Annotated in this window: 110 protein-coding genes and 3 tRNA genes (1 of these 113 only partly in view); 49 read left to right on the top strand and 64 right to left on the bottom strand. The window is 67.0% G+C overall.

Annotated features, from left to right (window positions below; translation table 11 throughout):
* On the top strand, positions 1 to 66 hold the end of the coding sequence (locus tag LWW96_RS17860) for an FAD-dependent oxidoreductase (protein WP_291489205.1). Its footprint begins 1245 nt before the window's first position; 66 of the gene's 1311 nt are visible here — the last part of the coding sequence; its start codon lies beyond the left edge, outside the window; it ends in the stop codon at positions 64 to 66.
* Positions 63 to 368: a ferredoxin family protein gene (locus LWW96_RS17855; RefSeq protein WP_291489204.1), complete on the top strand. Its 306-nt coding sequence runs from the start codon at positions 63 to 65 to the stop codon at positions 366 to 368. Before LWW96_RS17860 ends, LWW96_RS17855 begins: the two co-directional genes overlap by 4 nt.
* Positions 369 to 421: 53 nt before the next feature.
* On the opposite strand, the gene hrcA is transcribed toward LWW96_RS17855, so the two are convergent.
* Positions 422 to 1426 (bottom strand): heat-inducible transcriptional repressor HrcA, encoded by a 1005-nt coding sequence (gene hrcA, locus LWW96_RS17850; protein ID WP_291489203.1) that lies wholly within the window; start codon positions 1424 to 1426, stop codon positions 422 to 424.
* Between the two features lie 28 nt (positions 1427 to 1454).
* On the opposite strand from hrcA, the gene LWW96_RS17845 reads away from it, so the two are divergent.
* The 3 genes from LWW96_RS17845 to rapZ are packed head-to-tail and all read left to right on the top strand — an operon-like array spanning position 1455 to position 4887.
* A complete protein-coding gene (locus LWW96_RS17845) occupies positions 1455 to 2351 on the top strand; it encodes an NAD kinase (RefSeq protein ID WP_291489202.1) in 897 nt (298 codons plus the stop codon).
* A 2-nt stretch (positions 2352 to 2353) separates the two neighbouring features.
* Complete coding sequence (gene recN, locus LWW96_RS17840; protein ID WP_291489201.1) at positions 2354 to 4024, top strand: DNA repair protein RecN; 1671 nt, start codon at positions 2354 to 2356, stop codon at positions 4022 to 4024.
* Complete coding sequence (rapZ, locus tag LWW96_RS17835) at positions 4024 to 4887, top strand: RNase adapter RapZ (protein ID WP_291489200.1); 864 nt, start codon at positions 4024 to 4026, stop codon at positions 4885 to 4887. Before recN ends, rapZ begins: the two co-directional genes overlap by 1 nt.
* A 32-nt stretch (positions 4888 to 4919) precedes the next feature.
* Here rapZ and mutY read toward each other — a convergent pair whose 3' ends face one another.
* The 3 genes from mutY to mutM form a co-directional block, all read right to left on the bottom strand.
* Entirely contained in the window at positions 4920 to 5993 is a 1074-nt protein-coding gene (mutY, locus tag LWW96_RS17830; protein WP_291489199.1) for an A/G-specific adenine glycosylase, read from the bottom strand.
* Entirely contained in the window at positions 5990 to 7954 is a 1965-nt protein-coding gene (locus tag LWW96_RS17825) for a dynamin family protein (protein ID WP_291489198.1), read from the bottom strand. Before LWW96_RS17825 ends, mutY begins: the two co-directional genes overlap by 4 nt.
* A 116-nt stretch (positions 7955 to 8070) precedes the next feature.
* Entirely contained in the window at positions 8071 to 8886 is an 816-nt protein-coding gene (mutM, locus tag LWW96_RS17820) for a bifunctional DNA-formamidopyrimidine glycosylase/DNA-(apurinic or apyrimidinic site) lyase (RefSeq protein ID WP_291489197.1), read from the bottom strand.
* Between the two features lie 29 nt (positions 8887 to 8915).
* Between mutM and LWW96_RS17815 the strand changes: the two genes are divergently transcribed.
* The 7 genes from LWW96_RS17815 to pth all read left to right on the top strand — a co-directional run bounded on the left by LWW96_RS17815 (position 8916) and on the right by pth (position 14924).
* A complete protein-coding gene (locus LWW96_RS17815) occupies positions 8916 to 10691 on the top strand; it encodes a tetratricopeptide repeat protein (protein WP_291489196.1) in 1776 nt (591 codons plus the stop codon).
* On the top strand, positions 10688 to 11230 hold the full coding sequence (locus LWW96_RS17810) for a lipoprotein insertase outer membrane protein LolB (protein ID WP_291489195.1): 543 nt from the start codon (positions 10688 to 10690) through the stop codon (positions 11228 to 11230). The genes LWW96_RS17815 and LWW96_RS17810 overlap by 4 nt, the downstream gene beginning before the upstream one ends.
* Positions 11231 to 11281: 51 nt before the next feature.
* The gene (gene ispE / locus LWW96_RS17805; RefSeq protein ID WP_291489194.1) at positions 11282 to 12139 is read left to right on the top strand and encodes a 4-(cytidine 5'-diphospho)-2-C-methyl-D-erythritol kinase; all 858 of its coding nucleotides are present in this window, start codon (positions 11282 to 11284) and stop codon (positions 12137 to 12139) included.
* Between the two features lie 30 nt (positions 12140 to 12169).
* Positions 12170 to 12246: transfer RNA gene (locus tag LWW96_RS17800), tRNA-Gln, on the top strand.
* A gap of 46 nt (positions 12247 to 12292) precedes the next feature.
* On the top strand, positions 12293 to 13267 hold the full coding sequence (locus LWW96_RS17795; protein WP_291489193.1) for a ribose-phosphate pyrophosphokinase: 975 nt from the start codon (positions 12293 to 12295) through the stop codon (positions 13265 to 13267).
* Between the two features lie 163 nt (positions 13268 to 13430).
* Positions 13431 to 14069, top strand: coding sequence for a 50S ribosomal protein L25/general stress protein Ctc (locus tag LWW96_RS17790; protein ID WP_291489192.1), 639 nt, complete (start codon positions 13431 to 13433; stop codon positions 14067 to 14069).
* 246 nt (positions 14070 to 14315) lie between these two features.
* Positions 14316 to 14924, top strand: a complete 609-nt coding sequence (gene pth, locus LWW96_RS17785; protein WP_291489191.1) for an aminoacyl-tRNA hydrolase — start codon at positions 14316 to 14318, stop codon at positions 14922 to 14924.
* A 239-nt stretch (positions 14925 to 15163) separates the two neighbouring features.
* On the opposite strand, the gene LWW96_RS17780 is transcribed toward pth, so the two are convergent.
* Entirely contained in the window at positions 15164 to 15421 is a 258-nt protein-coding gene (locus LWW96_RS17780) for a YfhL family 4Fe-4S dicluster ferredoxin (RefSeq protein ID WP_291489190.1), read from the bottom strand.
* Positions 15422 to 15632: 211 nt separating this feature from the next.
* On the opposite strand from LWW96_RS17780, the gene LWW96_RS17775 reads away from it, so the two are divergent.
* The 8 genes from LWW96_RS17775 to LWW96_RS17740 all read left to right on the top strand — a co-directional run bounded on the left by LWW96_RS17775 (position 15633) and on the right by LWW96_RS17740 (position 24869).
* Complete coding sequence (locus LWW96_RS17775) at positions 15633 to 16595, top strand: ABC transporter permease (RefSeq protein WP_291489189.1); 963 nt, start codon at positions 15633 to 15635, stop codon at positions 16593 to 16595.
* A gap of 8 nt (positions 16596 to 16603) precedes the next feature.
* Positions 16604 to 17476, top strand: coding sequence for an ABC transporter permease (locus LWW96_RS17770; protein ID WP_291489188.1), 873 nt, complete (start codon positions 16604 to 16606; stop codon positions 17474 to 17476).
* Positions 17477 to 17514: 38 nt separating this feature from the next.
* Positions 17515 to 18555, top strand: coding sequence for an ABC transporter ATP-binding protein (locus LWW96_RS17765; protein WP_291489187.1), 1041 nt, complete (start codon positions 17515 to 17517; stop codon positions 18553 to 18555).
* Positions 18552 to 19418 carry an ATP-binding cassette domain-containing protein gene (locus LWW96_RS17760; RefSeq protein WP_291489186.1) on the top strand — a complete coding sequence of 289 codons (867 nt, stop codon included), beginning with the start codon at positions 18552 to 18554 and terminating at the stop codon, positions 19416 to 19418. The genes LWW96_RS17765 and LWW96_RS17760 overlap by 4 nt, the downstream gene beginning before the upstream one ends.
* Before the next feature lie 105 nt (positions 19419 to 19523).
* Positions 19524 to 21014 (top strand): ABC transporter substrate-binding protein, encoded by a 1491-nt coding sequence (locus LWW96_RS17755; RefSeq protein ID WP_291489185.1) that lies wholly within the window; start codon positions 19524 to 19526, stop codon positions 21012 to 21014.
* Positions 21015 to 21276: 262 nt separating this feature from the next.
* Positions 21277 to 22680, top strand: a complete 1404-nt coding sequence (locus LWW96_RS17750) for an amidase (RefSeq protein ID WP_291489184.1) — start codon at positions 21277 to 21279, stop codon at positions 22678 to 22680.
* Between the two features lie 106 nt (positions 22681 to 22786).
* Positions 22787 to 23395 (top strand): hypothetical protein, encoded by a 609-nt coding sequence (locus tag LWW96_RS17745; protein WP_291489183.1) that lies wholly within the window; start codon positions 22787 to 22789, stop codon positions 23393 to 23395.
* A gap of 136 nt (positions 23396 to 23531) precedes the next feature.
* Positions 23532 to 24869: a tetratricopeptide repeat protein gene (locus LWW96_RS17740; protein WP_291489182.1), complete on the top strand. Its 1338-nt coding sequence runs from the start codon at positions 23532 to 23534 to the stop codon at positions 24867 to 24869.
* A gap of 123 nt (positions 24870 to 24992) precedes the next feature.
* On the opposite strand, the gene LWW96_RS17735 is transcribed toward LWW96_RS17740, so the two are convergent.
* Positions 24993 to 25895, bottom strand: coding sequence for an AraC family transcriptional regulator (locus tag LWW96_RS17735; protein WP_291489181.1), 903 nt, complete (start codon positions 25893 to 25895; stop codon positions 24993 to 24995).
* Positions 25896 to 25993: 98 nt separating this feature from the next.
* Between LWW96_RS17735 and LWW96_RS17730 the strand changes: the two genes are divergently transcribed.
* Both LWW96_RS17730 and LWW96_RS17725 read left to right on the top strand, forming a co-directional pair.
* The gene (locus LWW96_RS17730) at positions 25994 to 26542 is read left to right on the top strand and encodes a peroxidase-related enzyme (RefSeq protein ID WP_291489180.1); all 549 of its coding nucleotides are present in this window, start codon (positions 25994 to 25996) and stop codon (positions 26540 to 26542) included.
* A gap of 105 nt (positions 26543 to 26647) precedes the next feature.
* Positions 26648 to 27361, top strand: a complete 714-nt coding sequence (locus tag LWW96_RS17725; protein WP_291489179.1) for an MOSC domain-containing protein — start codon at positions 26648 to 26650, stop codon at positions 27359 to 27361.
* A 15-nt stretch (positions 27362 to 27376) separates the two neighbouring features.
* Here LWW96_RS17725 and LWW96_RS17720 read toward each other — a convergent pair whose 3' ends face one another.
* The 10 genes from LWW96_RS17720 to LWW96_RS17675 all read right to left on the bottom strand — a co-directional run bounded on the left by LWW96_RS17720 (position 27377) and on the right by LWW96_RS17675 (position 37695).
* The gene (locus LWW96_RS17720) at positions 27377 to 28753 is read right to left on the bottom strand and encodes a nitrate/sulfonate/bicarbonate ABC transporter ATP-binding protein (RefSeq protein WP_291489178.1); all 1377 of its coding nucleotides are present in this window, start codon (positions 28751 to 28753) and stop codon (positions 27377 to 27379) included.
* Positions 28754 to 28787: 34 nt separating this feature from the next.
* Entirely contained in the window at positions 28788 to 30548 is a 1761-nt protein-coding gene (locus LWW96_RS17715) for an ABC transporter permease subunit (protein ID WP_291489177.1), read from the bottom strand.
* 279 nt (positions 30549 to 30827) lie between these two features.
* Positions 30828 to 31499: a histidine phosphatase family protein gene (locus LWW96_RS17710; RefSeq protein WP_291489176.1), complete on the bottom strand. Its 672-nt coding sequence runs from the start codon at positions 31497 to 31499 to the stop codon at positions 30828 to 30830.
* A 163-nt stretch (positions 31500 to 31662) separates the two neighbouring features.
* Positions 31663 to 31890, bottom strand: coding sequence for a hypothetical protein (locus tag LWW96_RS17705; protein WP_291489175.1), 228 nt, complete (start codon positions 31888 to 31890; stop codon positions 31663 to 31665).
* A 10-nt stretch (positions 31891 to 31900) separates the two neighbouring features.
* Positions 31901 to 32785 (bottom strand): DUF429 domain-containing protein, encoded by an 885-nt coding sequence (locus LWW96_RS17700; RefSeq protein ID WP_291489174.1) that lies wholly within the window; start codon positions 32783 to 32785, stop codon positions 31901 to 31903.
* Positions 32786 to 32954: 169 nt separating this feature from the next.
* The gene (locus LWW96_RS17695; RefSeq protein WP_291489173.1) at positions 32955 to 33836 is read right to left on the bottom strand and encodes a DMT family transporter; all 882 of its coding nucleotides are present in this window, start codon (positions 33834 to 33836) and stop codon (positions 32955 to 32957) included.
* Positions 33837 to 34079: 243 nt separating this feature from the next.
* Positions 34080 to 34502: a BLUF domain-containing protein gene (locus LWW96_RS17690; RefSeq protein WP_291489172.1), complete on the bottom strand. Its 423-nt coding sequence runs from the start codon at positions 34500 to 34502 to the stop codon at positions 34080 to 34082.
* Positions 34503 to 34506: 4 nt separating this feature from the next.
* Entirely contained in the window at positions 34507 to 35235 is a 729-nt protein-coding gene (gene folE / locus LWW96_RS17685; RefSeq protein ID WP_291489171.1) for a GTP cyclohydrolase I, read from the bottom strand.
* A gap of 257 nt (positions 35236 to 35492) precedes the next feature.
* Positions 35493 to 36740: a cardiolipin synthase ClsB gene (gene clsB / locus LWW96_RS17680; RefSeq protein ID WP_291489170.1), complete on the bottom strand. Its 1248-nt coding sequence runs from the start codon at positions 36738 to 36740 to the stop codon at positions 35493 to 35495.
* A 217-nt stretch (positions 36741 to 36957) separates the two neighbouring features.
* A complete protein-coding gene (locus LWW96_RS17675) occupies positions 36958 to 37695 on the bottom strand; it encodes an endonuclease/exonuclease/phosphatase family protein (protein WP_291489169.1) in 738 nt (245 codons plus the stop codon).
* 342 nt (positions 37696 to 38037) lie between these two features.
* On the opposite strand from LWW96_RS17675, the gene LWW96_RS17670 reads away from it, so the two are divergent.
* Positions 38038 to 39786: a tetratricopeptide repeat protein gene (locus LWW96_RS17670; RefSeq protein ID WP_291489168.1), complete on the top strand. Its 1749-nt coding sequence runs from the start codon at positions 38038 to 38040 to the stop codon at positions 39784 to 39786.
* Between the two features lie 23 nt (positions 39787 to 39809).
* Here LWW96_RS17670 and nudB read toward each other — a convergent pair whose 3' ends face one another.
* From nudB to serA, 14 genes are all read right to left on the bottom strand, one after another.
* Positions 39810 to 40280 (bottom strand): dihydroneopterin triphosphate diphosphatase, encoded by a 471-nt coding sequence (nudB, locus tag LWW96_RS17665; protein ID WP_291489282.1) that lies wholly within the window; start codon positions 40278 to 40280, stop codon positions 39810 to 39812.
* 24 nt (positions 40281 to 40304) lie between these two features.
* Positions 40305 to 41147 (bottom strand): CsgG/HfaB family protein, encoded by an 843-nt coding sequence (locus tag LWW96_RS17660; RefSeq protein ID WP_291489167.1) that lies wholly within the window; start codon positions 41145 to 41147, stop codon positions 40305 to 40307.
* A gap of 133 nt (positions 41148 to 41280) precedes the next feature.
* Positions 41281 to 43095 (bottom strand): aspartate--tRNA ligase, encoded by a 1815-nt coding sequence (gene aspS / locus LWW96_RS17655; RefSeq protein WP_291489166.1) that lies wholly within the window; start codon positions 43093 to 43095, stop codon positions 41281 to 41283.
* A 49-nt stretch (positions 43096 to 43144) separates the two neighbouring features.
* Entirely contained in the window at positions 43145 to 43780 is a 636-nt protein-coding gene (locus tag LWW96_RS17650) for a DUF502 domain-containing protein (protein ID WP_291489165.1), read from the bottom strand.
* 10 nt (positions 43781 to 43790) lie between these two features.
* Entirely contained in the window at positions 43791 to 44117 is a 327-nt protein-coding gene (locus LWW96_RS17645) for an FmdB family zinc ribbon protein (RefSeq protein WP_291489164.1), read from the bottom strand.
* A gap of 78 nt (positions 44118 to 44195) precedes the next feature.
* On the bottom strand, positions 44196 to 45647 hold the full coding sequence (locus tag LWW96_RS17640) for a sodium:solute symporter family protein (RefSeq protein ID WP_291489163.1): 1452 nt from the start codon (positions 45645 to 45647) through the stop codon (positions 44196 to 44198).
* Between the two features lie 354 nt (positions 45648 to 46001).
* Complete coding sequence (gene ubiB / locus LWW96_RS17635) at positions 46002 to 47570, bottom strand: ubiquinone biosynthesis regulatory protein kinase UbiB (protein WP_291489162.1); 1569 nt, start codon at positions 47568 to 47570, stop codon at positions 46002 to 46004.
* Entirely contained in the window at positions 47567 to 48175 is a 609-nt protein-coding gene (locus LWW96_RS17630) for a hypothetical protein (protein ID WP_291489161.1), read from the bottom strand. Before LWW96_RS17630 ends, ubiB begins: the two co-directional genes overlap by 4 nt.
* Positions 48176 to 48262: 87 nt before the next feature.
* Entirely contained in the window at positions 48263 to 49273 is a 1011-nt protein-coding gene (locus LWW96_RS17625) for a Tim44-like domain-containing protein (RefSeq protein ID WP_291489160.1), read from the bottom strand.
* Between the two features lie 36 nt (positions 49274 to 49309).
* Positions 49310 to 50041, bottom strand: coding sequence for a bifunctional demethylmenaquinone methyltransferase/2-methoxy-6-polyprenyl-1,4-benzoquinol methylase UbiE (gene ubiE, locus LWW96_RS17620; RefSeq protein ID WP_291489159.1), 732 nt, complete (start codon positions 50039 to 50041; stop codon positions 49310 to 49312).
* A gap of 171 nt (positions 50042 to 50212) precedes the next feature.
* A complete protein-coding gene (locus LWW96_RS17615; protein ID WP_291489158.1) occupies positions 50213 to 50635 on the bottom strand; it encodes a DUF971 domain-containing protein in 423 nt (140 codons plus the stop codon).
* Between the two features lie 72 nt (positions 50636 to 50707).
* Positions 50708 to 51136, bottom strand: coding sequence for an HIT family protein (locus tag LWW96_RS17610; protein WP_291489157.1), 429 nt, complete (start codon positions 51134 to 51136; stop codon positions 50708 to 50710).
* A 229-nt stretch (positions 51137 to 51365) separates the two neighbouring features.
* Positions 51366 to 55283: an FAD/FMN-binding oxidoreductase gene (locus LWW96_RS17605; RefSeq protein WP_291489156.1), complete on the bottom strand. Its 3918-nt coding sequence runs from the start codon at positions 55281 to 55283 to the stop codon at positions 51366 to 51368.
* Positions 55284 to 55455: 172 nt separating this feature from the next.
* Entirely contained in the window at positions 55456 to 56685 is a 1230-nt protein-coding gene (gene serA / locus LWW96_RS17600) for a phosphoglycerate dehydrogenase (RefSeq protein WP_291489155.1), read from the bottom strand.
* A 304-nt stretch (positions 56686 to 56989) separates the two neighbouring features.
* On the opposite strand from serA, the gene ugpB reads away from it, so the two are divergent.
* The 7 genes from ugpB (at position 56990) to LWW96_RS17565 (ending at position 65121) form a co-directional block, all read left to right on the top strand.
* Positions 56990 to 58300, top strand: coding sequence for a sn-glycerol-3-phosphate ABC transporter substrate-binding protein UgpB (ugpB, locus tag LWW96_RS17595; protein ID WP_291489154.1), 1311 nt, complete (start codon positions 56990 to 56992; stop codon positions 58298 to 58300).
* A gap of 100 nt (positions 58301 to 58400) precedes the next feature.
* Positions 58401 to 59282, top strand: a complete 882-nt coding sequence (ugpA, locus tag LWW96_RS17590; RefSeq protein WP_291489153.1) for a sn-glycerol-3-phosphate ABC transporter permease UgpA — start codon at positions 58401 to 58403, stop codon at positions 59280 to 59282.
* Positions 59283 to 59284: 2 nt separating this feature from the next.
* Entirely contained in the window at positions 59285 to 60136 is an 852-nt protein-coding gene (gene ugpE, locus LWW96_RS17585) for a sn-glycerol-3-phosphate ABC transporter permease UgpE (protein WP_291489152.1), read from the top strand.
* Positions 60137 to 60206: 70 nt separating this feature from the next.
* A complete protein-coding gene (gene ugpC, locus LWW96_RS17580; protein ID WP_291489151.1) occupies positions 60207 to 61220 on the top strand; it encodes a sn-glycerol-3-phosphate ABC transporter ATP-binding protein UgpC in 1014 nt (337 codons plus the stop codon).
* A 4-nt stretch (positions 61221 to 61224) separates the two neighbouring features.
* The gene (locus LWW96_RS17575) at positions 61225 to 61593 is read left to right on the top strand and encodes a VOC family protein (RefSeq protein ID WP_291489150.1); all 369 of its coding nucleotides are present in this window, start codon (positions 61225 to 61227) and stop codon (positions 61591 to 61593) included.
* Entirely contained in the window at positions 61590 to 62357 is a 768-nt protein-coding gene (gene ugpQ / locus LWW96_RS17570) for a glycerophosphodiester phosphodiesterase (RefSeq protein ID WP_291489149.1), read from the top strand. The genes LWW96_RS17575 and ugpQ overlap by 4 nt, the downstream gene beginning before the upstream one ends.
* Before the next feature lie 271 nt (positions 62358 to 62628).
* Positions 62629 to 65121, top strand: a complete 2493-nt coding sequence (locus tag LWW96_RS17565) for a DUF3772 domain-containing protein (RefSeq protein WP_291489281.1) — start codon at positions 62629 to 62631, stop codon at positions 65119 to 65121.
* 243 nt (positions 65122 to 65364) lie between these two features.
* Here the strand turns inward: LWW96_RS17565 and LWW96_RS17560 are convergent, their stop codons facing one another.
* Positions 65365 to 66330 (bottom strand): tripartite tricarboxylate transporter substrate binding protein, encoded by a 966-nt coding sequence (locus tag LWW96_RS17560; protein WP_291489148.1) that lies wholly within the window; start codon positions 66328 to 66330, stop codon positions 65365 to 65367.
* A 190-nt stretch (positions 66331 to 66520) separates the two neighbouring features.
* The gene (locus LWW96_RS17555; protein ID WP_291489147.1) at positions 66521 to 67438 is read right to left on the bottom strand and encodes a LysR family transcriptional regulator; all 918 of its coding nucleotides are present in this window, start codon (positions 67436 to 67438) and stop codon (positions 66521 to 66523) included.
* Positions 67439 to 67627: 189 nt separating this feature from the next.
* Here LWW96_RS17555 and LWW96_RS17550 point away from each other — a divergent pair, with 189 nt between their 5' ends.
* The gene (locus tag LWW96_RS17550) at positions 67628 to 68632 is read left to right on the top strand and encodes an NAD(P)H-quinone oxidoreductase (protein WP_291489146.1); all 1005 of its coding nucleotides are present in this window, start codon (positions 67628 to 67630) and stop codon (positions 68630 to 68632) included.
* Positions 68633 to 68653: 21 nt separating this feature from the next.
* On the opposite strand, the gene LWW96_RS17545 is transcribed toward LWW96_RS17550, so the two are convergent.
* Positions 68654 to 68929 carry a hypothetical protein gene (locus LWW96_RS17545; protein ID WP_291489145.1) on the bottom strand — a complete coding sequence of 92 codons (276 nt, stop codon included), beginning with the start codon at positions 68927 to 68929 and terminating at the stop codon, positions 68654 to 68656.
* A 72-nt stretch (positions 68930 to 69001) separates the two neighbouring features.
* Between LWW96_RS17545 and hemA the strand changes: the two genes are divergently transcribed.
* The 6 genes from hemA (at position 69002) to LWW96_RS17515 (ending at position 75564) form a co-directional block, all read left to right on the top strand.
* Positions 69002 to 70321, top strand: coding sequence for a glutamyl-tRNA reductase (hemA, locus tag LWW96_RS17540; RefSeq protein ID WP_291489144.1), 1320 nt, complete (start codon positions 69002 to 69004; stop codon positions 70319 to 70321).
* A gap of 114 nt (positions 70322 to 70435) precedes the next feature.
* Positions 70436 to 71521 (top strand): peptide chain release factor 1, encoded by a 1086-nt coding sequence (gene prfA, locus LWW96_RS17535; RefSeq protein WP_291489143.1) that lies wholly within the window; start codon positions 70436 to 70438, stop codon positions 71519 to 71521.
* A 66-nt stretch (positions 71522 to 71587) separates the two neighbouring features.
* Complete coding sequence (gene prmC / locus LWW96_RS17530; protein ID WP_291489142.1) at positions 71588 to 72457, top strand: peptide chain release factor N(5)-glutamine methyltransferase; 870 nt, start codon at positions 71588 to 71590, stop codon at positions 72455 to 72457.
* A gap of 58 nt (positions 72458 to 72515) precedes the next feature.
* The gene (grxD, locus tag LWW96_RS17525; RefSeq protein ID WP_291489141.1) at positions 72516 to 72839 is read left to right on the top strand and encodes a Grx4 family monothiol glutaredoxin; all 324 of its coding nucleotides are present in this window, start codon (positions 72516 to 72518) and stop codon (positions 72837 to 72839) included.
* Between the two features lie 189 nt (positions 72840 to 73028).
* Positions 73029 to 74033 carry an AAA family ATPase gene (locus LWW96_RS17520; RefSeq protein WP_291489140.1) on the top strand — a complete coding sequence of 335 codons (1005 nt, stop codon included), beginning with the start codon at positions 73029 to 73031 and terminating at the stop codon, positions 74031 to 74033.
* 175 nt (positions 74034 to 74208) lie between these two features.
* Positions 74209 to 75564, top strand: coding sequence for a hemolysin family protein (locus LWW96_RS17515; RefSeq protein ID WP_291489139.1), 1356 nt, complete (start codon positions 74209 to 74211; stop codon positions 75562 to 75564).
* A 161-nt stretch (positions 75565 to 75725) separates the two neighbouring features.
* Here the strand turns inward: LWW96_RS17515 and LWW96_RS17510 are convergent, their stop codons facing one another.
* A complete protein-coding gene (locus tag LWW96_RS17510) occupies positions 75726 to 76409 on the bottom strand; it encodes a lytic transglycosylase domain-containing protein (protein WP_291489138.1) in 684 nt (227 codons plus the stop codon).
* Entirely contained in the window at positions 76406 to 78151 is a 1746-nt protein-coding gene (locus LWW96_RS17505; RefSeq protein WP_291489137.1) for a proline--tRNA ligase, read from the bottom strand. The genes LWW96_RS17510 and LWW96_RS17505 overlap by 4 nt, the downstream gene beginning before the upstream one ends.
* A gap of 91 nt (positions 78152 to 78242) precedes the next feature.
* On the opposite strand from LWW96_RS17505, the gene LWW96_RS17500 reads away from it, so the two are divergent.
* Entirely contained in the window at positions 78243 to 78911 is a 669-nt protein-coding gene (locus tag LWW96_RS17500; RefSeq protein WP_291489136.1) for an RNA pyrophosphohydrolase, read from the top strand.
* Positions 78912 to 79007: 96 nt separating this feature from the next.
* Here the strand turns inward: LWW96_RS17500 and proB are convergent, their stop codons facing one another.
* The 4 genes from proB to rplU form a co-directional block, all read right to left on the bottom strand.
* Positions 79008 to 80147 (bottom strand): glutamate 5-kinase, encoded by a 1140-nt coding sequence (gene proB, locus LWW96_RS17495; protein ID WP_291489135.1) that lies wholly within the window; start codon positions 80145 to 80147, stop codon positions 79008 to 79010.
* An 88-nt stretch (positions 80148 to 80235) separates the two neighbouring features.
* Positions 80236 to 81306 (bottom strand): Obg family GTPase CgtA, encoded by a 1071-nt coding sequence (gene cgtA, locus LWW96_RS17490; RefSeq protein ID WP_291489134.1) that lies wholly within the window; start codon positions 81304 to 81306, stop codon positions 80236 to 80238.
* 162 nt (positions 81307 to 81468) lie between these two features.
* The gene (rpmA, locus tag LWW96_RS17485; RefSeq protein WP_291489133.1) at positions 81469 to 81726 is read right to left on the bottom strand and encodes a 50S ribosomal protein L27; all 258 of its coding nucleotides are present in this window, start codon (positions 81724 to 81726) and stop codon (positions 81469 to 81471) included.
* A 15-nt stretch (positions 81727 to 81741) separates the two neighbouring features.
* A complete protein-coding gene (gene rplU, locus LWW96_RS17480; protein ID WP_005794184.1) occupies positions 81742 to 82053 on the bottom strand; it encodes a 50S ribosomal protein L21 in 312 nt (103 codons plus the stop codon).
* 225 nt (positions 82054 to 82278) lie between these two features.
* On the opposite strand from rplU, the gene LWW96_RS17475 reads away from it, so the two are divergent.
* The 8 genes from LWW96_RS17475 to LWW96_RS17440 all read left to right on the top strand — a co-directional run bounded on the left by LWW96_RS17475 (position 82279) and on the right by LWW96_RS17440 (position 89098).
* Entirely contained in the window at positions 82279 to 83208 is a 930-nt protein-coding gene (locus tag LWW96_RS17475) for a polyprenyl synthetase family protein (RefSeq protein WP_291489280.1), read from the top strand.
* Between the two features lie 42 nt (positions 83209 to 83250).
* Positions 83251 to 83327 (top strand) — tRNA-Pro (locus LWW96_RS17470).
* 159 nt (positions 83328 to 83486) lie between these two features.
* Positions 83487 to 85226, top strand: a complete 1740-nt coding sequence (gene pilB, locus LWW96_RS17465) for a type IV-A pilus assembly ATPase PilB (RefSeq protein ID WP_291489132.1) — start codon at positions 83487 to 83489, stop codon at positions 85224 to 85226.
* A gap of 26 nt (positions 85227 to 85252) precedes the next feature.
* Entirely contained in the window at positions 85253 to 86470 is a 1218-nt protein-coding gene (locus LWW96_RS17460; protein ID WP_291489131.1) for a type II secretion system F family protein, read from the top strand.
* The gene (locus tag LWW96_RS17455) at positions 86470 to 87351 is read left to right on the top strand and encodes an A24 family peptidase (RefSeq protein WP_291489130.1); all 882 of its coding nucleotides are present in this window, start codon (positions 86470 to 86472) and stop codon (positions 87349 to 87351) included. Before LWW96_RS17460 ends, LWW96_RS17455 begins: the two co-directional genes overlap by 1 nt.
* 3 nt (positions 87352 to 87354) lie before the next feature.
* Positions 87355 to 87978 (top strand): dephospho-CoA kinase, encoded by a 624-nt coding sequence (gene coaE / locus LWW96_RS17450; RefSeq protein WP_291489129.1) that lies wholly within the window; start codon positions 87355 to 87357, stop codon positions 87976 to 87978.
* Positions 87979 to 88065: 87 nt separating this feature from the next.
* Positions 88066 to 88821: a cell division protein ZapD gene (gene zapD, locus LWW96_RS17445; protein WP_291489128.1), complete on the top strand. Its 756-nt coding sequence runs from the start codon at positions 88066 to 88068 to the stop codon at positions 88819 to 88821.
* A gap of 55 nt (positions 88822 to 88876) precedes the next feature.
* Positions 88877 to 89098 carry a DNA gyrase inhibitor YacG gene (locus LWW96_RS17440; RefSeq protein WP_291489127.1) on the top strand — a complete coding sequence of 74 codons (222 nt, stop codon included), beginning with the start codon at positions 88877 to 88879 and terminating at the stop codon, positions 89096 to 89098.
* A gap of 111 nt (positions 89099 to 89209) precedes the next feature.
* Here LWW96_RS17440 and LWW96_RS17435 read toward each other — a convergent pair whose 3' ends face one another.
* The 5 genes from LWW96_RS17435 to LWW96_RS17415 all read right to left on the bottom strand — a co-directional run bounded on the left by LWW96_RS17435 (position 89210) and on the right by LWW96_RS17415 (position 95862).
* Positions 89210 to 89644 (bottom strand): NUDIX domain-containing protein, encoded by a 435-nt coding sequence (locus LWW96_RS17435; RefSeq protein ID WP_291489126.1) that lies wholly within the window; start codon positions 89642 to 89644, stop codon positions 89210 to 89212.
* Complete coding sequence (locus tag LWW96_RS17430) at positions 89641 to 90507, bottom strand: ATP-binding protein (RefSeq protein ID WP_291489125.1); 867 nt, start codon at positions 90505 to 90507, stop codon at positions 89641 to 89643. Before LWW96_RS17430 ends, LWW96_RS17435 begins: the two co-directional genes overlap by 4 nt.
* A gap of 55 nt (positions 90508 to 90562) precedes the next feature.
* Positions 90563 to 91792, bottom strand: coding sequence for a bifunctional glutamate N-acetyltransferase/amino-acid acetyltransferase ArgJ (gene argJ / locus LWW96_RS17425; RefSeq protein ID WP_291489124.1), 1230 nt, complete (start codon positions 91790 to 91792; stop codon positions 90563 to 90565).
* A 174-nt stretch (positions 91793 to 91966) separates the two neighbouring features.
* The gene (gene secA, locus LWW96_RS17420; protein ID WP_291489123.1) at positions 91967 to 94732 is read right to left on the bottom strand and encodes a preprotein translocase subunit SecA; all 2766 of its coding nucleotides are present in this window, start codon (positions 94730 to 94732) and stop codon (positions 91967 to 91969) included.
* Between the two features lie 134 nt (positions 94733 to 94866).
* Positions 94867 to 95862, bottom strand: coding sequence for a M23 family metallopeptidase (locus LWW96_RS17415; protein ID WP_291489122.1), 996 nt, complete (start codon positions 95860 to 95862; stop codon positions 94867 to 94869).
* Between the two features lie 32 nt (positions 95863 to 95894).
* Between LWW96_RS17415 and LWW96_RS17410 the strand changes: the two genes are divergently transcribed.
* Positions 95895 to 96194 carry a hypothetical protein gene (locus tag LWW96_RS17410; protein ID WP_291489121.1) on the top strand — a complete coding sequence of 100 codons (300 nt, stop codon included), beginning with the start codon at positions 95895 to 95897 and terminating at the stop codon, positions 96192 to 96194.
* Between the two features lie 56 nt (positions 96195 to 96250).
* Here the strand turns inward: LWW96_RS17410 and LWW96_RS17405 are convergent.
* The 6 genes from LWW96_RS17405 to petA form a co-directional block, all read right to left on the bottom strand.
* Positions 96251 to 96326 (bottom strand) — tRNA-Thr (locus LWW96_RS17405).
* Positions 96327 to 96375: 49 nt separating this feature from the next.
* Positions 96376 to 96915 (bottom strand): ClpXP protease specificity-enhancing factor, encoded by a 540-nt coding sequence (locus LWW96_RS17400; RefSeq protein WP_291489120.1) that lies wholly within the window; start codon positions 96913 to 96915, stop codon positions 96376 to 96378.
* A 48-nt stretch (positions 96916 to 96963) separates the two neighbouring features.
* On the bottom strand, positions 96964 to 97575 hold the full coding sequence (locus tag LWW96_RS17395) for a glutathione S-transferase N-terminal domain-containing protein (protein WP_005794209.1): 612 nt from the start codon (positions 97573 to 97575) through the stop codon (positions 96964 to 96966).
* Between the two features lie 121 nt (positions 97576 to 97696).
* The gene (locus LWW96_RS17390; protein ID WP_291489119.1) at positions 97697 to 98455 is read right to left on the bottom strand and encodes a cytochrome c1; all 759 of its coding nucleotides are present in this window, start codon (positions 98453 to 98455) and stop codon (positions 97697 to 97699) included.
* A gap of 18 nt (positions 98456 to 98473) precedes the next feature.
* The gene (locus LWW96_RS17385; RefSeq protein WP_291489118.1) at positions 98474 to 99886 is read right to left on the bottom strand and encodes a cytochrome bc complex cytochrome b subunit; all 1413 of its coding nucleotides are present in this window, start codon (positions 99884 to 99886) and stop codon (positions 98474 to 98476) included.
* Positions 99887 to 99897: 11 nt separating this feature from the next.
* Positions 99898 to 100494, bottom strand: a complete 597-nt coding sequence (petA, locus tag LWW96_RS17380; RefSeq protein ID WP_291489117.1) for a ubiquinol-cytochrome c reductase iron-sulfur subunit — start codon at positions 100492 to 100494, stop codon at positions 99898 to 99900.
* 145 nt (positions 100495 to 100639) lie between these two features.
* On the opposite strand from petA, the gene mscL reads away from it, so the two are divergent.
* The gene (mscL, locus tag LWW96_RS17375) at positions 100640 to 101071 is read left to right on the top strand and encodes a large conductance mechanosensitive channel protein MscL (RefSeq protein ID WP_291489116.1); all 432 of its coding nucleotides are present in this window, start codon (positions 100640 to 100642) and stop codon (positions 101069 to 101071) included.
* 90 nt (positions 101072 to 101161) lie between these two features.
* Here the strand turns inward: mscL and pdxA are convergent, their stop codons facing one another.
* Positions 101162 to 102196: a 4-hydroxythreonine-4-phosphate dehydrogenase PdxA gene (gene pdxA, locus LWW96_RS17370; RefSeq protein WP_291489115.1), complete on the bottom strand. Its 1035-nt coding sequence runs from the start codon at positions 102194 to 102196 to the stop codon at positions 101162 to 101164.
* 89 nt (positions 102197 to 102285) lie between these two features.
* Positions 102286 to 103044, bottom strand: a complete 759-nt coding sequence (locus tag LWW96_RS17365) for a Nif3-like dinuclear metal center hexameric protein (protein ID WP_291489114.1) — start codon at positions 103042 to 103044, stop codon at positions 102286 to 102288.
* A gap of 117 nt (positions 103045 to 103161) precedes the next feature.
* On the opposite strand from LWW96_RS17365, the gene LWW96_RS17360 reads away from it, so the two are divergent.
* Positions 103162 to 104313 (top strand): trypsin-like peptidase domain-containing protein, encoded by a 1152-nt coding sequence (locus LWW96_RS17360; protein WP_291489113.1) that lies wholly within the window; start codon positions 103162 to 103164, stop codon positions 104311 to 104313.
* A gap of 207 nt (positions 104314 to 104520) precedes the next feature.
* Here the strand turns inward: LWW96_RS17360 and tatC are convergent, their stop codons facing one another.
* From tatC to LWW96_RS17300, 12 genes are all read right to left on the bottom strand, one after another.
* Positions 104521 to 105315, bottom strand: a complete 795-nt coding sequence (tatC, locus tag LWW96_RS17355; RefSeq protein ID WP_291489112.1) for a twin-arginine translocase subunit TatC — start codon at positions 105313 to 105315, stop codon at positions 104521 to 104523.
* Positions 105316 to 105383: 68 nt separating this feature from the next.
* On the bottom strand, positions 105384 to 105845 hold the full coding sequence (gene tatB, locus LWW96_RS17350) for a Sec-independent protein translocase protein TatB (RefSeq protein ID WP_291489111.1): 462 nt from the start codon (positions 105843 to 105845) through the stop codon (positions 105384 to 105386).
* Positions 105846 to 105870: 25 nt separating this feature from the next.
* Entirely contained in the window at positions 105871 to 106122 is a 252-nt protein-coding gene (gene tatA, locus LWW96_RS17345) for a Sec-independent protein translocase subunit TatA (RefSeq protein WP_291489110.1), read from the bottom strand.
* 91 nt (positions 106123 to 106213) lie between these two features.
* Positions 106214 to 106570 carry a histidine triad nucleotide-binding protein gene (locus LWW96_RS17340; RefSeq protein WP_291489109.1) on the bottom strand — a complete coding sequence of 119 codons (357 nt, stop codon included), beginning with the start codon at positions 106568 to 106570 and terminating at the stop codon, positions 106214 to 106216.
* Between the two features lie 101 nt (positions 106571 to 106671).
* Positions 106672 to 107721: a patatin-like phospholipase family protein gene (locus tag LWW96_RS17335; RefSeq protein ID WP_291489108.1), complete on the bottom strand. Its 1050-nt coding sequence runs from the start codon at positions 107719 to 107721 to the stop codon at positions 106672 to 106674.
* Positions 107714 to 108100 carry a hypothetical protein gene (locus LWW96_RS17330; RefSeq protein WP_291489107.1) on the bottom strand — a complete coding sequence of 129 codons (387 nt, stop codon included), beginning with the start codon at positions 108098 to 108100 and terminating at the stop codon, positions 107714 to 107716. The genes LWW96_RS17335 and LWW96_RS17330 overlap by 8 nt, the downstream gene beginning before the upstream one ends.
* Entirely contained in the window at positions 108097 to 108471 is a 375-nt protein-coding gene (locus LWW96_RS17325; RefSeq protein ID WP_291489106.1) for a phosphoribosyl-ATP diphosphatase, read from the bottom strand. The genes LWW96_RS17330 and LWW96_RS17325 overlap by 4 nt, the downstream gene beginning before the upstream one ends.
* A gap of 4 nt (positions 108472 to 108475) precedes the next feature.
* Positions 108476 to 108874, bottom strand: a complete 399-nt coding sequence (gene hisI / locus LWW96_RS17320; RefSeq protein WP_291489279.1) for a phosphoribosyl-AMP cyclohydrolase — start codon at positions 108872 to 108874, stop codon at positions 108476 to 108478.
* Between the two features lie 134 nt (positions 108875 to 109008).
* Positions 109009 to 109578 (bottom strand): hypothetical protein, encoded by a 570-nt coding sequence (locus tag LWW96_RS17315; protein ID WP_291489105.1) that lies wholly within the window; start codon positions 109576 to 109578, stop codon positions 109009 to 109011.
* Positions 109578 to 110357 (bottom strand): imidazole glycerol phosphate synthase subunit HisF, encoded by a 780-nt coding sequence (hisF, locus tag LWW96_RS17310; RefSeq protein ID WP_291489104.1) that lies wholly within the window; start codon positions 110355 to 110357, stop codon positions 109578 to 109580. The genes LWW96_RS17315 and hisF overlap by 1 nt, the downstream gene beginning before the upstream one ends.
* A gap of 47 nt (positions 110358 to 110404) precedes the next feature.
* Entirely contained in the window at positions 110405 to 111301 is an 897-nt protein-coding gene (locus tag LWW96_RS17305; protein WP_291489103.1) for a D-hexose-6-phosphate mutarotase, read from the bottom strand.
* The coding region (locus LWW96_RS17300) for a 1-(5-phosphoribosyl)-5-[(5-phosphoribosylamino)methylideneamino] imidazole-4-carboxamide isomerase (RefSeq protein ID WP_291489102.1) at positions 111291 to 111897 on the bottom strand (607 nt) is incomplete at its 5' end. The genes LWW96_RS17305 and LWW96_RS17300, both read right to left, overlap by 11 nt.

Genomic DNA, 111897 nt, shown 5'->3' with positions numbered 1-111897 from the left:
CGCAACTCGCGGTCACTCACCGGCCTGGTGGGCGACGCCGTCAAACTCTGGAGGGCCTTCCGATGAGTACCGCCGCCACGCATGTGAACGTCGAAGAAAAGCTGTTCCAGAACCGCTACCGGGTGGACGCCGGCCGGCCCCACATCCAGATCAAGGACCCCGCCATTTGCTCCAACGATTGCACGGACCAGTCGTGCACGCACGTGTGTCCGGCGTCCTGCTACAAGGCGGAGGGCAACGGCAGCGTGACGCTGATCACCGATGGCTGCCTGGAGTGCGGCAGCTGCCGCATCATCTGCTCGGAGCACAGCAATGTGAACTGGGAGTACCCCCGGGGCGGGCACGGCATCCTATTCAAATTCGGCTGAGGCAAGCACCCAAGCCTGCGCGCTCGGCGAGGCTGCGCCCTGGCTCCAGCAGCTTACCTACGATGGCTAAGCGCGTTGGACACCAGCTTGGAGGTGATATCGACGATCTGGATCATCCGGTCGTAGGGCATGCGCGTCGGACCAATGACCCCCAGCGTTCCGACCACCTGCCCATCCACCTCGTAGGGTGCGCTGACGACGGACAGTTCCTCGAACGGCACTACCTGACTCTCTCCGCCAATGTAAATGCGCACCCCTTCGGCCTGGCTGGAAATGTCCAGCAACCGGAGGATCTGGGTCTTTTGCTCGAACAACTCAAAAGCCCGCCGCAGATTGCCCATGTCGCTGGAGAAATCACTGACCGACAGGAGATTGCGCTCGCCGGAGATGACGACCTCCTCCTGCGCTGCGGACAACGCCTCGGACCCCGCATTCACCGCGGCGTGCATGAGAGACGCAATCTCACCCCGCAGCACATCCACCTCGGACCGCAGGCGCTCTCGGACCTGCTCCATGGCGAGCCCGGCGTAGTGGGCGTTCAGAAAATTGGAAGCCTCGACGAGCTGGGAGGACGAATAGTCCGCATCCGTGAAGATCACTCGGTTCTGCACGTCACCTTCAGGCGACACGATGATGACCAGAAAACGCCGCTCGGACAGGCGCAGGAATTCAATGTGGCGGAACACCGAAGTCCGCCGTGGAGCCATCACAACCCCCACAAACTGCGACAGATTGGACAGCAACTGCGCTGCGTTCGCGATCACTTTCTGCGGCTGCTCGGGCGCCAGCTGCGGGGCCGTGAGCGGATCACGCTGCACGGTCAACATGGTGTCCACAAACAGGCGGTAACCTCTGGCGGTCGGGACCCGTCCAGCCGATGTATGCGGACTGGCAATAAGCCCCAGTTCCTCCAGATCGGCCATCACGTTGCGGATGGTCGCAGGCGAGAGATCCAGCCCCGAAGCGCGGGACAACGTGCGCGACCCGACCGGCTGCCCGTCAGCGATATAGCGCTCGACCAGAGCTTTGAGCAATAACTTGGCACGGTCATCGAGCATGGAATCATTTTAATGATGTAATTTCACGATGACGTCCAAATTCCGCCATGTGGCGCTCATCGGCAAGTACCACGCTTCATCGGCAGGTCCCACAGGAGACAGCCTGCGCCAAGCCCTGGAAGATATTGCGCACCTGCTGGAGCGCCAGGGCTGCGAAGTGGTGCTGGAGGCAGAGACCGCGAGCAATACGGGCATTGCGCACTACCCCGTCCTCACGGCGGATGAGATCGGATCCCGATGCGACCTGGGCCTGGTCGTGGGCGGGGACGGCACGATGCTGGGCATCGGCCGGCGGCTTGCGCGCTTCGGCACCCCGCTGATTGGCATCAACCAGGGCCGCCTGGGCTTTATCACCGACATTCCCTTCGACGCTTACCGAACCACTTTGCCGGCCATGCTGCAAGGGGAATACGAGGAAGACCTGCGTCCCCTCATGCACGCCAAGGTGGTGCGGGACGAACGGACCGTGTACGAGGCCCTGGCCATGAACGACGTAGTGGTCAACCGCGGAGCCACCTCTGGCATGGTCGAACTGCGGGTGGAAGTGGGTGGGCGTTTCGTGGCCAACCAGCGTGCCGACGGGTTGATCATTTCATCCCCTACGGGTTCGACGGCGTATTCGCTATCGGCCGGTGGCCCCATGCTCCACCCCTCCATTCCAGGCTGGGTGCTGGTGCCCATTGCGCCGCACACCCTGTCCAACCGGCCCATCGTGCTTTCCGATGCCACCGAAGTGGCGGTCGAGGTGGTGAGCGGCCGCGATGTCAGCGCCAATTTCGACATGCAGTCGCTGGCATCGTTGCTGCACGGAGACCGCATCCTGGTCAAGCGGTCGGAACACTGCGCGCGCTTTCTGCACCCTGAAGGATGGAATTACTTTGCAACTCTGCGCAAGAAGCTGCGCTGGAATGAAGGAGGCTCCTGACCATGGCGCTCAGGCGGATCACGCTGCGGGATTTTGTGATCGTCCAGGCCCTGGAACTCGACCTGGCGGCGGGTTTCACGGTGCTGACCGGGGAGACCGGTGCGGGCAAGTCCATTCTGATCGACGCACTGCAGCTCATCCTGGGCTCGCGCGCCGATGCGGGCGTGGTTCGGGACGGGGCCGACAAAGCCGATCTGAGTGCCGAGTTCGACTGCCCGCCCCATGTGCAGCCCTGGCTGGAAGAAGCCGGTTTCGCGCTGGAGGACGTGCTGCTGTTGCGCCGTACCGTCGACACCCAGGGCAAAAGCCGCGCATGGATCAACGGCGCGCCGGCCACGGCAGGCCAGTTGCGGGCGCTGGGTGACAACCTTCTTGATATCCACGGTCAGCACGCTTGGCAAAGCCTCACCCGCCCGGAATCGGTGCGCGGACTGCTGGACGCCTTTGCGGGGTTGCAAACGGCCGAGACGGCAGCACGGTGGGCGCAATGGCGCGCGAATCAACATGCCCTGGAACGGGCGCGCATGGCGCAATCCACGCTGCAACAAGAACGTGAACGTCTGCAATGGCAGATCGGCGAGGTGGGCAAGCTCGCGCCAGCGGAAGGCGAATGGGACGAACTGGAAGCCCAGCACAAGCGGCTTTCGCACGCGCAAGCACTGCTGGACAGTGCCGAGGGCGCTCTCCAGGTCTTGCAGAGCGAGGAGTCGGGTGCGCTGACTGGCCTCACGCGCGCACATGCGCTGCTGCAAGACCAGGAACATATCGAGCCAGAGTTCGCCAATCTGGCGGACATCCTTTCCTCCAGCCTGGCTCAGGCAAACGATGTGGTGCACTCGCTGCAGATGTACCTTCGCCATGCGGAGATTGATCCACAGCGCATGGCAGAACTCGACAGCCGGATCTCGCTGTGGATGGCACTGGCACGCCGCTACAAGCGGCCGCCTGCCGAGTTACCCGCCCTGTTGTCGAGTTGGAAAAAAGAACTACTGGCCCTGGATGCCGCTACGGACCTCGAACAGTTGGAAAACGCCGAGGCGGCCAGCGCTAAAGCCTATCATTCGGCCGCGCGCGCGCTATCCTTGGACCGCGCCAAGGCCGCTCCCAAACTGTCGGCAGCCATCACGCACGCCATGCAGGGCTTGGGCATGGAAGGCGGCAAATTCGAGGTTGCGGTGTCCAAGGCGTCCGAACCAGCGTCCCACGGCATCGACGATATTGCGTTTCTGGTGGCAGGCCATCCCGGTACAACGCCCAAGCCGGTCGGCAAGGTGGCGTCGGGGGGCGAGCTCTCTCGCATCTCGCTTGCCATTTCCGTGACGACCAGCGAACTGGGAGTCGCCCCTACCCTCATTTTTGATGAGGTGGATTCCGGCGTGGGCGGAGCGGTGGCGGAAACCGTAGGCCAGCTGATGCAGCGCCTGGGTGCGGACCGGCAGGTGCTCGCCGTCACGCACCTGCCGCAGGTGGCGGCCTGCGCCCACCATCACCTCAAGGTTTCCAAGCACAAGAGCGACAAGGGCACCACCAGCACCGTGGCGTTGGTAGAAGGCGATGCCCGGGTTGCGGAAGTAGCGCGCATGCTGGGCGGCGGAAAGCCTACCAGCACCACGCTGGCCCACGCGCGCGAAATGCTCGATCTGGCGGCAGTGGCGCCTCAAGGGATCCACTGATGGCGCTCGAAATCGTGTTGATTACCGGCATGTCCGGTTCCGGGAAGTCCGTCGCACTGCACGCGCTGGAGGATGCCGGCTACTACTGCGTGGACAACCTGCCGCCGGAACTGCTTCCCGCCTTTGTGGCACTGGAGCACCGCCACCACGGCAACCGCGTGGCCATTGCGATGGACGTGCGCAGCGCAACCTCCCTGCACCAAGTTCCCCAGGAACTGAAGCGCCTGCGGAGCCAGGGTGTCTCGGTGCAATCTATCTTCCTGGACGCCACCATCGACACGCTGGTGCGGCGCTTTTCGGAAACACGGCGGCGCCACCCTCTTTCAAACGACGACCTCCAGAAGGGACGGCGGGCGCTGGTGCAGATCATTGAGCTGGAGCGGGAACTGCTGGCCGAGCTGCGTGAAGAAGCGCACGTGATCGACACCAGCACGATACGGGCGTCCCAGCTGCAGAGCTACGTCAAGAGCCTGCTGGCCACCACCCATGGGCAGATGACGCTGGTGTTCCAGTCCTTTGCATTCAAGCGGGGCATCCCGATGGACGCGGACTACGTATTCGATGTGCGCATGCTCCCCAATCCACATTACGAGCCTTCGCTGCGCGACCTGACCGGTTTGGATGCCTCGGTGGCAGAGTTCCTGCGCCAGCAGCCCGACGTGTCCTTGATGCAGGCGCATATTGAGCAGTTCCTGACCCATTGGCTGGAGATGCTGGACCGGAATCACCGCAGCTACGTCACGGTCGCCGTGGGCTGCACAGGCGGTCAGCACCGCTCGGTCTACCTGGTGGAGCAACTCTCGGAAGCCATGGGCCACCGCTGGAGCACGCTCAAGAGGCACCGAGAACTGGACGGCAGATAGACGGCGCGATCAGCGCCCCGCCCGCAGAACCCTCACCAGAGCGCCGAGCGGGTCGCGTCCAGCAGCTTGCGTATCGGCGCCGGCAAACCCATGCCCTGCCATGCCTCAGGGCCATACCAGTCCCCGGGGTCCTGCCCAGGCTGCGCTGACGCCCCTGCAGCAACCAACACAGGGTGAAGGTGCAAATCCCGGTGTGTCAGGACATGGACGAATGGCGGGAGCTCTTCCATCGCCAAGTCGCAGGCATCCCCGAGGGATGCCACGCAGTCCTGCAATGCCGCCCTGTCGGCAAACACGGGCACGCAGTGCATACCTGCCCAAATGCCGTCGGCAGGCCTGCGCTGCAACCACACGGCCCCAGCGGCATTGCGAAGGACCAGCAGATACCACGACTCCGCCCGGCGAAGCAGCTTGCGTGTCTTGACGGGATAGCGCTCCGGGTCGCCCGCCGCAAATGCTGCACAGCAAGCGACCAGGGGGCAGGCCTGGCACTTTGGCGAGCGCGGCGTGCACACCGACGCGCCCAAGTCCATGAGGCCTTGGGTATACCGGGGCATGGCCTCCGCGAGATCGGTGGTCGGAAGCAGGGACTGGGCCGCCCCCCACAGCGCGCGCTCGTTTTTAGCCTGCGCCAGATCCTCTTCAAACCCCAGTACACGGGTCAGTACCCGCCGGACATTGGCGTCCAGGATAGGGACCCGCTCTGAGAAGCAGAACGCGGCAATGGCGCCAGCAGTCGAACGGCCGATCCCGGGCAGCGTTGCCAGCTCTTGCGCCGAACGAGGAAACTCGCCCCCGTGGGTGTCGACCACGCGCTGGGCGCAACGGTGCAAATTGCGGGCACGGGTGTAATAGCCCAAGCCGCTCCACAACCCCATCACCTCGTCCTGGTCGGCTCGCGCCAGGGCCGCCACGTCGGGGAAACGTTCGAGAAAGCGCGCGTAGTACTCCAGGACCGTGGCCACCTGGGTTTGTTGCAGCATGATTTCCGAGAGCCAGACCCGATAGGGGTCCCGCGTCTTCTGCCAGGGCAGGTGGTTGCGGCCATGGGAGGCCTGCCATGCAACCACCCGTTCGGCAAGGTTCTCCGGTAGCGGGGCCCTCATGCGGACTGCGCGAGGCCATCCGCTGCGGTCACACCCGCAGTGCCGGGCAGCGCCACCAGCCGGCCCGTCAACTCCTGCAGCCGCTGTTCCAGCTGGACGAGCTCTTCCTCGCTCGCCTCAATTTCGGCAATGCGCTCCACCAAGCCGCTGGCCGCTTGCTGTATCCGGTCCACGGCCTCGATACGGCGCGCAAAGCTGCGACGGCGCTCGCGCAACTGGGCATCCAGCTGAGCTGTCGCCGACTTGCTCCACAACTCCAGATCGTTGGCCGCAGATTCGTAGACGGTGCGCAGCCGCATCGCCAGCGCACGCACCAGCCGCTCGGCAAACTCAGGCTGCGCGAGCTTCAGCGCGTTGCCTACACCAAGATACTGCAAATGGCTTTGCTCGATCTGGTTCAGATCACCAATGAAATGCTCCAGCTGCGGTGGCGATGGCACCTGCAGCGAGAAGCCGAATTCCGCGTTGAGCTGCCGGAACGTCCCGCCCAGCATGGCCTGGATCTCGGTGCCGGAGGCTTGCGCCTTGTCCAACGTACCCCGCAGCTGGTCGAACGTCTGGACGTAGATCTTTTTAACGCCAAGCTTCAGCCCCTTGTGCTGGAGTGTCTGGGCCAACTCCGCCAACTCTGCCTTCAGCGACTTGGCCCCCAACTGCTGAAACACGTCGCGAAGCAGCTTGAGATGCACCGCCCGCACGGCCTGGATCTTGGCCGTGCTCAGGTCGAACTCGCGCTGCTCCTGCTCGATGCGGTGGCGCATGGACTCGATCACGGAGGCGTTCTTGCCCCGCAGGCTGCGCAACTCGGCCATCTGGTCGTCGAGATCCCGGCGCCGGATATTGATGACACGGGAGGTTTCCGCCCGCAGGCTGGACACCCCGTTGGCCACGGCAGCCCGCAGGATGGACTGGCGCCGTCCCATGATGCCCCGCGCCAGAGCGTCTTCAAGGACAGGCAATCCGCTGCTTTCCAACAGCAGGTCATCGGCCGTGATCTTGGCGACCAGGCCTTTCTGCGCCGAGACAGGGACCACCCGGTCTAGCGGAACGCCCAGCATTTCCGCAGAGGTGCGGCATTGACGCTCGATCTGCGCCTGCACCTGCTCTGCGGAGTTCAGCGTGTCCCACAGCGTGTCGATCTTGTTCAGCACTACCAAGCGGGCGTCGATGCTCTCTGCCGACGTGGCCAAGTGCTCCCGCCAGATCGAGAGATCGGAGCGGGTCACCCCGGTGTCCGCCCCCAGAATGAACACCACCGCATGGGCCTGCGGAATCAGGTTCACCGTCAGCTCAGGCTCCGCGCCCACGGCGTTCAGTCCGGGGGTGTCCAGAATCACCAGGCCTTGCTTGAGCAAAGGATGCGGGATGTTGATGACCGCATGGCGCCACATGGGCACCTCCACCAACCCGTCCGCATCCGGGACCGGGTTTTCCTCGACCAGGTCGTCGTGCCAGAAACCTAGGGCGCGCGCGTCATCCAGGCTGACCTTGCGCACCTCGGAGACCTTTTCGAGCGCTGCAGCGATCTGGTCCGCGTTCCCTATTTCCAAGGGGATTTCCTGCCAGCGGTCGGCTTTCATCCGCCACTCTGCCAGGCTCTGTACTTGCAGCCGGGTTTCGATGGGGAGCAGGCGCAGGCAAGGTGCCACGCTGGCGTCATATCCCAACTCGGTGGGACACATCGTTGTGCGCCCGGCACTCGCCGGCATGATGCGGCGTCCGTAGTCCGCAAAGAAGATCGCGTTGATCAGCTCCGATTTGCCGCGGGAGAACTCTGCGACAAAAGCCACCATGACCTTGTCGCTGCGCACCTGCTCCTCCAAGCGGGCCAGCCGTTCCTGGACGGCCGCGTCCATGAGCTCGTGGGAGGACATCCACTCCGCCAGCCGTTTGAGCTGCAGGGCGAACTCACGCCGCCAGACGCCGTGCTGGTCGAACTGCTCGTTAAAGGAAGGGCCCACTTTGCTCCCGGAGGTCTAAGAAAACAATGTCCCCGCCAACCCGGCAGGCAGACACAAAATATAGCATCGACCGACGAGCCGCTGCCCCCGCCCCAGGGACCGCAAAGCTCCACAACTCAGGGACGCTGGCATCCGGGACAGAAGTAACTGCTTCGCTGCCCCTGCCGAATCAGCTGGATGGAGGCACCGCAACGATAGCAGGGCGCGCCCCCGCGTCCATACACGTTTGCCTGGGCCTGAAAGTGGCCGGCCGATCCGTCCGCGCTGGAAAAATCCCGCAACGTGCTCCCGCCCATCTCCACCGCCCGTGCCAGCACGGAGCGAATCGCCGCGTGCAGCTTTTCAACACGCACAGGCCCGATGCGGGAAGCCGCCGTGGTGGGACGGACGCCGGCAAGATACAGCACTTCCGACGCATAGATGTTGCCCACCCCAACCACCAGGCGGCCCGCCAGCAGCAGTTGCTTGATGGGCAGGCGGCTCTTTTTCAGGCCCAGCCGAAACGCCTCCAGAGAAAAGGCATCCGACAGAGGCTCCATTCCGAGCCCGCCAAGCAACTTGGCAGCGACAGGGTCCTGCTCGCCCGCCGCATACACCACGGCGCCGAACCGCCGGGGGTCGTGCAACCGCAAAGTGCCGAAGGTGGTCACCAGGGTGAAGTGGTCGTGGGCTCCGGCCGGCGGCAGACTCTCGGCAAAGCGCAGGCTGCCCGACATGCCCAGGTGCACCAGCAGCATCCCTTGGCTCAGGTCGAACAACAGATATTTGCCCCGGCGGCGAACCCCCAGCACCTCCTGCCCGACCAGGATCTGCGGCGCGCAGCCCAACGGCCAGCGCAAGGGCTTGCCCAGCTCCACCGACCGGATGCGTGCGCCCTCGACGGCTTGCGCCACGCTGCGGCGCGTGACTTCCACTTCGGGCAACTCAGGCATAGAAAGACCAGGGCGGCAGGACAGCAGGCATGGATTATTATGGCCCGATGGTGCTATTTCAGAGCTTTCGGACCGCATTATTGACCGCCCTGGCGGCCGTCGTCGCCCAGGGCGTTTGGGCCAAGCAGGCGGACACGCCGCCCCCCCCTGCGGACGAACCGGCAGTGGTTTCCAACCCCGCGCTGGACGCTGATCTGTTCTACGAGATCTTCCTCGGAGAACTCAGCGCCCGCACCGGCGATCCCGGCGCGGGGTACGCCTTCATGCTGGAGGCTGCACGCCGCAGCGCCGACGGCCAGCTCTACCAGCGGGCGGCAGACATCGCCTTGCAATCCCGCTCGGGCGAGTACGCCCTGGCAGCCGCCAAGGCCTGGAAGGACGCACTGCCGGAGTCGCGCGAGGCGAACCGCTACGTGCTGCAGATTCTCGTGGCGCTGAACCGCATTGCCGAAACGCCGGAATTGCTTCGCCAGGAACTGGCCCAGTCCTCCCCGCGCGCCAAGGCATCGACCTTGGCCGCACTGCCCCAGTTGTATGGCCGTGCCAGTGACAAGGCGCTGGCCGTAAAGGTCGTCGAATCCGCGCTGGTGGACGAACTCTCGCACCCCGCGACCGGCCCGGTCGCCTGGGTGTCCTTGGGTCGACTGCGTCTGGCCGCAGGGGACAAGCCCGGCGCGCTGGAGGCCGCGCGCAAGGCCCAGGTCCTGGACAACGCCAATGAAGGCGCAGCCCGGCTGGCGCTGGAGCTGATGGAAGAAAACGTGCTGGACGCCGAACCCGTGGTGGCCCAGGCGCTTGCGCACCAGCCTGTGCCAGAACTGCGCATGGCCTACGCGAGGGTGCTGCTCGGATTGCAGCGCTACCCCGACGCGGCCCGCCAGCTCGAGTCGGCGACCAAGGAGAAGCCGGACCTGCCCGAGGCATGGCTGGTGCTTGCCAATCTGCACTTGCAGGACAACCGCTTGCCCGCCGCGGAAGCCGCGCTGCAGCATTACATGGAACTGGCCAGCGCCGCGGCGGACCCCGAACTGCGCCAACGAGGCCTGACCCAGGCATACCTGCTGCATGCGCAGATTGCGGAGAAGAAAAAGGACTATGCGGCGGCCGAAGCCTGGCTGGCGCGTATCGACAGTGCAGAAGACCTCTTCAGCGCCCAAAGTCGCCGCGCCTCCCTGCTGGCACGGCAAGGAAAAATCGCCGAGGCGCGCGCGCTGCTGCGCAATCTGCCCGGCACATCGCCCGAGCAGCAACGCATGAAACTGCTGGCAGAAGTGCAGTTGCTGCGCGACCTGCACCTCTACCAGGACGCCTACAAAGTCCAGAGCGAACTCGTGGCGCTGGAGCCCGACGACCCGGAACTGGTGTACGACCAAGCGATGCTGGCCGAGAAGGCGGGCCGCCCCGAACTGATGGAGCAACTCCTGCGGCAGGTCATCGCACAGAAGCCGGACTACCACCACGCCTACAACGCGCTGGGCTACTCGCTGGCGGATCGCGGCCAGCGGCTGGAAGAGGCCAAGCAGCTCATCCTGAAAGCGCTGGAATTCGCGCCGTCAGATCCGTTCATCAACGACAGCCTGGCGTGGGTGGAATTCCGCATGGGCAACAAGGCGGAGGCCCGCCGGCTCCTGGAAGCCGCCTATAAGGCGCGGGCCGATGTGGAAATTGCCGCCCATTTAGGGGAAGTGCTCTGGAGCCTCGGCGACCAGGATGCCGCCCGGGCCGTCTGGAGAGAGGGCTTTCGCACCAGCCCTGACAACGAGACCCTCAAGGAAACACTCAAGCGCCTGGGGGCGCAGCCTTGACCCACACCGCATCCCACACAAACCAGACCGGCGCCCGGCCCTGGAACGGCCCCGGCTGGCAATACGCCCGATGGCTCTTCTGGGCAGTCTGCGCCTTGTGGCTAGCGGGCTGCGCGCAGGCGCCGCTCAAGCCTGCCGGGGAAGAGAACACGTGGTCCGGCCGCCTTTCACTGCAGGTCGAGGGGCAGAACGCGCAGTCGTTCGCCGCCCTGTTTGAACTGTGGGGCAGCGAGCGCCAGGGCGGCCTGGCGCTGACCAGCCCCCTCGGCACCCGGATCGCCCAGGTGGAATGGAACGAAGGCTACGCCCAGTTGACGACCGCCCAGGAAACACGCCGCTCCGACTCGCTCGACGCACTGCTGCAGGAGGTCGCTGGGGCGCCCATCCCCGTGGCCGCGCTGTTCCGCTGGTTCCAGGGCCAGCCAGCCAGCGCGCCCGGCTGGAGGGCGGACCTTTCCGCGCTGGAGCAAGGCCGGCTGGTGGCCCAGCGCGACGAGCCCGCACCCCAAGCCACCTTGCGCATTGCGCTGACGCGCTAGCCAGTCCTTTGAAAATCCAGGCGCCATTTCGCTTCTGGTGCCCCCTGCCCCATGCATTCCCTGTACGACGTGCCAGCCCCGGCCAAGCTCAACCTGTTCCTTCACATCATGGGCCGCCGTGCCGATGGATACCACTTGCTGCAATCGGTATTCATGCTCATCGACTGGTGCGACACGCTGCATTTCACCCGGCGCACGGATGGCCGGATCACCCGCGAAGACCTGGGCGCGCCCCTTCCAGAGACCGATCTCACCGTGCGGGCCGCCCTGGCACTGCAACAGGCCACCGGGTGTTCCGAGGGCGTGCACATTGGGGTCTTGAAGAGCATTCCCTCGCAGGCGGGCATGGGCGGCGGTTCGTCCGACGCGGCCACCACCCTGCTGGCGCTCAACCAACTGTGGGGCCTGGGCCTGTCGCGCGGCGCGCTGCAGAAGATCGGCTTGACACTGGGCGCAGACGTCCCGTTTTTTTTATGCGGGGGCAACGCCTGGGTGGAAGGAATTGGTGAGACAATAGCGCCGCTTGAGAAAGCGCACCAAGTGCCACAAGCGCGCTTCGCGGTAGTGAAGCCCGCAGCAGGCTTGGAGACAAAAACAATTTTTTCGTCGCCGAGTTTGAAACGTGATTCAGATAGTGCTACAATCTTAGGCTTTGCTGCAGCACACTTTGACTTCGGTCGAAATGACTTGCAGCCCGTTGCAGAAGCCTTGTGCCCGGATGTGACTCAAGCCATTCAATGGCTGGGAAAACGCGGATTGCAAGGCCGGATGACAGGCTCAGGAAGTGCAGTGTTTGCGCAAATGTCACATGCGGTGGATTTGTCCGGAGCCCCTGAGGGCTGGCAAGTCAAGCCATGTGAAAATCTGATGGTTCATCCTCTGGCAGGGTGGGCATCAGACGAAGATTAAGGTGGGCTGCCTTCGGCAGTCAACCTGTGTAGGGGAGTCGCCAAGCTGGTTAAGGCACCGGATTTTGATTCCGGCATGCGAAGGTTCGAATCCTTCTTCCCCTGCCAAATATCTTCTCGCGTACGGGCCTTTTTTCAGATTGCTGGGACTCTCATGCAAGCCAATCAACCCGACTTCATGGTTTTCACCGGCAATGCCAACCCTGGCATGGCAGCTGAAATTGCCCAACACCTCGGCACCCCTCTGGGCGCGGCCGACGTGGGTCGCTTCTCCGACGGCGAAGTCACCGTCGAAATCAAGCAGAACGTGCGTGCGCGCGATGTGTTCGTGGTGCAGTCCACCTGCGCGCCCACCAACGAAAACCTGATGGAACTGCTGATCATGGTGGATGCGCTCAAGCGCGCATCGGCCGAACGCATCAGCGCCGTGATCCCCTACTTCGGCTACGCCCGCCAGGACCGCCGCCCCCGTTCGACGCGCGTGCCAATCACCGCCAAGGTGGTGGCCAACATGCTCCAGGCCGTGGGCGTGGCCCGCGTGCTGACCATGGACCTGCATGCCGACCAGATCCAGGGTTTCTTCGACATCCCGGTGGACAACATCTATGCCTCCCCCGTTCTGCTGGGGGATCTGCGCCAGAAGAATTACGATGACCTGATCGTCGTGTCTCCCGACGTGGGTGGCGTGGTGCGCGCACGTGCGCTGGCCAAGCAGCTGGGTTGCGATCTGGCCATCATCGACAAGCGGCGCCCTCGGGCCAACGTGTCCGAGGTCATGCACGTGATCGGTGAAATCGAAGGCCGCAACTGCGTGATCATGGACGACATGATCGACACCGCCGGCACGCTGGTGAAGGCGGCCGAGGTGCTCAAGGAGCGCGGCGCCAAGAGCGTGTACGCCTATTGCACCCACCCCATTTTCTCGGGTCCCGCCATTGAGCGCATCTCCAAGGGCACGGCTCTGGACGAAGTGGTGGTGACCAATACCATTCCCCTGAGCGACAACGCCAAGGGATGTTCCAAGATTCGCCAGCTTTCCGTGGCCCCGCTGTTCGCCGAGACGATCCAGCGCATTGCCAAGGGGGAGTCGGTGATGAGCCTGTTCTCGGACCAGGAAAACCTGTTCTGATCCCCGCGGCGAAGGCCGCCGGCGGATTTCGCGCACAAGCCTCCCCTGCGGAGGCTTGTTTCCTGTGCGAGAACAACCAGCAGGCCTGAGGCCCACCGGGGTTTCGGGTCTTTTTCAAAACGGAGGACGACTGGTCGCGGTCGCCTCTTTTCAGGAGCTAACTATGAACTTCGTCGCTTTTGAGCGCGCCAAGCAGGGTACGGGTGCGAGCCGCCGTCTGCGCAATTCGGGCAAGACGCCTGGCATCGTGTACGGTGGTGCTGCCGAGCCCCAACTGATCGAAGTGGACCACAACGCCCTGTGGCACGCCCTCAAGAAGGAAGCCTTCCACTCCAGCGTGCTGGACATGGAAGTGGCCGGCAAGACCAGCAAGGTCCTGCTGCGCGACGTGCAATACCACCCCTACAAGCAACTGGTCCTGCACATCGATTTCCAGCGCGTGGACGACAAGACCAAGCTGCACATGAAGGTGCCGCTGCACTACAGCGGTGCTGAAGAATCGCCCGCCGTCAAGGTCGACAAGTGCATGGTCAACCCCGTGGTGAACGAGTTGGACGTGACCTGCATGCCGTCCGATCTGCCCGAATTCATCGCTGTGGACCTGTCCAAGCTGGAAAAGGGCGCTTCGTTGCACCTGAAGGACATCAAGCTGCCCAAGGGCGTGGCGCCCAAGGTGCGCGGCGGCCAGACCAACAACCCCGTGCTGGTGTCCGTGGTGCCTCCGGTCGAGGTCGTGGAAGCCCCTGCCGCCGAAGCAGCCCCCGCAGCAGACGCCAAGGGCAAGGGCAAGGGCAAGAAGTAATCACTTCGCTGCGCTTGCATGGCGGGGTCCCGGCCCCGCACCTCCCTGGCCAGCCCATCCGGCTGGCCGCCAAAGACCCACCTGTGTGGGTCTTTTTTTTGGCCCGCGAAGATGTCCGTTGACGGTGGCGCCCCACGGCAGCGCCTTGACGAATGCGGACCGCAGCCACGCGCCTGCCGCTCCTGCCCCGCCCGATAGCGGCCCACACGGGGCGAAAATGGCGTCCGTCCCACCGATAATCCGCGGATGATCAAGCTGTTTGTGGGCCTGGGCAATCCAGGGCCGGACTACGAAGCCACGCGGCACAACGCGGGTTTTTGGTGGATTGATGCGCTGGCGCGCGAGCTCAAGGCCACGCTGGTGCCCGAGCGGGGCTACCACGGCCTGGTGGCCCGCACTTCGGTCCATGGACAGAGCGTGTGGCTGCTGCAGCCACAGACGTTCATGAACCTTTCGGGCAAGTCCGTCGCGGCGCTGGCGCGCTTTTTCAAGATCCAGCCGGACGAGATCCTGGTGGTGCATGACGAGCTGGACATTCCGCCGGGCCAGGCCAAGCTCAAGCGCGGCGGCAGCCATGCGGGGCACAACGGCCTGCGCGACATCCACGGCCAGCTGGGCTCGCCCGACTACTGGCGCCTGCGCATCGGCATCGGCCATCCGGGCATCAAGAGCGAAGTCGCCAACTGGGTGCTCAAGAAGCCATCGCCCGACCAGCGCACGCTGATCGAAGACAGCATCGCGCATTCGCTCAAGGCCTATCCGGCCCTGCTGGCTGGCGAGATGGACAAGGCCACGTTGCTGATCCACACCACCAAGCCGCCCCGCCCCAAGCCGCCCAAGCCCACGGAAGATTGAACCGCGCGCAGGGGCAGATTGCTATAATTTTTATAGCCGCCAGCGATTGATGGGCGGGCGCTAGAGCCTAAAAACACCTGATTAGTTACTTGTCTCAGATACCACTCCATCCGTTCGGGCAGAGCCCGTCGAAGCCAGGGCTTGCAGCGCGCGTGCAAGGCTTCGACAGGCTCAGCCCGAACGGGTGGGGAGGAGAAAGCGTCTGAGGTAGGCCGCTAGTCAGGCAAAAACACTAAAACTCAGCCAGCGGCCGCCGCCTGCAGCCGCTGGTACTTCTGCCACAGGGTTTCGCGGCTTTCCACGTGCTGTGGATTGACGGGGATGCACGCCACGGGGCACACCTGCACGCACTGCGGCTCGTCAAAGTGGCCCACGCACTCGGTGCATTTGCCGGGGTCGATCTCGTAGATTTCCTGCCCCAGAAAGATGGCCTGGTTGGGGCACTCGGGCTCGCAGACGTCGCAGTTGATGCATTCGTCCGTGATCATCAGCGCCATAGGGCCTCCTCGGGCGACGGGGGGGCGGCAACAGCCAGCAGGTGCAGAGCGCAATTCATGCTCCGTATTATCCCGCGGCACTGGCATGTGCTTTGCATGCCACACTGCAACCCACCACGGCTGACGGGGACACATTTACCGTTATGCTGTGTATACACATTAATTTGCAGTCCTCGCTCCCCGCACCACTTCCTCCTCTGTCGCGTACTCCATGGGTCTGTTTTTTCTCAAACGGTTTGCCACCCTTGCGGCGACGCTGATCGGCGCATCCATCGTTGTGTTCCTGGTGCTGGAGATCCTGCCCGGCAATGCTGCCCAGATCCTGATGGGCCCGGATGCGGCCCCTGAGGCCGTGGCCGCCCTGGCCACCAAGCTGGGGCTGGACCAGCCCGCCAGCGTGCGCTACTGGCACTGGATCAGCGGCCTGCTGGTGGGGGACATGGGGGACAGCTACGCCTACAGCACCCCGGTGGTGGATCTCGTGCTGGAGCGCCTGGCGCTGACCATCCCTCTGGCGCTCATGGCCATGGTCATCACGACGGTGCTGGCGCTCGCCGCAGGCGTCTATGCCGCGGCGCGGCACAACAAGCTCGGTGACGTGGGCGTGATGGCCCTGGCGCAGATCGGCATCGCCATTCCCAATTTCTGGTTCGCCATCCTGCTGATTTTGCTGTTCTCGGTGAAGCTGCAGTGGTTCTCTGCGGGTGGCTTTCCGGGCTGGACGGAAGACGCCGGCGGCAGCCCGCTGGAAGCCCTGAAGGCCCTGCTGCTGCCGGCCATCGCGCTGGCCGTGGTGCAGGCGGCCATCCTGGCGCGCATCACCCGCTCGGCGGTGCTGGAGGTGCTGCGCGAAGACTTTGTGCGCACCGCCCGCGCCAAGGGCCTGTCGCAGCGCGCGGCGCTCTGGGGCCATGTGCTGCGCAACGCCATGATCCCCGTGGTCACCGTGATGGGGCTGCAATTTGCCAACCTGCTGGCCGGCACCATCGTGGTAGAGAACGTGTTCTACCTGCCAGGGCTCGGGCGCCTGATCTTCCAGTCCATCTCCAACCGCGACCTGATCGTGGTGCGCAACTGCGTCATGCTGCTGGCCGCCATGGTGGTGATCGTGAATTTCGTGGTGGACATTCTCTACGCCGTGATCGACCCCCGCGTGAAAGCCTCCGACATCTGACCCCCTCCATGAGCGCTGCCCTTTCCCCTGCTTCCGTAGCGGCCGCCCCCGGCTGGCTGCGCCGCGCGCTGCGCCACCGCAGCTTTGCCATTGGCGCCGTGCTGTCGCTGCTGCTGGTCGTGGCCGCGGCCCTCTCATTCGTGTGGACGCCCTGGTCGCCCTACGAGATGGACCTGGCCAACAAGCTGGCCGAGCCCTCCGCCACGCACTGGCTGGGCACCGACGCGTTCGGCCGCGACGTGGCTTCGCTGCTGCTGGTGGGGGCGCGCAACTCCATCCTGGTCGGCGTGATCGCGGTGGGCATCGGGCTGACCATCGGCACGGCCCTGGGCCTGCTGGCCGCGGCCCGCCGTGGCTGGGTGGAAGAGCTCATCATGCGGCTGGCGGACTTCACCTTTGCCTTCCCGGCCATCCTCTCGGCCATCATGATGACGGCGGTGTTCGGCGCGGGCATCGTCAACTCCATCATCGCCATCGGCATCTTCAACATCCCGACCTTTGCGCGTGTGACCCGCGCCTCGGCCAACGCCGTCTGGTCGCGTGAATACATCATGGCCGCGCGTGCCTGCGGCAAGGGCGGCTGGCGCATCACCCTCGAGCATGTGCTGCCCAACATCCTGTCCGTGCTCATCGTGCAGGCAACCATCCAGTTCGCCATTGCCATCCTGGCCGAGGCCGCGCTGTCCTACCTGGGCCTGGGCACCCAGCCGCCCCAGCCCTCGTGGGGCCGCATGCTCAGCGAGGCGCAGACCCTCATGTTCCAGGCGCCGTTGCTGGCCGTCTGGCCCGGCGTGGCGATTGCGCTGGCCGTGCTGGGGTTGAACCTGTTGGGCGACGGCCTGCGCGACCTGCTCGATCCCCGTCTGGCGCGCAAACGCTGATGACGCTCCCAGAAGAACCGCCCGCCACGAGCCCCACGATGTCCTTGCTAGAAGTCTCCAACCTGCGCGTGCGCCTGCAGACCCACCGGGGCCCGGCCGATGCCGTGCGCGGCGTGAGTTTTTCGCTGGAACGCGGCGAGACCCTGGGCCTGATCGGCGAGTCCGGCTGCGGCAAGTCCATCACCGCCATGTCGCTCATGGGCCTGCTGCCCGAGAGCGCGCAGGTGTCCGGCAGCATCCGCTTTGACGGGCAGGAGCTGGTGGGTCGCACCGATGCGCAGATGTGCAAGATGCGCGGCAACCGCATCGGCATGGTGTTCCAGGAGCCGATGACGGCGCTGAACCCCGTGCACACCATCGGCCGCCAGGTGGCCGAGCCCCTGCGCCTGCACCGCGGCATGGATGCCGCCAGCGCCCGCAAGGAGGCCATTGCGCTGCTGGACCGCGTGGGCATCCCCAGCGCCGCGCAGCGCTTTGACGCCTATCCCCACCAGTTTTCCGGCGGACAGCGCCAGCGCATCACCATTGCCATGGCGCTGGCCTGCAGCCCCGACCTGCTGATTGCCGACGAACCCACCACGGCGCTGGACGTGACGATCCAGCAGCAGATCCTGGACCTGATCAGCGACCTGGTGGCCGAGCGGCACATGGCCATGATCCTCATCTCGCACGACCTGGGCGTCATCTCGCAGAACGTGGACCGCATGATGGTGATGTACGGCGGCACCGTGGTCGAAAGCGGTTCCACGGCCTCGGTGTTCTCCGCCATGGCCCACCCTTACACCCGCGGCCTGTTTGCGGCGCGGCCGCACCTGGGCACCCGCCATGCTCCGGGCCAGCGCCCGCGCCTGTCCACCATTGCCGGCACCGTGCCCGAGCTGGTGGACCTGCCCGCTGGCTGCCCTTTTGCGGGACGCTGCAGCTATACGGTGCCGGCCTGCCACCACGAGTCTCCGGCTCCGACGCTGGTCGCCACCGATGCCGACGGCGACCACACCGTGCGCTGCATCCGCCACGAAGCCATCGCCGCGGCGCGCAGCGCCCAGGATGACTTTTCCACCACCGAGACCGCCGCATGAGCACGCCCCCGCCCATTCCGTCCGGCCTGCTGCAGGTGCACGAGCTGGTGCGCGACTACACCTTGCCGCGCGAGAACCTGTTCACGCCGCCCGCCACCGTCCACGCCCTCAAGGGCGTGAGCTTTTCCATTGCCGCGGGGCGCAGCCTGGGGGTGGTGGGCGAGTCCGGCTCGGGCAAGTCCACCCTGGCCCGCCTGGTCATGGCGCTGGACACGCCCACCGCCGGCACCGTGCACCTGCTGGGCCGCAACCTGCACGCCCTGCCCCCGGCCGAACTGCGCGAGGCGCGCCGCGACTTCCAGATGGTGTTCCAGGACCCCTACGGCTCGCTGGACCCACGCCAGACGGTGGAGCGCATCGTCACCGAGCCGCTGCAGGCCCAGGGCCAGACCACGCGCGCCGAGCAGCACGAGCAGGCCGCCCAGGTGCTGGCCCAGGTGGGGCTGCGCACGAACGACCTGGGCAAGTACCCGCACGAGTTCTCGGGCGGCCAGCGCCAGCGCATCGCCATTGCACGCGCGCTCATCACGCGCCCGCGCCTCATCGTGGCGGACGAGCCCGTGAGCGCGCTCGACGTGTCGGTACAGGCCCAGGTGCTCAACCTGATGCAGGATCTGCAGCAGCAGTTCGGCATCACCTACATGCTCATCAGCCACGACCTCGCGGTGGTCAATCATCTGTGCGACGAGGTGGTGGTGCTGTACCAGGGCCAGATCGTGGAGCGCGGCTCGCCGGGCGAGCTGTTCCGCAACGCCCAGCACCCCTACACCCAGTCGCTGGTGGGCGCCGTGCCGCAGGTGCAGCCGGGCCGCGCACGGGCACGCCGCGCAGCGGCGGCAGCGGCCGCTGCAAAAGTCGCATAACGACATACAGTTTCGATGGTGTAAAAAGCGCTTGTGTGCCCCGGTAACAAATTGCACCGGGGGTTTTATGGTTGTTGTCTGGTTTTTTGTCTGGAGAGTCCGAACATGCTGAACCGCCGTACCGTCCTCGCCACTGGCGCCCTGGCCGCCGTGCCCCTGACCACTCCGCTCGCCGCCCTGGCGCAGGGCCGCAAGGATGCGGTGACACTGGCCATGACGCTGGAGCCCCCGGGCCTGGACCCGACGGCGGGTGCGGCCTCGGCCATTGCCGAGATCGTGCAGTACAACATCTTCGAGACGCTCACCAAGATCAACGCCGACGGCAACGTCACGCCCCTGCTGGCCGAGAGCTGGGAAGTCTCGCCCGACCTCAAGACCTACACCTTCAAGCTGCGCCGCGGCGTGAAGTTCAGCAACGGCGAGCCCTTCACCGCCGCGGCCGTGAAATTCTCGTTCGACCGCGCCGGCGCGGAAAAAAGCACCAACAAGGACAAGCGCACCTTCGCGGGGCTGAGCACCCAGGTGGTGGACGACTACACCGTGGTGCTGCTCAACAAGGAGATCGATCCCGACCTGTTGTTCGTGCTGGGCCAGGCCACCTCCATCATCGTGGAGCCCAAGAGCGCCGACACCAACGCCACCAAGCCCGTGGGCACCGGCCCCTACCAGCTGCAGGCCTGGAACAAGGGTTCCTCGGTGGTGCTCACGGCCTGGGACGGCTACCGCGACGCCAAGGCCATCAAGATCAAGCGCGCCACCTTCCGCTTCATTTCCGACCCGGCCGCCCAGGTGGCCGCCCTGCTGGCCGGCGATGTGGACGCGTTCCCCCGCGTCACGCCACGCAGCGTGGCACAGTTCAAGGCCAACCCGAAGTACCAGGTGATCGTGGCGGGCTCGCGCGCCAAGACCATCCTGGCCATCAACAACGGCAAGAAGCCGCTGGACGACGTGCGCGTGCGCCGCGCCATTGCCGCCGCCATTGACCGCAAGGCCGTCATCGAAGGCGCGGGCGACGGCTACGGCGCGCCCATCGGCAGCCACTACGTGCCCGGCGCGTTCGGCTATGTGGACACCACGGGCGTGAACCCCTACGACCCCGAAAAGGCCAAGAAGCTGCTGACCGAGGCCGGCATCAAGACGCCGCTGGAGCTGACCCTGACGCTGCCGCCCACCCCGTACGCCCGCCAGGGCGGCGAGGTGGTGGCGGCGCAGCTGGCCAAGGTCGGCATCATCGCCAAGATCCAGAACGTGGAATGGGCGCAGTGGCTCAGCGGCACCTACGGCAGCAAGAACTACGACCTGACCCTCATCAGCCACGTGGAGCCGTTCGACCTGGGCAACTTTGCCAAGCCCGACTACTACTGGGCCTACAACTCGCCCAAGTTCAACGAGCTGTTCAACCAGATCAAGAACGCCGCCCGCCCCGCCGACCGGGCCAAGCTGCTGGGCGATGCGCAGCGCCTGCTGGCCGAGGATTCGGTGCACGCCTTCCTGTACTCCAACCAATGGATCACGGTGGCGAACAAGAACCTCAAGGGCCTGTGGAAGGACATGCCGGTGTTCGTGAACGACCTGTCGGCGCTGTCCTGGAGTTGAGACTCGGACACCCCCCTGAGCCGCTGCGCGTCTTCCCCCCGCTCTCACATCGCTGCGCGATGTGGGCAGGGGGACGCAGCCCTCGCTGCGGGGCGGCCCTTGCTCGGCTGCCTGCGGCTGGGCCGCGCCAGTATCCAAGGCTGCGAGCGGTGCCAGCGCCTTGGATACCTGAAAATGCACGGAGCCATTAGCTCCTAAATAGATAGCTGCTGGCGCTTACTGGATATGCGCTAAAGGCGATTTTTACTTGTTGAACCCTGCCATGACCGCCCTGCACGACCTCCCCGCCCACGAATTGCTGGCCGCTTACCGCCAGCGCACGCTCTCGCCCGTGGAGGTCACGCAGGCCGTGCTGGCGCACATGGAGCGGTGGGAGCCGCACATCCGCGCCACGTACCTGCTGCGCCCCGAGGCCGCGCTGGCGCAGGCCCGTGCGTCCGAGGCGCGCTGGCTGCGCGGGGAACCGCTGGGGCTGCTGGACGGCGTGCCCGGCACCATCAAGGAGAACATCGCCACCGAGGGCGACCCGACCCCGCTGGGCACCGCGGCCGTGGAGCTGGTGCCCGCCGCGGCCGACGCACCACCCGCCGCCCGCATGTGTGCGGCCGGGGCGATCATGGTGTCCAAGACCACCATGCCCGACTACGGCATGCTGTCCTCGGGCCTGTCCTCCTTCCACCCGCTGTCGCGCAACCCGTGGGACCTGAGCAAGGGCCCGGGCGGCTCCAGCGCCGGCGGTGGCGCCGCCGCGGCTGCGGGCTACGGCCCGCTGCACATCGGCACCGACATCGGCGGCTCGCTGCGCCTGCCCGCCAGCTGGTGCGGCATCTTTAGCTTGAAGCCCAGCCTGGGCCGCATCCCCATCGATCCGCCCTACACCGGCCGCGCCGCCGGCCCCATGACGCGCACCGTGCAGGACGCCGCGCTGATGATGCAGGTGCTGAGCCAGCCCGACGCGCGCGACAGCATGAGCCTGCCCGCGCAGGACATTGCCTGGGGCCAGTTCAACCAGGGCGCGGAGCGCCTGCGCGGCCTGCGCATCGGGCTGCTGCTGGATGCCGGCTGCGGCCTGCCCGTGGAGCCGGAGGTGCAAGCCGCCGTCGAACACGCAGCCCGTCTGATGGAGCGCGCAGGCGCCACCATCGTGCCCATGCAGCCCTTCATGACCCAGGCCATGCTCGACGGCATGGACCACTTCTGGCGCATGCGCTCGTACATTGACCTGCAGGCGCTGCCCGCCGAGCGGCGCGCCAAGGTGCTGCCCTACATCCGCGCCTGGGCCGACAGCGCGGCCGGCATGAGCGGCACCGAGGTCTTCAACGCCAGCCACCAGTTCCACCTGACGCGGGTGAACACCGTCAAGGCCTGCAGCGCGTTCGACTACGTGATCTCGCCCGTGGCCCCCAATGTCGCCTTCCAGGCCGACCTGCCCTCGCCCACCAACGACCCGCTGCGGCCGCTGGAGCACATCGGCTTCACCGTGCCGTACAACATGTCCGAGCAGCCGGCCGCGTCCGTCAACTGCGGCTACACCGCTGCGGGCCTGCCCATCGGCCTGCAGATTGCGGGGCCGCGCTTTGACGACCTGGGCGTGCTGCAGGTGGCGCATGCGTTCGAGCTGATCCGCGACCCGCAGCGCCCCTGGCCCCAGCCGCCCGGCGCCTGACGTCACGGGGCGGCGCGGCCGTGGTGGGCAGCGTTGTTGGTAATCTACGCAGACACGGCCCGCCCTTCCCCCGCCCCCCGGGGCCTTCTTTCCCGCACAACACCGCATGGACCTCTTCGTTCTGGCGATCTTCATCGCCACCGGCACCTACCTGCTCAATGCCAAGGAGCAGCGCAAGCGCATCGTGCTGCTCGGCAGCCACCTGGCCCATTACCAGATCGAGAAGCTCATGGAAGCGCTCACCGACGGCTACCTGCGGGCCCTGGGCGAAAGCACCGACGAGCGGCGCGACCAGATCTGGCGGCTGCTGGGCACCACCGAGCTGCAACTGGCCGAGCAGTTCAACCGCTTCGCCGCGGACTTTGGGCGGGTGAGCGAGGCCGACGCGCGGGTCAGCCGCCTGCCGGTGGCGTTTCCGTTCGCGGACAAGCTGCTGCCCGCGGTGACCTTCGACATGCGCCGGGCCCTGGCCATCCATGCCCGCGGCATTGCCCATGTGGTGCAGAACACCGGGCACCTGGCCCCCAAGGACCGCGCCTACATGATGACGGCCGAGCTGTTCCTGATGCAGCACACCTGCCACTGGTTCTGCAAGTCCAAGGCCATTGCCACGGCGCGCATGCTCGCGCGGCACCAGACCCCGCACGATCAGCTGATCGCGTCCGTGTCGCCGGAGACCCGCAAGGCCTACCTGGCACTCATCCAGGGCGGCTAATGCCTCCTCGTCTTCCCCCCTACAAACCGTTCACGCTGAGCTTGCCGAAGCGCGGCGCGGGGCTTCGACAAGCTCAGCCCGAACGGTATAGGGTGATATCAAGCCGATCCACGCCAACCACCTCCACGGTGCCGTCATGCAGCACACCCCATTGACCGACAGCCTCGGCAACCCCGTCACCCTGCAGGACCCTGCCAGCCTGCCCGCGCTGAACGACTTCATCGAAGGCTTCATCGCCTGCGAGGCCCGGGCGGTGAACGTGCTGAACGCCGCCGCGGACGCAAGCCCCATCGTGCAGGCCAGCTGCGCGGCGCTGCACCTGTTTGCCGAGTCGGCGGACGGCCCGCGCAATGCCCGCCCTTTCATCGACCGGGCCCTGGCGCGCTCCAGCCAGGCCACCGAGCGCGAACAACGCTTCGTGGCCGCCGTCGCCGCCTGGGTTCAGGGTGACCTGCCCCGCGCCATCGCGCTGCACGAAGAGCAGGCCCGCCTGCACCCGCGCGACCTGGCATCGCTCAAGCTGGGGCAGTACCACCTGTTCAACCGCGGCAACTCGCCCGGCATGCTGCGCATCGCCCTGCAGGCCGTGCCCGCCGCGGCCGATGTGCCCTACCTGCACGGCATGCTCGCCTTTGGCTGGGAGCAATGCCACCGCCTGCAAGAGGCCGAAGCCGCCGCCCGCCACGCCATCGCCCTGCGCCGCAAGGAACCCTGGGCCCACCACGCGCTGGCCCATGTGATGCTGACGCAAGGGCGCATCCTGGAAGGCACCGATTTCATGGCCAGCGTGAGCGACACCTGGACGGGCCTGAACTCCTTCATGGTCACGCACAACTGGTGGCACCAGGCGCTGTTCCTGCTCGAACGCGACCGCCACGACGACGCCCTGGCCCTGTACGACCAGCAGGTCTGGGGCGTGGTCAAGGAATACACCCAGGACCAGATCAGCGCGGTGTCGCTGCTCGCGCGGCTGGAGCTGGCCGGCGTCGATGTCGGCCCGCGTTGGGCCGATGTGGCCGACTACCTGCAACGCCAGCGCCTGGCCGACCAGGTGCTGCCCTTCCTGGACCTGCAATACCTCTACGGCCTGGCCCGCGCCGGCCGCGCGGCGGCGGCCCGCACCCTGCTGCAGAACCTGCAAGAGCACGCCGCCACCCGCACCGAGGCCCACGAGCGCACCGTGTGGCAGCAGGTCTGCGTGCCCGCCGCGCACGGGCTGCTGGCGCACGCCGAGGGCGACTGGGCCACGGCGGCGGCGCAGCTGGGCACGGCCCTGCCCCGGCTGGTGGAGATCGGCGGCAGCCACGCGCAGCGCGACCTGTTCCACCAGATCTGGCTGGACGCGCTGCAGCGCCATGGGCAGTGGGCGGCGGTGCAGAACCTGCTGCAGCCGCAGGCCAACGCGCAGCCGCAGTCGCTGCGGCTGGCCCGGCAGGCCGGCGCGGTCAACACGGCCCTGGGCCTGCCCCGCTGAGCGGCGCGGTCGCGTTGCGGGCGTTCGCGTTGGGATGTTTTTGGCGCCCAGCGCTCTCCAGACAAGCGCAGACAGCTATACTTTTAATAGCGAAATCGACTGCACTGCACCTGCTGGGCCATGTCAGTGCATGGGGTCCCGGTCGCCCTGCAGCCAGGCCCGCGGCGATGCCCCGACCACCTGCGTGAACGCGCGGCTGAAAGCCGCCGGGCTGGCGTAGCCCAGGCTGTCACTCACCGATTTGACGGCGGCGCCGCCGCGCAGTTGGGCCTGCGCAATCGCCACCCTCCAGCGCAGCAGGTAGTCGCCGGGCGAGGTGCCCACGGCCGCCTTGAACTCGGCCGCAAAGGCGCTGCGCGACATGCCCGCCGCACGGGCCAGGGCGTCCAGCGACCAGGCGGCGCCGGGCTGCTCGTGCAGCGCTGTGAGGGCGCGGGCCAGCTTGGGGTGCGAAAGCCCGGCCAGCACGCCGGCCTGCACGCCGCCTTCGGCCGGATGGTCCAGCAGCCAGCGCAGCATCTGCAACAGCAGCACCTCGAACAGCCGGTCGGCCAGCAGGCGCTGGCCGCAGCGCACGCGCTCGGTTTCGGCAAACAGCAGCTGCAGCGTCTGCTCGATGCCCTGCACCTGCCGCACTGGCAGCGCCAGCACCGAGGGCAGCGCCTGCACCAGCGGGTGGCGCACGCCGCCGTCAAAGTCCAGCGTGGCGCACACGAAATCGCTGCCGTCCACGGGCGCGTTGTGAAAGTCGTGGTCCAGGGGCCGGGGGTAGAACAGCAGCGTGGGCTCGGTCAGCCGCAGCGTGCGCGGCGCGCCGCTTTGGGGCCGGTGGGTGACCTCCATGTCTCCCCGCCGCAGCACATGCAAAAACGCCCGGCCCGGCTGCGCTGCGAAGTGCGTGACGCCACACAGCGGCCCCGCATGGAACAGGTGTGCGCGCACCCGGAAACGCTCCAGCAGCGCGGAGAGCCGGTCCACGCCGCTATCGGATGCCGTCGCGCTGAGGGGGGTTGAAGGGGCGGCCATGGATGAATTGCAATGTTTTGTGGATTGAATGCATCCAATCATACGAATGTCGCCCCCACACTGGGAACCTCATCCCTTCACTCCCGGAGCTTTTCACCATGAACCGCGTTCCCCTCATCGACCGTGCCCACACCACCCCCGAACGCCAGGCACTGCTGGACTCGATCCACGGTGCGTTTGGCGCTACGCCCAACATGTTCCGCGCGGTGGCCAACTCGCCTGCCGCGCTGCAAAGCATGTGGGCCGCGTTTGGTGCGCTGGGCGCCAGCCGCACGCTGGGCGCCAAGCTGGGCGAGCAGATTGCCGTGGCGGTGGCCAACCGCAACGCCTGCGAATACTGCCTGGCCGCCCACACGGCCCTGGGCCGCAAGGCCGGCGCCAGCGCTGACGAGATGGCCGCCGCCCAGGTAGGCCAGGCCAGCGACGCCGCCACCCAGGCCGCGCTGCGCTTTGCCCTGCAGCTGGTGGAGCACCGCGGGCAGGTGGAGGCCAGCGAAGTGCAGCGCCTGAGCGACGCCGGCTTCAGCGACGAAGCCGTGGTGGAGATCCTGGCCCATGTGGCGCTGAACCTGTTCACCAACTACGTGAACGTGGCCTTCGACGTGCCGGTGGACTTTCCGGCCGTGAAGCTGCGGCCGGCGGCGTAGCGCCGTGCCCGCGCGGTGCGGGCCGCCCGCACCGCACCGCACCTGGAACAATGGGCGCCATCCCGCGCTGTTTTTCAGCCCCACCTCTTTGCCATCAGGAACCGCATGCGATCCTCCCCACCCCACATCCTGCAGGTGCTGGCCGGCCCCGTGGCCCCGCTCGGGCCTGCCGGCGCCACCAGCGCCATTGCCAAGCGCCCGGTGGGCCAGCCCGTCGCCATCGGCCCGCTGGGCCTGGCCGGCGATGCACAGGCCGACCTGCGCGTGCACGGCGGGCCCGACAAGGCCGTGCACCTGTACGCCTGGTCGCACTACACGCAATGGCAGCAGGAGCTGGAGGCCGCCACGGGGCTGCCCCAGCCGTTGCTGCAAACCCCGGGGGCCTTCGGCGAGAACCTGGCCGTGACGGGCGTGGACGAGGCCGGCGTGTGCGTGGGCGACCACTGGCGGGCGGGCACGGCCGTGTTGGTGGTGACGCAAGGCCGCCAGCCCTGCTGGAAGCTGAACCTGCGCTTTGGCGTGCCGGACATGGCCGCGCGCGTGCAGCAGTCGCTGCGCGCCGGCTGGTACTGCCGCACGCTGCACAGCGGTGTGGTGCAGGCCGGGGACACCCTGGAGCTGCTGGAGCGCCCCCACCCCGGCTGGACGGTACAGCGGCTGCTGGCCCTGATCCGCGACCGCGAGTGCCACCCCGACGTGCTGGGCGCGGTGCTGGCGCTGCCCCTGCCTCCCTCGTGGCACAAGCTGTTCGCGCGGCGCCTGGAACAAGGCCGCACCGAAGACTGGAGCCGCCGGCTGACAGGCCAGGCGGCCGGCTGAGCCCCGTGAAGGGCGCTACCGTTCGGCGTCGCCCGCCTCCGCCCCTTCCGCCGCCTCCCCGCCCTCGTCGTCCCGGGGCACGAACACCTTCTGCGTGTTCGGGTTGCAGTCCATCAGGCCCGCGTAGCGGCCCCAGGCGATCATGGTCTGGAAGGTTTTCTCGGGGTTCTCGTAGGGCAGCGCGCTGCCGATGTCCTTGATGACCCGGGCAGCGTCCACCTCTTCGTATTCCTTGAGCAGGGCAATGATGATGTGAAAGATGCGCAGCTTGAACACCTGCTCGGCAAAGATCGCGCGGCGGCCCTGCCGGTCGGCGGCCACGAAGCGGCGGCCCAGCTCGGTGAAGCGCACCTCGTCCTTCGGCGTCTCGATCAGCTCCAGGATTTCCGCCGCCTTGACCAGGGCGATGGTCTCGCCGAACTCCTTGCCGATCTCGTCCGAGATGTCGTAGATGTTGGATAGCTCCGGCGTGTCGTGCAGGATGCTGAGCAGGCCCAGGATCTGCGCCACCGACACCAGCGGAATCGACTCCATGCGCCCGCGCGCCCGCGAGATGGGGTGCCCCGCCACCGGCGCCTCGGCCGGCAGGTCGGGCAGCGCCAGGGTGGTGATGGTTTCGTGGATCACTTTCACGAGGCGCTGGAACTCCGGGTCGCGGCTGTCGCGCGGGTAGGGCAGCGGGTTGTCCAGCACCAGGCCCAGGCGGCCCGGGTGCGGAAACAGCACCACGATGCGCGTGGCCATCTCCACCGCCTCTTCGATGTTGTGGGTGACCATGAACACCGATTTCGGGCCCGTGCCATGGCCGCGCCACAGGCTGATCAGCTCCTGGCGCAGGTTCTCGGCCGTCAGCACGTCCAGCGCGCTGAAGGCCTCGTCCAGGCACAGGAGCCGGGGCTGCGACACCAGCGCCCGCGCAATGCCCACGCGCTGGCGCATACCGCCCGAAAGCTCGCGCGGGTAGGCCGCGTGGTAATTGCCCAGGCCGATCAGCTCGATGGCATGCTGCACGGCCGCGTCACGCTCGGCCCGGCTGACGCGGTGCGCCATCAACCCCACGGCCACGTTCTGCGCCACGGTGAGCCAGGGGTAGAGCGCAAAGGTCTGGAACACCACCGAGGCATCCGGGTTCACCCCGTGCAGCGGCTGCCCGTCGGCCAGGACCCGCCCGGACGTGGGCTCGATCAGCCCGGTCAGGCAGCGCAGGATGGTGGACTTGCCCGATCCCGACTGCCCCAGCAGCGCCAGCAGTTCGCCTTCGCGGATGTCCAGGTCGATGTTGTCGAGCACCTTGAGCTCGTGCCCGCCCGCGGTGGTGAAGGACTTGGTCACGGCGCAGAGCTGTGCGATGGGCGCGGCGGGTGCGGTGGATGCGGCTGCTTGTACCGTCATGGTCGTTGTTGTCGTCATCGTCATGGCCTTCTTGTCAGTCCAGGCGGAAGCGGCGTTCCGCAAAGGCGTACAGGCGCCGCCAGACCAGCTTGTTCATCACCAGCACGAACACCGACATCACCGCGATGCTGGTGATGATGAGCGGCGTGTTGCCCGACCGGGTGGCCTGCGCAATGAAGGCGCCCAGGCCGTCGGCCTGCAGGGTGGTGGTGCCCCAGGTGGCCAGCTCGGCCACGATGCTCGCGTTCCAGGCGCCGCCCGCGGCCGTGCAGGCCCCGGTCACCCAGAACGGAAAGATGGCCGGCAGGATCAGCGTGCGCCACAGCGCCCAACGGCGCAGGCCGTAGATGCGCGCGGCCTCCTTCAGGTCGTTGGGGATCGCCATGGCCCCCGCGATCACGTTGAACAGGATGTACCACTGCGTGCCCATGGCGATCAGCAGGATGCTGCCCCAGTTCATTGGCATGTGCGTGGCCACGAAGAAGCCCACCACCACCGGGAAGGTCATGTTCACCGGAAACGACGCGCCGATCTGCGCCAGCGGCTGGGCCAGGCGCGCCACGCGCGGCTGCAGCCCGATCCAGACCCCGACGGGCGTCCACACCAGCGTGGCCAGCACCGTCATGGCCAGCACGCGCAGCAGCGTGAGCCCCCCCAGCCCCACGATGTGGACCACCATTGCGGGCGTGACCGCCCCGTGCACCGCCGCGATGGCCGCGAGCAGGCCGCGCAGCACCTCCAGCCCCAGCCACGCCGCGGCAGCCAGGCCCAGGATGCGCAGCGGCCAGCGGCTCGCCGGCCGTGCGGCGGCGCGCGTGGCGCCCCCCTGCGCGGGACGCGGGCGCAGCGCCTGCGCGGCGTCCGCCAGAGGCTGGCCCACGGCGCGGCCCAGCCACTCAAAGACATAGGCGCGGCGCAGCAGGTCGTACACCCACGAGGTGGCGGGCGCGGCGGATTCGGTCAGCTCGATCTTGAACTTGTCGGCCCAGGCCAGCAGCGGGCGCCACACCAGCTGGTCGCTGGCCAGGATGAGCGCCAGCATCGCCAGCACGGCCCACAGCGCCGCCGGCCGGTCGCCCAGCGCGATGGCCTGCGCCATGTACGAGCCCAGGCCGGGCAGCTGGATGTCGCGGTTCATCACGCTGATGGCCTCGCTCTGCGCCACGAAGAACCAGCCGCCGCCAAACGACATCATGGAGTTCCAGATCAGGCTGTGGGCCGACGCAGGCAGCTCCAGCGTGCGAAAGCGCTGCCAGGGGCTGAGCCCGTAGGTGGACGCGGCCTCCTGCATGTCATTCGGAATGGTGACCATGGAGTGGTAGAAGCCGAATGCCATGTTCCACACCTGCCCGGTGAAGATGGCAAAGATGGCCGCGCACTCCACGCCCAGCAGGCTGCCCGGGAACAGCGCCATGAAGCCCGCCACCGTGGCCGACAGAAAGCCCAGCACCGGCACGGACTGCAGCACGTCCAGCGCGGGCAGGATGACGGCGCGGGCGGCATGGCTCTTGGCCGCCACGTAGCCCACGCTGATGGCAAAGCACAGCGAGAAGGCGAACGCGATCCACATGCGCAGCAGCGTGCGGCCGGCGTAGTAGGGAATCTGGCGGGGCGACACGTCCACCGACGGGGCGCGGGCCGCGTCGAAGTGCACGAGCATGCCTTTGCCAAAGTGCAAGGCGCTCCACAGGAGGCCCAGCAGCGCCAGCAGGACGAGCGCGTCCACCCAGCCGAAGCCGCGGGGCGCCTCGCTGGCGCCCAACTGGGGCGCGGTGTGTTTCAGTGCGGGAGGCATGGCGGGCTCTTTGCGGCGTGCAGCGTTGCGGCCGTGAGGCCCTGGCGCACAAAGCGGCGCGCCAGGCACGGGCGGGGGCCAGGAAGTAGGTAGCGGGCGTGCGTGGCGCGGGGCGGGAGGTTCCCGGGGCGCCCTTCACACGGATGGACAACCGGGGCGTACCCCGCGCGGCTCCGAAGTGGTGACGGGCGGATGGTGCACCGCACCATAACCGGCGTCAAGGTGGCCGCTGCAGTCTTGATGAAATCTTGATGCGGGCCGGCCGGCAGGGCGGCCAGGTCAGCGCACCAGCAGCTTGCTCTGGTTGTACACGGGCTGCTCCGGCAGGTCGGCCAGGTGGCGGGTGTCGGCCCATTGCAGGATCTCCACCGCGTCGCCGTCCAGGCGCACGCGGTTCAGGCCGGCGTTGGGGATGTCGCTCTGGCGGGGGCCCTCCAGCCCCGTGCCGCGCGCGGTGCGCCACACCATGTCGAGCACGCCGCCGTGGGTGACCACCATCACCGTGCGGCCGGCGTGCTGCTGGGCGATGCGGCGCAGGGCGTCCATCACGCGGGTGTGGAACTGGCGCGTGGTCTCGCCGCCGGGCATGCCGTAGTCGGCCTCAAAGCGCAGCCAGCGCTCCCACGCATCGGCGTGGTCTGCCTTGATGTCGTCCACGCGCAGGCCGTCCACGATGCCAAAGCTCTGCTCGCGCAGCGCCGGGTCGGTGAGGGTGTCGATGGCCTGCTCGGGAAAGTACACCTGCAGGCTGGGCGTGGCGGTCTCGCGGGTGCGGATGAGGTCGCTGCAGACCAGGTGGTCCACCACGGGCCGCTCGGCGGCCAGGCGTTCGGCCAGGCGGCGGGCCTGCTCATGGCCGGTGGCGTTCAGGGGCACATCCACGTGGCCCTGGAAGCGCAGTTCGCGGTTCCAGTCGGTCTCGCCGTGGCGGATCAGGATGAGTTCGGTCATGCGCGGGACGGGTCGGTGCAGAGAGCGGGGCGGGTCTGCATTATCGAATGCATGCACATTATTGCAAGCAAAATCAGGGCCTAGCGCTTATGCAACAAGCGCAGACAGCTATTATTTTTATAGCAACAAATGGCACCGGCCTGCGGTTACCCGTGCCCCCGCACTACCGCATGGGGACGATGAGCACCTTGCGGCGCGGCTGGCAACCGGGGCCGTCGTAGGCGGCGCTGTCGCGCTCCCAGGCGGAGCCGGGCGAGGTCTGGGCGCACACGCGGGCGCCGTCCAGCGTGCTGCGCCAGTAGTACCACGGCGCCGGGCCGGCGTACGCGGCGGCCGCCACAAGGCACAGGGCACCCACGGCGGGCCAAAGGGAGCAGGAAGCGCTGCGCATCCCCTGCATGCTACGCAGCCGGTGGCGGCGCGATCCCCGAAAAAGCCGGGGCATCGGCCCCCACGATCCACCCCTCCAGCGGGTCCATGGCGGGCGGCAGGCCGTACAGCGCATCGCCATAGTCCGTGTGCCGCTGCTCGGCCCAGGCAGCCTGCAGCAGGCACAGCACGGCGTCCAGGCGGTCGCCGCTGGCGTCATCCGCCAGGGCGTCGCGCTGCGCGTGGCTGAGCTTCAGGCGCAGTCCCAGCCGCGTCTGGCCGGCTTCGAGGGCCGTGATCAGGTCCTTGCGGGCGATGAGGCGGTCGGGCGTCTGCCGGGCGCGGTCGTCGCTCTTGTAGCTGCGCCGGCCCAGCACCTCGCGCGCGAGCAGGCCGGGGTAGGCCTCCAGCGCCACGCGGCGCCGGTCACCTGCATGCGAGCCGGGCAAGTGCACGCCCGCATCCAGCAGCCGCGGCACACCCGCGTGCAGCATGTAGGCCACGGGCGGGTTCACCCATTTCATCGACGGGCTGGAGCCCGCGGGGCCGTCCGTGGCGCGGTGGGCAAACTTGCCGCCCACGGGGCGCGCGTCGCAAAACGCCGCAAACTGGGCGCGGATCTGTTCGCGGCTGAGGCGGCGGTAGTGCTGCAGGCAGCCCAGCCAGTCGGTGGGCCAGCCCAGGGCCTGCACCAGCTCGCGCGGCAGGCCGAACGGCAGGTCGAACCCGCCCACCCAGTCGCCGGGCTGGGCCAGCCACCGGCCCCAGGCGGCCAACGTGTCAAACGTCTGCAGCGCCGCGAGCTGCACGCGCGCGCCCTGGCGCTGGCCCAGAGCCAGCACGATGGGCTTGCGCCGCGTGGGGCTGCTGGAAAAGTCGCAGCCGATGATCAGAGGAGAGGCTTGCTCAGTAACCATTTCAGTTTTACGAAGCGCGACGCGCTGCCAATAGCCTGCGAAACCGGCGCCGCCGCCGCGAGGGCAGCCGCGCAAGGGCCGCCCCGCCGCGCTGGCTGCGTCACCCTGCCCACAGTGCGAAGCACTGTGAGAGCGGGGGGAAGGCGCACAGCGCCTCAGGGGGGTGTCCCTATCCCAACGCCAGGGCCGTGACCCCCGCCGCAATGCACACCGCGCCAAAGATGCGCGCCACGCGGTCACCCTCGCCCAGCAAGTGCCCGCCGATGAGGGCAGCGAACAGCATGGACACCTCGCGCGCGGGTGCCACGTGCGACATGGGCGCCTGCTGCATCGCATACAGCACCAGCACATAGGCCACGGGGCTCACCACCGCCACCAGCAGCGCAAAGCGCCACTGGGCCCGCCACAGCGTGCGGGCGGTGGGCAGGTCGCGCAGCACCACGGGCGCGAGCAGCCCCACGCGCACGAAGTTGCCCATGTAGTCGATGAGGATGGGCGACATCAGCAGCACCTTGACCGCATAGCCGTCCACCACCGTGTAGCTGGCGATGAAGGCGCCGGTCAGCAGGCCGTACAGCATGCCTTTGTGTACCCGCTCGCGCGCTGCGGGGTCGTGTGCGGCACGCAGCAGGCCCGGGCCGCCCGCAATGAGGAACACGCCACCCACCACGCCCGCAATGCCCAATGCGCCCAGGGCCGAGATGCGCTCGCCCAGCAGCGTGATGGCCACCAGCGACGACAACAGCGGCCCCGAGCCCCGCGCCAGCGGATACACCACCGTGAGGTCCGCCACGCGGTAGCCGCGCAGCAGGATCACGTAGTACGCCACATGCAGCAGCCCGCTGGCCACCACAAAGCCCCATTGCACCGCGCCCCACAGCGGCACCGCATCGCGCCCCAGCCACCAGCCCAGCGGCGCCCAGAACAGCATCATGAGAAAGGAGGTGAAGAACGCAAACCGTGCATCGCCTCCGGCCTTCTTGGCGGCGATGTTCCAGCAGGCATGGATCAGGCCGGCGAGGATGATGAGGGCGAAGGCGGTGAGGGTCACGGGCGAGAAAGACGGCTTGAATGCAAAAAGCCGCAACGCCTTAGCGGCTGCGGCTTGGTGTGGCGCAAAAGGGTCTATCGATCGAAGGGCTGAATTTCGCTCAAGGCATCTGCAACTGGCGCGCCCCAAGCCGGAGGCCACCGTGCAAGGGCCGCCCCGCCGCACTGGTGGCGTCCCCCTGCCCGCACCGCGCAGCGGTGCGAGAGCGGGGGGAAGGCGCGCAGCGCCTCAGGGGGGTGATCTCTATGCCCTTCCAATGATAGAGGCCGTCGCCATCAACTCCTCCAGCAGCGCAAACGACACCTTGCCCGACACGGTGTACGGGTCCAGCTCCGGCCGCTCGGAGTACTTGAGCACGATGGAATGGTTGAGCTTGGTCAGGTTGACCTGACCCATGGACCAGCCGCCGAAGCGGCGCTCTTCGATCTCTTCGTAGTGCAGCAGCTCCACATCCTTGTGGCGCTTGTCGCGCTGGATGGCGTTGTACAGCTGGCTGACGGCGGTGCGGCCGCCCTCGATGGCTTGCAAGAAGATGCCGCCGCCGTAGCACAGCACCCCGGTGATGCCGCAGGCCGGGTTGTGCTCGCGTCCTTCGGCGAGGATGGCTTCGATGGCCGACGGCGTGGTGTCCACGGCGCGGCTGACGTAGAGCAGGCGAACGAGCATGGGATCAGGCCTTTCGGGGAATGAGGGAGAGAAACTCGCGGCGCAGCGCCGAATCCTTGAGGAACACGCCGCGCATCACGGAGTTGATCATCTTGCTGTCCATCTCGCGCACGCCGCGCCAGGACATGCAGAAGTGGCTGGCTTCCATCACCACGGCCAGGCCGTCGGGCTGGGTCTTTTCCATGATGAGGTCGGCCAGCTGCACCACGGCCTCTTCCTGGATCTGCGGGCGGCCCATCACCCAGTCCACCAGCCGCGCGTACTTGCTCAGGCCGATCACGTTGGTGTGCTCGTTGGGCATCACGCCGATCCAGATCTTGCCGATGACGGGGCAGAAGTGGTGGCTGCAGGCGCTGCGCACGGTGATGGGGCCCACAATCATGAGCTCGTTGAGGTGCTCGGCGTTGGGAAACTCGGTGATGGCCGGCGGCGTCACGTAGCGGCCCTTGAACACCTCGTTCAGGTACATCTTGGCCACGCGGCGCGCGGTGTTGTGGGTGTTGTGGTCGCCCGCCGTGTCGATCACCATGCTGTCGAGCACGCCCTGCATCTTGGCCTCGACCTCGTCCAGCAGCTTTTCCAGTTCGCCGGGCTGGATGAACTCGGCAATGTTGTCGTTGGCATGGAAGCGCTTGCGGGCGGCGGCAAGGCGCTCGCGGATCTTCACGGAGACGGGCGTGCCTTCGTCTTCCGGCGGGGTGCTGGTCATAGCGGCGGCTTTGGGGCTGGACATGGCTGGAATCGTAACAGCGAATGGCGCACGGCCCGTTTCAAGGGTTTTTTGCCTCTAGCGCTTGCAGGACAAGCGCAGACAGCTACGATATTCATAGCAATACCCACCGGATGCACGAACCCGGCACTGCGCCCGCTACGCCCGCTGCCTCCACGACCGCGCGGCGCCAACGCCAGTGCCACCGTGGAACAGGCTTTGCCGGGCCACCGGTGGCGTCCCCCCTGAGGGGGGAAGCGGCGCAGCCGCTCAGGGGGGGCTCAATAAGTCTTCCCCGTCACCCACAGCGCCAGCCGCATGAGGCCGTAGGCCACGCGGTCCAGCACGCGCTGGCGCAGCGGGCGGCCGGCGTAGCGGGCGGGGTCCATGCGGCGGCCGGCATGCTGCATGGCGTGCACCAGGCGCTGGCGCAGGTCGGTGGCGAAGGCGGCGTCCTCCACCACCACGTTGGCCTCACGCGCCAGCAGCAGGGAGAGCGGGTCCAGGTTGGACGAGCCCACGGTGGCCCAGGGGTGCTCGCCCAGCGCGTCGATCACGGCCACCTTGGCGTGCAGGAAGCTGGGCGCGTACTCGTAGATCTCCACGCCAGCCGCCAGCAGCGCGCCGTACACCGGGCGCGCCGCGTGGTACTGCATGAAGTACTCGTAGCGCCCCTGCAGCAGCAGCCGCACGCGCACGCCGCGGCGCGCAGCCAGGACGAGCGCGCGGCGCAGCTTGCCGCCGGGCATGAAGTAGGCGTTGGCGATGATGACCTCGTGCCGCGCGGCGCCAATGGCACGGCGGTAGGCCTTCTCGATGCGGCTGCGGTGGCGCACGTTGTCGCGCAGCACCAGGGCGGCGCGCATGGTGGGCGGCGCGGCGTCTTCCGCCGCCCGGGCCGCGTGCCGCGCGGCACTGGCCGCCCGCAGCGCCTGCAGGGCCTCGGGCAGGCGGCGCTCGCGCACGCCCTGCACGGCCTGCATGCGCCACCACAGCTGGTCCATGGTCTCGCTGGCCATCGCCACCAGGCTGCCGGTGGCGCGCACGGCAAAGTCAAAGCGCGGCGCATCGAGCGCGCCGTGGTTGGGGTCGTGGAAATCGTCCAGCACATTGATGCCGCCGCAGAACAGCACGCACCCGTCCACCACGCACAGCTTGCGGTGCAGGCGGCGCCAGCGGTGCGGCAGCAGCAGGCCCAACGTGCCCAAGGGCGAATACACGCGGTACTGCACCCCCGCCACCCGCAGCCGCTCGGCCCAGGCCGCAGGCAGCGCGCCGGTACCCACACCGTCCACCACCAACTGCGTGCGCACCCCGCGCTGGGCCGCGCGCATCAGCGCCTGGGCCACGTCGGCGCCAGCGCCGGTGAAGTCGAAGATGTAGGTCTCGAACTGGATGTCCGACAGCGCGGCATCCATGGCCTCGACCAAGGCGGGAAACAGCTCCTGCGCACCCTGCAGCAGACGCACCTGGTGGTCGTCGGCAAAGTCGAAACCACCCCGCAGCGGGACAGACGGCTTTCTTTTCACGCCAGCAACCAGCGGTACACCGCACAGCGCACAGCCCACGAAACTGGCGCGCCCGCTACCTGCGGCCGCCGCGCAAGGGCCGCCCCGCCACGCTGGCGGCGTCCCCCTGGGGGTTGAGGGCCGCGGCTCCAAGCCTGCCTGCGCAGGCTTGGACGTGCCCGAAGAGCCGCTGCCTCTGGCAGCGGCACCGAGGCGCCGAAGGCGACACAGGGGGGCTTCATAGCCTGAACTCGGCGATCAGCGGCAGATGGTCCGACATGCGCCACCAGATGCGCCCCCGCGGCACATGCAGCGACAGCGGCGTGAGCCCGCGCGCATACACGTGGTCCAGCTGCGCCAGCGGCAGCCGCGCGGGGTAGGTGAAGGTGCGCGGCGCGTCGAACTCGTGCATGCCGAAGCCGGCGAGCATGCGCTTGACCTGCAGGCCCCAGTCGTTGAAGTCGCCCGCCACCACGACCGGCGCACCGCCCGGCACCTCGCGCTCGATGAAGCGCTGCAGCTGTGCGATCTGGCGGATGCGGCTGCCCGGGATCAGCCCCAGGTGCACCACGATCACATGCAGCGGGCGGCCGTGGACATCGACCTCCACATGCAGCAGGCCGCGCTGCTCGAAGCGGTGGTCGGACATGTCTTCGTGCTGGTGGCCCAGCACCGGCCAGCGCGACAGCAGTGCGTTGCCGTGCTCGCCGTGCTTGGTGACGGCATTGGTCCGGTAGACGGCCTCGTAGCCTTCGGGCGCCAGAAAGTCGGCCTGGGGCAACTCAGGCCAGCGCTGGAAATACGCCTGCTCGCGGCGGTGCAGCTTGCGCACCTCCTGCAGGCACACGATGTCCGCGTCCAGCTGCTCCACGGCGAGCCCCAGGTTGTGGATCTCCAGCCGCCGCGCGGGCCCGATGCCCTGCACGCCCTTGTGGATGTTGTAGGTGGCCACCCGCAGTATGTCGTCGTGTTCCATGGTCCTAGAAACGGTAGTGGCGGCAAGGGATTCTCTGCACGAATCGTCGCGCCGTGTGCATCTGCGGCCTCGGGCAGTCTGCGGCGTTGCAAATCCTCGCAATAGCTACTGCTATTGCTGCGGCTATTGCTGAGTTTGCGCCTTGCAGCCCCTCCCGATCCGCAGCGCACACTTTCCGCTCGATTCGTGCTGAGCATCCCTCGCGGCTAAATGCCGCATTCCGCAGCAGCCATTGTCTCGCATGCCGCGCCAGCCCAGGGTTTGCCCGGCCGCGGGGGGACGCGGCCGGGGTTTACACTCTGTTGCATCCACTTCCCGGCCGCCAGGCCGGCAGATCCTTGCATGGCTACCGAGAACGGTTCGTCCGCAGCCCCTGCGGTGCTGGCGCTGGTCGTTGACAGCAACGCCACCTCGCGCAGCATTCTCGTGGCCCAGTTGCGCGAATACGGCGTGACGCGCATCGTGCAGTGCAGCCGCGTACAGGACGCGCGCAGCCGGCTGGAACACACCGTGTTCGACTACGTGCTGTGCGAGCAGTATTTCGGCGAGGGCGGCTATTCCGGCCAGACGCTGCTGGACGACCTGCGGCGCGCGCAGCTGCTGCCCTTTTCCACCGTGTTCTTCATGGTCACCACCGAGGCCTCGTACGCCGCCGTGGCGGAGGCTGCGGAGTCCGCCCTGGACGGCTACCTGCTCAAGCCCTTCACCCCCTCCGCGCTGTTCGAGCGGCTGAGCCTGGCGCGGCTGCGCAAGGTGCACCTGAAGCCCATCTTCGATGCCATCGAGGCCGAGGACTTCGAGAGCGCCGCCCGGCTCTGCGTGGAACGCTTCGAAGCGCGCAAGCCCTACTGGCTCTATGCCGCGCGCATCGGCTCGGAGCTGCTGCTGCGGCTGGGCCGGCACGACGAGGCCCGCACCCTGTTCGAGGCCGTGATCGCCGCCCGCGCCCTGCCCTGGGCCAAGCTGGGGGTGGCGCGCGCGCAGATCGAGTCCGGGCAGGCGGCCCGCGCCATCACCACGCTGCAGGAGCTGATCGGCGAGGACGCGTCGTTCGCCGACGCCTACGACGTGCTGGGCCGCGCCCAGGTGGAGCTGGGCAATTTCTCGCAGGCCATCGAAACCTACCGCACCGCCAGCGGCCTCACGCCCGACTCGGTGGTACGGCTGCAGAAGCTGGGAATGATGTCGTACTACATGGGCGACCGCGAGACCGCCACCAAGGTGCTGGCGCGCGCGGCCATCCTGGGCATCGACTCCAAGCTGTTTGACTTCCAGTCGCTGGTGCTGCTCACGTTCTCGTACTTCGCCGACAACGACCGCAAGGGCATCGAACGCTGCATTGCCGATTTCGCCCGCATTCTGGAGCGCCACCACGGCAGCGAGCGCATCCTGCGCTTTGCCGAAGTGGCGCGTGCGCTGCAGCTGATCCAGCAACGCCAGTTCTCGCAGGCGGTGGAGTCGGTGCGCCGGATGGCGCGCGAGATCGACTCCGGGGGCTTTGACTTCGAGGCGGCGTGCAACCTGGGCAGCCTGCTGGCGGTGCTGGCGGTCACCTCCATCGACCTGCCCGAAAGCGAAGGCTGGGTGCGTATGCTGGGCCTGCGCTACGCAAACACCCGCGGCCTGACGGAACTGCTGGCCAACGCCTGCAGCCTGCACGCGCCCTATGGCGACCTGGTGCGGGACTGCCTGCAGCAGATCAACAAGACCGCCGAGATCGCCATGGCCCGCAGTCTGGCCGGCGACCCGGCGGGCGCCGTGCAAAGCCTGCTGCAGCAGTCCGAGCAGACGCTCAACTCCAAGCTGCTCGACCTGTCCCAGCAGATCCTGCTGCGGCACGGCGCGCGCGTTGCCACGGCCGAGCCCTTGCAGCAGGCCGTGGACACGCTGCGCCACCGCGTCGGCAGCGCCCCCGCGCGGGCCATCCTGGGGCAGGAGAGCGAGCGCCGGCCCGGCGGGGTGCTGCTGCGGGTCCGCAAGGCCGCCGACGAGTCCCGGCGCATGCAAGAGGCTCCGCCGCCCGACGCCCTGGAACCCGAGCTGGCAGAGCCCCCCGACCCGGCCGCCGCCCTGCGCCTGCGGCCCGTGTGAACGCGGCCGCGCCACCCGGCGGCTCACGCCGGGGGCGCGGCAAAGCGGGGCAGCAGCAGGCAGGCCTCGGCGTTCGACGCGGAAAAGCAGGCATCCGCCGCAGCCCGCCACGGCAGCCACTGAAAGGCATCGTGCTCCCGCGCGTGCAGCACCACGGGCGTGCCGGCCGGAACGCACAGCCCGAACACCCGCTCGCGGTTGCGCACCACGCCCGGCGCATAGCGGTGCAGCCACTGGGGCCAGATGTCGTACACGTTCTCCAGCGCCCAATCGGTCAGCACGCAACCCGGGGCGCCGGTGTCGATGCCCGTTTCCTCGGCCACTTCACGCCGCGCCGTGGCCTCGAAGGGCTCGTCCGGCGTGTCTTTGCTGCCGGTGACCGATTGCCAGTGCTCGCCGCCGCCCGTGCGGCGGATCAGCAGCACCTCCAGGGCCGGGGTGTGGATGACCACCAGCACCGACTCCGGCAGCTTGTAGCGCTGCCCCTGCGGCATCTCCGCCATGGCGCAGCGCCCCGGTCAGCCCCCGCGCACGCCGGGCGCGGCGGCGCCGGTGGAACGGCTGGTGGTGGGCACCGGGGGCGGCAGCTCCTTGGCCTGCAGGGCGCGCACCTGCACCACCAGCTGGTTGTGTGCGTCCAGGAAGGCGGCGGCAATCACCTTGCCCTCGTTGGTGTTGCTCCACCCGGCCCCGGCGCCTCCACCCAGCTTGCCAAAGACCAGCCCGCCCACGCCCAGGTCGGTGCTGCGGGCGGCGCCGGTGGCAGCGGCCACCTGCTCGGTGGTTTCGTTGTCGGACAGCAGCAGCGCCGTTTGCGCCTCCTTGAACTTGACCTGCTCCACCAGCCCGGCCAGGCCGGCGATGTCGCGCAGCACCGGGATCATGGCGATCAGCCCCGCCAGGTTCCGCCCCGCGTCCTGCTCGCTGAACGTGAGGCTGGGCGTGAGGGTGTACTGCGCCTCATAGCCCTTGCCCTTGGCCACGGTGGAGTTGTTCTTGCGCAGGATGCCGGCCTCTTTCAGCTCCTGCTCCTGCACCGTGCCCCGCAGCCCGGCCGCGCGGTCCACTACGCGAAAGCACCCGCTTTGCTGGGCCAGCAGCTTGACCAGCGGAACCGGCGAAGCCGGCAGCTGGTAGCCGGAGCCCACGGTGTAGCCGTTCGGGTTCTCGGCCAGCGCGAGCGTGGCCACGGGCGCCTCGCAGCGCACCAGTTCCTTGGCAGCGTTCTGCGCGCCCTGCGGGCCGGCGGAGCCGGTGACCACGGAGCCGCCCTGCCCCAGTTCGGTCTTCTTTTCGCCGCAGGCCGCCAGGGCCAACAGCGCCACGGCGCCCACCAGGGCATGCTTCGTCAGGGAGCGCATCGGGAGCATCCTTTCAACGCCAGCACCGGCCGGCCACCCAAAAGAAAAGCGGCGCGGGCCTGGGGCCCGTGCCGCTGGTCGTGCGATGCCGCGAAAACGCAACGCATCTGCCACGGTCGAGAGAAAACCGGGATCAGGCCGTCTTCACGGCGTCCGGGTTGCGCAGGCGGATGTGCAGCTCGCGCAGCTGCTTTTCATCCACGGGCGACGGCGCCTGGGTGAGCAGGTCCTGTGCGCGCTGGGTCTTGGGGAAGGCAATCACGTCGCGGATCGACTCGGCGCCGGTCATCAGCGTGATCAGGCGGTCCAGGCCGAAGGCAAGGCCACCGTGCGGGGGCGCACCGTATTGCAGCGCGTCCAGCAGATAGCCGAACTTGGCCTGCGCATCCTCGGGCGTGATCTTGAGCGCGCTGAACACCTTGCTCTGCACGTCGGCGCGGTGGATACGCACCGAGCCGCCGCCCAGCTCCCAGCCGTTGAGCACCATGTCGTAGGCCTTGGCCAGGCACTTGCCCGGGTCGGTGTCCATGAGGTCCTCGTGGCCGTCCTTGGGGCTGGTGAAGGGGTGGTGCACGGCCGTCCAGCGGTCTTCTTCCTCGTCGTGCTCGAACATCGGGAAGTCCACCACCCACAGCGGTGCCCAGCGGTCCTCGAACAGGCCGTTCTTCTTGCCGAACTCGCTGTGGCCGATCTTCAGGCGCAGGGCGCCGATGGCGTCGTTGACGACCTTTTCCTTGTCGGCGCCGAAGAAGATCAGGTCGCCGTTCTGTGCGCCGGAGAGCTTGAGCACCTGCTCCAGCGCCGCATCGTGGATGTTCTTCACGATGGGCGATTGCAGGCCGTCGCGGCCCTTGGACAGGTCGTTGACGCGGATGTACGCCAGGCCCTTGGCGCCGTAGATCTTCACGAACTCGGTGTAGGCGTCGATCTCGCCCCGGCTGATGCCGCCGTTCTCGGCCGAGCCGCCGGGCACGCGCAGGGCCACCACGCGGCCGCCCTTCATGTTGGCAGCGCCCGAGAAGACCTTGAACTCGACATCCTTCATCACTTCGGTCAGCTCGGTGAATTCAAGCTTCACGCGCAGGTCGGGCTTGTCGGAGCCGAAGCGGTAGGCTGCCTCCTGGTAGGTCATGATGGGGAATTCACCCAAGTCCACGCCCAGCTGGGTCTGGAACACCTCGGTGATCATGCGCTGGAAGATGGCGCGGATCTCTTCCTCGTTCAGGAACGAGGTCTCGCAGTCGATCTGCGTGAACTCGGGCTGGCGGTCGGCACGCAGGTCTTCGTCGCGGAAGCACTTGGTGATCTGGTAGTACCGGTCGTAGCCGGCCACCATCAGCATCTGCTTGTACAGCTGGGGCGATTGCGGCAGCGCGAAGAACTGGCCGTCGTGTACACGGCTCGGCACCAGGTAGTCGCGCGCGCCTTCGGGCGTGCTCTTGCCCAGCATGGGCGTTTCGATGTCGATGAACCCTTCCTGGTCCAGGAAGTTGCGCACCTGGATGGCCGTCTTGTAGCGCAGCATCATGTTGCGCTGCATGTAGGGGCGGCGCAGATCCATCACGCGGTGCGTGAGGCGGGTGGTTTCCGACAGGTTCTCGTCGTCCATCTGGAAGGGGGGCGTGACGGACGGGTTGAGCACGGTCAGCTCGTGGCACAGCACTTCGATCTGGCCGCTCTTGAGCTTGTCGTTGGTGGTGCCGGCGGGGCGGGCGCGCACCACGCCCTGGACCCGCACGCAAAACTCGTTGCGCACGTCTTCGGCGGTCTTGAACATCTCGGCGCGGTCGGGGTCGCACACCACCTGCACATAGCCTTCGCGGTCGCGCAGGTCGATGAAGATCACGCCGCCATGGTCGCGGCGGCGGTTCACCCAGCCGCACAGGGTAACGGTTTGGCCCATCAGGGCTTCGGTCACGAGACCGCAATAGTGGGAGCGCATGGCCATGGCAGAACTTTCACGCCTCGTGGGCGCATCGATAAAAGACAAACAACGGTTACTGGACGGTGGAGGAAGGCGCGCCGACGGCGGTCAGGTCCGGCGGAGCCACCACCCCCATCGACACGATGTACTTGAGAGCCGTGTCGACGCTCATGTCGAGTTCGACACAGTCGCTCTTGCGCACCATGACGAAATAGCCCCCCGTCGGGTTGGGCGTGGTGGGCACGTACACGCTCACGAACTCGTCGCGCAGGTAGGCGGCCACCTCGCCACTGGGCGCGCCCGTCACAAAGGCCACGGTCCAGACGCCCTCGCGGGGCCACTGCACCAGCACCGCCGTGCGAAACGCGTTGCCACTTTCGGAAAACAGCGTGTCCGATACCTGCTTGACGCTGGAATAGATGGAGCGGACCACCGGAATGCGGTGCACCAGCGCGTCGCCCCACTGCACCAGCTTGCGCCCCGCGAAATTGCTGGCAATCGCGCCAACGCACAACAGGATCAGCAGCGTGAGCACCACCCCGAAGCCCGGCACGTGAAAACCCAGCAGCTTGTCCGGGTGCCACGCGCCCGGCAGGATCTGCAGGGTCTGGTCGAGGGTGCTCACGATCCAGTGGAGCACCCACGCCGTAATGACCCCTGGCACGATGACCAGCAGGCCTGTCAACAGCCACTTGCGCAACGCAACCATGTAACGCGGCTCAGCTTGCAGACGGGGTTGTTGCCGGGTTGGCTGCAGTCCCCGCACTGCCGGAAGCGTCCTTCTTGGGGGCGTCGCCGGCGCTCGCCGCCTCGGGCTGCGAGCCGGTCTTGGCTTCGGTGGCGGGAGCAGAACTGCCGCCGCTGCCGCCCCGGAAGTCGGTCACGTACCAGCCGGAACCCTTGAGCTGGAATCCCGCCGCAGTCACCTGCTTGGAAAAGGCTTCAGCGCCGCAGGCGGGGCAGACGGTCAGGGGAGCGTCGGAGATTTTTTGCAGCACATCCTTGGCATGGCCGCAGGAGCCGCATTTGTAGGCGTAAATAGGCATGTCAGCGTGGGAAGGGAAAGTGCAAAACCCTCAATTATAGGCGGCGCCCCTCCCACGGCCTCCCCGGCCGGGCCGAGGTCAGCCCGCGCTGCCTTCGTAGTGGGTGACATGGCCCTTGTGGTCCGGAACCCATTGCGGGGCCAGCGAGCCGCCGAGCATGCCCAGCAACGCGGCCAGCACGCCCGCCAGTTGCTGCGGGAACGCCTCCGACAACATCGGGCTGGCGACGAACAGCAGCCACACGCCCAGGCCCATGGCGACCGCCAGCAAGGCGCCCTGGGTGGTGGCGCGCTTCCAGTACAGGCCGAACACCAGCGGCACGAAGGCGCCCACCAGAGGCACCTGGTAGGCCCCCGAGACCAGCTCATAGATGGAAGTCCCCTGCATGGTGATCGCGTAGGTCAGCACGCAGCCTGTGAAGACCAGCACCGAAATGCGCATGGCCTTGAGCGTCTGCTGGTCGGTCATGCCGGGGCGCAGGTTGTGCAGGATGTTCTCCACAAACGTCGTGGATGGCGCCAGGAGCGTGGCCGATGCGGTGGACATGATGGCCGACAGCAACGCGCCAAAGAACGCCACCTGCAGCACCAGCGGCATGCGCTCCATGACCAGGGTGGGCAGCACCTTTTGCGGATCGTCCTTGAGCAGCGCCTGCGCCGTCTCCGGCATCACCAGCACCGCAGCCGTCACGACAAACATGGGGATGAAGGCGAACAGCAGGTACAGCACGCCGCCGATCACCGGCCCGGTGCGGGCGGTCTCGGGGCTGTTGGACGACATGACGCGCTGGAACACGTCCTGCTGCGGGATGGAGCCCAGCATCATGGTGATGGCCGAAGCGGCAAAAAAGGTCCATTCCTTGGCGCCGCCGGTGGGGAAGAACTGGAATTTGCCTTCGCGGGCGGCAAACGCGATCACCTTGTCGGCCCCGCCGGCCAGATTGGCCGCGAACCAGGCAATGGCCACCAGCCCCACGGCGATGACGATCATCTGCACGAAATCCGTCATCGCCACGGACCACATCCCGCCGTACAGGGTGTAGACCAGCACCACGGCCGTGCCGATGACCATGCCCAGCGTGAGCGGCACGGCGCCCTGCGTGAGCAGATTGAACACCAGGCCAAGCGCCGTGATCTGAGCGGCCACCCAGCCCAGGTAGCTGAACATGATGATCCCCGAGCACACCACTTCGATCACCCGGCCGTAGCGCTGGCGGTAGTAGTCGCCCAGGGTGATGAGGTTCTTCTGGTAGAGCTTGTACGCGAAGAACAGCCCCACCAGCACCAGGCACATGGAAGCGCCAAAGGGGTCTTCCACGACGGACCCCAGGCCGCCATCGACGAAGCGCGCGGACACCCCCAGCACGGTTTCGGAGCCGAACCAGGTGGCAAACGTGGTGGCGATCACCACGGCCAGCGGCAGGCTGCGCCCGGCCACCGCGTAGTCGGCCGTGTTGTGCACGCGCGTCGCGGCATACAGGCCCACCCCAATAGAAACCAGCAGGTACAGAACAATGAATGACAACAGCATGGCGCCGCTCCGAAGCTCCGAGGATGGTTGCGGAAATACACCGCGCAAGCCCCGGTCGTGCCGGGCCTGCGCCTGCGCGGTCCCTGGGGCGGTGAACCCCACGTATCAGGAAACTCGTAACAAAATTCGCAGCGGATTATGAAGGCAACTTCCATGCCTTCCACGCCGGGCAGGCGCCCGGGAGGGTCAAGCGCGAGTGTCCCGAGTTGGAGATTCGTTTTACAAAGAGGCCGAGATCGCCGCCATGCTGCGTTGCAAATCCTCGCGATAGCACCGGCTATCGCTGCGGTTTGCGCCTTGCCTGGCGACGATTTCGGCCTCTTTATTTCGTCAACGAACTTCCAACTCGGGACACTAGAACACCCTGATGCGCAGGAACAACTGCATGGCCAGCAGGCCGAGCACGAAGCCCGCGCCGCCATAGATCAGCGACTGCAGCAGCCGGTTGGTGCGCTTCTGGGCCTCCAGCAGTTCGCGCAGGGCGGACTGCGACTCGGTGTTGGGCCGCTGCTGCAGGTAACCGTACAGCAGCCGCGGCAATTCCGGCACCAGCTTGGCGTAGTGCGGCGCCTCGGCCCGCAGCTCGCGCCACAGGCGCTGCGGCCCCATCTGCTCCAGCATCCACTTCTCGAGGAACGGCTTGGCCGTGCTCCACAGGTCCAGCTCCGGGTCCAGTTCGCGGCCGAGGCCCTCGATGTTGAGCAAGGTCTTTTGCAGCAGCACCAGCTGGGGCTGGATCTCGACATGGAAGCGGCGCGACGTCTGGAACAGCCGCATGAGCACCATGCCCAGGGAGATTTCCTTGAGCGGGCGGTCGAAATACGGCTCGCACACCGCGCGGATGGCCGACTCCAGGTCGTTCACGCGCGTGCCCGGCGGCACCCAGCCGCTTTCAATGTGCAGCTCGGCCACGCGCTTGTAGTCGCGCCGGAAGAACGCCACGAAGTTCTGCGCCAGGTATTCCTTGTCGACCTCCGTGAGCGTGCCCACGATGCCGAAGTCCAGCGAGATATAGCGGCCAAATGTCGCGGGCTCCAGGCTCACCTGGATGTTGCCCGGGTGCATGTCGGCATGGAAGAAGCCGTCGCGGAACACCTGGGTGAAGAAGATCGTCACGCCATCGCGCGCGAGCTGAGGGATGTCGACCCCCGCCTCGCGCAGGCGCTCGATCTGGCTGATGGGCACGCCCGTCATGCGCTGCATCACCATGACTTCGGGGTGGCAGAAGTCCCAGAAGATCTCGGGAATCAGCACCAGGTCCAGGCCCTGCATGTTGCGGCGCAGCTGCGCGGCGTTGGCGGCCTCGCGCACCAGGTCCAGCTCGTCGTGCAGGTAGTTGTCGAACTCGGCCACCACCTCGCGCGGCTTGAGGCGCTTGCCGTCGGCCGACAGGTTTTCCACCCAGCCGGCCATCATGCGCATGAGGCTCAGGTCCTTCTCGATCACCGGCAGCATGCCGGGCCTCAGCACCTTGACGGCGACTTCGCGCTCCTGTCCGTGGCGGTCGCGCAGCGTGGCGAAGTGCACTTGCGCAATGGATGCGCTGGCCACGGGCACGCGGTCAAAGGACGTGAAGACTTCCTCCACCGGCCGGCGGAACGCCCGCTCGATGGTGGCGATGGCGATGTCGGGATCGAACGGGGGCACGCGGTCCTGCAGCCGGGCCAGCTCGTCGGCCATGTCGGGCGGCAGCAGGTCGCGCCGGGTGGACAGCACTTGGCCGAACTTCACGAAGATGGGGCCCAGCTGCTCCAGGGCCTCGCGCAGGCGCTGGCCGCGCGGCGCGTCCAGCTTGCGCCCGACCGACAGCACCCGGGACACGGCCCGCAACCAGGGCTTCTGGAAGCTGTCGAGCAGCAGGCTGTCGAGCCCGTACCGGAACACCACCCACAGGATGGTGCCGCCCCGCAGGAACTGCTTCATGCGCCGGGCCGGTCGGCAGGGTTCGGGGTGGCGCCTGCAGCAGCGGGCGCGGGAACGACGCCCGCAGCGGGCGCCGCCGCCGGGGCGCGGGAGCCGACGAACTGGCGCAAGGCCTGGGCCGCGCGGCGTGCCACCTGCGCCACGGTGTGGGCGGGGGCGTCGCCGATGAGGCGCGCCAGGTCCTCCTCCACATCCCAGCGCACATGGTCGACCAGCCAGTTGATCTCGGCCGCCAGCTGCACGTCGCCCTCGATGCGGATGGCAGGCTTGTCGCCTCGCAGGGCGGTCTGTGCCAGCGCGACGGGCGACGCCTCGGTCACTTCCAGGCGCAGGTCGGGCACAGCGGACTCAGGGGCCAGGTTGAACAGCCCTGCGGGCGTGACCACCAGCGCCATCGAATAGGCCCGCCACTGCACGCGGGCCACGCGGCCCTTCTGGCGCACCAGGCGGTCCATGGCCTCGCGCTCCTGCATCAGCACGTGGTTCAGAAACAGCACGGTGCGCTGCTGAACCTCATGCACCAGCCATTGCGGCGGCTGCGGGCCTGCGGCGACCCGCTCGAAAAGGCCGTCCAGAAACGAAAAAGGGGACTGTGGTGTTGCCATAGTCCCCGATTATCGGGCATCCCCCCGTGGGGAGAGCCTTGTCCCTTCGGCCCCGTGGCACATGCCCGGGGCGCTAGCAGGCGCAGGTCATTGCAGCGCCTGCACCCCCGCGACCAGCCAGCCGCTGCCGCCGTCCTTGGGCTTGGTCATGTTCCAGACCTCGCGGAAGGGGCTGGGGCCCGCCGAGGGTTCCTCGCGGATCATGCCGGAGAACTCGACGCTGGCCATGTAGCCGTCGCCCAGGTCCTCGATGCCCAGCAGCTGCGCATCGATCATGACCACGTCCGTGAGGTTGGGCTGCGCGCCACGGTGGGCCTCGCGCTCGGCCAGCTGGGTGCGGATTTCATCCAGCATGCCGTCCGTCATCATCGACCGCAGCGTGGCCATGTCGGAGCGGTCCCAGGCCGCCTGCAGGGTGATGAAATTCCGCTTGGCGGCCGCCAGGAAGCCTTCCGTGTCGAAGCCCGCGGGAATGCCCCAGTTCTGCGAACCCGAAAGCGCCGATCCGATCACGACACCACTGCCCCCGGCTGCGGGGCGCGGCGCTTCAAACGCCATGCTGCTGCGCTCCCAGGGGCGGGCCGACGCGTCGTTGCCCACGTTGTTGGGGCTGTACTGGGGCGGCACCTGCGCCGCGGCGGGCGACGAGGCCCCCGCTCCCTGCAGGGCAAAGGGCGCACCGCCCGCCACCGGGCTGCCGCCAGCGCTGCGCGATCGCATCACCATGCGGATGATGACGACGGCCGCCAGGGCCAGCAGCGCCACCATGAGGAAGTTGGCAAAGCCCGCGCCCAGGCCCAGCGAGTGCGCGAGCCACGCCAGGCCCAGGCCGGCGGCCAGGCCGCCGAGCATGGCGCCCCAGGGCTTCCGGGCGGGGGTGGCGGCCGCTGGGGCCGCCGCCGGTGCGGCGGGCTTGGCCGCCGCGGCGTTCTGCGCGGGCGCGCCCGGCGTTGCGGGCGGCGGCGTGGCCGACTCGCGCTGCGTCACATTGCTCGACTGCTTGCCCAGCGATTTACCGCCGCCCAGTCGCCGGGCGTCGGCATCCGCGTGGGCGAACGCCAGCATCGCCACCAACACCACAGACCACAGTTTCATCATGAATTCTCCGTCTCCGTCATCATCCGAGCTCGTTGCTCAGCACTTGATTCCAACATGCAAGGCCACGATTCCGCCAGTCATGTTGTGATAGTCCACATGTCCAAAGCCACTTTGCTGCATGAGGCCTTTGAGCTCTTCCTGGCCCGGATGCATGCGGATGGACTCGGCCAGGTAGCGGTAGCTGGCGTCGTCGCCCGCCACCAGCTTGCCCAGGCGCGGAAGCACCTTGAACGAATACCAGTCGTAGGCTTTTTCCAGGGGCTTGGCGACCTTGGAAAACTCCAGCACCAGCAGCCGGCCACCGGGCTTGAGCACGCGGCACATCTCGGCCAGCGCGCGATCCTTGTGCGTCATGTTGCGCAGGCCGAAGGCCACGCTCACCACGTCGAAATGCGCGTCGGGGAACGGCAGCTTCTCCGCGTCGCACACCAGGGTCGGCAGCACCACGCCGGCGTTGATGAGCCGGTCGCGGCCCACGCGCAGCATGGCTTCGTTGATGTCGGTGTGGACCACGCGGCCGGAGGTGCCCACCTTCTTGGCAAAGGCCAGCGCCAGGTCGCCCGTGCCGCCGGCGATGTCCAGCACCTGGCTGCCCTCGCGCAGGTTGGCCACCATCACGGTGTAGGCCTTCCACGCGCGGTGCAGGCCGCCGGACATGAGGTCGTTCATCACGTCGTACTTGTTGGCGACCGAGTCGAAGACGCCGCGCACCTTCTGCGCTTTTTCCTGCTCATCGACCGACTGGAATCCGAAATGGGTGGTGCTCATACAAATCATGCTAGGCGCGCAAGCGCCCGAGGTACAGCGACAACCCCGCACGGGCCTGGGGCATGTATCGCCAGTGGAACAGGGAATATCCGTGATAAATGGCTCTGACGCGCTACAGTACTGCGCCAGAAGCTATTGTTTTAGTAGCAATCCAGCGCCACCGGAGCCGCATCAGCCGCATCCACCACCGTGCCCACCCGAGCGCGCCGGAGGCGGCATGGGCGCGTCGCGGTCGGCGCCGGCGGCGGCCAGGCGCTCGGCGTACCGGGCCCACAGCGCCTCCTGCTGCTCGCCCAGTTCGTACAAGTAGTCCCAGCTGAAGATGCCGCTGTCGTGCCCGTCGGAGAAGGTGGGCTTGACCGCGTAGTTGCCCACTGGCTCCAGGTGGACCAGCGTCACGTCGCGCTTGCCGGTCTGCAGCACCTCCTGCCCGGGGCCGTGGCCCTGTACCTCGGCCGACGGGGAGTACACGCGCATCAGCTCGAACGGAATGCGAAAGCGCGCACCGTCCGAGAACGCGACCTCCAGCACGCGCGAGGTCTCGTGCACCGTGAGCGCCTCGGGGGTGGGGGCGCCTGCTTTCAAACCTGCCATGGCAAAGGTTCCTTGGATCGGGTTGACGAAGAAAAATCGGACAAGTCAGAAGGCCGCACGCCGCCGCCCGGGTCAGGGCGAGAGCGCCGCCAGCCGCTGGCGCAGCGCCTCTTCCAGCGCGGGCAGGCGCGCGCGCACGGCGTCTTCCTGCGCCTGCGGGCCGGGCCGCTGGGCGCTGGCCCACACGGGCGAGGGGAAGTGGCTGTCCCAGGCAAACCGCGCAATCACATGCCAGTGCAGGTGGGGCACCATGTTGCCCAGCGCGGCCATGTTGATCTTGGTGGGCGACAGGTGCTCGCGCAGCGCCTGCTCCACCGCCACCACCGCGTCCATGCAATGGGCACGGTCAGACGCGGCCAGATCCGAGAACTCGGCCACGTGCGCGTTCCACACCACGCGGTAGAACGCGGGGAAGCCGGCCTCGTTGGCGCGGATCACGCGCAGGCGCTCGCCGCGCCAGACCAGCACGCCGCCGTCTTCCACGCACAGCGGGCAACTCATTGGCAAAACCCCATGAAAACACACAGGGCTCGAACCGGGCGCGGCGCCAAGCCAGGGACACCGAGCAAGGGCCGCCCCGCAGCGAGGGTGTCGTCCCCCTCCCGCGCAGCGAGCGAGGGGCTGAGGGCCGCGGCTCCAAGCCTGCCGGCGCAGGCTTGGACGGGCCCGAAGAGCTGTTGCCTCTGGCGACTGCGCCGAGGCGCGAAGCGACTCAGGGGGTGCTTCATTCCTACACCAGTACCCGCTCGATGCCGCCTTGGTTGGCGCGCTGCACGTATTCAGGCATCCAGTTCTCGCCCAGGATCTCGCGCGCCATCTCGATCACGATGTAATCGGCTTCGAGCAGGCCGTTTTGCAAGTCGTCCTGGTAGCGGTTCAGGCCCTGCAGGCAGCTGGGGCAGCTGGTGAGGATCTTCACGTTGTCCTGGGCGGCCACCGCGCCGCTCTGGCGCAGCGTGGCCTCGCCCTTGCGGATTTCCTCTTCCTTGCGGAAGCGCACCTGCGTGGACACGTCCGGCCGGGTCACGCCCAGCGTGCCGGATTCGCCGCAGCAGCGGTCGCTCTTCAAGACCTGCTCGCCCACCAGCGCCTTCACGGTCTTCAGCGAGTCCTGCTGCTTCATGGGGTTGTGGCAGGGCTCGTGGTACAGGTAGGCGCCCTTGCCCTGCAGGGTGATGCCCTTCTCCAGCAGGTATTCGTGGATGTCGATGATGCGGCAGCCGGGGAAGATCTTGTCGAACTGGTAGCCCTGCAGCTGGTCGTAGCAGGTGCCGCAGCTCACCACCACGGTCTTGATGTCCAGGTAGTTGAGCGTGTTGGCCACGCGGTGGAAGAGCACGCGGTTGTCGGTGATCATCTTCTCGGCCTTGTCGAACTGGCCGCTGCCGCGCTGCGGGTAGCCGCAGCACAGATACCCCGGCGGCAGCACCGTCTGCACGCCCGCGTGCCAGAGCATGGCCTGGGTGGCCAGGCCGACCTGCGAGAACAGGCGCTCGGACCCGCAGCCCGGGAAGTAGAACACCGCCTCCGTCTCGGCCGAGGTGGTGGCCGGGTTGCGGATGATGGGCACGTAGTCCTTGTTCTCGATGTCCAGCAGCGCCCGCGCGGTCTTCTTGGGCAGGCCGCCGGGCAGCTTCTTGTTGATGAAGTGGATCACCTGCTCCTTGATGGGCGCGGTGCCCACCGTGGCCGGTGGCTTGGCCGTCTGCTTGCGGCCCACGGTGCGCAGCAGGTCCACGGCCATGCGCTGGGCCTTGAAGCCCACATTGACCATGCCCGAGCGCAGCAGCTTGATGGTGTCGGGGCTGGTGGCGTTGAGCATGGTCATGGCCAGCGCATTGCCCGGGCGGAAGCTCTTCTTGCCCATCTTGCGCAGCAGGTTGCGCATGTTCATGGTCACGTCGCCAAAGTCGATCTTGACCGGGCACGGCGTGTAGCACTTGTGGCAGACGGTGCAGTGGTCGGCCACGTCTTCAAACTCCTGCCAGTGCTTGATGGACACGCCGCGGCGCGTCTGCTCCTCGTACAGGAAGGCCTCGACCAGCAGCGAGGTGGCCAGGATCTTGTTGCGCGGGCTGTACAGCAGGCTGGCGCGCGGCACGTGCGTGGAGCACACGGGCTTGCACTTGCCGCAGCGCAGGCAGTCCTTCACGCTGTCGGCAATCGCGCCGATGTCGCTCTGCTGCATGATCAGCGACTCGTGTCCCATCAGACCAAAGCTGGGGGTGTAGGCATTCGTCAGGTCGGCGTGCAGGACCGCGGAATTGGAAGCATTTTTGGCCTCCAGGGCACTTGCAGCAAGCGCAGGCAGCTCCTGATTTCGTAGCAATTTGCCTTTATTGAAGCGGCCTTCGGGGTCCACCTTGCGCTTGTAGTCGGCAAAGGGCTGCAGCTCGGCGTCGGTCAGGAACTCCAGCTTGGTGATGCCGATGCCGTGTTCGCCCGAGATCACGCCGTCCAGGCCGCGCGCCAGCACCATGATGCGCGCCACCGCTTCGTGGGCGGTCTGCAGCATCTCGTAGTCGTCGCTGTTGACGGGGATGTTGGTGTGCACGTTGCCGTCGCCCGCATGCATGTGGAGGGCCACCCACACGCGGCCCTTGAGCACGCGCTGGTGGATGGCCACGGCCTCGTCCAGGATGGGCTGGAACGCGGCGCCGGAGAAGATGCCTTGCAGCGGCGCCCGCAGCTGGGTCTTCCAGCTGGCGCGCAGGCTGTGGTCCTGCAGTTGCGGGAACAGCGCCTCCACGTTGTCCAGCCAACCTTGCCACAGCGCGCGCACCTCGGCCACCAGGGCAATGGCCTGGGCCACGCGGTCTTCCAGCAGCTCGGCGGCGGGCACGTCGTCGGCCGCGTCCTGCTTGCCCAGCGGCAGGTTGCCGCGGGCAAAGAACTCCGTCAGCGCATCGCACAGCTTGAGCTTGTTGCGCAGGGAGAGTTCGATGTTGATGCGCTCGATGCCGTCGGTGTACTCAGCCATGCGCGGCAGCGGGATCACCACGTCTTCGTTGATCTTGAAGGCGTTGGTGTGGCGGCTGATGGCGGCGGTCTTCTTGCGGTCGGCCCAGAACTTCTTGCGCGCATCGGCACTGATGGCAATGAAGCCCTCGCCGCTGCGGGTGTTGGCCAGGCGCACCACTTCGCTGGTCACGCGGGCCACTTCGTCGGCGTTGTCGCCGGCAATGTCGCCGATCAGCACCATCTTGGGCAGGCCGCCGTTGCCCTTCTTGCTCTTGGTGGCGTAGCCCACGGCCTTCAGGTAGCGGTCGTCCAGGTGTTCCAGCCCGGCCAGCACCACGCCGCTGCGCTTTTGCTCGGCGAACATGTGGTCCTTGATGTCCACGATGCTCGGCACCGCATCCTTGGCATTGCCGAAGAACTCCAGGCACACGGTGCGCGTGTGCTCGGGCATGCGGTGCACCACCCAGCGGGCGCTAGTGATGAGGCCGTCGCAGCCCTCCTTCTGGATGCCCGGCAGGCCGGCCAGGAACTTGTCCGTCACGTCCTTGCCCAGGCCTTCCTTGCGGAAGGTGCGGCCCGGGATCTGCAGGCGCTCGGTGCGCACGGGCGTCTTGCCATCGGCCTCGAAGTACTGCAGCTCGAAGGTGGCCGCCTCCACGTCATGGATCTTGCCCAGGTTGTGGTCCAGGCGCGTCACCTCCAGCCACTGGGCGTCGGGCGTCACCATGCGCCAGCTGGCCAGGTTGTCCAGCGCCGTGCCCCACAGCACGGCCTTCTTGCCGCCCGCGTTCATGGCGATATTGCCGCCAATGCACGAAGCCTCGGCACTGGTCGGGTCCACCGCAAACACAAAGCCTGCGCGCTCGGCCGCGTCGGCCACGCGCTGGGTGACCACGCCGGCTTCGGTCCAGATGGTGCCCACCTCGCGGTCCAGGCCCGGCAGGCGGCGCAGTTCCACCTCGGTCATGGCTTCGAGCTTTTCGGTGTTGATGACCACGCTCTTCCAGGTGAGCGGAATGGCGCCGCCGGTGTAGCCCGTGCCGCCCCCGCGCGGGATGATGGTCAGGCCCAGTTCGATGCAGCCCTTGACCAGGCCGGCCATCTCGGCCTCGGTGTCGGGCGTGAGCACGACGAAGGGGTACTCCACGCGCCAGTCGGTGGCGTCGGTGACGTGCGAGACGCGCGAGAGCCCGTCGAACTTGATGTTGTCCTTGGCCGTCAGGCGCCCCAGCGTCTTGCGGACCTGGCGGCGCAGCTGCGCGGCCTGCTCGAAGGTGGCGTTGAATTCGGCCACCGCACGGCGCGCGGCCACCACCAGCTCGCCCACCAGGCGGTCGCGCTCGGCGTCGTCATCGGGGGTGCGGCGCTTTTCGATCTCGGCCAGGCGGTGGTTCAGCGCATCGACCAGCAGCTTGCGGCGGTCGGGGTTGTCCAGCAGGTCGTCCTGCAGGTAGGGGTTGCGCTGCACCACCCAGATGTCGCCCAGCACTTCGTACAACATGCGGGCGGAGCGGCCCGTGCGGCGCTCCTTGCGCAGCTGGTCCAGCACGTCCCAGGAGGCGGAGCCCAGCAGGCGGATCACGATCTCGCGGTCGGAGAACGAGGTGTAGTTGTACGGAATCTCGCGCAGACGCACAGGCTCGGCAGCCTGCGCCTGCAGGGCAGCCAACGCTATCGGAACATTCATGGGGGATCTACCTGGGGTGGGGGCGTGATTTTATGTCAGGCCCTCCGGACGCGCCGGGCGGAGCCCCGCGCCAGGAGGCCCTGCAACGCGCCGGCCCCGGAGTTTCCAGCCAAATCGGCCTGCAGCGCTTGCTCAGCAAGCGCAAGCAGCTATTATTTTCGGAGCAACACTCTCAGAACAGCACCCGGCTGCGCAGCGTGCCCGGCACCTGGGCCAGCCGGTCCAGCGCCAGGTGGGACGAGGCCGCGTCGGTGTCAATCACCACGTAGCCGATGGCCTCATTGGTCTGCAGGTACTGCGCCGCGATGTTGATCTGCAAGTCCGAAAAGACGCGGTTGATCTCGGACAGCACGCCCGGCACGTTGCGGTGGATGTGCAGGATGCGGTGCTTGCCCGGGTGGGCCGGCAGCGCCACTTCAGGGAAGTTGACCGACGAGGTGCTGGTGCCGTTGTCGCTGTACTTGACCAGCTTCTCGGCCACTTCCAGCCCGATGTTGGCCTGCGCCTCCATGGTGGAGCCGCCGATGTGGGGCGTGAGGATCACGTTGTCCAGCCCGCGCAGGGGCGAGAGGAACTCGTCCTTGTTGGTGCGCGGCTCCACCGGGAACACGTCCACGGCTGCGCCCAGCAGCTTGCGCGCCTGGATCGCTTCGGCCAGCGGCTCGATCTCCACCACCGTGCCGCGCGACGCATTGATGAGAATGCCGCCCGGCTTCATGGCGGCGATCTCGGCCGCGCCGATCATCCACTGCGTGGAGGGCAGCTCGGGCACGTGCAGGCTCACGATGTCGCTTTGCGCCAGCAGCTCGTGCAGGTTGTGCACCTGGCGGGCGTTGCCCAGGGGCAGCTTGCTGACCACGTCGTAGAACGCCACGTGCATGCCCAGGGCCTCGGCCAGCACCGACAGCTGCGTGCCGATGGAGCCGTAGCCCACGATGCCCAGCGTCTTGCCGCGGATCTCGTAGGCGTTCTCGGCGCTCTTGAGCCAGCCGCCGCGGTGCGCCACGGCATTCTTCTCCGGCACGCCGCGCAGCAGCAGAATCGCCTCGGCCAGCACCAGCTCGGCCACGGAGCGGGTGTTGGAATACGGCGCGTTGAACACCGCAATGCCGCGCTCGCGCGCGGCGTTCAGGTCCACCTGGTTGGTGCCGATGCAAAAGCAGCCCACGGCCACGAGCTTGTGCGCCTGGGCGAACACCGCCTCGGTGAGCTGCGTGCGCGAGCGGATGCCCAGGAAGTGCACGTCCGCGATCTTGCGCTGGAGTTCATCGTCCGGCAGCGCGCCAGAAACGGTCTCAACCTGCGTGTAGCCCGCGGACCGGATCACGTCCACGGCAGACGCGTGGATGCCCTCGAGCAGGAGGAATTTGATCTTGTTCTTGTCCAGCGAATTGGTGGCCATGGCAATGGGATAAAAAAGAAAAAACAGCATGCGCCGGCGCGCCGGTGCGCGGCGGCGCGAACGAACCGGCGCGGCCGCAGCCATCCCCGGGGCCGCCAGCATGGTGCATTGCACAAAACCTTGCAAGCCGGGGCAAATCAACAACAGCCTGTCACAAAAGAGTCAAAATCAGTCCCCCACAGGGCAGCCCAAGGGGTTTCCCGGTTGTTGCTGGCCGCGCGGCCATGCGACAACGACATATCCTTGTCACATCGGCTGCATACCCTGCGGCCTTTGTGCTCTTGTCATTCCTGGAGGAAGATTCATGCAATTCAAGCATCTGGCGCTCTCTGCCGCCATCGCGCTGTCCGTCGCCGCACCCGTGCACGCGCAGCCGGTGGAAATTCAATGGTGGCATTCGATGAGCGCGGCGCTGGGCGACTGGGTCAACGACCTGGCCAAGCAGTACAACGCCAGCCAGACCCAGTACAAGGTCGTGCCCACCTACAAGGGCCAGTACAACGAATCCATGACGGCCGCCATTGCCGCCTTCCGCGCGGGCAATGCGCCCCACATCCTGCAGGTGTTTGAAGTAGGCACCGCCACCATGATGGCCAGCAAGGGCGCCATCGTTCCCGTGGCCAAGGTGCTCAACGACGGCGGCTTCAAGTTCACGCCCACCGACTATGTGTCGGCCGTGGCCGGCTACTACACGGCGCCCAACGGCCAGATGCTGAGCTACCCGCTCAACAGCTCCACCACCATCTTCTATTACAACAAGGACGCTTTCAAGAAGGCCGGCCTCGACCCTGAAAAGGCCCCGAAGACCTGGCCTGAAGTGTTCGCGGCCGCCTCCAAGCTCAAGGCCAGCGGCCACAGCTGCCCGTTCACCACCAGTTGGATCAGCTGGACGCAGCTGGAGAGCTTCTCGCTGTGGCACAACACGCTGTTCGCCTCCAAGAACAACGGCTTTGACGGCAACGACGCCAAGCTGCAGATCAACACGCCCCTGCACGTGCGCCACTTCGAGAACCTGGCCAAGGCCTCCAAGGAAGGCAGCTTCGTGTACAAGGGCCGCAACAACACGGCGGATGCCTCGTTCCCCTCAGGCGAGTGCGCCATGATCACGGGCTCCTCCGGCCTGTATGCCCGTGTGTCCAAGGAAGCCAAGTTCGCCTACGGCATCTCCACCCTGCCCTACTACGATGACGTGAAGGGCGCTCCGCAGAACACCGCCATCGGCGGCGCCAGCCTGTGGGTGATGGCCGGCAAGAAGGCCGACGAGTACAAGGGCGTGGCCGACTTCCTGAACTTCCTGAACGACACGAAGATCCAGGCCGCCAGCCACCAGCGCACGGGCTACCTGCCCGTCACCATGGGCGCCTACAAGCTGACCGAGGCCTCGGGCTTCTATGAAAAGCACCCCGGCACCGACGTGGCCGTGACGCAGATGATCAAGAAGGCCACTGACAAGTCGCGCGGCATCCGTCTGGGCAACTTCGTGCAGATCCGCACCATCATCGACGAGGAAACCGAACAGATCTGGTCGGGCAAGAAGTCGCCCAAGGAAGCGCTGGACACCGCCGTGACGCGCGGCAACGAGCAACTGGAGCGCTTTGCGCGCGCCAACAAGTAATCACAGCGCCCGTGCTCCATTGATGCCCGCATGCACTGCGGCATCCCGGCCCGCCCCCCTGATTTCCAGGGTGGCGGGTTCATTTTTTGAAGATTGATCCATGGAAAAACGCGTTCTCTTCCGCTCGTCATGGCTGCCCTGGGTGCTGCTCGCGCCCCAGCTGGTCGTCATCAGCGTGTTCTTTTTCTGGCCCGCCGGGCAGGCCCTGGTGCAGTCGTTCCAGATGCAAGACTCCTTTGGCCTGGCCACCGAATGGGTAGGCCTGGAGAATTTCAAGAACCTGTTCAACGACCCCGGCTACCTCGCGTCGTTCAAGACCACGGCCTTCTTCTCGATCCTGGTGGCGGTGATCGGCATCAGCCTGTCGCTGGTGCTGGCGATCTTTGCCGACCGCATCATCAAGGGTGCGCTGGTTTACAAGACCGCCCTGCTGCTGCCCTATGCCGTGGCCCCGGCCGTGGCGGGCGTGCTGTGGATGTTCATGTTCTCGCCCTCGCTGGGCGTGGTGGCCTATCTGCTGCGCTACGCCGGCATGGACTGGAACCACCTGCTCAATTCCGACCATGCCATGGCGCTCATCGTGATCGCCGCCGTGTGGAAGCAGATCTCGTACAACTTCCTGTTCTTCCTGGCGGGCCTGCAATCCATCCCCAAGTCGCTCATCGAGGCAGCAGCCATTGATGGCGCGGGGCCATGGCGCCGGTTCTGGAGCATCCAGTTCCCGCTGCTGTCGCCCACGACGTTCTTCCTGCTGGTGATCAACGTGGTGTATGCCTTCTTCGACACCTTCGCCATCGTCGATGCCACCACGCAAGGCGGGCCCGGGCAGGACACGGCTATCCTGGTTTACAAGGTCTATCACGATGGCTTCAAGGCCATGGACCTGGGCGGCTCGGCGGCGCAGTCGGTGGTGTTGATGGCCATCGTCGTCGTTTTGACAGTCATCCAGTTCCGCTACGTCGAGAAGAAAGTGCAATATTAAAAATGGTTGAACGTAGCCCTTATCTCACCGCGTTCTCGCACCTGATCATGGTGCTGGGGATCATCATCGTCGGCTTCCCGCTGTACCTGGCGTTTGTGGCTTCCACCCACACCGCCCAGGAAATCGTGCAGGTGCCCATGCCCATGGCGCCGGGCAGCAACTTCTGGCAGACCTACCACGACACGCTGTTTGGTGGCGGCACGGGGCCGGGCTCCACTGCGCCCGTGGCCCGCATGATGTGGGTGAGCTTTGTCACCGCCATCGTGATCGCCGTGGGCAAGATCGCCATCTCGCTGCTGTCGGCCTTCGCCATCGTGTACTTCCGCTTTCCGTTCAAGGGCATCTGCTTCTGGCTGATCTTCATCACGCTGATGCTGCCGGTGGAAGTGCGCATCGGCCCTACTTACCAAGTGGTGTCGGACCTGGGCATGCTCAACAGCTACGCCGGGCTGACGATCCCGCTGATCGCTTCGGCCACCGCCACCTTCCTGTTCCGGCAGTTCTTCCTCACCGTGCCTGACGAGTTGGTGGAGGCCGCCCGCGTGGACGGCGCAGGCCCCATGCGCTTCTTCAAGGACATCCTGGTGCCGCTGTCGCGCACGTCGATTGCCGCGCTGTTCGTGATCCAGTTCATCTACGGCTGGAACCAGTACCTGTGGCCGCTTCTGGTCACCACCTCCGAAGACATGTACCCCGTGGTGATCGGCATCAAACGCATGATCACCGGCGGCGACATGGGCACGGAGTGGAACGTGGTGATGGCCACCGCCCTCCTGGCCATGCTGCCGCCCGCCCTGGTGGTGGTGTTGATGCAGCGCTGGTTCGTCAAGGGCCTGGTGGACACCGAGAAATAAGCGCATTCGAACAAAAACCTGCCCCAGCGCCCTACCCACAAGCGCAAGCAGCTACCAAATCAATAGCAAAATGGCATCCCTTTCCTTTCGCAACATCATCAAGCGCTACGGCCACGGGCCCAAGGCCAACCAGGTCATCCATGGCGTGAACGCCGAGGTGAAGGACGGTGAATTCATCGTCATCGTCGGCCCCTCGGGCTGCGGCAAGTCCACGCTGCTGCGCATGGTCGCGGGCCTGGAGGAAATCTCCGGCGGCGAGCTGCGCATCGGCGACCGCGTGGTGAACGACCTGGAGCCTGCGCGCCGCGACATCGCCATGGTGTTCCAGAACTACGCGCTCTACCCGCACATGACGAACTTCGAGAACATGGCCTATGGGCTGAAGATCGCCAAGGTGCCCAAGGACGAGATCAAGGCGCGTGTGGACAAGGCCGCCAAGATCCTGGAGCTGGGTCACCTGCTGGAGCGCAAGCCCCGCGAACTGTCGGGCGGCCAGCGCCAGCGCGTGGCCATGGGCCGCGCCATCGTGCGCCAGCCCCAGGTCTTCCTGTTCGACGAGCCCCTGTCCAACCTGGACGCCAAGCTGCGCGCGCAGACGCGCCTGGAGATCCAGAAGCTGCACCGCGAGCTGGGCATCACCAGCCTGTTCGTCACGCACGACCAGGTCGAGGCCATGACGCTGGCGCAGCGCATGATCGTGATGAATGCCGGCAACATGGAGCAGTTCGGCACGCCCGAAGAGGTCTACCACACGCCCGCCTCCACGTTTGTGGCCAGCTTCATCGGCTCGCCGCCCATGAACCTGCTCAAGAACGCACCGGGCGTGCAGGCCGGCACCATCCTGGGCATCCGCCCTGAGCACCTGGACGTGACCACCGGCGACGGCTGGGCCGTGACCGTGGAGACTGTGGAGCTGCTGGGCGCCGAGCGCCTGATCTACGGCCGCCTGAACGGCGAGTCCATCATCGTGCGCGTCGAGGAAGGGGCCTACGCCCCCGCGCCCGACACGGTCATCCATGTGCAGCCGCGCGCCGACCGCCTGCATGCGTTCGACGCGTCCAACGGCAAGCGGATCGCCGCCTGAAGCCATGCCCGCCGCGGCTGCCACCACCACCCCGCCACGCATCCACGCCACGGTGCCGGTGCTGGCGTCGCTGGACCTGGCCGAGACGCTGCGGTTCTACCGGGACCGGCTGGGCTTTGCGCCCGCGCTGGAGATGGACAACTACCTCATCGTGGCGCGCGACGGCTGCGAGCTGCACTTCTGGGCCTGCGCCGAGCGCCACATCGCCGAGAACACCTCGTGCTATGTGCGCGCCGACACCGAAGCGCTGCATGCCGACTTCGCGGCGCGCGGCCTGCCGCTGGCGCCCCCAGCCGTCCAGCCCTGGGGCATGAAAGAGCTGCTGGTCATCGACCCCCATGGCAACCTGCTGAAATTTGGTGAACCCGCATGAGCACGACATCCGCATCGCCCCTGCCCCACTGGCCCTACCCGCGCTGGATTGCCCACCGGGGCGCCGGCAAGCTGGCGCCTGAGAACACCCTGGCCGCGTTCCGCCTGGGCGCGCAACACGGCTACCGCATGTTCGAGTGCGACACCAAGCTCAGCAGCGACGGCGTGCCCTTCCTGATGCACGACGCCACGCTGGAGCGCACCACGAACGGCCGCGGCACCGGCGGCGACCAGCCGTGGAGCGCGCTGGCCCAGCTCGACGCGGGCGGCTGGCACTCGCGCCAGCATGCGGGCGAGCCACTGCCCACGCTGGAGAACCTGGCCCGCTTTTGCATCGCCAACAGCTACTTTCTCAACATCGAGATCAAGCCCACGCCGGGACTCGAAGAAAAAACCGGGCAGGTGGTGGGCGAACTGTGCACCCGCCTGTGGAAGAACGAGGCCGTGCCCCCGCTGTTCTCGTCGTTCCGCCCCGAGGCGCTGGCCGGCGCCCGCGCCACCGCGCCCCACCTGCCCCGTGCGCTGCTGCTGGACACGCTGTGGGACGGCTGCCTTGATGTGGCCCGCGAACTCGGCTGCGTGGCCATCGTCTGCAACCACGCACTGTGGGACCGCGCCCTGGTGGCGCAGGTACAGGGCTGGGGCCTGCGCGCCCTCAGCTACACGGTGAATGACGAGTGGGCCGCGCAGCGCCTCATTGAGCTGGGCACCGACGGCATCATCACCGACCGCGTGGACCTGTTCAGCCCGGCCCTGCAGGCGTAGCCGCCGCGCCGGGGGTGGGCCGCCATCGCGCCCCCGCCCGACACCACGGCAAGGCTTTTGCCTACAGCCGGTCCGGCCCGTCCGGCGCTGGACGCCCGACAATGGGCGGATGCGACTGCCCTGCCTGTGCCACGCGCGGAGTTCTTCACGCGCGCTGCTTTCTTTCTTCTCGTTGCGCTCCCCTGGTATCCCTTTCCTCCCGTTCCCGGCGCGCGCAGCGGCGGGCCTGGTGGTCGCGCTGCTGTGCCTGGTGCTGCTGGGCGCACCCGCGATGGCCCAGGGCCCGCAGCAGCCGGCCAAGGGGGCGTCTGCGCCTGCCTCCGCCTCCAGCGCCGCTGCCGCATCGACCGCCGCGGGGACCGCCACCGCGCCCGGCAGCAAATCGGGAGCGCCGGACCCTGCCTTGCCGGGCGTGGACGTGCTGCGCCAGCAGCTGGACGCCATCCCGCTCCAGCTGGGCGAGGCCGACGATGGGCGCAAGCTGCTGGCCGACGTGAATGCCATCGGCAAGGCGGCCGAAGAGCTGGCCGCGCGCCGCACGGAGGCGCTCGCCGACATTGATTCGCGCCTGGCGGGCCTGGGCCCGGCCCCGGCCAAGGGCGCTCCGCCCGACACGCGCGATGTGGCCGAGCAGCGCGCCGGCCTGGCCAAGCAGCGCGCGGCCATTGACGCGGAGCTCAAGCTGGCGCGCCTGGTGGCCGTGGACGCCGAGCAACGCGGCACCGAGCTCATCCGCCAGCGGCGCGAACAGTTCCAGGCGGCCCTCACCACCCGCACCGACTCGCCCCTGGGCGCCACCTTTTGGCGCGCCTTGCGCAACGCGGCGCCGGGCGACCTGGAGCGGCTGAGCGCGCTGGGCCAGGAACTGCGCCAGGCGGCGCGGGCGGCCCTGGCCTCCGACCACCGCACCGCCTTCCTGTCCAGCCTGGTGGGCGCGCTGCTGCTGGCCGTGGCGGGCACCTGGCTGGCCGAGCGGCTGCTGGTGCGCCTGGCGCCCGCACGCCTGCCGGCGGGGCGGCTGCGGCGTTCGCTGCTGGCATCGGTGTCGGTGCTGGCCTATGTGCTGCTGATCGGCATGGCCGTGCAGCTGGCCTGGACCGGCCTGGCCGCGGACGGGGGCCTGAGCGAGCGCCTGCAGGCGTTGTCCCGGGCCACCCTGCGGCTGGCCGTGTTTGCGGCATTCATCGTCGGCCTGGGCCATGCCCTGTTGTCACGCAAGCGCAGCTCCTGGCGCCTGCCAGGCATTTCGGACACGCTGGCGCAGCGCCTGAGCCCCTACCCCTGGTGGGTGGCCCTGCTGGCCGCCTTCAGCGGGCTGGCGACCGAGGTGAACAGCCTGGTGGACGCCAGCCTGGCGGCCGAGGTGAGCGTGCACGCAGCCACGGCGCTGCTGCTGTCCGCCACGGTCGCGCTGGCGCTGCGGCACCTGCGCGCGCCGGCCTCCGGCGATGGCGGTGCGCCGGTGGAGGCGCCTGCGCCCAGCCCGGGGCCGGACCCCGCCGGGGACGGCAGCGCAGCGCCGAGACCGCTGTGGGTCGGCCTGCTGGTGGCGGCGGCCGGCGCGGCCGTGGTCGCCACGGTGCTGATGGTCGCGCTCGGGTACATCGCTTTGGCGGGCACGCTCACCCGCCAGATGCTCTGGACCGGCGTGGTGTTCGCCACCACCTACCTGCTGTTCGAGCTGGTGGACGACCTGTGCGAGGCCCTGCTCTCGTCCAAGGGCGGTTTCGGCCAGCGGCTGCACACGGGCCTGGGGCTGGACGCGAAGCTGCTGGACCAGGCCGCCGTGGTGGCCTCGGGGGTGCTGCGCATCGTGCTGCTGTTCTACATGGCGGTGGCCCTCATGGCGCCCTTCGGCACGGGGCCGGACGAGGTCTTCCGCCGCGGCACCACGGTGGACCACCGCCTGAAGGTGGGCGACATCACGCTGGCCCCGCAGGCGCTGCTGACGGCGCTGGCGGTGGTGGTGGCCGGCCTCTTGATGATCCGCATGCTCAAGCGCTGGCTGAGCGAGCGCTACTTCCCCAACACGTCGCTCGAGCCCGGCATGCGCAGCTCCATCGTCACCCTGCTGGGCTACGTGGGCGGCGTGCTGGTGGTAGCCGTGGCGCTGGCGGGGCTGGGCATCAGCGTGGAGCGCATTGCCTGGGTGGCCAGCGCGCTGTCGGTGGGCATCGGCTTCGGGCTGCAGGCCATCGTGCAGAACTTCATCTCGGGCCTGATCCTGCTGGCCGAGCGGCCGGTGAAGGTGGGCGACTGGGTGGTGCTGGGCGACACCGAGGGCGACGTGCGCCGCGTGAACGTGCGCGCCACCGAGATCCAGCTGGGCGACCGCTCCACCGTGATCGTGCCCAACTCGGAATTCATCACCAAGACCGTGCGCAACATGACGCTCACCGGCGCCCCGGGCCGCGTGCTGCTGCGCCTGCCCGCACCCCTGGACACCGACGCCAAACGCATGCGGGATCTGATCCTGCAGGCGTTCCGGGAGCACGAGGGCGTGCTGGACAACCCCGAGCCCATCGTGCAGCTGGAAGGCATCGTGAGCGGCACGCTCACCTTCCTTGCCATTGGCTACGTGAGCAACCCGCGCAATGCAGGCAGCGTGCGCAGCGACCTGCTGTTCAGCATCCTCGGCGCGCTGCGCGAAGCGGGCCTGGCGCTCTCACCACCGGCCACCACCGCGGTGGCGCCGTATGTGCCTGCGGCGGCGCAGGCACCGTTGACAACCGTCAGCGTGCCCCAGCCGGGTTCAGCAAATTAAGTGCTACGCAAAACATAGCAATTGCCGCCGATGGGATAAGCGGCTGAAGGCACTTTTCTGCGGGTTTCCCGTTCACTGGATCGGTGAGGGGCTTCCCTCGTGCATGCCACCCTGCTTGCGCAGGGGGCGCTGCGCGGACCAGGGACGCCGCGCAAGGGCCGCCCCGCCGCGCTGGCGTCGTCCCCTGCCCGCAGCGCAGCGCGCTGCGAGAGCGGGGGAAGCCGCACAGCGGCTCAGGGGGTATCAGTCCAATTTCGCTCCCGACTTCTTCACCGCATCCGCCCAGCGTGGCATCTCCGACGCCAGAAACTTGGCAAAGTCGTCCGCGCCCAGGAAGGCCGGGTCGGCGCCCTGGCTCACCATGCGGTTCTTCACCTCGGGCGACTGCATCACCTGGCCGAACGCGTCGCTGAGCTTGGCCACCACGTCCTTGGGCGTGCCGGCGGGCGCGAGGAAGCCATAGAAGCCCACCACTTCGAAGCCCTTGATGCCGCTTTCGATGACGGTGGGCACATCCGGCAGGGCGGGGTTGCGCTCGCGGCTGGTCACGGCCAGCGCGCGTACCTTGCCCTGCTTGTGGTAGCTGGCGGCCTGCGGAATGCTCTCGGCCATGAACTGCACCTGCCCGCCCATCAGGTCGGTGAACGCCGGCGCGCTGCCCCGGTACGGGATGTGGACCATGTACAGCCCCGTGGCCGTCTTGAACATCTCGGGTACCAGGTGGCTGATGCCCCCATTGCCCGCCGAGCCAAAGTTGACCTGGCCCGGCCGCGCCTTGGCATAGGCCATGAACTCCTGCAGGTTCTTGGCGGGCACGCCCGTATTCACCAGCAGCGCCAGGGGCTGCATCGCCGTGCGCGCCACCGGGGTGAAGTCCTTGAGCGTGGCATAGGGCAGCCGGCTGTACAACGCCGGGTTGATCACCATCACGCCCGTGTTGGCCAGCATGAGCGTGTGGCCGTCGGCGGGCGCCTTCATCACCTCCTGCGCCCCCACGGTGCCGCCGGCGCCGGCCTTGTAGTCCACCACCACGGGCTGGCCGAGCACGGCCTGCAGCTTGTCGGAGAGCAGGCGGGCATGCTGGTCCAGCGGGCCGCCGGCCGGGAAGCCCACCACGATGCGGATGGGCTTGGTGGGAAATCCCTGGGCCGTCGCGGCCAGGGAAGTCAGGGTCAGTGCGGCGGCGGCAAGCCAGATGCGCAAGCGCATGCGAAATCTCCAGAATGAGTGAGGGGATGGAGACCGAGCTTAAGCGCGGGCGGGTGGGGAAAGCACAGGGCATTCCCGCGGGACATGCGCCCATGAGGACACGGGCATCCGCCCCGCGCCGGAGTGCCGGGCAGATGCGCGCCTGCGCTCAGCACCTGTTCAGGGTCCTTTCAAGGTCGCGCCAGCCCATTCAGGCGCCGCCGCGCGTTGCGCTGGCCGGCGCGGTCTCGCTGCGTCGCGCCTCCCCGCCCACAGCCTCCGACAAGAACTCCGCCGTTTCCCGCACCCGCGCCGTGCGCTGCAGGTCCGGGTGCATCACCAGCCAGACGTCGTAGTCATGCGGCCGGCGGCGGTCGGGCCAAAGGCGGGTGAGGCCTTCGCGCTCGCCCATCCACAGCGGCATCTCGCCGATGCCGATGCCGGCCGCCACCGCCTTGCGCACCAGCAGGCTGGAGGGCAGCGCGGCGGCGATGCGGCCCTGGCGCGCGGGCACGCCGGCCAGGGTGAGGTGGGGCGCGTTCTCCAGATAGGGCGCATAGGCGACAAGGTGGTGGCCGCGCAGCTCGTCCTCGGGCCGGGGCACGCCGAAGCGCTCCAGGTAGGCGGCGCTGGCGAACAGGCCCACGGGCCAGGAGGCCACGCGGCGCACCACCAGATCGGGCGTGTCGGGCCGCACGTTGCGGAAGGCAATGTCGGCCTGCCGCCGCGTGAGGCTCAGCAGCTGCGTGGAGACCTGCAGATCCACGCGGATCTGCGGCCAGCGCTGCTGCAGCCGCCCGATGGCCGGCAGGAGCAGATCCACGGCGATCGAATCGGTGCTGGTCACGCGCACCAGGCCGCCGGGCTCGTCGTCCTGGCCCTCGACTTTGGTGCGCAGATCCAGCGCCGCGTTCTCCATGCGGCGCGCGGCAGCCAGGGCGGCCTCGCCGGCGGCGGTGAGCAGGTAGCCGTCGCGCGCCCGCAGGAACAGGCGGGCGCCCAGCTCAGCCTCCAGCGCATTCAGCCGCCGCCCGACGGTGGCCTGGTCGATGCCCAGGCTGCGGGCTGCAGCCCGCAGCGAGGGGGCGCGGGTCAAGGCGAGAAAGATGCGGGTGTCGTCCCAGTTCATGACGGTGGCGTGTGTGTTGGGGCGGCCGTGGCCGATTGGGCGCGGCAGCGATGCAAATTTGCAGCACTGTAGAGCGAAATCGCTGCACCGCACATGCACCCGGCGCGCGTAAGCTCCTCCTCACGCCGCTGGCCACACCTGCGTGCAGGCAGCGACCAGACACACCCCCCCTTTTTCCCCTTCACCCCCATGACCTCCACCCCCATGCAAGCCATCGTTTTCGACGACTTCGGCGGCCCCGAAGTGCTGCAGCTGCGCGTCACGCCCGCCCCCGAACTGCGCCCCCACGACCTGCTCGTGCGCAACGCCGCCATCGGCGTGAACCGCGCCGACCTGCTGCACCGCCAGGGCGCCTACGGCCGGGCATCGTTCGGCGATGCGGACACCATGGGCCTGGAGATCGCCGGCACTGTGGAGGCCATGGGTGCGCAGGTGCAGGGCTTTGCCGTGGGCGACCGGGTGATGGGCATCGTGGGCGGCGGCGCCTATGCCGAGCTTTCGCGCATCGACTACCGCATGGCCATGCCGGTCCCCGAGGGCCTGGGCCTGGTGGAGGCCGGCGCCATCCCCGAAGTGTTCGTGACCGCGCACGAGGCGCTGTTCCACCTGGCGCGCCTGCAGGCGGGCGAATCGGTGCTGGTGCATGCCGCCGCCGGCGGCGTGGGCTCCGCGGCGGTGCAGTTGGCGCACGCGGCGGGCGCGCGGGTGTTCGCCACGGCCAGCGGTTCCAAGCACGCTGCGGTGCAGGCCCTCGGCGCCGATGGGGTCATAGACCACCGCAGCGAGGATTTTCAGGCCGTGGTGCACGAGGCCACGGGTGGCCGGGGCGTGGACGTGGTCATTGACTTCATTGGTGCGCCGTACCTGGAGCGCAACGTGCGCTCGCTGGCCGAAGGCGGGCGCATGGTCTGCGTGGGACTGCTGGGCGGCAAGCAGGGCACGCTGCCCATGGACGCCGTGCTGTACCGGCACCTGCAGATCTTCGGCACGGTGATGAAGTCGCGCTCGCCAGAGGTCAAACAGGGCATGGTGCAGCGCTTTGCCGCGCGTTGGCTGCCGGCGCTGGCGGCGGGCACTCTGCGCCCGGTGATCGACCGCAGCTACCCGCTGGCCGATGCGGCCGAGGCCCACCGGCGCATGGAGTCGGGCGCCAACGTGGGCAAGATCCTGCTGCTGCCGGCTGCAAGGGCATGAAGAGCGGAGAGAACGGCCCGTTCAGCGCCAGCCGCGCGAAAGCACCCACTGCGTGCTAGCGCAGCCGAGCACCAGCGCGGCGTAGGTCAGCATTTTCCCGTCGCGGCCCCACAGCACGAGCCCGGCGGCCAGCACCGCCACGCCCACGGCGAACAAGATCGCAAAGCGCCGCCATGCAGCCATTGCGGGACGGCCCTTGGGGCCCACCCATCCCCCCGCCAGCACCAGCAGCAGCGCCAGGGCGGCAGCCGGCGCCACAAAGTTGAGCAGGTGGTTCAGGACGTCCAACGGACCCATGCGATTGACCCAAATCAAGTGTTGGGCAAGCAGGAATGCTCGCCAGAGCCAACAATTTTATAATCCGGGACTATGGCAGTCTGGGCCCTCGGCATCAACCACACGACCGCGCCGCTCGACCTGCGCGGCCGCTTTGCGTTTGCGCTCGACCAGATTGCACCCACCCTGCAGGGCCTGCGCCAGTCGCTGGCGGGCAGCGCCGCCCGCCACCCCGGTGTCGAGACAGCCATCATCTCCACCTGCAACCGCACCGAAATCTATTGCGCTGGCGCCCAGCCCGCGCTGGACCACACGCTGGGCTGGCTGGCGCAAAGCGGCGGCGTGAGCCCCGCGCTGCTGGCATCGCACTCGTACACGCTGGAAGACAGCCTGGTTGCGCGCCACGCCTTCCGCGTGGCCAGCGGGCTCGATTCCATGGTGCTGGGCGAGGCCCAGATCCTGGGCCAGATGAAAGACGCCGTGCGCGCCGCCGAAACCGCCGGCGCCCTGGGCACCACGCTCAACCAGCTCTTCCAGCGCAGCTTTGCCGTGGCCAAGGAGGTGCGCACCAGCACCGACATCGGCGCCCACAGCATCAGCATGGCCGCAGCTGCCGTGCGCCTGGCGGGCCAGCTGTTTGAAGACCTCTCGCAGATCAAGGTGCTGTTTGTCGGCGCGGGCGAGATGATCGAGCTGTGCACCACGCACTTCGCCGCCAAGAACCCCAAGCAGATCGCCATTGCCAACCGCACGCTGGAGCGTGGCGAGAAGCTCGCCACCCGTTTCGGCGGCGAGGTGATGCGCCTGGCCGACCTGCCCGAGCGCCTGCACGAGTTTGACGCCGTCATCAGCTGCACCGCCAGCAGCCTGCCCATCATCGGCCTGGGCGCCGTGGAGCGCGCGCTCAAGAAGCGCCGCCACCGCCCCATGTTCATGGTCGATTTGGCCGTGCCGCGCGACATCGAGCCCGAGGTCAAGGCCCTGGGCGATGTGTACCTGTACACCGTGGACGACCTGGCCACCGTGGTGCAGACGGCCCAGGCCAACCGCCAAGCCGCCGTGGCCCAGGCCGAGGCCATCATCGACGCGGGCGTGCAAAGCTTCATGCACTGGATGGAGCTGCGCAGCCCCGCAGGCGCCGCCGGCGGCGTGGTGCCGCTGATCCAGCAGCTCAACGCGCAGACCGACGAGTGGCGCGCCCTGGAAATCGCCCGCGCCAAGAAACTGCTGGCCAAGGGCGAGGACGTGGACGCCGTGCTGGAGGCCCTCTCGCGCGGCCTCACGCAGAAGATGCTGCACGGCACCCTGGCCGAGCTGCGCGCGGGCGACGCCGAAACGCGTGCCCAGACGGCGCAGACCGTCTCGCGCCTGTTCCTGCGCTCGCAAAGCAAGACTGCCGGCAACGGGCTGTAGCGGCGCTCGCCCGCTCCACCGCCCGCCCCGATTGCAAGTCCAATCGGCCTCCAGCGCTTGATAGATAAGCGCAAGCAGCTACAATTTTCGTAGCAAAATCTCTCTCCCCACTCCATGAAACCTTTTCTCCGCAGCCAGCTGGAACGCTACGCACAGCGCCTGGGCGAACTCGACTTCCTGCTCTCGCGCGAAGACATCATGAGCGACATGGCGCAGTACCGGCGCATCTCCGTCGAGCATGCCGAGGTCACGCAGATCGCCGGCCGCTACGCCCGCTACCAGCAGCGCGAGGCCGACCTGGCCGGCGCGCGCGAAATGCTGGCCGACCCCGACATGGCCGAGATGGCGCAGGAAGAAATTACCAGCGCCGAGGCCGAACTGCTGCAGCTGGAAGACGAGCTGCAGCGCCTGTTGCTGCCCAAGGACCCCGACGACGCCCGCAACGCCTTCGTGGAAATCCGCGCAGGGACGGGCGGCGACGAATCCGCCCTGTTTGCCGCCGACCTGACCCGCATGTACACCCGCTACGCCGCCACCCAAGGCTGGAAGGTGGAGATCATGAGCGCCAACGAAAGCGAGCTGGGCGGCTACAAGGAAATCGTGCTGCGCGTGGAAGGCGACCATGTGTATGGCGCGCTCAAGTTCGAATCCGGCGGCCACCGCGTGCAGCGCGTGCCCGCCACCGAGACCCAAGGCCGCATCCACACCAGCGCCTGCACCGTGGCCGTGATGCCCGAGCCCGACGAGCACCAGGCCATCACGCTGAACCCGGCGGACCTGCGCATCGACACCTTCCGCGCCAGCGGCGCAGGCGGCCAGCACATCAACAAGACCGACTCCGCCGTGCGCGTGGTGCACCTGCCCACCGGCATCGTGGCCGAATGCCAGGACGGCCGCAGCCAGCACAGCAACAAGGCCAAGGCGCTGCAGGTGCTGCAGGCGCGCATCCAGGAGAAAGAGCGCAGCGAACGCGCCGCCAAGGAGGCGGCGCTGCGCAAGGGCCTGATCGGCAGCGGCGACCGCAGCGACCGCATCCGCACCTACAACTTCCCGCAGGGGCGCCTGACGGACCACCGCATCAACCTCACGCTGTACAAGCTGCTGCAGGTGATGGAGGGCGACCTGGGCGACGTGCTCCAGGCGCTGCAGCATGCGCGCGAGGCCGAACAGCTGGAAGAGCTGGAGTTGAGCGCGGTCTGATCAGAATTTGAAGCAAAATGGCCTCCAGCGCTTATCCAGAAAGCGCCAGCAGCTATTAAAAGCATAGTGAACACCCCCACCCTGGCCCAAGCCCTGGCGCAGGCCCACACCCTGGGCCTGGCGCGCATCGACGCCCAGCTGCTGCTGCTGCACACCGTGGGCCGCACGGGCAGCGACCGCGCCTGGCTGCTGGCGCACGACACCGACGTGCTGGCGCCCGCGCAGCACACGCAGTTCCTGGCCCTGTGCCAGCGCCGCGCGGCCGGCGAGCCCGTGGCTTACCTGACGGGGCACAAGGAGTTCTACGGCCTGCCGCTGCAGGTGGACGCCCGCGTGCTGGACCCGCGCCCCGACACCGAAACCCTGGTGGACTGGGCGCTGGAAGTGATGGCCCCCCTGCCCGCCCCGCGCGTGGCCGACCTGGGCACCGGCAGCGGCGCCATCGCCCTGGCGCTGCAAAGCCAGCGCCCCACCGCCCGGGTGCTGGCCGTGGATGCGAGCAGCGATGCCCTGGCCGTGGCCCAGGCCAATGCCCAGCGGCTGGGCCTGCCGGTGCGGTTTGTGCAATCGGACTGGCTGGCGGGCGTGGACGGCGTTTTCGACGCCATCGTCTCCAACCCGCCCTACATCCCCAGCGCCGACCCGCACCTGGCCGCCCTCACCCACGAGCCCCTGCAGGCCCTGGCCAGCGGCGCCGACGGCCTGGCGGACCTGCGCACCATCGTGGCGCAGGCGCCCGCCCACCTGGCGCCCGGCGGCTGGCTGCTGCTGGAGCACGGCTACGACCAGGCCGAGGCGGTGCGCGCGCTGCTCACGCACCAGGGTTTTGGGCGGGTACAAAGCCACAACGACCTTGCGGGTATTGCGCGCTGCACCGGGGGCCAGTGGGCCGCGGGTGCCCCCGCAGGCCACAGCCCCGGGCAGACAGTGAAATAATCCCGGCCAGCGCATCTTTTCCGGGCCAACGCGCCCCACCTTTTTGAGGAGCCTTCCCATGAGCGACACCCAGCAACGCATCGACGCCCTCGTCAAATCCAGCGACATCCTGCTGTTCATGAAGGGCAGCGCCAGCTTCCCCATGTGCGGCTTCTCGGGCCGTGCCATCCAGATCCTGAAGGCCTGCGGCGTGGATCCCAAGAGCGTGGTCACCGTGAACGTGCTGGAAGACGACGCCATCCGCCAGGGCATCAAGGAATACAGCAACTGGCCCACCATCCCGCAGCTGTACATCAAGGGCGAATTCATCGGCGGCTCCGACATCATGATGGAGATGTACGAGTCCGGCGAGCTCAAGCAGGTGCTGGGCACCGAGGGCTGAGCCCTTTCCACCCGCCGCTGCCCGCCAGCACAGGCCGCCTACGGGCGGCCTTTTTCTTGGGTGGGCTCCTGCGGCGCTTTTGCATCGCTGCAACAGCCGCCCCAGAAAGCGGATTTTTCCGATGTTGCGGCCGGCACGTTGTGTGCTTGAATGGTTGCGTGACGACCTCACGCGAAAGGAGAGCATGCAATGACTCATAGCCTTGTTCCCCAACCTTCCGCCCTGCGCCTGCCCGTGGCCCAGATGCGCAGCGTGTTCCACCCCGGCGACGTGGAACGCAAGCTGGCCCGCCTGCAGGAAGCCGGCAGCCAGCGCGAATACGAGAACCTTCGCGCGGTCTACGAACGCATGCTGGAGCGCGGGCCCGAACGCTTCCAGGTCAAGCCCTCGGGCGTGCCGGACATGGCCAGCCTGTATGCGCAGCTGCCCAACTTCACCGAGGTGCTGGACGACGTGAAGCGCCATGTGGCCCTGGCGCAGGACAGCAGCGACGGGCTGGAGGTCACGCCCATGCTGCTGCTGGGCCCGCCCGGCATCGGCAAGACGCACTTTGCGCGCCACCTGGCCGAACTGCTGGGCACGGGCATGAACCTGCTGCCCATGAGTTCCATGACCGCCGGCTGGCTGCTGTCGGGCTCGTCCGCGCAGTGGAAGGGCGCGCGCCCGGGCAAGGTGTTCGAGGCGCTGGTCGAGGGGGAATACGCCAACCCCGTCATCGTGGTGGACGAGATCGACAAGGCCAGCTCGGACGCGCAGTACGACCCGCTGGGCGCGCTGTACAGCCTGCTGGAGCACGACACGGCGCAGAGCTTTACCGACGAGTTCGCGGAGGTGGCCATCGACGCCAGCCAGGTGATCTGGATCACCACGGCCAACGACAGCCGCGGCATTCCGGACCCCATCCTCAACCGCATGAACGTGTTCGAGGTGGAGGCGCCCACGCTGGAGCAAGCCCGCAGCATCGCGCGCAACCTGTACCTGGGCATCCGCGCCGGGCACGACTGGGGCCGGCTGCTGGACCCCGAACCGCTCCCCGACGTGCTGGACCACCTGGCGCAGATGCCGCCGCGCGAAATGCGGCGCGCACTGATGACCGGCTTTGGCAACGCGCGGCTGGACCGGCGCTCCACCGTGGAGGTGGCCGACCTGCCCAAGGCAGCCTCGGGCCGCAGCCGCATCGGCTTCGTGCAGTAGGCACCGGCGCCAGCGCGTATCGGCGGGCGCCCGCCCTGCAACGGCAGAGCGTCCGTCCAGCCCTGCCCGGCTCCGCGGCGCCCGGCCCCCCGGGCCCCACCCGGGGCGTGCGCAACAGGGGCACAGATACACTTGTCAACACTGTGTGCCATGGCGCCACGCTCTGACGCCCTCCATGACCCTGTTGCAAAGCCTCTTCGTGATCGGGCTGCTGATTGCAGCCAGCGCCTTTTTCTCCATGGCCGAGATTTCGCTGGCCGCAGCGCGCCGCCTGCGCCTGCGCCAGATGGCCGATGAAGGGGACGCCCGGGCCGACCGGGTGATGCGCATGCAGGAGCAGCCGGGCGACTATTTCACGGTGGTGCAGGTGGGCCAGAACGCGGTGGCCATCCTGGGGGGGATCGTGGGCGAAGGAGCGCTCAGCCCGCACTTCACCGCCCTGCTGGAGCTGTGGCTGGCCGAGGCGACCGCCCAGACGGTGGGGTTTCTCGCGTCGTTCACCATCGTCACGTCGCTGTTCATCCTGTTTGCCGACCTGTTCCCCAAGCGCCTGGGCATGGCCGAGCCGGAGCGCATCGCGGTGTTCCTGGCGCGGCCCATGGCGTTTTTCATGGCCCTGCTGCGGCCGGTGGTGTGGTTCTACAGCCGGGGGGCCGATGCGCTGTTCCGCGTGCTGGGCCTGTCGTCCCTGCGCGACGACCGCATCACCTCCGACGACATCCTGGCGATGATGGAAGCCGGTGCCCGCGCGGGCGTGCTGGCCGCGCGCGAGCAGCAGGTGATCACCAACGTGTTCGAGCTGGACACGCGCACCGTCTCCAGCGCGATGTCGCCACGCGACCGGGTGGCCTTCTTCCTGCGCGACGAACCCGACGAGGTGATCCGCCTGCGCATTGCCGCCGAGCCGTTTTCCACCTACCCGGTGTGCGAAGGCGACATCGACCACGTGGTGGGCTATGTGGACGCCAAGGACCTGTTCCAGCGCGTGCTGAACAACCAGCCCATTTCACTGGCCGACGACAGCCTGGTGCGCAAGGTGCTCATCGTGCCGGACCGGCTCACCCTGTCCGAGGTGCTGGAGCAGTTCCGCCAGGTGCACGAGGATTTCGCCGTGATCGTCAACGAGTACAGCCTGGTGGTCGGCGTGGTCACGCTCAACGACGTGATGAGCACGGTGATGGGCGATCTGGTGGGGCCGGCGGACGAGGAGCAGATCGTGCGCCGGGACGAGAACTCCTGGCTCATCGACGGCGTCACGCCCATCACCGACGTGCTGCACGCCCTGTCGCTGGACGAATTGCCCCACGCCGAGGAGTACGAAACCCTGGCCGGCTTCCTGATGGTGATGCTGCGCCGCGTGCCGCGCCGCACCGACAGCGTGACCTGGGGCGGCTACAAGTTCGAGGTGCTGGACGTGGACAGCTACCGCATCGACCAGGTGATGGTGTCGCGCCTGGGCACGTCCGCCGGGGACGGCGCCTTGCCGGCCGAGGCGAAAGGCGACCGCCTGCCTGCGCCGGCCGCCAAATGACCCTGGTGCGGGGGCACAGGGCACGCCGAAGGAATATCCGTCAAAAAGGCATCTAGGCCTTATCAGACAAGCGCAAACAGCTACCTTATTAATAGCAAATTGGTCAGCAATAGGCTGCGCCTTCGCGCACTGACCAGCACGCCAGGGCGTTCCGCACCCGGTCAGGTTGCGGCAACGGGCGGCTTCTCGCCAAACAGCCAGTTGCGCTGCGCGCCGAACACGGCGTCCGGGTAGGGGGAACGCCCGCGGCTGCCGTTGTAGCGCCCCAGGGCCATGAACAGGTCGCCCCGCTCGCGGTCCACATAGTGCCGCAGGATCACGCAGCCAAAGCGCAGGTTGGTCTGCATGTGGAACAGCTTGCCCGCATCGCCGTCGCCAATCACACGGGTCCAGAACGGCATCACCTGCATGTAGCCACGCGCGCCCACGCTGGAGACGGCGAACTTGCGGAATGCGCTCTCGACCTGGATCAGGCCCAGCACCAGCGACACGTCGAGCCCCGCCCGTTTGGACTCGTACCACACCGTCTGCAGAAATTCGCGGCGCACGTCCAGGTCGGGCTTGCGGCGGCGCAGCCGGTCGCTCATGGCGCTGAGCCAGCGCAGATAGTGGATGCGCGCTTCGGTCGACCGGAACTCCGGCTCGGGCGGCGCGCTGAAGGCAATGGCGGATGCCAGGGCGGTGCGCACGGAGTCCGCCAGGGGCTCTTCCAGCTGCCCGCCGGCGTGCGCGGCCTGGGGCGCCAGGGCCAGCCACGCGGCGGGGCCCGCGGCCCCGGCACCCAGCAAGGCCCGCCGGCTCAGCCCGGCTCGGCCCGGCTGAGAGGCGCCGCCACGGCCGTTCATGCCGCCAGCCGGCCCTTCACGTGGGCCAGGATGTCGGCCACGGCCACCTTGGTAGCGGCCGCGTCGCGGCGGTGCTGGTACTCGACCACGCCGTCCTTGAGGCTCTTGTCGCCAACCGTCACGCGGTGCGGCACGCCGATCAGCTCCCAGTCGGCAAACATGGCACCGGGGCGCTCGCCGCGGTCGTCCAGGATCACGTCCACGCCAGCGGCCAGCAGATCGGCATACAGCTGCTCAGCCGTGGCCTTGACGGCCTCGCTGCGGTCCATGCCCACGGGGCACACCACCACGGTGAAGGGCGCAATGGCGTCGGGCCAGATGATGCCGCGCTCGTCATGGTTCTGCTCGATGGCGGCGGCCGGCAGGCGCGTGACGCCAATGCCGTAGCAGCCCATCTCGAAAGGCTGGGGCTTGCCGTTCTCGTCCAGGAACGTGGCGTTCATGGCCTTCGAATACTTGGTGCCCAGGTAGAACACGTGGCCCACTTCAATGCCGCGCTCGATGGCCAGCTCGCCCTTGCCGTCCGGCGAGCGGTCGCCCGCCACCACGTTGCGCAGATCGGCCACGGCGTCGGGCTCCGGCAGGTCGCGGCCCCAGTTCACGCCGGTGATGTGGAAGTCGGGCTCGTTGGCGCCGCAGATCCAGTCGGCCATCACGGCCACCTCGCGGTCCACCACCAGCTTCACCGGCTGCTTCAGGCCGATGGGGCCCAGGTAGCCGGGCTTGCAGCCGAAGTGGTCCTCGATCTCGGCGAGCGTGGCAAAGCGGAAGCCTGCGTCGAGCCCCGGGACCTTGGAGACCTTGATCTCGTTCATGTCATGGTCGCCGCGCAGCAGCAGCAGCCAGACCTGGCTTTTGACGATGTCGCCCGCCTCGTTGACTTCGTCCGTGGCCAGCACCAGCGACTTGACCGTGCTGGCCAGGGGCACGCCCAGCAGCTCGGCCACATCGGCGCAGGTGCTCTTGCCGGGCGTGGCGGTCTTGGTCATGGCCTGGGTGGCCGCGCCGCGCGGGCCGGCGGGCGCCAGAGCCTCGGCCTTTTCCATGTTGGCGGCGTAGTCGCTGCCCGGGCAGTAGACGATGGCGTCCTCGCCGGTGGCGGCAATCACCTGGAATTCTTCAGACAGGTCGCCGCCGATGGCGCCGCTGTCGGCCGCCACGGCACGGTAGGTGAGCCCGAAGCGGTCAAAGATCCGGCGGTAGGCCTGCGCCATGACCTGGTAGCTGGCCTTGGCAGCCGCCTGGTCCTTGTCGAAGCTGTAGGCGTCCTTCATGATGAATTCACGCCCGCGCATCAGGCCGAAGCGCGGCCGGCGCTCGTCACGGAACTTGGTCTGGATCTGGTAGAAGTTCTTGGGCAGCTGCTTGTAGCTCTTGAGCTCCTGGCGAGCGATGTCCGTGACCACTTCCTCGCTGGTGGGCTGCACCACGAAATCGCGCCCATGGCGGTCGTGGATGCGCAGCAGCTCAGGGCCCATCTTGTCGAAACGGCCGGTTTCCTGCCAGAGCTCGGCCGGCTGCACCACGGGCATGGTCAGCTCCACGGCGCCCGCCCGGTTCATTTCCTCGCGCACGATGGCCTCCACCTTGCGAATGACGCGCAGCCCCATCGGCATGTAGTTGTAGATGCCGGCGCCCAGCTTCTTGATCAGCCCTGCCCGCGTCATGAGCTTGTGGCTGACCACTTCGGCGTCGGCCGGGGCTTCCTTGAGGGTGGAAATGAAGAATTGGGAGGCTTTCATCGGATCGGTTTCGCGCAGAAAAAACCGGTCCACTTGCCGGCCCCGGAGCGCCGTGCATAATGGACACAGTTTACAAATTTGGGGTTTGATTATGCTTGACCGGGACGGCTTTCGGCCGAACGTCGGCATCATCCTGCTCAACCAGAGAAACCAGGTGTTCTGGGGCAAGCGCATCCGCACCCACAGCTGGCAGTTTCCGCAAGGTGGCATCGACCGGGGCGAGACCCCCGAACAGGCCATGTTCCGCGAGCTGCACGAGGAGGTGGGGCTCTTGCCCAGCCACGTGCGCGTGGTCGCCCGCACCCGGGACTGGTTGCGCTATGAGGTGCCTGACCGGTACATCCGCCGCGACGCCCGCGGCCATTACAAGGGCCAGAAACAGATCTGGTATCTGCTCCAACTGCTGGGCCACGACTGGGACCTGAACCTTCGCGCGACCAACCATCCGGAGTTCGATGCGTGGCGGTGGAATGACTACTGGGTTCCGCTGGACGTAGTCGTCGAGTTCAAGCGCGGCGTCTATGAAATGGCGCTGACTGAACTGGCCCGCTACCTGCCGCGGCACGAACAGCGCAACCGCTACCTGCGCAGCGGCATGCGCACACGCGAGGGCGAGCACCCCGGCGCCATGTTCCGCACCGGCTCGATGCTGCTCAACCCGGGCATGGAACTGCCGCCTGGCGCCAGCTTCGATCCCGACCCGCAAAACAGCGTGCCCGGCGAGCTCGACGGATTGCCCGCCAATCCACCGGCGCCGTAAGCCCCGGCGAAAAAAATGCCTGCGTCCCGCGCAGGCATTTTTTTCGTGGCATCAGCGCCCTGGCGGCGGCGGTCGATGCCGCCCCAGGCTGCCAGGTCAGTGCGCGGCCAGGATCAGGTTGTCGCGGTGCACCATTTCAGGCTCCGCCATGTACCCCAGCAGCTTTTCAAACTCCGCCGAGGGCTTGCGGCACAGCAGACGCGCTTCGGCTGCCGCGTAGTTGGCCAGGCCCCGCGCGATTTCCAGGCCCGAGGCGTCGCGCACGGCAATCACGTCGCCGCGCGAGAAATCGCCTTCCACGGCCGTCATGCCGATGGGCAGCAGGCTCTTGCCTTCGTCCCGCACCTTGGCCGCCGCGCCGGCATCCACCACCACGGCGCCGCGCAGCTGCAGGTGGTCGGCCATCCACTGCTTGCGGGCTTGCTTCTTCTGCGTCTGCGCCACTAGCAGCGTGCCCAGTGCTTCGCCGCGCGCCAGGCGCATCAGCACGTCCGCCTCCCGGCCCCAGGCAATCACGGTGGACGCGCCCGAGCCGGCAGCCCGCTTGGCCGCCAGGATCTTGGTGATCATGCCGCCTTTGCCGATGCTGGACCCCGCGCCTCCGGCCATGGCCTCCAGGGCCGGGTCGCCCGCATGGGCTTCGTGCACGAACTGCGCAGACGGGTCGCGGCGCGGGTCCGCGGTGTAGAGGCCTTTTTGGTCGGTGAGGATCACCAGCGCGTCGGCCTCGACCAGATTGGCGACCAGCGCGCCCAGCGTGTCGTTGTCGCCAAACTTGATTTCGTCGTTGACGACCGTGTCGTTCTCGTTGATGACCGGCACCACACCCAGGCGCAGCAGGGTCAGCAGCGTCGAGCGCGCGTTCAGATAGCGTTCGCGGTCGGCCAGGTCGGCGTGGGTGAGCAGCACCTGCGCGCTGCCCATGCCCTGCTCGCGCAGCTTGGTTTCGTACATTTGCGCCAGCCCCATCTGGCCAACGGCGGCAGCGGCCTGGAGTTCGTGCACCTCCTTGGGCCGGGCGCTCCAGCCCAGGCGCTTCATTCCTTCGGCGATGGCGCCGCTGGACACCATCACCACCTCGCGGCGCTCCCCGCCATCTCCGCGCACCAGGGCCGCCAGCTGGCGGCTCCATTCGCCAATGGCGGTTTCGTCCAGGCCACGGCCCTCGTTGGTCACAAGACTGGAGCCCACCTTGACCACAATGCGGCGGGCATCTCGCAATACGCTGGAAACCATTTTTGTATGTTTTATGCCGCTAGCGCTTATCTAGCAAGCGCAAGCAGCTATCAATAATATAGCAAGCCATGCACACACTGCCCGGGCATCAGGCAGGCGCGTCGCCGGCAAAGCGCGGGTCCACTTCCACCGGCTCGTTCTCGGCACGCCGTTCGGACTGGATGTGGCGGAAAACGGCGTGGATCAAGGGCTCACACCCTTCCCGCGTGAGGGCAGAGATCTCGAACACCGGCCCTTTCCACTTGAAGCGCTTGACGAAGTCCTTCACCCGTTCAGCGCGGTCCTCGGCCGGCACCATGTCCAGCTTGTTGAGCACCAGCCAGCGCGGCTTGTCGTACAGCTGCTGGTCGTACTTCTTCAGCTCATTCACGATCGCCTTGGCCTGGGCCACGGGGTCCACCGCCTCGTCAAACGGCGCCAGATCCACGATATGCAGCAGCAGACGGGTGCGCTGCAGGTGCCGCAGGAATTGGTGCCCCAGGCCCGCGCCCTCCGACGCGCCCTCGATCAGCCCGGGAATATCGGCCACCACAAAGCTCTGCTCCGGCCCCACCCGCACCACGCCGAGGTTGGGATGCAGCGTGGTGAAGGGATAGTCGGCAATCTTGGGGCGGGCGTTGGACACCGCGGCAATGAAGGTGGACTTGCCCGCATTGGGCATGCCCAGCAGGCCCACATCCGCCAGCACCTTCAGCTCCAGCTTCAGGTTTTTGCGCTCCCCGGGCCAGCCGGGGGTCTTCTGGCGCGGCGCCCGGTTGATGGCACTCTTGAACCGCAGGTTGCCGAAGCCGCCGTCACCGCCCTTGGCGATGGTGATCACTTCGCCCGGATTGAGCAGCTCGTACAGGACCTCGCCCGTTTCCGCGTCGGTGATGATGGTGCCCACCGGCATCTTCAAGGTGATGTCGGCCCCGGCCGCGCCGAACATGTCCGAGCCCATGCCGTGTTCACCCCGCTTGGCCTCGTAGCGGCGGGAGTACCGGTAGTCCACCAGCGTGTTCAGGTTGGGGTCCGCCACAGCGAACACATGCCCGCCGCGCCCGCCGTCCCCTCCGTTGGGCCCGCCGAATTCCTTGTATTTTTCGTGCCGGAACGACACGCAGCCATTGCCCCCATCGCCAGCGGCAATGTCAATAAAGGCTTCGTCGACGAACTTCATGGGATATCCAGTTTACAAAAGAGCGCGGCCATGGCGCACACCGGGGCTCCTGGCCCCACGGCGGCAGCGCAGCGCTGCCAGCGGAAGGCGGGGCGCCATCGTACAGCCCAAACAACAAAGCCCCGGCATAGCGGGGCTTCGTGGGTACCGGAGGTCTCAGCCTCAGGCGGGAGTCACATTGACCGTCTGTTTGGACATTGCGCCCTTGGAGCCGAACGACACGTGGCCGTCCACCAGGGCAAACAAGGTGTGATCCTTGCCCACGCCGACATTGGTGCCGGGGTGGAAACGCGTGCCGCGCTGGCGCACGATGATGGAGCCAGCACTGATCAGTTCACCACCGAACGCCTTGACACCCAGCATCTTTGGCTTGGAGTCGCGCCCGTTTCGCGTAGAGCCGCCGCCTTTTTTCTGTGCCATGACTAGCTCCTTCGATTAAGCAGCAATCGCACCGATTTGCAGCTCGGTGAACTGCTGGCGATGGCCTTGGCGTTTTTGATAGTGCTTGCGACGGCGCATCTTGAAGATGTGCACTTTGTCGTGCTTGCCGTGCGCCACGACAGTGGCTTTCACGGTTGCGCCGGACACCAGGGGCGTACCCACCTTCAGTTCAGCGCCGTTGCCGACAGCCAGAACCTGGTCGATCACAATTTCCTGGCCTACGTCCGCAGCAATCTGTTCTACTTTGATTTTTTCGCCGGAAGCAACGCGATACTGCTTGCCGCCGGTTTTTATGACCGCGTACATGTTGACCTCTTGATTTGAGTTCTGCAGACGGATTTCCGCAGAGCCCGCGAGTATAGCGCATAGCACCGTTTCGCGCCAGCCCTCCCCGGCACCGCGCCACACTGCCCCGGCGAAAGGCCCGGGGCGCCCCGCGGGATTCCTATAATCCGGGCTCTTTCTACGCCCACCATCTTGACCGACCACACCGCTTCCGCTGCCTCGCCACTGCTGCTCGTTGCACAAGACATGCACGAGGTCGACAAGGTCATTGGTCAGCGCCTGACTTCCAGCGTCCCTCTGGTAGCCCAGATATCGCAATACATCATCGCAGCGGGCGGCAAGCGCCTGCGGCCCGCCCTGCTGCTCATGGTCTGCGGAGCACTGGGGTACCGCGGCGCGCACCGCCACAGTCTGGCGGCCGTTGTGGAACTGATCCACACCGCCACGCTGCTGCACGACGATGTGGTGGACGCCTCCACCTTGCGCCGCGGACGGCCCACGGCCAACGAAACCTTCGGCAATCCCGCCAGCGTGCTGGTGGGCGACTTTCTGCACACCCGCTCCTTCCAGATGATGGTGGAGACCGGCAGCATGCGCGTGATGGAGATCCTCTCCGAAGCCACGAACGTGATTGCCGAGGGCGAGGTGTTGCAGCTGATGAACATGCACGATGCCTCGCTCGACGAAGCCGGCTACCTTCGCGTCATCCGCTCCAAGACCGCCAAGCTGTTCGAGGCCAGCGCGCGCCTGGGCGCGGTCCTGGCCGAAAGCCCGGCACCGGTGGAGGAAGCCTGCGCGACCTACGGCCAGGCGCTGGGCACGGCATTCCAGATCATTGACGACGTGCTCGACTACGACGGCAACGCCGCCGAAATGGGCAAAAACCTGGGCGACGACCTGCGGGAAGGCAAGTCCACGCTGCCGCTGATCGCGGCCATGCAGCGCGGCACCGCCAGCCAGGCCCACACCGTGCGCCAAGCCATTGAGCAAGGCTCGACCGATCAGTTGGCGGAGATCGTGCAAATCGTTCGCGAAACCGGGGCGCTGGAGGTCACGCGCGCCGCAGCCATCGAAGAGGCACGGCGGGCCATGGCGGCCGCAGAATGCCTGCCAGCAAATCCGCACTCCGCAGGTTTGCTAGAATTAGCAGCTCAATTGCTTTCACGACGCAATTGAGCCAATCGTTGCAGGCACCGCACAGGTGCCAATAGCGACACACGGGGTGTAGCTTAGCCTGGTAGAGCGCTACGTTCGGGACGTAGAGGCCGGAGGTTCGAATCCTCTCACCCCGACCACCATCACAGCGCAGTGGATGGTAGGTTTTTGGCCATGGACGCCAGCGCACGACGGCTGGCAGTGTGGTACTGCTGCCGACAGCGGCGCCTGTACAGCCCCATGGCGATCGGCGATGATAGGATGGTTTCCTTTCCACACCTAACAACATTACCGGTTACATGGCCGCTGTCGATACTGCCCCCAAAGAAGCCTCCGCCGTCGCCCTGCCCGGGCTCGGACGGGCTTTGATGTCTGCCGGGAAACTGACCCAAAAGGCCGCAGAAGACATTTACAAAAAATCACAGGTCGGCCGCACCAGTTTTATTGCGGAGCTCACCGGCTCCGGCGCGGTGTCTGCCGCAGACCTGGCCCACACCGTATCTGCAGTGTTTGGCGCCCCCTTGCTCGACCTGGACGCCATCGACCCCCAGCGGCTGCCCAAAGACCTGCTGGACGGCAAGATCTGCCAGGCCTACCGGGTGGTCGTCCTGAGCAAGCGCAACAACCGCCTGATTGTGGCCACGGCCGACCCGACCGACCAGGAAGCGGCCGAGAAGATCAAGTTCACCACCCAGATGGGGGTGGACTGGATCATTGCGGAATACGACAAGCTGAGCCGCCTGGTTGAAGCCACGACCAAGTCCGCTGGCGAAACCATGGACACGCTGGTGAGCGGTGGCGGCGACTTCGATTTCGACGATGTCGCGGTAGAAGAAGCCCCTGAGACCAACGACGCCGGGGCCGGGGACGTGGAAGACGCCCCCATCGTCAAATTCCTGCACAAGATGCTGCTGGACGCCTTCAACATGCGGGCGTCCGACCTGCATTTTGAGCCTTACGAGCACCAGTACCGCGTCCGGTTCCGCATTGACGGCGAGTTGCGCGAGATCGCCTCGCCGCCCATCGCCATCAAGGACAAGCTGGCCTCGCGCATCAAGGTCATTTCCCGGCTGGACATCTCCGAAAAGCGGGTCCCCCAGGACGGCCGGATGAAGCTGAAGGTGGGGCCCGACCGCGTGATCGATTTCCGGGTCAGCACCTTGCCGACGCTGTTTGGCGAAAAGATTGTGATCCGTATTCTGGACCCCAGCAGCGCCAAGCTCGGCATTGACGCACTGGGCTACGAGCCGGAGGAAAAGGAACGCCTGCTGGAGGCGATTGGCCGACCGTATGGAATGATCCTGGTCACCGGGCCAACCGGCTCCGGCAAGACCGTGTCCTTGTACACCTGCCTGAACCTGCTGAACAAGCCGGGAGTCAACATTGCCACGGCCGAAGACCCGTCAGAAATCAACCTCCCGGGCGTCAACCAGGTGAACGTGAACGAAAAAGCGGGGCTGACATTCGCGGTCGCCCTGAAGTCGTTTCTGCGCCAGGATCCGGACATCATCATGGTGGGGGAAATCCGCGACCTGGAAACGGCCGATATTTCGATCAAGGCGGCACAAACGGGGCACTTGGTCCTGTCCACGCTCCACACCAATGACGCGCCGACCACGCTGACCCGGATGCGCAACATGGGCATTGCGCCCTTCAATATCGCCTCCAGCGTCATCTTGATCACGGCCCAGCGCCTCGCCCGGCGGCTCTGCCCGGTTTGCAAAGCACCCGCAGACATTCCTCTGGAGGCGCTGATAGACGCTGGCTACAAGGAAGAGGAAATTGACGGTAGCTGGGTCACCTACCGCCCGGTCGGATGCTCCGCCTGCAACAACGGCTACAAGGGCCGCGTGGGCATCTACCAGGTGATGCCGATTTCCGAAGAGCTGCAGCGCATCATCTTGCGGGACGGCAGCGCCCTGGAAATTGCAGAGCAGGCCCGCGCCGAAGGGGTTCGTTCACTGCGCGAATCGGGCCTCTACAAAGCCAAGCTGGGTTTGACTTCGCTGGAAGAAGTTCTCGCCGTCACCAACGAATAACGGAATTACGAGCTAGAGGGACCAACATGGCAACCGCAGCATCCAGGGACATCAAGGATTTTGTTTTTGAATGGGAAGGGAAGGACCGCAACGGGAAGATTGTGCGGGGCGAGGTCCGTGCGGTGGGCGAGAACCAGGTGCAGGCCACGCTCCGCCGGCAGGGGGTTTTTCCCACCAAGATCAAAAAGCGCCGGATGCGTTCCGGCAAAAAGATCAAGCCCAAGGATATTGCCCTGTTCACCCGGCAGCTGGCCACGATGATGAAGGCCGGCGTGCCGCTGCTGCAGTCCTTTGACATAGTCGGGCGCGGCAACACCAATGCCAGCGTGACCAAGCTTCTCAACGACATTCGCTCGGATGTGGAAACCGGGACATCGCTCAACGCGGCATTCCGCAAACACCCGATGTATTTCGACAGCCTCTACTGCAACCTGGTGGAGGCAGGCGAAGCGGCCGGTATTCTGGAAGCGCTGCTGGACCGGCTGGCCACCTACATGGAAAAAACGGAGGCCATCAAGTCCAAGATCAAATCGGCATTGATGTACCCCATCTCGGTCATCATCGTCGCATTCGTGGTGGTCACGGTGATCATGATTTTCGTGATCCCGGCCTTCAAGGAGGTGTTCACCTCGTTCGGCGCTGACCTTCCTGCCCCGACCCTGTTCGTCATGGGCATCAGCGATATCTTTGTGAAATGGTGGTGGCTGATCTTCGGCGTGGTCGGCGGCGGCATCTTTTTCTTCATGCAGGCCTGGAAGCGGAACGAGAAGATGCAGATGTTCATGGACCGGGTACTGCTCCGTGTCCCGATTTTTGGCGCGCTGGTGGAAAAGTCCTGCGTCGCGCGCTGGACGCGCACGCTGGCGACCATGTTTGCCGCGGGTGTGCCGTTGGTGGAAGCCCTCGACTCGGTCGGGGGCGCGTCCGGGAATTCCGTCTATTCGATGGCAACGGAAAAGATCCAGCAGGAGGTCTCGACCGGCACGAGCCTGACTGCCGCCATGGGCAATGCCAACGTCTTTCCCTCCATGGTGCTGCAGATGTGCGCGATTGGCGAGGAGTCCGGTTCCATTGACCACATGCTGGGCAAGGCCGCCGACTTCTACGAGGCCGAGGTGGACGAAATGGTGGCCGGGCTGTCGAGCCTGATGGAGCCCATCATCATTGTGTTCCTGGGGACCCTGATCGGCGGCATCGTCGTGTCCATGTACCTGCCCATCTTCAAGCTGGGCCAGGTCGTCTGATGGAGATGGCAGCGTGGGGCAACGCGGTGCTGGGCGGCGTGCTGGGGCTTCTGATCGGCAGCTTTCTGAATGTCGTCATCTACCGCCTGCCGAAAATGCTGGAGCGGCAATGGGCCCAAGAAATCCAGGCGGCCCAGACGCCCGCCGGCGACAGCAACGCAGCGCCGGCCGACGCCGCTGCGCAAGAGCCCTTCAACCTCATGGTGCCTCGCTCCCGCTGTCCGTCCTGCGGACACATGGTGCAGTGGTACGAGAACATCCCCGTCCTCAGCTATCTCTTCCTGCGGGGGCGCTGTTCAGCCTGCAAGGCACCGATCGGAATCCGCTATCCGCTGGTTGAGCTGGCGACAGGCGCGCTGTTCTTCTTCTGCGTCCAGCGCTGGGGGCTGACGCCCACCGCCGCAGCCTGGTGCGGCTTTTCGGCGGCCCTGGTGGCGTTGGCGCTGATCGACTGGGACACCACGCTGCTGCCGGACGATATCACCCTGCCCCTGCTGTGGGCCGGACTGTTGGCGGCTGCCCTGCAATGGACGCAAGTGCCCCTGCAGGATTCGGTGCTCGGCGCGGCCGCCGGGTACCTTTCGCTCTGGCTGGTCTACTGGGGCTTCAAGCTGGCCACCGGCAAGGAAGGCATGGGCTACGGGGACTTCAAGCTCTTTGCCGCGCTGGGAGCATGGTTTGGCTGGCCAGCATTGGTGCCGATCATTCTCATGGCGTCCGTGATCGGCGCGGTCATCGGAATTGCCATGAAACTCCGGAGCAGCCTGCGCGAGGGCGGCTACGTCCCGTTCGGGCCCTTCCTGGTGGGCGCGGGGTTCACGGCCATGATTTTCGGGCCTCATGCGATCCTGGGCACCGTGCTGGGCCTGCTGGGGCTTTGACCGATGGACGGTGCGCGCAAGCGGCCCGTGCTGCTGGGCCTGACCGGGGGCATCGGCAGCGGCAAGAGCACCGTGGGCAGCCAGTTGGCGGGCCTGGGCGCGGCCCTGATCGATGCAGACCAGATTGCCCGCGAAGCCACCGGCCCGGGGGGGAGCGCCATGGCGGCCATCCGCGCCAGCTTCGGGCCGGATTTCGTGGATGAGCGGGGCGCGCTGGACCGCGCCCGCATGCGCGACTGGGTCTTCAGCCGCCCGGAGGCCCGGGCGCAACTGGAAGCCATCGTGCATCCCCTGGTAACGCTGCAGTCCGATCTCCTGGCCCAGCGGGCAGCCGAGGAAGGACGGGCGGTGGTGGTGTTCGACATCCCCCTGCTCGCCGAGTCCGGCCGGTGGGCCCGCCGGCTCGATGCCGTGCTGGTGGTGGACTGCCCTGAGGAAACGCAGGTCGAGCGCGTCATGCGGCGCAACGGGCTTGCGCGCGAGGCGGTGCTGGGGATCATCGCTTCCCAAGCCAGCCGCCCGGCGCGCCGGGCCATTGCGGACGCCGTCATTGCCAATGGCGGGGACTGCACCCTGGAAGCACTGCATGCGCAGACGCGGCAGATGGCTGCGCTGTTCGGGCTATGATGAGCGGACGAAACTGTTTGTGCTTTTCCGCCTGGCCGCGCGCCAGCGGCGCCAGAATGCCCCCTGAGCCTCCAGGAACCCGCCAGCGTGATCCTTTACGAATATCCCTTTAACGAACGCCTGAGAACCTACCTGCGGCTGGAGCAGTTGTTCCGCAGGCTGGGCGAATTGATCCCCCGCACCCATGCGCTGGACCACCACTTCGCGCTCGTTACGATTTTCGAAATCATGGACGTGGCCGCGCGGGCGGACCTGAAGGCCGATGTGCTCAAGGATATTGAAAAGCACAAGCACCAGCTCGACAGCTACCGCGGCAACCCGTCCATTTCGGAGGCTGCGCTGGACGCGGTCATTGCGCAGCTGGACCGCTGCTTTACCGCGCTGAACACCCAAGCCGGAAAGGCCGGGCACGCGCTGACCGAAAACGACTGGCTGATGAGCATTCGCAGCCGCGTGGGCATTCCGGGCGGCACCTGCGGGTTCGACCTTCCGGCCTACTACGCCTGGCAGCACGATGCGCCGGCGGTTCGCCAGCAGGCGCTGGAGGGGTGGGCTTCCACGCTCGCACCGCTGGCCGAGGCCATCTACGTGCTGCTCAAACTGCTGCGGGATTCGGGCGTGCCGCAAAAGGTGGCGGCAGAACGCGGCCAGTTCCAGCAGAACCTCCCCCAGGGCCGCACCTTCCAGTTGCTGCGACTGCGCATTGATCCCGGCCTGAACCTCGTGCCGGAAATCAGCGGCAACCGGCTGATTGTGTCCGTGCGCCTCATGCGCCGCGAGGACGACGGCCGTCTGCAGCCGTGCACCGAGGACACGGCCTTCGAATTGACCCTGTGCGCCTGACCCGAACGCGCGCGACCACTGCCTGCGGCAGTTTTCCTTTCTCTTGCACGAAGCCATGGCCCATCCGGCGCAATCCTCCTCGCAGCCGCCCCGCACGGTGATGTGTCCGTGTTGCGGTGGCGACAGCCTCTACAGCCCTGCCAACGCCTACCGGCCGTTCTGCAGCGAACGCTGCAAGCAGATCGACCTGGGGGCCTGGGCCAACGAGGATTTCCGCATGCCAGCCGAGTCGCCCCCGGCCGATGCCCAGTACGGCGATCCGCGCACGGAACACTGAGATACCCGCGCGGCCGCAGCGCCGCCTCCGGGATTGGCCACCCGAGCATTCAGCGCCAAAAGGCACTCCGGCGGCGTCACTGCAGCGCGAAGCGCTACAAAATATATAGCACTACTCCGCAGCACCCGGACTGAATTGCAGCCCCCGCTCTGCCGCCAGCCATTCCAACACCGGGTACGCCCCTGGCAGGACGGGTGCCACCGTCAGCGGCATCTGCTGCCAGGCCATGGACTGGCCCTCGCGCATTTCGAAATCCCCCGTCCATTCGCGGACCTTGCACCAGTGCAGGCGCACCAGGGCATGCGGATAGTCGTGTTCGGTGACCTTCCACACGGCGGCCGGGCCGATGGTCACGCCGAGTTCTTCGATGAGTTCACGGCGCAGCGCCTGTTCTACCGTTTCGCCGGCTTCGAGCTTCCCGCCCGGAAACTCCCAGTAGCCGGCATAGGGCTTGCCCGGCGGGCGGGTGGACAGCAGCATGGCGCCGTCGTCCCGCAGCAGGATGCCCACCGCCACCTCGGTGTGTTTGCGCGCCTCCTGCGTCATATCCGCCCCGCGTAGTCGCGCGCAAACTGGTAGGCCACCCGGCCGCTGCGCGAGCCGCGTTCCAGGGCCCAGACCAGGGCTTCGGGGCGGGCCGCCGCGATGGCCGCGGGGGGCACGCCCAGGGAGCCCAGCCATTGCGCCACAATGGTGAGGTATTCCTCCTGGCTGAAGGGGTAGAAGCTCACCCAGAGCCCGAAGCGCTCCGACAGGGAGATCTTCTCCTCCACCACCTCGCCGGGATGGACTTCGCCATCCTCCGTGTGCGTGTAGGAAAGGTTTTCCTTCATGTACTCGGGCAGCAGGTGGCGCCGGTTGCTCGTGGCATAGACCAGCACATTGGGGGTGGCTGCGGCCACCGATCCGTCCAGGATGGATTTGAGCGCCTTGTAGCCCGCCTCGCCCTCTTCAAAGCTCAGGTCGTCGCAGAAGACGATGAATTTCTCCGGCCGCCCGGACACCACTTCCACGATGTCGGGCAAATCGGTCAGGTCGGCCTTGTCCACCTCGATCAGGCGCAGTCCCTGCGGCGCGTAGGCATTCAGGCAGGCCTTGATGAGCGACGATTTGCCCGTGCCGCGCGCGCCCGTCAGCAGCACGTTGTTGGCGGGCTTGCCCTGCACGAACTGCTGCGTGTTGCGCTCGATCTTTTCCTTCTGGCCGTCAATCTCCTTGAGCTCCGACAGCTGCAGGGCCGCCACATGGCGTACCGGCTCCAGGGTGCCATGCCCGCTGCTGCGCTTGCGGTAGCGCCACGCAATGGCCGCAGACCAATCGGGGGCGCCCAGCGGCTGCGGCAGCACGGACTCGATGCGGGCCATGAGTTGCTCGGCGCGCTCGATCAAACGTTCAAGATTTTGGTTCATTTTGGCCTGTAGCGCCCTTCCAGCAAGCGCAAGCAGCTACAAAAAAGTGAGTATTTCAGGACCGGTAGTCCGCGTTGATCGTGACGTAGTCGTGGCTGAAGTCGCAGGTCCACACCGTGTCCGCCGCCACACCGCGGCCCAGCACGACGCGCACCGTGATCTCGCTTTGCTTCATCACGCGCTGGCCGTCTTCCTCGCGGTAGGCCGGGTTGCGGCCACCCTGCTGGGCCACGTGCACGTCGTCCAGGTACAGGTCGATGCCCGTCTGGTCCAGGTCTTCGATGCCCGCGTAGCCCACGGCGGCCAGGATCCGGCCCAGGTTGGGGTCGCTGGCATAGAACGCCGTCTTGACCAGGGGCGAGTGGGCGATGGCGTAGGCCACCTTGCGGCATTCTTCCGCCGTTTTGCCGCCTTCCACCTGCACGGTGATGAACTTGGTGGCGCCTTCGCCGTCGCGCACGATGGCCTGGGCCAGCTGCTGCGACACCGCCAGCAGGGCCGCCTTGAGCGCCTGGCCCTCGGCGCTGTCCAGGGCCGTGATCGGCGCATGCGCAGCCTTGTGGGTGGCCACGAGCACGAACGAGTCGTTGGTCGAGGTGTCGCCGTCAATGGTGACGCGGTTGAACGACCCCTCGGCCAGCTCGCGCACCAGCTGCTGCAGCACGGTGGGCGCCACGCAGGCATCCGTGGCCAGGAAGCCGAGCATGGTCGCCATGTTGGGGCGGATCATCCCGGCCCCCTTGCTGATGCCGGTGATGGACACCGTCGCGCCACCGACCTGGACCTGCGCGGAAAACGCCTTGGGCAAGGTGTCCGTGGTCATGATGCCTTCGGCCGCCCGCGCCCAATGGCCGGGTTGCGCATCGGCGATGGCAGCCGGCAGGCCCGCCTCGATGCGGTCGTTGGGCAGGGGTTCCATGATCACGCCGGTCGAGAACGGCAGCACCTGCTCCGGCGCCACGCCCAAGTGGCGCGCCAGTGCGACACAGGTGGAGCGTGCACGCGCCAGGCCGTCAGCGCCCGTGCCGGCGTTGGCGTTGCCGGTGTTGATCACCATGGCGCGGATGGGCTGGCCGCTGGCCAAATGTTCGCGGCTGATCTGCACGGGGGCGGCGCAAAAGCGGTTCTGCGTGAAGACGCCGGCCACCGCGGCTCCCTCGTCCAGCAGGAACACCGTGAGGTCCTTGCGGTGGGCCTTGCGGACACCGGCTTCGGCAACGCCAATGCGGACGCCGGCGATGGGCCGCAGGTCGGCGGCGACGGGGGCCAGAAGATTCACGGGCATGGGAATGGGCCTTTCTCTTTCTCTTTGCTATCCGGGGGAAGACAACGGACGGGCGGTCGCCACGCAGGCACGCGCCCGTTCCATGAAGACTGCGCGATTATCCGGAAAACCGTGCCGCGCCAATGAAAACACGGGCCGAAGCCCGTGTGGCAGGGACCGTCCGTCAGCCCATCCTCATGCCAGCTTGCCGTGGCACTGCTTGTACTTCTTGCCGCTGCCACAGGGGCAGGGGTCGTTGCGCCCGATGCGCATGCCCTGGAACTCCTGCGGCAAGGCCGCAGCAGCCTCTGCCGGGCCGCCGGCCAGGGTCTCCACTTCGCCGGTCTCCGTCGGCGCCGTGTACGTCACGTTGGCAATGGCTTCGCCACGGCTTTCCATGTCCTGCGCAGCCTGGTCGAGCTGCTCTTGCGACTGCACCTGGACCGTCATCAGGATCTTGGTGACCTCGTTCTTCACCTGGTCGATCAGCTGGCGGAACAGCTCGAAGGCTTCGCGCTTGTATTCCTGCTTGGGCTGCTTTTGCGCATAGCCGCGCAGGTGGATGCCCTGGCGCAGATAGTCCAGCGCAGACAGGTGGTCGCGCCAGTTCGAGTCAAAGCTCTGCAGCAGCACCATGCGCTCGAACTGCGTGAAGTTCTCACGGCCGACCTGCTCCACCTTGGCGCCAAACGCGGCATGAGCGGCCGCCACGACCTTCTCCAGGATCTCGTCGTCGGTGATGGCGCTGGAGCCCTGCACGAGCTGCTGCAGGTCGATGGCCACCTGCCATTCCTCAGCCAGGGCCTTCTCCAGGCCCGGCAGGTCCCACTGCTCTTCCACCGATTCAGCCGGCACGTACTGGCGCACCAGATCGGTCGCGCAATCCTCGCGCATGGCCGCGATCACGTCGGACAAGTCGGCCGCGTCCAGGATGTCGTTGCGCTGCTGGTAGATCACCTTGCGCTGGTCGTTGGCCACATCGTCGTATTCCAGCAGCTGCTTGCGGATGTCGAAGTTGCGGGCTTCCACCTTGCGCTGGGCCGACTCGATGCTGCGGGTCACGATGCCGGCTTCGATGGCTTCACCATCGGGCATCTTGAGGCGGTCCATGATCGCCTTGACGCGGTCGCCCGCGAAAATGCGCATCAGGGAGTCGTCCAGGCTCAAGTAGAAGCGCGAGGAGCCGGGGTCGCCCTGGCGGCCCGAGCGGCCCCGCAGCTGGTTGTCGATGCGGCGGGACTCGTGGCGCTCGGTGGCGATGATGCGCAGGCCGCCCAGGGCCTTGACCTTCTCGTGATCGGCCTTCCACTGCTCGCGCAGCGCGGCCACCTTGGCCGCGCGCTCGGATTCGGAGAGGGACTCGTCGGCCTCGATGGCCACCACATCCTTCTCGATGTTGCCGCCCAGCACGATGTCGGTGCCGCGGCCCGCCATGTTGGTGGCGATGGTGATCATGCCTTCGCGGCCGGCCTGCGCCACGATGTCGGCTTCACGCGCATGCTGCTTGGCGTTGAGGACCTGGTGCGGCAAACCTTCCTTGTTGAGCAGCTGGTCGATGATCTCGGAGTTCTCGATCGACGTCGTACCCACCAGCACGGGCTGGCCGCGCTCGTGGCACTCGCGGATGTCCTTGATCGCGGCCTCGTACTTCTCGCGCGTGGTCTTGTAGACGCGGTCGAGCTGGTCGTCGCGCTTGCTCGGGCGATTGGGCGGAATGACGACGGTTTCCAGGCCGTAGATCTCCTGGAACTCGTAGGCCTCGGTGTCGGCCGTGCCGGTCATGCCGGCCAGCTTGTTGTACAGGCGGAAATAGTTCTGGAAGGTGATCGAGGCCAGGGTCTGGTTCTCGGCCTGGATGTTCACGCCTTCCTTGGCCTCGACGGCCTGGTGCAGGCCTTCGCTCCAGCGGCGGCCCGACATCAGGCGGCCGGTGAACTCGTCCACGATCACGATCTCGCCGTTCTGCACCACGTAATGCTGGTCGCGGTGGTACAGGTGGTTGGCCCGCAGCGCCGCATACAGGTGGTGCATCAGCGTGATGTTGGCCGGGTCGTACACCGACGCCCCTTCAGCAATCAGGCCGTGGGACGCCAGGATGCGCTCGGCGTTTTCATGGCCTTGCTCGGTCAGGAACACCTGGTGGGTCTTCTCGTCCACCGTGAAGTCGCCCGGCTTGGTCACCCCCTCGCCGGTGCGCGGGTCGGCTTCACCTTCCTGGCGCACCAGCAGCGGCACCACCTTGTTCATCGCGATGTACATCGCGGTGTGGTCTTCGGCCTGGCCGCTGATGATCAGCGGCGTGCGGGCCTCGTCGATCAGGATGGAGTCCACCTCGTCCACGATCGCGAAGTTCAAGCCGCGCTGCACGCGGTCCTGCGACTCATACACCATGTTGTCGCGCAGGTAGTCGAAGCCGTACTCGTTGTTGGTGCCGTAGGTGATGTCGGCACGGTAGGCTTCCTGCTTCTGCTCGCGCGGCATCTGCGGCAGGTTGACCCCGACGGTGAGCCCCAGGAAGTTGTACAGGCGGCCCATCCATTGGGCATCGCGGTTGGCCAGGTAGTCGTTGACCGTCACCACGTGCACGCCCTTGTCCGACAGGGCGTTGAGATACACCGGGAGCGTCGCGGTCAGCGTCTTGCCCTCCCCCGTGCGCATTTCGGAAATTTTGCCGAAGTGCAGGGCCATGCCGCCCAGCAGCTGCACATCGAAGTGCCGCATCTTCATGATGCGCTTGGAGCCTTCGCGCACCACCGCGAAGGCTTCGGGCAGGATGTCATCCAGCGACTCGCCCTTGGCCACGCGCTCCTTGAACTCTTGCGTCTTGGCGCGCAGTTGTTCATCGGACAGTTTCTCGTAGTCGGGCTCCATCGCATTGATGCGGGACACCGTCTTGCGGTACTGCTTGAGCAACCGGTCATTGCGGCTGCCGAATAGTTTGGTGAGGAAGTTGGTGGCCATGCGAACAGGACCGCCCGGCCGCTGCAATCAGCGCGCCAGGCGACCGAAATCCCTAAGATGAATTGAGTTCAGGTGGGTTCACCACCCGGGAATGCAAGCTTGCAAACCCGGCCGCGAACACCGGACCCGCGATTTTACCTGCGCACTGTGGGCGCTGCGGAAGCGTCCGGCGAGGCCCGTGGCTGGATGGACGCCACCTGCGGGCCCGGGGCGTTGGACCGTGCGGACGCCCCTGCATTCAGGAACTTCTGCGGGTCCTGGAATACGCCCTGCACCAGCACCTCGAAGTGCAGATGCGGGCCGGTGGAGCGCCCGGTGGTGCCCACCTCGGCAATCTTCTGCCCGCGCTTGACGATGTCACCCTGCTTCACCAGCGTGCGCGACGCATGGGCGTAGCGCGTCACCAGCTGGTTGCCGTGGTCCACCTCGATCATGTTGCCGTAGGCCGGGTGGTACTCCTGCGTCACCACCACGCCACCGGCGGCTGCGAGGATGGGGGTGCCCGTGTCCGCCTGGAAATCCAGCCCCGTGTGCAGCGCCGACTGGCCCGTGATGGGGTCCACGCGCCAGCCAAATGCCGAGCCCGGCGCCCGGCCGGTCACCGGCGCGTGCGTGGGCACCATCTTCTTGCGGATGTGCTGGTCGAACAGGCGGGACTCCAGCACCGTCATCAGGTCCACCCGCTGGTTGGTCAGCCGCTCCAGCTCATCCAGCGTGGACTGCAGTTCCTCCATCGACAGGTTGCGCGCACTGACCAGCACGCCGCCGCGGCCGTCCGCCTTGGGCAGATCCGCCGGCGCCACGCCCGCCAGGCCCATGACCCGCTCTCCCAGTGACTCCAACTGCACCATGCGGGCCTGCATCTCGCCCACACGGCGCGCCATGGCGTCCAGATTGGCGCGCATGAAGCGGTCACGCTCGGCAAACTCGTCCTTGACCACGAGACGCACCAGCGAGCCGACAATGGGCCACCCCTCGCGCGCGCCCTTGAGGAACACCCAGTGATAGAGCGCCGCGGCAATCAGCATCAGGCACAGCGACACCGCAAACCCTGCCAGCAGCAAGCGGGTGCCTGACAAGTGAATGGCCCGGCTGCGCGCCAACCGGGCGTCCGTGATAATCAGATGCACTGCAAACTCTCCACGCCGCGAAGACGCACACCATGACCCGCCGCCACTACGCCGTCACCCTGCAGCAGGCCAGCGAAGAATCTCCCACGCTGGCACGGCTCACAGCGCTGACGCGCGATTCGAGCGATCGGCTCAAGGCCATTGAAAAGCTGATTCCCGTCGGACTGCGCCCCGCGATTCAGGCAGGCCCGATTGACGGGGATTCCTGGTGCCTGCTGGTCAAGAGCAATGCCGCCGCGGCCAAGGTACGCCAGCTGGTACCTGCCTTGCAGGCCCACTTGCGCAGCCGGGGGTGGGAGGTTAACGCGATTCGCCTGAAAGTTCAAACCTGAAGCTCAACGCCAGGCCGAGGCGACGCAGGGAAACAATGCAGAAGCGCAAAGGGGTATGGTGCCGGTTGTCGGAATCGAACTGACGACCTACCGCTTACAAGGCGGGTGCTCTACCAACTGAGCTAAACCGGCGAAGCGCGCATTCTATCGCGTAAAAACGGCGCCCATCGGCCGTTTGCGGCTATTTGACCCGCTTGAGAGACGGCCTTGCGCCGCCTGCGGAGGGTGGCGGCCGGGGCGCGTCGCCACCGTCGTCCGCGTCCTTGGTACCTTCTTCTGTGGACACCAGCTGCACCACGCGGTCCTCCGGCGCCGCAGCGCCGGCAGGCTGCGCGGCCAGGTCCGCGACGCCGGGCGCAAGCGCATCCCCGCCGCTGCTGCCGGTTCCCGCGAGTACATCCACCGGCGGAGGGAACGCCATGCCCTGCCCGTTCTCACGGGCATAGATGGCGATCACCCGCCCCACCGGCACCAGGATCTCCCGGGGCTTGCCGCCGAAGCGCGCCTTGAACTCGATGAAGTCGTTGCCCAGCTGCAGGGCGCTGGTCGCATCGAAGCTGATGTTCAGCACGATTTCGCCGTCCTTCACGTACTCCCGCGGCACCTGCACGGAATCGTCCACGCGCACGGCGACATACGGTGTCAGGCCATTGTCCGTGCACCATTCATACAGGGCACGAATGAGGTACGGGCGCGTGGAGGTAGATTCCTGGACGGTCATGGGCAGTGCGGGGCAACGACGGAGAGGGCGATTGGAGCACGCCGCAAGTTACTTGCGCATGACCTTTTCGGACGGCGTCAGCGCTTCGATGTAAGCCGGGCGCGAGAAGATGCGCTCGGCGTACTTCAGCAGAGGCGCCGCGTTCTTGCTCAGGTCGATGCCGTAGTAGTCCAGGCGCCACAGCAGCGGAGCGATGGCCACATCGAGCATCGAGAAATTGTCGCCCAGCATGTACTTGTTCTTGAGGAACACGGGGGCCAGCTGCGTGAGACGGTCGCGGATGTGGGCGCGCGCCTTCTCCAGCGCCTTCTCGTTGCCCTTGGTCGCACGCGACTCCAGGGTGTTCACGTGGACGAACAGTTCCTTTTCAAAGTTCAGCAGGAACAGGCGCACGCGGGCGCGGTCCACCGGGTCGCCAGGCATCAGCTGGGGATGCGGGAAGCGCTCGTCGATGTACTCGTTGATGATGTTCGACTCGTACAGGATGAGGTCGCGCTCGACCAGGATGGGCACCTGGCCGTACGGGTTCATCACGCTGATGTCTTCGGGCTTGTTGTACAGGTCCACATCGCGGATTTCAAAGTCCATGCCTTTTTCGAACAGCACGAAACGGCAGCGGTGGGAGAAGGGACAGGTCGTACCCGAATAAAGCACCATCATGGTGGGAGGCTCCTAAAAATCAAAAGAGTGGGACGCTAAAAAGCGCCCACTCTGCAAAAAACCACAAGCACCCCGAAGGGTGCTTTTTCGACGGAGACAGATCGCGTCGCCGTGCGGCGGATTACTTCACGTCCTTCCAGAAGGCCGCGTTGAGCCTCCAGGCGATCACGGTGAACAGGCCCAGGAAAATCAGGACCCAGACGCCCACGCGGCGGCGGGTGTTCTGCGCGGGTTCGGCCATCCACTGCATGTAGTTCACCAGATCCCCGACGGTCTCGTCAAACTGCAGCGGCGTCATCGTGCCGGGCTTGACCTGTTCCCAGCCCTTGAGGACATGGGTGGTCTGGCCGTGGCTCTCATGCTCTTCGAACACGGGGCGGCGCTCGCCCTGCAGTTCCCACAGCACGTGGGGCATGCCCACATTGGGGAACACGAGGTTGTTCCAGCCCGTGGGCTTGGCCTCGTCGCGGTAGTACGTGCGCAGGTAAGTGTACAGATAGTCAGCACCCGAACCTGCGGCGCTCGCCCGCGACCGGGCAATCACCGTCAGGTCCGGCGGATTGGCGCCAAACCAGGCCTTGGCCTGCTTGGGGTCGATGGCCGACTTCATCGTCTCGCCCACCTTCTCGGTGGTGAACAGCAGGTTGTCCTTGATCTGCTGGTCGGTCAGGCCGATGTCCTTCAGGCGGTTGAAGCGCATGAACGCGGCCGAGTGGCAGTTCAGGCAGTAGTTGACGAAGATCTTGGCGCCGTTTTGAAGCGATGCCAGATCGTTGGTCTTGACCGGCGCCTTGTCCAGGGGAATGCCGCCGCCGGCGGCAAACGCGGACCCCGCAGCCATCCCGAGGGCGGCCACCAACGTGAGGATGATTTTCTTCATTGTTGTTCTCTCCTGGACTCAGTGCGCCACGAAGGTCACGCGGTCGGGCACGGGCTTGGGTTCGCCGATGCGGCTCCACCACGGCATCAACAGGAAGAAGCCGAAATAGAACAGCGTGCCCACCTGGGAAACACGTTCGCCCACTGGCGAAGGCGGCTGCACGCCCAGGTAGCCCAGGATCAGGAAGATGACCACGAACACGCCGTACAGGTACTTGTGCCAGCTCGGGCGGTACCGGATCGACTTGACCGGGCTCTGGTCCAGCCAGGGCAGGAAGAACAGGATGATCACGGCGCCGCCCATGGCGACCACACCCCAGAACTTGGCATCGATGGCCAGCAGCAGGGCCACCGCGACCAGTGCGGCCACGCCGACGCCCGCCTTGGCAAAGCTGGGCAGCTTGGCCTTGAACACGCCAAACGCAGCGGCCGCCAGCACGCACACCACCAGCACGTACACCATCTCGGTCGTGATGGCGCGCAGCATGGAATAGAACGGCGTGAAGTACCAGACCGGCGCGATGTGCAGCGGCGTCACCAGCGGGTCGGCCGGGATGAAGTTGTTGTACTCCAGGAAGTAGCCGCCGAACTCAGGCGCGAAGAACACCACGGCCGAGAACGCCACCAGGAACATGCTCAGCGCAAAGATGTCATGCACCGTGTAGTAGGGGTGGAAAGGAACGCCGTCCAGCGGCTTGCCGTTGGCATCCTTGGGAGCCTTGGGGCCCTTGATTTCCACACCGTCGGGGTTGTTGGAGCCGACGTCGTGCAGGGCCAGCAAGTGGGCCACCACCAGGCCCAGCAGCACCAGGGGCACGGCGATCACGTGGAAGCTGAAGAAGCGGTTGAGCGTGGCGTCGCCCACCACGAAGTCGCCGCGGATCAGCAGGGCCAGATCGGGGCCGATGAACGGAATGGCCGCGAACAGGTTCACGATCACCTGGGCGCCCCAGTACGACATCTGGCCCCAGGGCAGCAGGTAGCCCATGAAGGCTTCGGCCATCAGGCACAGGAAGATGGCGCAACCGAAGATCCACACCAGTTCGCGCGGCTTGCGGTAGCTGCCGTACAGGAGGCCGCGGAACATGTGCAGGTACACCACCACGAAGAACGCCGAGGCGCCGGTGGAGTGCATGTAGCGGATCAGCCATCCCCAGGGCACGTCGCGCATGATGTACTCGACCGACGCGAACGCGAGGTTGGCGTCGGGCTTGTAGTGCATGACCAGGAAGATGCCGGTCACGATCTGGATCACCAGCACCACCAGGGCCAGCGAACCGAAGATGTACCAGAAGTTGAAGTTCTTCGGAGCGTAGTACTCCGACATGTGCACCTTGTAGGCGTCGAACGCGGTCGGGAACCGGTTTTCAAACCAGTTGGTGACCTTGGCGCCCATCGGGGCGTTGGGGGAAATTTCCTTGAATTCAGCCATGTCCATTCACCTCAGGCCTTCTTGTCTTCACCGATCAGCAGCACGGTGTCGGACAGGTACATGTGGGGCGGCACTTCCAGGTTGTCCGGCGCGGGCTTGTTCTTGAAGACGCGACCCGCCAGGTCGAACGTGGAGCCATGGCAGGCGCAGAGGAAGCCGCCGTGCCAGTCGTCGGGCAGGGACGGCTGCGGGCCGGTCTGGAACTTGTCGCCGGGCGAGCAACCCAGATGGGTGCAGATGCCCACGCCCACGAAGACCTCGGGCTTGATGGAGCGGTGGCGGTTCTTGGCGTACTCGGGCGTGGGGTACGTCTTGCGGTCCGAATTGGGGTCGACCAACTGGGGCTCTGTCTCTTCGAGGGACTTGAGCTGCTCGGGCGTGCGCTTGAGGATCCACACGGGCTTGCCGCGCCACTCGACGGTCCGCTTCTCGCCGGGCTGCAGGGTGGAGATATCCACCTCCACAGCGGCACCAGCTGCTCTGGCTCTTTCCGAAGGCTGAAAGCTGCTGACGAAGGGCACGGCTACGGCCACTCCGCCTGCGGCACCGGCACATCCGGACGCAATCAGCCACGTCCTTTTACTGGTGTCGACTGGTGTGTCACTCATGGGGATCCTCGGTAAACATCGCTGTTGTTGGGTCAACCGCGAATTGTAGCGGAGTGAAAATGGGTATCTCAAAGCCACGGACAGCCTTGACAGCCCCCTCGGCCAGGCAATACTCGGCCATCAACGTTTGGCACAGGAGTACTACATGGGAATGATGCAGGAGTTCAGGGAATTCGCCATCAAGGGTAACGTCATCGACCTTGCGGTGGGCGTGATCATCGGCGGGGCGTTCGGCAAAATCGTGGATTCGGTGGTGGCTGACCTGATCATGCCGGTCGTGGCAACGGTGTTCGGCAAGCTTGATTTTTCGAGCCTTTTCGTGGTGTTGGGCACGGTGCCCCCCGGCACGGCGATGACGCTGGACGCACTCAAGAAGGCCGGGGTCCCCGTGTTTGCCTACGGCAACTTTCTCACCGTGGCCGTCAACTTCCTGATCTTGGCGTTCATCATTTTCATGATGGTCAAGCAGATCAACCGCCTCAAGCGCGAGGCTCCCGCAGAGGCACCGGCGGCTCCTGCGGCCCCGCCCGAAGACATCGTTTTGTTGCGCGAGATCAGGGATAGCTTGAAAAAATAGTCGCGGCAGGCACACGGCTCGCCACGGCCCGGGCACTGGTCGCGCTGCGCGGCCCCTGCGCGGCAATGCCACGGTAGGCGGGCCGGCCCATCAGGCGGCCAGGGCGCGGGCCATGCGCACGGCTTCGACCAGGCTGGCGGCGTCCGCCACGCCCTGGCCCGCAATGTCGAAGGCGGTTCCGTGGTCGGGGCTGGTGCGCACCAGGGGCAGGCCCAGCGTCACGTTCACCCCCTTGTCCACGCCCAGGTACTTCACGGGGATCAGCCCCTGGTCGTGGTACATGGCCACCACCACATCGAACTCCCCCGGGTGCCCAGGCGCGTGCCGGGCGCGCATGAACACCGTGTCGGGCGCGAACGGCCCCTGGGCGTCCATCCCCTCGGCGCGTGCTGCAGCGATGGCTGGCGCGATGGCGTCGATCTCCTCCCGCCCGAACAAGCCGCCCTCGCCCGCGTGGGGGTTGAGGCCCGCCACCCCCATGTGTGGCGCGCGCCCCAGGCTGCGGGACAAGGCCGCATGCGTGATGCGCAGCGTCTGCAAGACGTTCTCCAGGGTGACGGCGGCAATGGCGTCGCGCAGCGCCACATGGATGCTCACCAGCACGGTGCGCAGCTCGTCGCTGGCCAGCATCATGCGCACCGGCATGGCGGCCACCGGCACGCCCTGGTGGGCGGCGGCCTCGGCCTGCAGCAGCTCGGTGTGGCCGGGAAACGCGACGCCCGCCGCCGACAACGCTTCCTTGTGCAGCGGTGCGGTGACCAGCCCGGCCACTTCGCCCCGCAGCGCTGCGCGGGCCGCCCAGACGACGCTGTCCGCCGCCGCACGGCCCGCCGCGGCGCTGATGCGCCCCCAGGGCTGCGGGCCCGGAATGCCCGGCAGCTGGAGCACAGGAATGCAGCGCGGGGGCGCCTGCAGCGCCTCGGCAGGCGCCGCCAGCTGGGCCACCGGCACCTGCGGCTGGCCGGGCCGGGCAATGGCCTGCGCCGCGCGCCGCAGGGTGGCGACGTCGCCCACCACGAAGCATCCCTGCAGCTGCGCCGGGACATCGCGGAACGCCTTGGCCACGATTTCGGGGCCGATGCCGGCGGGATCGCCCTGGGTAATGGCCAGCGCCTGGGTGTACATGGTGTGCTGCTTTCTGAAAGAAAATGGCCTCTAGCACCCGTCCATCAAGCGCAAGAAGCTATTAAATTAGTAGCAAATTCCTGCCCGGCTCAGGCGGGATTGGGGATCTCGATGAACTGGTGCTCCAGGCCGAACTGCGCCGCCACCTGTGCAGCCACGGCGGGCGCGCCGTAGCGTTCCGTGGCATGGTGGCCGGCAGCGATGAAGCCCACCCCGCTCTCGCGGGCCAGGTGCGCCTGCGGCTCCGAGATCTCGCCGGTGATGAACACGTCCGCCCCCGCCGCGATGGCCGATTCGAAGTACCCCTGGGCGCCCCCAGTGCACCAGGCCACGCGGCGCACGGGGCGCTGTGCCGGCCCGTCGGGCGCCACCCAGGTGGCCGGCCGCCCGAGAAGCTGCGACACATGCTCGGCCAGCGCGGGCACGCCAGAAAACGCCGCAGCCCCGATGCAGCCCAGCGCCTGTTCGCCAAACTGCGCGTCTGCCGAAAAGCCCAGCACCCGGCCCAGTTGGGCATTGTTGCCCCACTGGGGGTGCGCATCCAGCGGCAGGTGGTAGGCAAACAGGTTGATGTCATGCCCCAGCAGCCGCTGCAGCCGCTGCTTCATCCACCCCGTCACGCGGCCGTCCTGCCCGCGCCAGAACAGCCCGTGGTGCACAAAGACGGCGTCGGCGCCCGCCGCAATGGCGGCGTCGATCAGCGCAAGGCTGGCCGTCACCCCGCTGACGATGCGGGTGACCTCGGCCTTGCCTTCCACCTGCAGGCCGTTGGGGCCATAGTCCTTGAAGCGCTCGGGTTGCAGCAGGCCATCGAATGCCTGCAGGAGTTCGGTGCGTGAAATGCTCATGAGGGTATTGTCGCCCGCCCCGCCGCCCGCACATTCAGGGACAATGGGCTGGTCCAGCGGGCGCCGCGGCCCGGCCGCCGCCCGCCAACCACCACTTCTGTACGCGCAGAACTTTCCATGAAACGCATCTGGCTGTTGTTTTCGCAGGCCGTGACGGTGTTCGTCGCCGCCTATTTTGTTGTTGCCACTCTGCAGCCCGACTGGCTGGGCCGCGGATCCGCCACGCGCTCCAGCGCGGGCATTTCCCTGCTGGAAGCGCCAGCCTCCACCGGCAGCGCGCAGCCGGCGGCGGGCAGCTTCAGCGCGGCCGCGCGCACGGCCTCGCCCGCCGTGGTCAGCATCAACACCAGCAAGGCCGTGCGCCACCCGCGCAGCAACGACCCGTGGTTCCAGTTCTTCTTTGGCGACCAGAGCAGCCAGACCCAGGCCGGCCTGGGCAGCGGCGTGATCGTGAGCCCCGACGGCTACATCCTCACGAACAACCACGTCGTGGAAGGCGCTGATGAGATCGAGGTCACGCTCACCGACAGCCGGCGCGCGCGCGCCCGGGTGATTGGCACCGACCCGGACACCGACCTGGCCATCCTCAAGATCGAGCTCGACAAGCTGCCCGTCATCGTGCTGGGCAACTCCGACACGCTGGCCGTGGGCGACCAGGTGCTGGCCATCGGCAACCCCTTCGGCGTGGGCCAGACGGTCACCAGCGGCATCGTGAGCGCGCTGGGCCGCACGCAGTTGGGCATCAACACCTTTGAGAACTTCATCCAGACGGACGCGGCCATCAACCCCGGCAACTCGGGCGGCGCGCTGGTGGACGTGAACGGCAACCTCATGGGCATCAACACGGCCATCTATTCGCGCTCGGGCGGCAGCATGGGCATCGGCTTTGCCATCCCTGTCTCCACGGCCCGGCAGGTGCTGGACGGCATCGTGAAGGACGGGCAGGTCACGCGCGGCTGGATCGGCGTGGAGCCCAACGAACTGTCCCCGGAACTGGCCGAGACCTTTGGCGTGAAGGCCACCGAGGGCGTGATCATCACGGGCGTGCTGCAGGACGGCCCGGCCGCCCAGGCCGGCATGCGCCCCGGCGACGTGATCGTGCGCGTGGACGGCAAGAACGTAGGCCATGTGTCGGAACTGCTGACCGCCGTGGCGGGCCTCAAGCCCGGCACGCCAGCGCCGTTCAACGTGCAGCGCGGCGACAAGATGGTGGAGCTGAGCATCAACCCGGGCCTGCGCCCCCGTCCGCAGCGCAATGTGAGGCAATAGGAGCCTGCCCGCAACGGCGCGGGCTCCCGAAGCCAGCGCTTCGCCGCCAACTGTCGGGCTGCCCAGGCGGCCACGGCCTGGCCGGCGGAGCATTCAGCGGGCGCAGGGCGCGCCAGCGTGGGCGGTGAATGGCTGCTGTGCGGCCGGAGCTGCCCGCCGGCGAAGGTGCCGCCGGCGACAGGCAGGGTGACAGGCCTGGCTGATCGGTCAGGACGCCGAAGCGGATTCCTCGGCGTCTTCCGGCGCCTTGGTGTGCTTGATGAACAGCTGGGCGGCCCAGATGCCCACCTCGTACAGCAGGCACATGGGCACGGCCAGGGACAGCTGCGACACCACGTCCGGCGGCGTGACGATGGCCGACACGACGAAGGCCAGCACAATGAAATAGCCGCGGAACTCCCGCAGCTTCTCGACACTGACAACCCCCATGCGGGCCAGCACCACCACGGCAATGGGCACCTCGAACGCCAGGCCGAACGCCAGGAACATCGACAGCACGAAGCTCAGGTACGCCTCGATGTCCGGCGCGGCCGTGATGCTCTTGGGCGCAAAGCTCTGGATGAACGCGAACACCTGGCCGAACACCAGGAAGTAGCAGAAGGCCACGCCGATGAAGAACAGGACGGTGCTGGAGATCACCAGCGGCAGCACCAGCTTCTTTTCGTGCGAATACAGGCCGGGCGCGACAAAGGCCCACACTTGCCACAGCACAAACGGCAGCGCCAGCAGGAACGCCGACATCAGCAGGATCTTGAGCGGCACCATGAAGGGCGAAATCACCGAGGTGGCGATCAGTGTCGCCCCCTTGGGCAAGTGGGCCACCAGGGGCGCCGCCAGAAAGTCGTACAGCGCGCCAGGGCCGGGGAAGAAGAACAGGATGGCTGCGGCGATGCCAATGGCAATCAGCGCCTTGACCAGACGGTCGCGCAGCTCCATCAGGTGCTGCACGAACGGCTGCTCGGTGCCTGCGAGCTCGTCTTCGGGGGAGGGGGTTTCGGACATGTTGGGTTATCGCGTGCGCCTGGGCCGCCCCTGCTGGCGCGAGGGCGTCCCAGACGGCTGCTGGCGCATCAATGGAACTTACGGGGGCGGAAACGCGCCACGCGGGCTGCGCCGGACTGGGCCTTGGTGCGCACGCCGGCGCGGGCCTTGTACCACTGCGGGACGGCTCCGCGCTTGAGGCGCCAGTTCTTGCCGGGGTGCTTGTACGCCGGCACGACGGCCGACTGCTCCTGCAACGCCGCGCTGGCGGTGCCGGTGGCTTCGGCCCAGTCTTTCTCGAACTCGCTGGCGCTGGTCTGGATGGTGTTGTGCACGTCGCGCGCGGCACTCTCCACCGAGTCCTTCATCTTCTTGAGCTCGTCGAGCTCCATCGAGCGGTTGACCTCCGCCTTCACGTCGGCCACGTAGCGCTGGGCCTTGCCCAGCAGCGTTCCCACCGTGCGGGCAACGCGGGGCAGCTTCTCCGGCCCGATGACCACCAGGGCCACCGCGCCGATCAGCGCCATCTTGGACAGGCCGATATCAATCATGCGTCACACCGGGGCGATGCAAGCGTCAGCTTTTTTGCTTGGCTTCGACGTCGATCGTCGTCTTGTCGCTGGCCGGGTTGTTGGCAACCTGGCCGGGGGGCGGCGTCACGGTGCCGCCGGCGGCTGGCGTGTCCGACGAGCCGTCGCGCATGCCATCCTTGAAGCCCTTGACGGCGCTTCCGAGGTCGGAGCCCATGTTCTTGAGCTTCTTGGTGCCGAACACCATGACGACGATCAGCAGCACGATCAGCCAGTGCCAGATGGAAAAAGAGCCCATGGAATATCTCCTAACGAATTGCAATCATTTTAGACGGCAGGGATGGCAGGCGTTCACGCCAGCCAGCCGCCCGCCGGGTCGTCAGCTTGGGTCAGCCTTTGAGCCAGGGACGCGGGCCGCCCATCACGTGAATGTGCAGGTGGTGGATTTCCTGGCCGCCTTCTGCCCCCGTATTTACCACGACGCGAAAGCCACCTTCGGGGTACGGGTTGCACCCTTGCTCCAGCGCCAGACGCGGTGCCAGCGCCATCATGCGCCCCAGCACGCCGGCATGCTCCGCAGTGACCTGGGCCATCGAAGGGACATGCAGCTTGGGCACCATCAGGAAATGCACGGGCGCCCAGGGATGGATGTCGTGGAAGGCGAAAATCTCCTCGTCTTCGTACACCTTCTTCGAAGGAATCTGGCCCGCGATGATCTTGCAGAAAAGGCAGTTCGGATCGTGCATAGAGAAAGAAGCAATCAGAAGAAAAGGGAATCAGCCCGGCGCTGGCGCTGCAGGCCTGCGCCGGTGCGCCATGGGCGGGCTCAGCGGGCTTTCATCGCGCCTTATGCATTGTCCGCGATCTTGATCGACGGACGCACCCCGACGTCCTTGCGGTGTGCCTGCAGCCAGGCCTGCCCGGCCGAGCGACCCAGCGCAAACAGCTTGCGCACGAAGCCCAGGTCCGCGCGCATCTTGCTGTCGGCGCCGAAGGGGGCCAGCACGGCGCCGCCGTCGATGCGGTGCATGCGCACGCTCTTGTAGCGGCGCGGGTCCAGCTTGCCCTCGGCCAGCAGCCGGCGCACGAATTCAATGGCCCGCAGCTCGGCCAGCAGGCTCGCGTTGAAGGTGACCTCGTTCATGCGCTCCATGATCTCGGGGCCGGAGTTGGGCAGGTCCAGGTGCTCGATGGGATTGATCTGCACCAGCAGGATGTCCGACGTCTCGGTCTGGTAGATCAGCGGGTGCAGGGCCGGGTTGCCGGAGTAGCCGCCGTCCCAGTAATGCTGGCCGTCGATTTCCACGGCCTTGAACAGCATCGGCAGGCAGGCGGACGCCATCACGGCGTCGGCGCTGAGCTGGGGGCCCGAGAAGATCTCGCCGCGCCCCGTGCGCACGTTGGTGGCGCACACAAACACCTTGGGGCCACCCGCCGCGCTGATGGCGCGCCGCTCCGTGCACAGCAGATCGAAGTCCACCACGCGCTCGAGCAGGCGGCGCAGCGGGTTGATGTCCAGCGGATTGGTCTGGTAGGGCGACAGCCACTGCCGCACCAGGCCCAGCATGGGGTTGGCGGCCAAAAGTGGCGAGCCTCCCACCAGGCTGCCCAGCGTGCCTACGCCCTCCCAGAGCCGGGTGAGGGTTTCGCGCGCCTGCTGGCAGCCCGCAAGGTGCGCCTCGTGCGGGTCCTTGTGCTCGCGGGCCGCCGCGGCAAAGCCGTGGGCCAGCGCCACGGCATTCATGGCGCCGGCGCTGGTGCCGCTCACGCCGTCAAAGTGCCATTGGCCGTCTTCCAGCAGAGCGTCCAGCACGCCCCAGGTCAGCGCCCCGTGCGAGCCCCCACCCTGCAGGGCCAGGTTCAGGCGCGGCGGCTGTACGGCGGCGGTTTCAGGCATCCACCGCCTGGCTCTTGTTCATGGCCACCATGCCGCGCACGATGCGGTAGAGGAACCAAACGGAAACCACTAGCCACAAGGGATTGAAAAACAGCAGGCCCAACAGGAAACCCGGTACGGTGACCAAATACAGCACACCCGCCCAAATCACCGATCGAATACGCCACGAGAAGTGGTTGGCCTGCCAGGTGCCGGCAGCGTCGTCGCGCTTAACCAAATCGATCACCAACGCGATAATCAACAGCACCACACCCGGCTGCGCGCCCGGGATAACGGCCCCCACGGCCACGATCAGGTGCAGGATGTAGCTGACCCAGCCGACGGCCTTGAGGTCCTCGGCCTTCTGGTCGTTGGTCTGCACGTCGACGATATCGCTCATGAACCGCCCTCCTCCGTGGCACGCGCAGCCGCCTTGCGCAAGGCTTTTTCCTCGATGCCGCTGGTGCCCTCGCGGCGCTCCAGCTCGGCCAGCACATCGGCGGGCGTGAGGCCGTAGTGGGCCAGCGCCACCATGGAGTGGAACCACAGATCGGCCACTTCATAGACCAGCTTGGACCTGTCGGCGCCGTGGTCCACGTCCTTGGCCGCCATGACGACCTCGGTGGCCTCTTCGCCGATCTTCTTCAGGAACGCATCCGGCCCCTTGTGCAGCAGGCGCGAGACATAGCTCTTTTCGGGATCGCCGCCGCGGGCCGGCTTGCGGCTTTCAATCACGTCGGCAAGGCGGGCCAGGGAATCGTTGGAGCGCATGGTCTTATTTGTAGATGGATTCAGGGTCTTTCAAGACCGGATCAACGGGCTGCCAGGCGCCGTCGCGCAGGACGCTGAAGAAGCAGCTGTGGCGGCCGGTGTGGCAGGCGATGCCAGGCTCGTGGCCCAGCTGCGTGACCTTGAGCAGCACGACATCGTTGTCGCAGTCCAGGCGGATCTCATGCACCGTTTGCACATGGCCCGATTCCTCGCCCTTGAACCACAGCTTGTTGCGCGAGCGGCTGAAGTACACCGCGCGCCCCAGTTCGGCCGTCTTGGCCAGGGCCTCGCGGTTCATCCAGGCAAACATCAGCACGTCGCCCGTGCCCTGCTCCTGCGCGATCACGGGCACCAGGCCCTGCGCATCCCACTTCACTTCGTTGAGCCAGTTCATGACCGGAATTGTCGGCGATTTGCGTGACCGGACGCCGCAGCGGGCCAGCAACTTGAAGCCATTTTGGCCTCCAGCGCCCGTCCATCAAGCGCAAACAGCTATGAAAACAGGAGCAATTGGCGCCGATTCCGTGCGGCCAGCGGCTACTTCGCCACGGTCACGAGCACCCACTTGCGGTCCCAGTTCTTGCGGCCCAGGTACTTGATGGCAAAGGCGTAGCGGCCGGGGGGCAGGAAGTCCTGCGTCAGGGTTTCCTGCCGCGTCACCACGGGCTGGCCGTTGATGCGCACGCTGGGGTTGTCCACCAGCTCGGGTTCGCTGTCCAGGTCCTGCCCGTCCAGGGCGTAGACGGTCACGTCGGGCTCTTCCTTCTCATCGCCGACGTGGGGCAAGCCCAAGGCATTGGCGCGGGTTTCCACGTCCAGTGCCTGCGTGCCCGCCACGGGGTGCCTCACGATCCAGTGCACGTCGCGCACGTTGGGGTTCAGCGTCCGCAGCTGCGCCTTCAGCTGCTCGAATTCGGCGGGGTCGGCAATCACCTCCACCGGCACCCCGCCGATGGCGGCGTCGAAACACCGGCCGATGCGGTGCACGCACGGCAGGCGGTCCGAGAAGCTGGCATAGGACGGCGGCGGCACCTGCGCCGCAGCGGGCAGCATGCCCGTGGCGCAGGCCCAGGCCAGGGCCCAGCGCACGCCAGCGCGTCGCGCCATCACATGCGCACCGGGATGCCGCGCTCGGCCATGCGCTGCTTGGCCTGGGCCACGGTGTATTCGCCGTAGTGGAAGATGCTGGCGGCCAGCACCGCGTCGGCGCCGCCCTGCTGGATGCCGTCGGCCAGGTGGTCGAGGTTGCCCACGCCGCCCGAGGCGATCACCGGCACGCTCACGGCGTCGCTCACGGCGCGCGTCAGCGCCAGGTCGAACCCGGCCTTGGTGCCGTCGCGGTCCATGCTGGTCAGCAGGATCTCGCCCGCGCCGCGGCGCGCCATCTCAGTGGCCCACTGCACGGCGTCCAGGCCGGTGTTCTTGCGTCCGCCGTGGCTGTACACGTCCCAGCCTTCGCCGCGCGCGGCCACCTCGTCGCCGTGGCGCCGCTTGGCGTCGATGGCCACCACGATGCACTGCGCACCGTAGCGGGCCGATGCGGCGCTGATCACGTCGGGGTTGGCGATGGCGGCCGAGTTGAAGCTGGTCTTGTCTGCGCCGGCGTTGAGCAGGCGGCGCACGTCTTCCACAGTGCGCACGCCCCCGCCCACCGTCAGCGGAATGAAGACCTGGCTGGCCACGGCCTCGATGATGTGCAGGATCAGGTCGCGCCCGTCGCTGGTGGCCGTGATGTCCAGAAAGGTCAGTTCATCGGCGCCCTGCGCGTTGTAGCGCGCGGCAATCTCGACCGGGTCGCCAGCGTCGCGCAGCTCCACGAAGTTGACGCCCTTGACCACGCGGCCGCCGGTCACGTCGAGGCAGGGGATGATGCGTTTGGCCAGCATGCGAAGCTCCAAAAAATACGGGGAATTGCGAAAACGGCCGGGCGGGCCTAGGCCAGCACGCGCAGCGTTTGCCAGCCCTGCCACTGGGCCTGGGGCGCCAGGGTGATGGGCGTGTCGATCTGGGCCGCCTCCACGCAGAGCATGGTGCGGTAGCCGTCCGGCGGCATGTCGGGCAACCGGGCGCACAGGGCGGCGCCCGGGTTCCAGACCACGGTGTTGGCGAGGCTGGCGCTCTGGGTGATCTCCAGGGCGTGCGCGCCCTCGCGCAGGTGCAGCGGCCCGGCCGGCGCGCCAAAGACGCGGTCGTACTCGCCAGAAAACGTGACAGGGCCTTGTTGCCGGGCGCGGGCGTCGGTGAGGGCGTCCCAGCGGTCACAGCCGTCCAGACCCTCCAGCCGCACCTGCTCGACATCGTCCACACGCAGGTAGGTGTGCAGTGCGCCGGTGAAATCCCAGGCGTTCGCCGCTGCCGCACCGGTGTTGCGCACCTGCAGCGCCACGCGCAGGCTGCCAGGGGCCAGGCTCACCGTGAGCTGCGCGGCAAAACACGCCGGCCACTGGGCCTGCGTGGCGGCGTCATCCGCCAGCTGCAGGCGCACCGTGCTGGGCAGCGCGGCGCCCTCCGGGCGGTCGCCCGGCTGCTCCGGCAGGGGCTGCCAGGCGAGGTTGCGCGCAAAGCCATGCTTGGGCAGCGGGCCGCGCTGGTTGAACTGGGGCCAGCACACGGGAATACCGCCGCGGATGGCCGTGTGGCCGTCCAGCACGGCGCGGGGACTCAGGTACAGGCGCTCGCGCCCGCCAGCCACCCAGGACAGCACCTGCGCGCCCTGCAGCGCCACCAGGGCGCTGTCGCCCTGCGCGTTGGCAAGCCGCAGGCACGACGGCGTGCCTTGCAGGGCCGGCCGCGGCAGCCCGGCGGCGGCCGCTGCGGTGTCAGGCTGCATTGCCCAGCGCGTCGGCGCGGGCCTGGGCCGCGGCAAAGTCCAGGTCGCCGCTGTAGATGGCACGGCCGCAGATCACGCCTTCCACGCCCTCGTCCTCCACCGCGCACAGGTTCTCGATGTCGGCCATGTTGGACAGGCCGCCCGAGGCGATCACGGGGATGCTGAGCGCCTGCGCGAGCTTGACGGTGGCCTCGATGTTGATGCCCGAGAGCATGCCGTCGCGGCCGATGTCGGTGTAGATGATGGATTCGACGCCCCAGTCCTCGAACTTCTTGGCCAGGTCCACCACCTCGTGGCCGGTGAGCTTGCTCCAGCCGTCGGTGGCCACCTTGCCGTCCTTGGCGTCCAGGCCCACGATGATGTGGCCGCCGAAGGCGCTGCAGGCGTCCTTCAGGAAGCCGGGGTTCTTGACAGCCGCCGTGCCGATGATGACGTAGCGCAGGCCGCCGTCGATGTACTTCACGATGGTGTCCAGGTCGCGGATGCCGCCGCCCAGCTGCACGGGAATGTCGTCGCCCACTTCCTTCAGGATGGACTTGATGGCGCTGTAGTTCTTGGGCACGCCCGCAAACGCACCGTTCAGGTCCACCAGGTGC

Source organism: Acidovorax sp. (assembly GCF_021287135.1).
In the GTDB taxonomy this organism is placed as follows: Bacteria; Pseudomonadota; Gammaproteobacteria; order Burkholderiales; family Burkholderiaceae_C; genus Acidovorax.
This window is presented reverse-complemented; position numbering and strand designations above follow the sequence as displayed.

Coding starts and splice junctions, on each gene's coding strand:
- pth (WP_291489191.1), top strand. CDS start 14,316: ATGATCAAGCTGTTTGTGGGCCTGGGCAATCCAGGGCCGGACTACGAA.
- ugpE (WP_291489152.1), top strand. CDS start 59,285: ATGGTTGAACGTAGCCCTTATCTCACCGCGTTCTCGCACCTGATCATG.
- aspS (WP_291489166.1), bottom strand. CDS start 43,095: ATGGCCATGCGCTCCCACTATTGCGGTCTCGTGACCGAAGCCCTGATG.
- LWW96_RS17395 (WP_005794209.1), bottom strand. CDS start 97,575: ATGATGGTGCTTTATTCGGGTACGACCTGTCCCTTCTCCCACCGCTGC.
- ugpB (WP_291489154.1), top strand. CDS start 56,990: ATGCAATTCAAGCATCTGGCGCTCTCTGCCGCCATCGCGCTGTCCGTC.
- LWW96_RS17845 (WP_291489202.1), top strand. CDS start 1,455: ATGACGTCCAAATTCCGCCATGTGGCGCTCATCGGCAAGTACCACGCT.
- LWW96_RS17605 (WP_291489156.1), bottom strand. CDS start 55,283: ATGAATGTTCCGATAGCGTTGGCTGCCCTGCAGGCGCAGGCTGCCGAG.
- LWW96_RS17715 (WP_291489177.1), bottom strand. CDS start 30,548: ATGCCTCCCGCACTGAAACACACCGCGCCCCAGTTGGGCGCCAGCGAG.
- LWW96_RS17500 (WP_291489136.1), top strand. CDS start 78,243: ATGCTTGACCGGGACGGCTTTCGGCCGAACGTCGGCATCATCCTGCTC.
- LWW96_RS17385 (WP_291489118.1), bottom strand. CDS start 99,886: ATGGCTGAATTCAAGGAAATTTCCCCCAACGCCCCGATGGGCGCCAAG.
- ugpQ (WP_291489149.1), top strand. CDS start 61,590: ATGAGCACGACATCCGCATCGCCCCTGCCCCACTGGCCCTACCCGCGC.
- prfA (WP_291489143.1), top strand. CDS start 70,436: ATGAAACCTTTTCTCCGCAGCCAGCTGGAACGCTACGCACAGCGCCTG.
- LWW96_RS17515 (WP_291489139.1), top strand. CDS start 74,209: ATGACCCTGTTGCAAAGCCTCTTCGTGATCGGGCTGCTGATTGCAGCC.
- LWW96_RS17750 (WP_291489184.1), top strand. CDS start 21,277: ATGACCGCCCTGCACGACCTCCCCGCCCACGAATTGCTGGCCGCTTAC.
- tatC (WP_291489112.1), bottom strand. CDS start 105,315: ATGTCCGAAACCCCCTCCCCCGAAGACGAGCTCGCAGGCACCGAGCAG.
- LWW96_RS17340 (WP_291489109.1), bottom strand. CDS start 106,570: ATGCACGATCCGAACTGCCTTTTCTGCAAGATCATCGCGGGCCAGATT.
- LWW96_RS17720 (WP_291489178.1), bottom strand. CDS start 28,753: ATGACGGTACAAGCAGCCGCATCCACCGCACCCGCCGCGCCCATCGCA.
- LWW96_RS17625 (WP_291489160.1), bottom strand. CDS start 49,273: ATGATGAAACTGTGGTCTGTGGTGTTGGTGGCGATGCTGGCGTTCGCC.
- LWW96_RS17645 (WP_291489164.1), bottom strand. CDS start 44,117: ATGCCTATTTACGCCTACAAATGCGGCTCCTGCGGCCATGCCAAGGAT.
- LWW96_RS17335 (WP_291489108.1), bottom strand. CDS start 107,721: ATGCCTGAAACCGCCGCCGTACAGCCGCCGCGCCTGAACCTGGCCCTG.
- LWW96_RS17630 (WP_291489161.1), bottom strand. CDS start 48,175: ATGGCAACACCACAGTCCCCTTTTTCGTTTCTGGACGGCCTTTTCGAG.
- LWW96_RS17360 (WP_291489113.1), top strand. CDS start 103,162: ATGAAACGCATCTGGCTGTTGTTTTCGCAGGCCGTGACGGTGTTCGTC.
- LWW96_RS17745 (WP_291489183.1), top strand. CDS start 22,787: ATGGACCTCTTCGTTCTGGCGATCTTCATCGCCACCGGCACCTACCTG.
- LWW96_RS17315 (WP_291489105.1), bottom strand. CDS start 109,578: ATGGCGCGACGCGCTGGCGTGCGCTGGGCCCTGGCCTGGGCCTGCGCC.
- LWW96_RS17705 (WP_291489175.1), bottom strand. CDS start 31,890: ATGCGCAGCGCTTCCTGCTCCCTTTGGCCCGCCGTGGGTGCCCTGTGC.
- ispE (WP_291489194.1), top strand. CDS start 11,282: ATGCATTCCCTGTACGACGTGCCAGCCCCGGCCAAGCTCAACCTGTTC.
- recN (WP_291489201.1), top strand. CDS start 2,354: ATGGCGCTCAGGCGGATCACGCTGCGGGATTTTGTGATCGTCCAGGCC.
- LWW96_RS17670 (WP_291489168.1), top strand. CDS start 38,038: ATGGCTACCGAGAACGGTTCGTCCGCAGCCCCTGCGGTGCTGGCGCTG.
- ugpC (WP_291489151.1), top strand. CDS start 60,207: ATGGCATCCCTTTCCTTTCGCAACATCATCAAGCGCTACGGCCACGGG.
- ugpA (WP_291489153.1), top strand. CDS start 58,401: ATGGAAAAACGCGTTCTCTTCCGCTCGTCATGGCTGCCCTGGGTGCTG.
- LWW96_RS17710 (WP_291489176.1), bottom strand. CDS start 31,499: ATGACCGAACTCATCCTGATCCGCCACGGCGAGACCGACTGGAACCGC.
- LWW96_RS17550 (WP_291489146.1), top strand. CDS start 67,628: ATGACCTCCACCCCCATGCAAGCCATCGTTTTCGACGACTTCGGCGGC.
- mscL (WP_291489116.1), top strand. CDS start 100,640: ATGGGAATGATGCAGGAGTTCAGGGAATTCGCCATCAAGGGTAACGTC.
- LWW96_RS17765 (WP_291489187.1), top strand. CDS start 17,515: ATGTCCTTGCTAGAAGTCTCCAACCTGCGCGTGCGCCTGCAGACCCAC.
- folE (WP_291489171.1), bottom strand. CDS start 35,235: ATGTCCAGCCCCAAAGCCGCCGCTATGACCAGCACCCCGCCGGAAGAC.
- LWW96_RS17690 (WP_291489172.1), bottom strand. CDS start 34,502: ATGCTCGTTCGCCTGCTCTACGTCAGCCGCGCCGTGGACACCACGCCG.
- tatA (WP_291489110.1), bottom strand. CDS start 106,122: ATGGGCTCTTTTTCCATCTGGCACTGGCTGATCGTGCTGCTGATCGTC.
- pdxA (WP_291489115.1), bottom strand. CDS start 102,196: ATGTACACCCAGGCGCTGGCCATTACCCAGGGCGATCCCGCCGGCATC.
- LWW96_RS17700 (WP_291489174.1), bottom strand. CDS start 32,785: ATGGTTACTGAGCAAGCCTCTCCTCTGATCATCGGCTGCGACTTTTCC.
- LWW96_RS17740 (WP_291489182.1), top strand. CDS start 23,532: ATGCAGCACACCCCATTGACCGACAGCCTCGGCAACCCCGTCACCCTG.
- LWW96_RS17460 (WP_291489131.1), top strand. CDS start 85,253: ATGGCAACCGCAGCATCCAGGGACATCAAGGATTTTGTTTTTGAATGG.
- LWW96_RS17475 (WP_291489280.1), top strand. CDS start 82,279: ATGCACGAGGTCGACAAGGTCATTGGTCAGCGCCTGACTTCCAGCGTC.
- LWW96_RS17435 (WP_291489126.1), bottom strand. CDS start 89,644: ATGACGCAGGAGGCGCGCAAACACACCGAGGTGGCGGTGGGCATCCTG.
- mutM (WP_291489197.1), bottom strand. CDS start 8,886: ATGCCTGAGTTGCCCGAAGTGGAAGTCACGCGCCGCAGCGTGGCGCAA.
- LWW96_RS17610 (WP_291489157.1), bottom strand. CDS start 51,136: ATGAGTTGCCCGCTGTGCGTGGAAGACGGCGGCGTGCTGGTCTGGCGC.
- hemA (WP_291489144.1), top strand. CDS start 69,002: ATGGCAGTCTGGGCCCTCGGCATCAACCACACGACCGCGCCGCTCGAC.
- LWW96_RS17365 (WP_291489114.1), bottom strand. CDS start 103,044: ATGAGCATTTCACGCACCGAACTCCTGCAGGCATTCGATGGCCTGCTG.
- LWW96_RS17675 (WP_291489169.1), bottom strand. CDS start 37,695: ATGGAACACGACGACATACTGCGGGTGGCCACCTACAACATCCACAAG.
- LWW96_RS17650 (WP_291489165.1), bottom strand. CDS start 43,780: ATGGTTGCGTTGCGCAAGTGGCTGTTGACAGGCCTGCTGGTCATCGTG.
- rpmA (WP_291489133.1), bottom strand. CDS start 81,726: ATGGCACAGAAAAAAGGCGGCGGCTCTACGCGAAACGGGCGCGACTCC.
- LWW96_RS17410 (WP_291489121.1), top strand. CDS start 95,895: ATGACCCGCCGCCACTACGCCGTCACCCTGCAGCAGGCCAGCGAAGAA.
- LWW96_RS17725 (WP_291489179.1), top strand. CDS start 26,648: ATGCGATCCTCCCCACCCCACATCCTGCAGGTGCTGGCCGGCCCCGTG.
- LWW96_RS17755 (WP_291489185.1), top strand. CDS start 19,524: ATGCTGAACCGCCGTACCGTCCTCGCCACTGGCGCCCTGGCCGCCGTG.
- LWW96_RS17730 (WP_291489180.1), top strand. CDS start 25,994: ATGAACCGCGTTCCCCTCATCGACCGTGCCCACACCACCCCCGAACGC.
- LWW96_RS17560 (WP_291489148.1), bottom strand. CDS start 66,330: ATGCGCTTGCGCATCTGGCTTGCCGCCGCCGCACTGACCCTGACTTCC.
- LWW96_RS17565 (WP_291489281.1), top strand. CDS start 62,629: ATGGCCCAGGGCCCGCAGCAGCCGGCCAAGGGGGCGTCTGCGCCTGCC.
- LWW96_RS17440 (WP_291489127.1), top strand. CDS start 88,877: ATGGCCCATCCGGCGCAATCCTCCTCGCAGCCGCCCCGCACGGTGATG.
- LWW96_RS17330 (WP_291489107.1), bottom strand. CDS start 108,100: ATGAGCGATATCGTCGACGTGCAGACCAACGACCAGAAGGCCGAGGAC.
- petA (WP_291489117.1), bottom strand. CDS start 100,494: ATGAGTGACACACCAGTCGACACCAGTAAAAGGACGTGGCTGATTGCG.
- LWW96_RS17455 (WP_291489130.1), top strand. CDS start 86,470: ATGGAGATGGCAGCGTGGGGCAACGCGGTGCTGGGCGGCGTGCTGGGG.
- rplU (WP_005794184.1), bottom strand. CDS start 82,053: ATGTACGCGGTCATAAAAACCGGCGGCAAGCAGTATCGCGTTGCTTCC.
- LWW96_RS17400 (WP_291489120.1), bottom strand. CDS start 96,915: ATGACCGTCCAGGAATCTACCTCCACGCGCCCGTACCTCATTCGTGCC.
- LWW96_RS17615 (WP_291489158.1), bottom strand. CDS start 50,635: ATGGCAGGTTTGAAAGCAGGCGCCCCCACCCCCGAGGCGCTCACGGTG.
- LWW96_RS17505 (WP_291489137.1), bottom strand. CDS start 78,151: ATGAAAGCCTCCCAATTCTTCATTTCCACCCTCAAGGAAGCCCCGGCC.
- ubiE (WP_291489159.1), bottom strand. CDS start 50,041: ATGAGCACCACCCATTTCGGATTCCAGTCGGTCGATGAGCAGGAAAAA.
- rapZ (WP_291489200.1), top strand. CDS start 4,024: ATGGCGCTCGAAATCGTGTTGATTACCGGCATGTCCGGTTCCGGGAAG.
- hisF (WP_291489104.1), bottom strand. CDS start 110,357: ATGCTGGCCAAACGCATCATCCCCTGCCTCGACGTGACCGGCGGCCGC.
- tatB (WP_291489111.1), bottom strand. CDS start 105,845: ATGATTGATATCGGCCTGTCCAAGATGGCGCTGATCGGCGCGGTGGCC.
- LWW96_RS17555 (WP_291489147.1), bottom strand. CDS start 67,438: ATGAACTGGGACGACACCCGCATCTTTCTCGCCTTGACCCGCGCCCCC.
- LWW96_RS17735 (WP_291489181.1), bottom strand. CDS start 25,895: ATGGCCGCCCCTTCAACCCCCCTCAGCGCGACGGCATCCGATAGCGGC.
- LWW96_RS17760 (WP_291489186.1), top strand. CDS start 18,552: ATGAGCACGCCCCCGCCCATTCCGTCCGGCCTGCTGCAGGTGCACGAG.
- pilB (WP_291489132.1), top strand. CDS start 83,487: ATGGCCGCTGTCGATACTGCCCCCAAAGAAGCCTCCGCCGTCGCCCTG.
- LWW96_RS17510 (WP_291489138.1), bottom strand. CDS start 76,409: ATGAACGGCCGTGGCGGCGCCTCTCAGCCGGGCCGAGCCGGGCTGAGC.
- LWW96_RS17545 (WP_291489145.1), bottom strand. CDS start 68,929: ATGGGTCCGTTGGACGTCCTGAACCACCTGCTCAACTTTGTGGCGCCG.
- hrcA (WP_291489203.1), bottom strand. CDS start 1,426: ATGCTCGATGACCGTGCCAAGTTATTGCTCAAAGCTCTGGTCGAGCGC.
- grxD (WP_291489141.1), top strand. CDS start 72,516: ATGAGCGACACCCAGCAACGCATCGACGCCCTCGTCAAATCCAGCGAC.
- LWW96_RS17305 (WP_291489103.1), bottom strand. CDS start 111,301: ATGCAGCCTGACACCGCAGCGGCCGCCGCCGGGCTGCCGCGGCCGGCC.
- LWW96_RS17325 (WP_291489106.1), bottom strand. CDS start 108,471: ATGCGCTCCAACGATTCCCTGGCCCGCCTTGCCGACGTGATTGAAAGC.
- LWW96_RS17575 (WP_291489150.1), top strand. CDS start 61,225: ATGCCCGCCGCGGCTGCCACCACCACCCCGCCACGCATCCACGCCACG.
- mutY (WP_291489199.1), bottom strand. CDS start 5,993: ATGAGGGCCCCGCTACCGGAGAACCTTGCCGAACGGGTGGTTGCATGG.
- cgtA (WP_291489134.1), bottom strand. CDS start 81,306: ATGAAGTTCGTCGACGAAGCCTTTATTGACATTGCCGCTGGCGATGGG.
- coaE (WP_291489129.1), top strand. CDS start 87,355: ATGGACGGTGCGCGCAAGCGGCCCGTGCTGCTGGGCCTGACCGGGGGC.
- argJ (WP_291489124.1), bottom strand. CDS start 91,792: ATGCCCGTGAATCTTCTGGCCCCCGTCGCCGCCGACCTGCGGCCCATC.
- LWW96_RS17390 (WP_291489119.1), bottom strand. CDS start 98,455: ATGAAGAAAATCATCCTCACGTTGGTGGCCGCCCTCGGGATGGCTGCG.
- LWW96_RS17430 (WP_291489125.1), bottom strand. CDS start 90,507: ATGAACCAAAATCTTGAACGTTTGATCGAGCGCGCCGAGCAACTCATG.
- LWW96_RS17520 (WP_291489140.1), top strand. CDS start 73,029: ATGACTCATAGCCTTGTTCCCCAACCTTCCGCCCTGCGCCTGCCCGTG.
- LWW96_RS17640 (WP_291489163.1), bottom strand. CDS start 45,647: ATGCTGTTGTCATTCATTGTTCTGTACCTGCTGGTTTCTATTGGGGTG.
- secA (WP_291489123.1), bottom strand. CDS start 94,732: ATGGCCACCAACTTCCTCACCAAACTATTCGGCAGCCGCAATGACCGG.
- LWW96_RS17815 (WP_291489196.1), top strand. CDS start 8,916: ATGGATTATTATGGCCCGATGGTGCTATTTCAGAGCTTTCGGACCGCA.
- LWW96_RS17780 (WP_291489190.1), bottom strand. CDS start 15,421: ATGGCGCTGATGATCACGGACGAATGCATCAACTGCGACGTCTGCGAG.
- LWW96_RS17770 (WP_291489188.1), top strand. CDS start 16,604: ATGAGCGCTGCCCTTTCCCCTGCTTCCGTAGCGGCCGCCCCCGGCTGG.
- ubiB (WP_291489162.1), bottom strand. CDS start 47,570: ATGAAGCAGTTCCTGCGGGGCGGCACCATCCTGTGGGTGGTGTTCCGG.
- LWW96_RS17660 (WP_291489167.1), bottom strand. CDS start 41,147: ATGCGCTCCCTGACGAAGCATGCCCTGGTGGGCGCCGTGGCGCTGTTG.
- nudB (WP_291489282.1), bottom strand. CDS start 40,280: ATGCCGCAGGGGCAGCGCTACAAGCTGCCGGAGTCGGTGCTGGTGGTC.
- proB (WP_291489135.1), bottom strand. CDS start 80,147: ATGGTTTCCAGCGTATTGCGAGATGCCCGCCGCATTGTGGTCAAGGTG.
- LWW96_RS17775 (WP_291489189.1), top strand. CDS start 15,633: ATGGGTCTGTTTTTTCTCAAACGGTTTGCCACCCTTGCGGCGACGCTG.
- LWW96_RS17855 (WP_291489204.1), top strand. CDS start 63: ATGAGTACCGCCGCCACGCATGTGAACGTCGAAGAAAAGCTGTTCCAG.
- LWW96_RS17790 (WP_291489192.1), top strand. CDS start 13,431: ATGAACTTCGTCGCTTTTGAGCGCGCCAAGCAGGGTACGGGTGCGAGC.
- LWW96_RS17795 (WP_291489193.1), top strand. CDS start 12,293: ATGCAAGCCAATCAACCCGACTTCATGGTTTTCACCGGCAATGCCAAC.
- serA (WP_291489155.1), bottom strand. CDS start 56,685: ATGGCCACCAATTCGCTGGACAAGAACAAGATCAAATTCCTCCTGCTC.